We start from the raw sequence: 115,343 nt of genomic DNA, 5'->3' as shown, positions 1-115,343 counted from the left end.
GGCAGCTTGTTGTTTTTGCCTCCGATAAAAATACGCTAACGGCATTGCAGTACAACCGTGCCCTGTTTTATAAAGACAGCATTAGCACGCCCCGCCCCGATGCTGCGTATGAGGTTATGGCCGGTTACAGCTTTAATGCCGATGGCAACCCGCAGGTATATTGGGCCAACCACGATTATAGCAAAATTACGGCACTTAGCTTTAATTTTGCAACCAAGGCGGTAGCTACAACCGCTATGCGGTTGCCCATACAGGAAGAAACGGTGCTAACCACCTTTAGCGAAAATAACTCCTACTATATACTTACCCTGCCCAAAGAAGGCGAAAAACTGCATCTCTATATTTTTAACGATGGCAAGTACCAGGTAAAAACGCTGGACTTTTCGGCTTTTGAATTTTACGATCCGGAAAACGACGTAACCAAGCTGAACGATTTATTGCGCGACTATTCGTTCCAAAAAGTAGAAAGCAATGCTTTTAACGCCTTGCCGGTTGCCGGCAGCAAGATAAAACTATATGTGTCGCCAGAAAATATGGTGCTTACGTTAGACCATCATCCGGCTGTTACGCAAGTGTTTACTATAGATACGGCATTTGCAATAAAGGAAAGGCTCATTTCGCAGGCAACGTTAAAACAGTTGGGCAAATCCAATTCTTTTTACGCTAACCAAAAGCTCTATCAGCTCAAGTTTAACGATGATGAAATTGTAATGTCGGCTAAAGACCTCGCCACCGGAAGGCTGCTACGCAGCTATACGGCCGGTAAAGAAGATACGCTAACGTTTACCAATTCGCCTTTACTGATACAAACCGGCAACAAGCCTGCCGCCGAATTTAAAAGCACTAAAAAATGGCTTTCTAAAGCGGCTCAGGGCAGCCCGGCTATTACCGTGTATCAAACGCCCGACGACCTTATGGTTGTGGCGGGAGGGCTGCGTAATGTTGTTAGCACCGGCGATGCTATTTTAGCGGTAGCCCTAACAGGGGCGGTGGTAATGAATGGTGGTTATGGCGGAGACGGTTTAGGATTGTTTGATTCAGAGAATGTGCAGTCGGTTTATTTTGAGAGCCTTTTTGATGACAATTTTCAGTACCGGCCTTATCAGCAAACAAGCCTTGCAATAGACCATATTGGGCAGTTTATAGGCGGCAATAAGAATATATCGTTAGAAACGGTTATACCCTATAACGGCTACTATATTTTAGGCTTTTATGATGCTAAAGCCAAAAAATATGTGCTTTTAAAATTTGAGGACGATTACGGGTATTAAAGGAACACGTCTTGCTTAATGGAACACGGATGACACGGATGCGGGCAATCGCGGATTTACACAGATTATTTTATTCTTTGAAATTGTACTTGATTTATAACTAAAACAAGCTCTGCTGAATGGGTGGGGTTTCGTGCTCCAGTAGCCATTTTTTACGCCAGAGCCCGCCGGCGTATCCGGTCAGGGAGCCGTCAGATCCTATAACGCGGTGGCACGGCACCACTATCCATAAAGGATTTTTACCATTGGCGGCAGCTACGGCACGTATTGCTTTTACATCGCCTAATTGCATCGACAGCGCGTGATACGATGTTGTAGTACCAAAAGGAATATTAAGCAGCGCATCCCAAACCCGTTTCTGAAAATCAGTCCCCGCAGGGTTCATCACAAAATCAAAATTAGTGCGTTTACCTTCAAAATATTCCTGCAACTGGGCAACAGCCTGTTGCAATTCAACGGGAATAGTATCAGTAAGTGCAACACTCTCTTCCAACACCGATATTTTAGCCACGCCCTGCGCATCGCCGGTAATTGCGGTTATGCCAAGAGGTGTTTTAATATAAGCGTGTTGCATTAGATAGCAGATTTAACGGATGCTCCGCAGTCGCGGATTACAAATATACAAAAAGCAACTATCTAATAAACAAAACCCCTTTTAGCAAAAAGTGTCAAAAGGGTTACTATATAAAATCTGTGTAAATCACTGCCTGAACGGCACGGGCAGGTTCCATAAAAAGACTAATCCTCCGGCTCCAGCTCAAATATCTCGTTTACGGTTTTATCAAACAGTTTAGCCAGTTTTAGAGCCAATACGGTGCTGGGCACATATTTACCGGCTTCAAGGGCGTTAATGGTCTGCCGGCTTACGCCAATGCGTTCGGCCAGGTCCTGCTGCGTAAGGTTGTGTATGGCGCGCTGCACCTTTAAGTTATTCTTCATCTTGCAGGGTATAAAAGCGGTACATTTTGTATCTAAAAAGGAGTATAAAGATAATAAGCTGAGAGAACATAGCAGCCATAAGTACGTTTGTAAACGGAAACCCGTATACAAACAGGTAGCATAGCAGCAGTATGCTGTAATTGGCTATAGTAGCCCAGGCAAGGCTGTTAAGGCGGATGGACTGCACCATTTCGTCTTCGTGCTTTTCTTTAGAAAAGGCAAATACAATGCCCGATACCAATACAAACAACATACATATCTCATCGGTTATTGAGTTGGTAACCCAAGTAAAATATTTAATGTCGCCAAAAATAAAATTATCTGTAGCAACATCAATGTCGGTAACAAGGGCAAACACCTTAGCGTTAATTTGAAGTGCGTCGCCAATTGCGGTATACAATACCACAAGCAATACCAACGAAACCAAAAACACAAGGCCACTAACGGCCTTAAACCTGTGCGGAAATAAATAACTTGTTTTCATGATTAGATGATTTTAATAGCCGCTAATGTAAAACAAAATTTCCAATAAGTAAAACAAACTTTACATAATGTAAAAAATAAAAGCCACCGGTTAGGGTGGCTTAGTATTTTGTAAACTACAAATTAGTTTTCAGTAGCCGGTACCGGAGCAGTCTCAGGAGCAATTACTTTACCTTTAATAGTAAGTACTTTGTTAAGCTCTGTATCGTTAGCTGTTACAGTAATAGACTTGTTAAAAGAACCTGGGTTAGCAGCGTTGTAAGTAGCAGTTACATTACCAGACTCACCCGGTTTAATAGGGGTTTTAGTGTAGTTTGTAGCAGTACAGCCGCAAGATGCTTTTACGTTTGTAATTAAGATAGTTTGTTTAGATGTGTTTTTAAAAGTAAACTCATGAGATACCGGTTTACCTTTTTCTATATCGCCAAAGCTAAAAGTGTCTTCTTTAAAAGTAAGGCCTGTTGGCTTAGCATCAGGGTTTGGAGTAGTTGCTTTTGGAGCAGCAGTTACAGCAGTTCCAGATGGTTTAATGTCTTTTTTAGGGGCAAGCTGTTGTGCGTTAGCAGAGAAAGAAAGAAAAAGGGCTCCTGCTACTGCAAATAAAGAAAGTTTTAGAGTTTTCATAAAATAATTAATTTACTATTAGTTGATAAATGTTGTTAACTTTAATATCACAAATATATTTACTTAATGCCACATATTTGTTAACCGGATTCAAACTCTTGTTAACAACATGTTAATGGCTTGTGGCATAGCATTTTTTGCTGTAATATCGGTACGCCTAAGCACGTTAATGTGCTCTGTATAACAAATTGTATTCCAAAAATTGAAATTCAACAAATTAAATATAATAGTTTTTATTGGGCTTGTAGCCATAGTTGGGGTATTAACCATGCAGCTGGTTATGCTTAACGAAGCCTATATGTTTGAAAAAAAGGAACTTGCAGAAAAAATTCACTTTGCCCTGCAGGATGTGGTAACCAAAATTTACCGCGATAATAATAGCGAACTGCCGGGGGAGACACCCATAAAAAAAGTTAGCGAAGACTATTATGTGGTTAATGTTCAGGATGTTTTTGAGGCGAGCATACTCGAATACTACCTTAAAAACGAATTCCAGAAGGTAAAACTCGACATGGATTACGAGTATGCCATTTACGATTGCGGCAGCGACGAGATGGTGTATGGCGAATATATAACCATGGGTGGCAAGATTGACCCTACCGAAAAACAGCAATGTATTAACTGTTTTACTAAGCGCCCGGGGCTGGTGTATTACTTTGCGGTGCGTTTTCCTAACCTTAGGCACAGCTACATAACATCGTTACAGCAGTATTGGATCTATACCGGGGTGTTATTATTGGTACTGGTAATTTATGTGTACTCGGTTTTTTTGCTGCTTAAGCAGAAAAAATATACCGAATTACAGAAAGACTTTATTAATAACATGACGCACGAGTTTAAAACACCGCTGTCTTCCATACTTATAGCCTCTAACTACGCCGTAAAGCAAGACGAGATAGAAAACAACCCCAAACTTAGCCGCTACCTTAAAATTATTATAGAGCAAAGCAACAAGCTAAACCAACATATAGAGCGCATACTATCTGTCGCCAAGACAGAGAGCGGAATTGTATCGTTAGAAAAAAAGGCTTTTAATGTGGTAGAAACACTACAACTGGTTAAAGAAAACGCCTCGATTAAATTTGAGAATGCACAAGTATCGCTTAACGCGGATGAGGTTGACTACCAGGTATTGGCAGACGAATTTCACTTTTATAACATTACCTATAATATTGTAGAGAACGCCATTAAATACGGCCCGGCAAGTCCGCAGGTAGCCATAAATGTTGCGCGCGAGGGTAAAGGCCTGCAGCTTACCTTTACCGATAACGGCCCCGGTATTGCCAGCGAGCACCTTGATTTTGTGTTCGACCGTTTTTATCGTGTGCCGCGCGAAAACAAAAAAGAGGTAGAGGGTTTTGGCATTGGGCTTTTTTATGTAAAAAAGATTTGTGAACTTCACGGCTGGAAGATCTCCATTAAAAACAATGGGGAGTTAGCCGGTATTACCATTACTATTTTTATACCTAAAAGCAGCCTGGCATGAAGAAACGATTACTGTACGTTGAAGACGATAACACCCTTGCATTTTTAACCGCTGATAACCTGGAGCAGTACTATGAGGTAGTGCATTTTACCAACGGGCGCGAGGCTTTTGATGCTTTTAAAACAGAGGAATTTGACCTTTGCGTACTGGATGTTATGCTGCCCGAAATGGATGGTTTTGAGCTGGCTGCCGCCATACGCGAGCGTAATGTGGCTGTGCCTATTATATTTCTGTCGGCTAAAACCTTAAAGGAAGACCGTATTAAGGGCCTTAAGCTTGGCGCCGATGATTATCTGGTTAAGCCCTACAGTATAGAAGAACTGATACTTAAAATTGAGGTGTTTTTACAGCGCAGCCAAAAGCAGCCTACCATTAAAGATACTACCTGCACCATAGGGTCGTTTACGTTTGACCCCGATAACTACGCCCTTGCCAAAAATGGCGAAACCACGCAGCTAACCGAACGCGAATCGGCGTTGTTAAAGCTGTTTATAGATAATAAGAATACCATACTTAAACGCGAAAAAATACTTACCGCCCTTTGGGGTACCGATGATTATTTTATGGGCCGCAGTATGGATGTGTTTATATCGCGCCTTCGCAAAATATTTAAAGAAGACGAAAGCATACGTATAGAGAACATACCGAGGATTGGGTTTAAGCTTGTAGTTAAAGAATAGTTGATGGTTGATGGTTTAGAGTTGTCAGTTTACAGTCTCAGTAAGCAGGAAAGTTGCCTGTTATCGGCTATTGTAAATATGTTGTATGTCATTCCGAACGCAGCGCAGCGTAGTTGAGGAATCTCAATAAAACTTTCTTACTTTAAGAGATTTCTCCTACCGTCGAAATGACACACCCCTTCCTGAAAACTGAATACTGAGACTGCGAACTTGCAGTTACTCCAGCACCATAGTTAACAATTCCAGTGCTTTCTTAACCGTTTTTACGTTCTCGAAAGTAAGCAGCAGGCGCAGGCCGTTCTTGGTTTGCTTTTCTTTCATTTTAGATACTGTAGGGTACTGCTGTACAAACTTAAGCACCCCCCTAAACGACGCCGACTGGTAGTACTGGCTTTGCTGATCGCCTACAAAGTAGCCCACCATTTTGCCTTGTTTTAGTACCAGTTTTTCGATGCCCAACTTGGTGGCCACCCACTTAATGCGCATGCTGGTTAACAAGGCCAGGGCAGGCTTAGGCAATGGGCCAAAACGGTCTATCAGTTTGTTTTCGAACGCTATAAGCTCTTCTTCGTTTTTAATGGTGCCCAGTTCGTTATACAGGTTAAGGCGCTCTGTAATGTTATTTACATATTCATCGGGAAACAACAGCTCAAAATCAGAGTCGATCTGTAAATCTTTTACATATTCTTTCTCTACCTTCTCATCGCCCTCCACATCATCGTACAGGTCTTTAAACTCGTTTTCTTTAAGCTCGTCTATGGCCTCGTTCATAATCTTCTGGTAGGTGTCAAAGCCAATTTCGTTAATAAAACCGCTTTGCTCGCCACCTAAAAGGTCGCCCGCACCACGAATTTCTAAATCCTTCATGGCAATGTTAAAGCCGCTGCCCAGTTCGCTAAACTGCTCCAAAGCCTGGATACGCTTGCGTGCATCCTCGGTCATAGCACTATACGGCGGGGCAATAAAGTAGCAGAATGCCTTTTTGTTGCTTCGGCCCACGCGGCCACGCATCTGGTGCAGGTCGGATAGCCCGAAGTTATTGGCATTGTTGATGAAAATAGTATTGGCATTAGGCACATCCAGTCCGCTCTCAATAATAGTGGTAGCCACCAGTACATCAAAGTCGCCGTTCATAAAGGCAAGCATTAGCTCTTCCAGCTTTTTACCGTCCATCTGGCCATGACCTACGCCAACTTTGGCATTGGGCACAAGGCGCTGAATCATACCGGCAACCTCTTTAATATTCTCAATACGGTTGTGGATAAAGAACACCTGCCCGTTACGCTGAATTTCGTACGAAATAGCATCTCGAATAACCTCTTCGTTAAAGCCAACCACCTGGCTTTCTATAGGATAACGGTTAGGCGGAGGCGTGGTTATAACCGATAAGTCCCTTGCTGCCATAAGCGAGAACTGCAGCGTTCTTGGTATGGGCGTTGCCGTTAGGGTAAGGGTATCTATATTGTGGGCAATGGTTTTAAGCTTGTCTTTTACGTTAACACCAAACTTTTGCTCCTCATCTACAATCAGTAAGCCTAAATCTTTAAACTGTACACTTTTGTTAACCAGTTGGTGGGTACCTATCAGGATATCGACTTTACCTTCGGTGAGGCCTTTAAGGGTCTCGGCTTTTTGCTTGGCTGTCCTAAAGCGGTTTAGGTAGCTAACGGTAACCGGCATATCTTTTAAACGCTCGCTAAAGGTGCGGTAATGCTGGTAGGCCAAAATGGTTGTAGGCACTAAAATGGCCACCTGTTTGCCGTTGTCTACCGCTTTAAAGGCAGCACGAATAGCCACCTCGGTCTTACCAAAGCCCACATCGCCACACACAAGGCGGTCCATAGGGCGCTCGCTCTCCATGTCGGCCTTCACATCGCGGGTAGCGGTAATCTGGTCGGGCGTATCTTCATAAATAAAAGACGACTCCAATTCGGCCTGTAAATAACTGTCCGGTGCATACTTGTAGCCCTTCTCCAGTCGGCGCTTAGCGTACAGCTGAATAAGGTTAAACGCAATGTGCTTAACCCGTGCTTTGGTTTTGTTTTTAAGGGCTTTCCAGGCGCCGCTGCCTAACTTGTAAATTTTGGGCGGTGCACCGTCTTTACCGTTATACTTAGATATTTTATGAAGTGAGTGTATACTAACATACACAATATCATTATCGGCATAAACCAGTTTAATAGCCTCCTGCGTTTTGCCCTCTACCTGAATTTTTTGCAGACCGCCAAACTTGCCAATACCGTGGTCTATGTGGGTAACATAATCGCCTACCGATAGCGAGTTAAGCTCTTTAAGGGTAATGGTTTGCTTTTTAGAATACCCATTTTTAATGCTGAATTTATGGTAACGCTCAAAGATCTGATGGTCGGTGTAGCAAACAAGCTGGTTCTCTTCGTCTATAAAGCCTTCGTAAATAGGAAATACGATGGTTTTATACTGCTTACGGATGTTCTCGTTACCGGCATCGTCCAGGCTCTCGAAAATATCATGAAAGCGGCTGGCCTGTGCCTCGTTAGCGCAAAAAATGTAGTTTTTATAACCGTTGGCGTGGTTGTCGCTCAGGTTGTTAAGCAGCAGGTCGAACTGTTTGTTAAACGATGGCTGCGGCTGTATGTAAAACTCAAACTCCTTTTGCGTTTTAAATATGGGCTGGGCGCCGAGTTCTACTATTGTAAAATCGAGTGCTTTTTTTATAAAGGTCTTCTGGTTAAGAAAAAGCTCATCGGGTGTGGCATGCTTAAGGTCTTTAGACAGTTTTTCGAAAGCCTCGTTGGCTTTGCCAAACATAACGTCAAGCTGGGCCAGCAGGGCATCGGTATTCTGGATAAAAAGTACCGTGCGCTCGCTAATGTATTCTAAAAAGCTTTCGCGCTTTTCGTTTAAAAATTTGTTCTCCACATTCGGGATAACCGTAATCTTTTTCTTTTTGTCTAACGATAGCTGCGAGGCCACATCAAACGTACGGATGCTGTCTACCTCGTTGCCAAAAAACTCAATACGGTAAGGGTTATCGTTAGAGAATGAAAACACGTCGACAATACCTCCGCGCACGCTGAATTCGCCCGGCTCGGTAACAAAATCTACCCGCCTGAATTCGTATTCAAACAACACCTCGTTAATAAAATCGATAGACACCTGGTCGCCCATAGCAATCTTAAGGGTGTTCTTGTCGAGCTCTTTACGGGTAACCACTTTTTCAAAAAGGGCTTCGGTGTACGATACTATTATGGCCGGCTTTTTACGCGAGTTAATGCGGTTAAGCACTTCGGCACGCAACAGCACACTGGCGTTATCGGTCTCCTCTATCTGGTAGGGGCGACGGAAAGAGCCCGGGTAAAACAGCACATCTTCCTGCCCAACCAATTGCTCGAGGTCGTTTAAATAGTAGGCGGCCTCTTCTTTATCTTTAAAAATTAGCAAAAAGGGCAGTTCGCTTTCCTGGAAAAGCGGATCGATTACAAAAGACAATGCCGAACCCAGCAGGCCCTTTACGTGAATTTTACCTTCGCGCTGCTGCAGGCTGGCGGCTATTTGTTTAACCTTGGGCAGTTGCCCGTATTTATGGAAAATTTCGTTTTTCAATTTGTGGGTTTTGTGTAACCGGCACCATTACCGGGACTTGTTACAGGTGGCAGCTGCCTGGCCTGCGGCATTGCAGTGTTTGACGGCGGCATTGCGCCCGGATTGGCCATCCTTACGGTATCGAGCGCGCGAAGCATTTCTTCTTCGCCCTGTTCTTTAGGTATTTCGCTAATGCGAATCATCTCGTCCAGCTGGTTTTGCAGTGCCCTTATCTCGTGGTTAATGTCGGCTATAATGCTAATAACCTTTTTATCAGGTATCGTCTCTATGCTTATGTAGGTGTACAACGATTTTATTTTGGTAACCAGTACGCCCATACGGCTGCGCACCTGTGGCTTATCAAAAAATGGGGGCAGGTTGTTTTTAAGCTGGTCGGCTTTGTTAACCAGTGCCTTGGTTTTTTGCCTAAAGGCGTTTAAAGATCCGGTTGGCTTTTGTTTAAGCTCGCTGTTAAATTGCTGCCACTCATTCCATACGCCAATGCGCTCGGCCACTTTTAGGGTAGGCGGGGGCACATCAAAAATCCAGTTGTTGCTTATAACTTTTAGTATCGAGTCGTTTTGCTTTATGGTGCGCTGGGTTTCGGCAATGCGCTGTTCTTCATTGTCTTCGCAAGAAAAAAGGGCTATGGTTAAACCAAAGAGCAGTATAAACTTAAGGTGTTTCATGTTTTTGTAATTGCATAGCAAATTTACAAATGTTAGGCCAAAGTTTGTAATAAAAGATTATAGAAGAATTTTATGGAACGCGGATGACACTGATGCTTCGCAAACGCGGATTTTCACAGATTTATGAATCAGTTAAGCACAATTAAAAATCAGCGGTCATCCGCCCAATCCGTGTCATCCGCGTTCCTGTTCTTTACCACATTATCGCAATTGTTATAGTTTGCATCACAATCTTCTAAAATAATGTTATAATCACGCCTCATAAAAATCAAATTCATAATTGTAAACTCATATCTTTGCACAACTAAACTTACACAACTACATGGCTAAGATACTCATTATAGGTGCCTGCGGGCAAATAGGAACCGAGCTGACTAAAAAACTGCGCAGCATTTATGGCACCGATGCCGTCGTAGCATCAGACGTGCGTAAAGGCGACCCTGCATTTGTGGCTTCGGGCCCGTTTGAAGTGGTAAATGCGCTCGATTTTAACCAGGTAGAAGATGTTATCGAAAAGCATGGTGTAGAAGATGTGTACTTAATGGCGGCACTGCTTAGTGCCACTGCCGAAAAAAACCCTGCCTTTGCATGGGATTTGAATATGAATTCGCTTTTCCACGTACTTAACATAGCCAAGGCCGGCAAGATCAAAAAGATATTCTGGCCAAGCAGTATAGCCGTTTTTGGGCCTACAACGCCTAAGCAAAATACACCGCAGTTTACGGTTATGGAGCCAAGTACGGTATACGGTATTTCTAAACAGAGCGGTGAGCGCTGGTGCGAATATTACCACAACATTTATGGGGTAGATGTGCGCAGCATCCGTTACCCGGGCCTAATTAGCTGGAGCACGCCTCCGGGTGGTGGCACGACCGATTATGCGGTTGATATTTATCACAAAGCCTTAAGCGATGGCAAGTATACCTGCTTTTTAAGTAAAGATACCCGCCTGCCAATGATGTACATGGACGATGCCATACGCGCTACGGTAGAAATTATGCAGGCTCCTGCCGAGAATGTTAAGATACGGTCTGCCTACAACCTTTCGGCTATGGATTTTACACCTACCGAAATTGCTGAAGCCATTAAAAAAGAGATCCCTGATTTTACGATAGATTACGAGCCGGACTTCCGTCAGAAAATTGCCGACAGCTGGCCACAAAGTATTGATGATACCAGCGCCCGCGAAGACTGGGGCTGGAAACATGATTTTGACCTTACCGCCATGACTACTGATATGCTGGAGCATTTGAAGTAGTTTTTAGTTTACAGTATTCAGTTTACAGTTTACAGTGTTCAGCCTGAGCACTGTAAACTGTAAACTGAATACTGAACACTTGCAGCTCTGCGACTGTAAACTGTAAACTACTTTCTAAGTTTCTCAATTACAGTATCTTCATACTTCGCCTTTATCGGGATAATTTCATCAATTACCTCGTTAGGCATGGTTACGCTTAGCACATAGTGCTTAATTTTCCATTGGTTACCCTCTTTTTCTAAAACGCCACTGCCGCGGCAGGCCTTCATCCAGGTGTCCAGCAGCTCATCAAACCATGCCGTTTTACCGTCTTTACTAAAGTATACATGGCGTTCCAGGGCTTTAAAGTCCCATGCCTTGCCCTTATCAAAGTACGGCTTGCTAAAGGTAGAGAACGCTTTCTTATCCCAGACTTCGGCGGCATCCGTACCAATGTAATGGCCGTCGGTTGCAATCTTATCAAAATAAGCATTATAGTCGGCCTTAGCAGCGGCAGAATGCCAGTTGTCTAACAGGGTGTTGATGGCTTTGGTTTCATCGGCCGTGTTTGTATCGCGCGGTATCAGTACAAACAGGGTAACTACAAGCGATGCAGCCGAACAAAAAAGTGTAAATTTTTTCATGATTAAGTAATTGTTATGCCAAATTTAAGAAAATAATCCCGTTACGGGAAGTCCGCACTTAACGTTTCTTTAACCTTTTAACATAGTGTTGGTCAGGATAATATTCATAAAATTTGTTAAATCATCTAACAATATTTTTATGAAAACAAAACAAATTTTAGTTGCAGGCTTACTACTTGCAGGTGCTATGCAAATGCATGCTCAAACAACAGCTACTACAGCTACAACCACCCATGGTGCCGAAACCGGACAGCTTGCGGGCAACAATGTGCACATTGGCTACCAGGCGGGCAAGGTAGGCGTATCTGGAGCAAATTACAACGTATTTGTGGGCCACCAGTCGGGTAAAACAAACAGTACAGGTAGTGCCGACGTATTTGTGGGCCGAAATTCGGGCTTCAATAATTTGGGGGGCTATCAAAATGTGTTTTTAGGCACTAATGCCGGGTACACCAATAAAGACGGTAATAACAATGTGTACGCGGGCTTTAATGCCGGTTTTTACAGTACTGGGTCAGATAACGTTTACCAGGGCTACGGCGCAGGTTTTAGTGCTACAACGGCAACCGCAAACGTATTTTTAGGTTCTAATGCAGGTTTTAATACAGTAACCAGCTCTTACAATACCTTTATTGGTTTTGCAGCCGGAGGAGGTAATGTTAGCGGAAGCGGCTGTAATATATACATTGGCCATGCCGCAGGAAACGCGAATACAACGGGCTGGGGTAATACGTATTTAGGTTTTACGGCAGGGCAAAACTCTGTAGGAAGTAACAATGTGTTTTTAGGAACCGGTGCAGGTAAAAACGAAGCCAGCAACAACAAATTGTATATTGCTAATAATGAAACCGCTACACCGCTTATTTTTGGCGATTTTAGTACTAAAAAAGTAGGTATTGGCGGCATTAACAATTTTGCGGCAGCAGATAAGTTTCCTGTAACCGCTGCCGGTGTATCTGTTAGTAAATACTCATTGTACGTTAAGGGAGGTATATTAACCGAAGAGGTAAGAATTAACCTTCAGACTACCTGGGCAGATTATGTGTTTGCCAACGATTATAAATTAAAGCCATTGGCAGAGGTAGAAAAATATATTATTGCAAACGGCCATTTACCTAACGTGCCATCGGCTAAAGAGGTAGAAGATAATGGTATGGAAGTTGGCAGCATGGCTATCATTCAGCAGGAAAAAATTGAAGAACTTACGCTGTATGCAATACAACAGGATAAGCAATTAGAAGCCCAAAAAAATCAATTAGCCCAACAGCAACAAGAAATTGACGAACTTAAAGCTGCAGTTAAAGCTTTGGCAGGTAAAAAACAGTAACTACTACGTTTAACTTAAATTTAAAATTATGAAAAACGTACTGTTATATACTGCGGTAATTTTGTTTTTTACAAGTAACGTATTTGCACAAAAATATGTATCTAAGCTTGTAGAAAAACAGTTTGAAATTCACGGGCAGGCAAAACAGGTAACCAATCTGCTGCTCGAAGACAGGGCGTATACTAACCCTAATGCAACAAAAATTGCAAAAAACGGGGTGTTTTATACCATTGATGCCAATGTGGCCAATAGCCTGGTAGCTGCAAACCTGCCTGTTTTAAGCCTCGAAATTGTACTTAAGGGTACTACTGTTACGCTGGACCTGGCAAATGCCGAATCTACGTTTGAAGATGCAGTTGTTACCACAACAGGCAGCGATAAACTTTCTATACAAGATTTAAAGCAGGTTTATTACAGGGGTGTAATTCGCGGTCAGGAAAATAGCCTGGTGGCCATTACTATCAGCGATAAAGAGGTTTCGGGATTTATATCTAACGAGCAGGGCAATTTTATTGTGGGTAAGCTGCAAACATCGGCAGAGCATGTAATTTATCCGGATACCGATTTAAGGGGCCACCTGCAATATAGCTGTAGTACCGATGACGCGGCAGGCGAAAGCCATAACCATAATGGTATGCAGAATAAAAATGCCGAAGTTACAGAGGAAACCCTGCTAAGTAAGTGTGTTAAACTGTCTTACGAAACGGAGTACGACATATACCAGCAGCTGGGTAGCAGCTCGGCGGTGTTGGCGTATGTAACTACGGTACATAACCAGGCTGCAACGCTATATTATAACGAGGGCATACTTACACCACTATCGGGTGTAACTATCTGGACCTCTACAGACCCGTATACGGCTACCTCTACTGTAAACCTGCTTACACAGTATCAGGCTAACACATCATCCCTTGGTGGCAACCTTTCTCAGCTACTAACCTTTAGAAATGTTGGTGGCGGTATTGCAGCCGGTTTTGATGGTATATGCAACTCTAACATAGATAACAGCCTGGCAACCTCTATGATATATTCTTACCTTAATGCCCTGCCAACATACAGCTGGACAGTGTATGTTGTTACGCACGAGTTTGGGCACTTGTTTGGGTCAAGGCACACTCACGCCTGTGTATGGAACGGTAACAATACGGCTATTGACGGCTGCTCAGGGTATACCGAGGGTGGATGTACTGTACCGGCAATACCTACAGACGGCGGAACCATTATGAGTTACTGCCACCTAACCACTGCGGGTATTAATTTTTACAAGGGTTTTGGCCTGCAACCCGGAAACGTGATAAGGAGCGATGTAAATAACGGTGCCTGCTTAGTGGTGTGCACTAATTGTACTCAGGAGCTTACCATTTTTATTCCGGTTGTTGAGAGCCACGACTACAGGGTACAAAACAGTATAACAGCTTCATCTGTAGTAAACGGCGGCCTGATTGTTGGCTATTACGGTAACCAGATTCTTTTAAAAGAAGGATTTAGCGCTACAGGCAACGGCGGTACCTTTTTAGCACAAATTAACCCTTGTGTATTATACACTTACCGTACGAGTAGTGATGATAGCAACGCTGAATTTTCTGCAACAGATGTATTAGCCATAAATACAGCCAAAACATTCCAGCTGTCGCCTAACCCGGCATCGCAACTGGTTACTATCACATCGTCTAAAACTATAGCGTTGGTAGTGGTAACATCGGTAGAGGGCAGGGTTATGCTTAATAAGCAATCAGCCAAAAGTGCTGCTACTTCTTTAGATATTAATGTAGATAACTATACACAAGGCTATTACACAGTTACCGTTACTTTTAGCGATGGTACTATGGAAACCCAAAAACTGATAAAGAACTAATCCATCAGAGTTTTTTTTATCAGGAAAGGCTGCCCATTGGCAGCCTTTCTGTATATATAACTATTTGTAAACCTGCAAACTATCCGTGCATTTCGTTGTGCTGAGAAAGGTCAAGGCCTTGTTCTTCAGCTTCTTCCGATACACGTAGCGGAATAAAGAAGTTGGTTACCTTATACAATGCCATAGCCCCAAAGAACGAGAAGGCAGCAACCAGCAGCAACGCCATCATGTGGTGGCCAAAAATATGCCAGCCGCCGTGAAGCAGGCTCGCGTTTTCGCCCTCGGCAAAAATAGCGGTCAGTATCATACCCATAATACCACCCACACCGTGGCAGGCAAAAACGTCTAAGGTATCATCAAAACGCTTAAGGCTCTTCCAGTTAACCATGCAGTTAGACACTATTGCAGCTATAAAACCAAAGAAGATGCTTTTAGGTATCGATACAAAACCAGCAGCAGGCGTAATGGCAACAAGGCCAACTACCGCGCCAATGCAAGCACCTAAGGCTGAGACCTTACGGCCGTTGAGCCTATCGAAAAACACCCAGGTAAGCATGGCCGACGCCGATGCTATTGTAGTGGTAGCAAAGGCCATAGCCGCAGTATGGTTGGCCGCCAGCGCTGATCCTGCATTAAAACCAAACCAGCCAAACCATAACATACCGGTGCCCAAAAGCACAAACGGAATGTTAGTAGGTATGTATTCCAGGTGTTTACGCTTGCCAATAACCAGCACACCGGCAATGGCGGCAAAACCGGCACTCATGTGTACCACGGTGCCCCCGGCAAAATCTTTAACGCCAAAGTAGCTGCCTAACAAGCCGTTAGGGTGCCAAACCATGTGGCAAAGCGGTGCATATATAAAGATACAGAACAGGCAGATGAACATTAAGAACGAAATGAACCTGATACGCTCGGCCAGGGCACCCGTAATAATGGCGGGGGTTATAACGGCAAACTTCATTTGGAAGAGGGCAAACAGCACGAACGGAATCGTGGTAGCCATCTTAGAATGAGGATGTTCGTCTACAAAATCAAAGAAAGCAAAATCGGTAGGGTTACCAATAAGCCCGTAATGAACGCCGTCTATAGTAATACCAATTGGTGTACCAAACGAAAGGCTAAACCCAACCGAAACCCATAGTAAACTAATGACACCCAGGCAGATAAAACTTTTAAGCATGGTGCTTATAACATTTTTGCGGCCCACCATGCCACCGTAAAAAAACGATAGTCCGGGAGTCATTAAGAGCACAAGGCACGATGCGGTAAGCAGCCAGGCAACATCGGCAGGTACAATAGCATCGGTGCTGTTAAACTGGTCGTTTGGAGCACTTACGGTGGAGTGATCCCAAAATAAACCCGTTATGGCAACGGCTGCGGTTATTGCAAATGCGGCAATCCAGCGTTTTTCTAATTTCTTTTCCATTATACCCTTAAATTTATGGGGTCAAAAATATAAAAATTATGTTAAATGAGTGTAGGTGGGCTTAAAATTATAGGGGTGTTGGCTGTTAAATATTTCTTTGTAATAATTTAATGTAATTTTTACAATCGGGTTTTGGGTTGCCAAAATGCACGTACCCAAATTTAGGCAAAATGGGCCAATTTTAACAGTGATATTTCACTTTCGGACTTCGAGTTACGTTACTGAACTACACTTTCTAAAATTGCCTATAAAAATTACCCAAAAACAGTTTACTGAAGTAACCGCTTCAGTACTGCGCCGGATATATGGTTGTAATTTTGCATCGGGAGAAATGGTTGTTGGTTATTAGTTGTTGGTTGTTGGTTGTTGGGAGATTTGAGTTTCGGGTTGCGTGTTGCGTGTTGAGAGTTTTGGGTTGCCTGTTTGTTATTTGAATTTTTGCCTTTTAAAATTTGCCTATTGCCTATTGCTCGTTTATCATTTGAATTTTTGCCTATTGCCTATTGCTCATTGCTCATTGCAATTTGCCAATTGCTTATTTGTTCATTGACATTTTGCTTTCGTAATTCGTAATTTAAAATTCGTAATTTCTACTCTGTAGGATAATTCTGCGTGCATAAAATAGTTGATAAATTAACGATGAAAAAATGTTACGTTAACAAAATTTTTGCAAACTTGCCTGCTCAAAATCAATCATCTAAAATCACTGCTTATGAACGATTTACCTTACACAATAGAAGACAACAAATTGTTGGAAGCCCTTGCAGATATTGCATACCTATCGGGCCAGAAAGGATTTTTTTCGGGCGATTCCCGCAACGATATCAACGAGTTTATAATTTGGGCCAAGGAGTTTGAAGCAATTCACGAAGACACCAACTGGGATGAGGTAGATTACCTTACCGCCATCGAGGCCTTTACCGAAAACAAGCTGAGGATAGACGTGCAGTAGGGGTTTTTACACCCTAACTGCTAAAATTGTTTTTAACAGCACATCAATATCAGATGAGCATACTTCTGTATTTGTTAGTTCCAAGCTTTCAAATTCATGCCATTGGTGGTCGTCTTCATTTTTGTCTTCAAAATATAAAGTCGGCATCTTCCATTCTTCGGCTATAAAATATTCGCCATCTATCAAATTGCGTGTAATACTATTGCTTATTACATCAATAGCAATATTACTATCATTACTAAAAACTACACTACCATATTGTTTGTAATTACTGGCATCTCTGTAAAGGTAATTGAGTTGTATGTTGCCACTCATATTTTACTTTTTATCAAAAATTGTATCCCTGTGTTGCTCTAAAAATAATTGGTTAGGATAATATTTAACGGGCTGCCTTATTAATTTATCTGCAATCGGGGCAAAGTGTTGTGCGTAATATTCAGAGTCTTTTTTGTTTTTTAAAGACGATGATAGGAGCACCTTATAATTCCTATCAAAAGCAATATATCCTTTATCGAAAGCTCTGTCATACAGTGCCGATAAGCAAATTCCATTCTCTGGATTCAATCTTTCTTTTTCGTGTTTGGACCAAGGAAGTATATGGCTGGCAAATAATAGATCAGGAATATCTATGCCCGTTACGGCACATTTACTTGAATAATTATTCAATACAATTTGCCTGAAAACAGACTGGTTTACTCTTGTCTTAACCAGCCTCAATTTGGTTTCTCCTTTTACATCTTTCAGGTCAGATAGTAAATCAACATATTTATCTTCGATAGATAAGTGCTGCCTTTCTGCCAAAATTTGCTCACTTCTAAAAATCAGTTCCTCCTGGTTAGTAAAAAATTCATCCCATATAGGTTGTACTTGGTTGGTGCCGTTCTTTAATCCGCCAACACCTCTGTTCTGATGATAGGGATCAATACTGGCAAAATTTCCTAACCGCATAACTATAGATGCAGGTGTTCGTCCCATTAGATTACCTAATTCGATAATTCTGGGATTTGAGGCATGGGTTTTACCAAATTCTATTTTTAGATAGAGATTGAAAGCCAGTATCAATTCTTCTTTCGTCCATAAAACCCTCTTTTCTGCCATGCTCTAAAATTTCTGCGTTATAAATTCAAATCTACAATTTTTAGAAAGACATTCATGTATTTGCGTCTGCTGATTTGTGTGCGCTAAATCTAAAATGATTTTTGTCCTCATTCCGCAAATTGGGCAAGTAGTTAGCTGGTCTGTATAAATATATACTTCGAAAAAATTGAGCATCGCTATCTTTTATCAAAGCAAAGTTAATGATAGTTAATCGGCTTATCAGCCTACAATTGGCCTCATACGATAGACTGAATAGCAAAAACGCCAACCTTTGGTCAGCGTCAAAAAAAACCGGCTCTCGCCGGTTTCAATAGTATTTAATCAGGGTTTAGTTTTTGCCTTTTCCGTTGCCATGTCCCTTACCGTTTCCGTTGTTTTTGCCGTTGCCCTTACCGTTAGATTTTACAACAGTTTTATTGCTGGATTTAACGGCAACACTTTTTTTAGCCAGCCCCGGTGGGGTGCCAATGTTTTTTTGCGGTTTGCCTTTGTAGCCCTTAGGGTATTTTACTTTGTGGTCTTTATAATAAACATAAGGCGTGGTACCGCGATAATCGTTTACAACAACCTTGTAGCCATTATATAAATTATAGTTTTTGTACACCGTGGGCAATGCCGAAGCACGCACCCAGTTACCGTTATTTATATAAATGTACTGAGCGGTATTAATATCATAATAAACCTCAATATCGGGCAGGTAGTAGTACCTAACCTCGGTGTATCCGGCAGGCCCCCAGGCGGGTGGTGTGCCAATGTTTACATTAACCGATACCTGTGCCTGACTCAAACCGCAGGTAAAAAAAAGCAATGCCAATAGTACGTTTTTCATATTGTTATGTTTTAAAATTTATAAAAGCCAACTACTCTTGTAAAAGATAATTTATAAGATTTTGGCTTATTGCTACAAATTTAAGATGTATTGTAGGTATTTATTTATATTTTAAGACAATATTGGCGATTTGCTAATGCCTGCCATGGTGGCCTTTGTTGTGTTTATGTCCGTTACCATGGCCGCGGCCGTTGCCTTTGTTATAATGCTTAACCGGTTTATGGTAGTGCGCTTTAGGGCGGGCAGCATGCGCATAATGGGTGGGCCTGTAGTGCGAAGGGTATCTTTTTACATACGTGGTGTGGTACACATAGGGCGCATTGCCGCGGTAGTTGCTAACCACCACACGTGGGGCGTGGTAAAGGTCGTAACTTCTGTATGCAACAGGCAGGGCGCGGGTTCTAACCCAGTGGTGGTTGCTCATGTAAACATATTGGGCAGTGTTAATATCGTAGTACGTAGCAATGTCGGGCAGGTAATAATAACGCGCTTCAACCGGGGCGGGCGCCCATGCCGGCGGCGAACCAATGTTTACACTTACAGATACCTGTGCCTGTGCCCATACGCCGGTAACCAGCGCTAAACCTAATAGTAGTTTCTTGATCGTTTTCATGATAGTGAGAATTTAAATTGGTAAATTTTTTAAAAACTATATGTAAGGCTTTCTTACACCTTACCCAAAGCTGTGCCACAATTTTCGCAATCGGTTTCTTTTAAGAAATTTTTAGTAATTGCGAGGGGGTTGTACTGCAAAACAAGCGCGCAGTTAATCTATTCAATACTAATAATATAAATCCGAACTATAGAACATTTGAGTGTAGTTGCTCCCCTCTCCTTTGGAGAGGGGTTGGGGGAGAGGACAAATTACAACGGCACTACACACTGTACCCGTTCGAGACCCCCCTCTCCTTTGGAGAGGGGTTGGGGGTGAGGTTTTTAAAGGGCATGGGCTAACGCACTTCCCTTCCACAACCGTTAAACTTCTCAAAACCCCCAACCGCCCTGGCTATAATGTTTTGTAATTTTAAGAGTACAAATACCCAAAACCCATGAGGCAGCCCCTGTTGGCATTTAACGATAAAGGCATTTACTGTGCGCAGGCTAATGTATACCTGGACCCCTGGCGCCCGGTAGACAACGCCATTATAACCCACGGCCACAGCGACCACTCCCGTTGGGGCCACAAGCACTACATAACCCACCACATGAATGTGCCCATAATAAAACACCGCCTTGGCGATATTGTAGTTACCGGCAAAAACTGGGGCGAAACCTTTACCATAAATGGGGTAACATTTTCGTTTCATCCGGCGGGGCACATAATAGGCAGCGCCCAGGTTAGGGTAGAGCATAAGGGCGAAGTATGGGTGTTTACGGGCGACTATAAAACCGAAGACGACGGCATTTCTACCCCTTACGAGGTAGTTAAATGCCACACCTTTATAACCGAAAATACCTTTGGGCTGCCGGCCTTTAAGTGGCTTCCGCAAACCGAGGTAATGGACGATGTAAACAACTGGTGGGCAACCAATAGGGCCGACGGTAAAACATCGGTACTGTTTGGCTACACGCTGGGCAAGGCACAACGGCTGCTTAAATATTTAGACCCCAACATTGGCCGCATTTATACCCACGGCGCGGTTGAGAACATGACGCAGGTACTGCGCTCTATGGTTAGCTTTCCGGAAACCATCCGTATAACTAAGGAGACTAAAAAAGAAGACCTGCTGGGCAGTATAGTGCTTGCCCCGCCAAGTGCCCACGGCAGCACCTGGATTAGAAAAATGACGCCTTATGTAACGGGTTCGGCCAGCGGCTGGATGGCGTTTCGTGGTGCAAGGCGCAGGCGTGCCATAGATAAGGGCTTTGTTATGAGCGACCATTGCGACTGGCAGGGCCTGTTGGAAAGCATCCAGGCAACGGGTGCCGAAAAAATTATCTGTACCCACGGCTATAGCGATATTTTTAGCACCTACCTGCGCGAACAGGGTTATGATGCCCGTACCGAACAAACCCAGTACGAGGGAGACGAAGGCGAAGTAGAAAACAAGGCCGATGCCGAAACCGACGAGCAGCCATGAAAAATTTCTCCGAACTTATAAAAGCACTGGATAGTTCTAACAAAACATCGGTTAAGGTTGATGCGTTAACCGAGTATTTTAAGAACGCCAACGACAAAGACAGGGTGTGGACCATTGCCATACTCTCGCACCGGCGTCCGCCAAGGCCGGTCAATACCACATTACTGCGCATGTGGGCAACAGAGCTGGCCAACATTCCGTTGTGGTTGTTTGAAGAATCGTACCACATTGTGGGCGATTTGGCCGAGACCATTGCACTGGTTATTCCCACCACAAAAAATCAGTCCGATAAAAGCCTGACCGAGTTTGTGGAAGAAATGATTGCCCTTAAAAAAAAGCCTGACGACGAAAAACGCGACTATCTGCACAGCAATTGGCTGGCGCTTAATTACTACGAGCGTTTTGTGTTTACCAAGCTTATTACGGGCAGTTTTCGTATCGGCGTAAGCCAGAAGTTAATGACGCGTGCGCTTTCTAAAGCCACTGGGGTGGATGAAGATATATTGGCCTATAAACTTATGGGCGACTGGGATCCGGTAAAGGTCAGCTTCCAGAATTTGGTGCTCGACGAAAAAGCGCAAGATGCCTACAGCAAGCCCTTTCCGTTTTACCTTGCCTATGCCATAGAGGGCGAACCCGAAGGCCTGGGCGATGTGAGTCAGTGGAGTGCCGAACATAAATGGGATGGTATCCGTTCGCAAACCCTTATCCGCAACGGGCATCTGTACGTGTGGAGCCGGGGCGAAGAACTGGTTACCGATAAATACCCCGAATTCGAAAAACTACTCGGCATCATCCCCGATGGTACCGTGATTGATGGCGAGATACTACCCTGGGTAGACGGTACCGTGGGCACGTTTAACGATTTGCAGACCCGCATTGGGCGCAAAACAGTATCGGCGGCACTACTTAAAAAAACACCGGTAATCATCAAGGCGTACGATTTACTCGAATGGCAGGGGCAGGACATCAGGCAGCTGCCCTATATAGAGCGCCGCCAACTGTTAGAACAGTTGTACGAAAGTATAAAAGAGTTCGAGCTGCCACTACAATTATCTGAAAGGAAAACCTTTACCAGTTGGGATGATGCCATGCACGAAAAAGCCAGATCGCGCGAGCTGCGCAGCGAAGGCCTTATGTTTAAGCGCATGGATTCGCCCTACCTCGTGGGCCGCAAAAAAGGCGACTGGTGGAAGTGGAAGCTGGAGCCCTATGCTATAGATGCCGTACTTACCTATGCCATGCGGGGCAGCGGCCGCCGCGCCACCCTGTTTACCGATTATACCTTTGCACTCTGGCAGGATAACGAAGATGGTACGCGCGAGCTGGTAACCTTTGCAAAAGCGTATTCCGGTTTAACCGATGCCGAATTCCGCATGGTCGACGATTACATTAAAAAGAACACCCTCGACAGGTTTGGGCCCGTGCGCAGCGTTACCCCAAAGCTGGTGTTTGAAATAGGTTTTGAAGGCATAGCCTTTTCCGGCCGGCATAAAAGCGGCGTAGCCACACGCTTTCCGCGGATACTGCGCTGGCGCCACGACAAAAAAATAGAAGACGCCAACAGCATAGATGATTTAAAGGATATGATTCCGAAATAGTCATAAGGTCGAAAGTCGGAAAGTCATAAAATTGAAAGTCAGAAAGTCGAAAGTCATAATGTCGAACGTGCCGTGTAGCTCGCTCCCCTCTCCTTTGCTTCGCCAGTTCGCTGCGCTCGTGTGGAGAGGGGTTGGGGAGAGGACTAACAGCAATCGTGTTACGCGTGAGATCGCCTCGCTCCGTTGCACTACGCTCGCGATGACGGTGTATGCCATAAGTCTGAAAGTACTGTGATTAACGTACCGTGCAGCTGCTCCCCTCTCCTTCGGAGAGGGGTTGGGGGAGAGGACAACTACGCGTGAGATCGCCAAGCTCCGTTGCACTACGCTCGCGATGACGGTGCGTTTCATAAGTCTGCAAGTACTGTGATTAACGCCCGTGCAGCTCGCTCCCCTCTCATTCGGAGAGGGGTTGAGGGAGAGGACTAACAGCAATCGTGCTACGCGTGAGGTCGCCGCGCTCCGTTGCACTCCGCTCGCGATGACGGTGTATGCCATAAGTCTGTAAGTACTATGATTAACGCCCGTGCAGCTCGCTCCCCTCTCCTTGGGAGAGGGGTTGGGGGAGAGGACTAACAGCAATCGTGTTACGCGTGAGATCGCCGCGCTCCGTTGCACTACGCTCGCGATGACGGTGTATGCCATAAGTCTGAAAGTACTGTGATTAACGTACCGTGCAGCTGCTCCCCTCTCCTTTGCTTCGCCAGTTCGCTGCGCTCGTGTGGAGAGGGGCTGGGGGTGAGGTCTAACAGCAATTTATGTACGATTATATTGTTTGCGTACCAATATTTACGATACCGTGTAGCTCGCTCCCCTCTCATTCGGAGAGGGGCTGGGGGGTGAGGTCTAACAGCAATTTGTGTACGATTATATTGTTTGCGTACCAATATTTACGGATACCGTGTAGCTCGCACCCTCTTCGGAGAGGGGTTGGGGAGAGGACTAACAGCAATCGTGCTACGCGTGAGATCGCTGCGCTCCGTTGCACTACGCTCGCGATGACGGTGTATGCCATAAGTCTGTAAGTACTATGATTAACGCCCGTGTAGCTCGCTCCCCTCTCCTTTACTTCGCCAGTTCGCTGCGCTCGTGTGGAGAGGGGTTGGGGGAGAGGACTGTAGCAATCGTGCTAAGCGTGAAATCGCCGCGTTCCGTTGCACTACGCTCGCGATGACGGTGCGTTTCATAAGTCTGCAAGTACTGTGATTAACGCCCGTGCAGCTGCTCCCCTCTCCTTTGCTTCGCCAGTTCGTTGCGCTCGTGTGGAGAGGGGTTGGGGGAGAGGACTGTAGCAATCGTGTTACGCGTGAGATCGCCGCGCTCCGTTGCACTACGCTCGCGATGAAGGTGCGTTTCATAAGTCTGCAAGTGCCATGATTAACGCCAGTGTAGCTCGCTCCCCTCTCCTTCGGAGAGGGGTTGGGGGAGAGGGCAACTTTAAACCATAAACCATAAACCATAAACTTTTTTAATGAACAGGGAACAACTTTTTGATATCGCAACAGGCTGGTTTGAGAGTAGGGGGTGGAAACCCTTTCCGTTCCAGACCCAGACCTGGACAGCCTTTTTACAGGGAAAAAACGGTTTGCTAAATGCCCCAACGGGCAGCGGCAAAACCTATGCCCTGTGGCTGCCCGTGGTGCTGGATTATATCAAGAAAAACCCCGACTATAAAACCAAGCACAAGCCAGGCCTAAAAGCCATCTGGATCACTCCGCTAAGAGCCCTTTCGGTCGAAATTAAACAGGCTGCCGAGCGCGTGGCCGACGATCTGCAAACCGGGCTAACGGTAGGCATCCGTACCGGCGATACATCAGCATCAGAAAGGTCAAAGCAAAAAACCAAAATACCCGACCTGCTTATTACCACCCCCGAGAGCATGCAGCTTATGCTGGCCTCTAAAGACTACGCCAACATATTTAAAACCTGCGGCGCCATAATTATAGACGAATGGCACGAGCTGTTGGGTACCAAGCGCGGCGTGCAGACCGAACTGGCACTAAGCCGGCTTAAAACCGTTGCGCCCAAAATGCGCATTTGGGGCATTAGTGCAACTATTGGCAACCTACAACAGGCTATGGAAGTGTTGTTAGGCCCCAACTCGCAGGCACTGGATAATTCGGTTATGATACGGGCGCACATCAATAAAAAAATAAATGTAGTCTCGGTAATTCCAGATAAAATGGACACTTACCCGTGGCGCGGACACATGGGGCTGCACCTTATAGACGAGGCTGCAAAAATTATAAAGGGCAGCCGCACCACGCTGTTATTTTGCAATACACGGGCCCAGTGCGAACTCTGGTTTCAGGCCTTGTTAGACAAGTATCCCGAGTTTGCGGGCGACCTTGCCATGCACCACGGCAGCATTAGCCGCGATAACAGGCAATGGGTAGAGCAGGCCATTAGAGACGAGCAGTTGCGAGCCGTGGTGTGCACATCGAGTTTAGATCTTGGGGTCGACTTTGCCCCTGTAGAAAACGTAGTGCAAATTGGCGGGCCTAAAGGGGTGGCGCGTTTTTTACAAAGGGCAGGGCGTAGCGGCCACCGCCCCGGCGAAGAAAGCAACATTTACTTTCTGGCCACCCACGCCATAGAACTTATAGAAGCATCGGCATTGCGCCGCGCGGTGCAGGAAACTGTGGTAGAAGACCGCGTGCCCTACCTAAACAGTTGGGATGTTTTGGTGCAGTACCTGGTTACACTTGCAGTATCAGACGGGTTTTACCCCGATGCTATTTTTAACGAGGTAAAGGGTACCTTCTGCTTTCAGGGTATGGTTCAGGACGATTTTCAGTTCTGCCTCAACTTTATAACACGGGGCAGCCAGAGCCTGCAGGCGTATGACGAGTATAAAAAAGTAGAAATAGAGGCCGACGGTAAATATAAAGTCAACAGTAAGGCAATAGCCCTGCGCCATCGCATGCAGATGGGTACCATTGTGGGCGACTCGGTTATGAATGTAAAATTTCTTGGTGGCGGCTACCTGGGCAGTATAGAAGAGTGGTTTATCTCTAAGCTTACCCCCGGCGATACCTTTATTTTTGCCGGCCGAAAGCTGGAGCTTATAAGGGTGCGCAATATGGAGGTTATGGTGCGCATGGCAAGCCCAGGTGCAAAGGCCATGCACGCCAGCTGGATGGGCGGGCGTATGACGCTTTCGGCACAAATGAGCGAACTGCTGCGCGAGGAACTATATGCCGCCAATACCGATACTATGACGCGCGAACTCCGCTCGCTAACCCCCCTGTTTACCCGTCAGCGTAAAGAAAGCATAGTGCCCGATGCCTCCCAGTTTCTTATCGAAACCTTTAAAACCCGCGAGGGGTACCACGCTATATTTTATCCGTTCGAGGGGCGTTTTGTGCACGAGGCACTGGCCAGTGTAATGGCCTACCGTATAAGCCTGCTTACACCCATTACGTTCTCGCTGGCGTATAACGATTATGGTTTCGAGCTGCTGTCCGATCAGGAAATAGATATGCAGCAGGTGCTGGATAACGATTTGTTTACCCCCCAGCACCTGCACGCCGATTTGCAACACAGCCTTAATGCTACCGAGATGGCCCGTCGCAAGTTTAGGGATATTGCCGTTATAGCAGGGCTGGTGTTTACCGGCTACCCCGGCAAGGTGGTTAAAACCAAGCACCTGCAAAGCAGCTCGCAGTTAATTTTTGAGGTGTTTAGAGATTACGAGCCCAATAATCTGTTGTTTCAGCAGGCGTACCGCGAAACGTTTGAACACCAGTTAGAAGAAGGCCGTTTGCTGCTTGCCCTGGAGCGCATCCACCGCCAGGAAATTGTATGGAAAGCCACCACCAAGCCAACGCCCTTCAGCTTCCCGATTATAACCGACCGCCTTCGCGAAAAATTATCCAGCGAAAGCTTAGCGGACAGGATTAAGAGAATGACGGCGGCGTATATGAAGTAGAGGAGACGGGTAGATAAGAGACAGGACTTTTGGATAGGATGATAGACGAAAGATAATAGATGATAGACAGAGCAGTTTGTCATTCAGAGCGCAGCGTAGCGGAGTCGAAGAATCTCTTTAACATTTCTATCGGCGAAATGAAAAACAAACGCGTAAAGCCATGTTATATTTATGCTAAGCGTAAGCTCCGGAGGAGCGTCATTTTTATAGAATATAATATGTTAGCACTGTTTTGAGCTCCGGAGGAGCGGCATATAAATTATGCCAATCTCCCTTCCATCAAACACTTTAATAAGTGTTAGCCTTTGCTTATCTTTGCACCTTCTTAAAGTGTGTTAGCGAAAGAAAAATGAGAAGGATTTAAATGACATTAAACATACAAATTAACGACCGCGACTTTATACTGCATTGCAGCGGCGCACTATACTGGGTAGAAAAACAAATGCTGCTTATATCAGATGCGCATTTGGGCAAGGTATCGCACTTTCGTAAGCACGGTGCCGCCATACCCGATGGCGTTATGCACAAAAACTTCGATAAGCTGGACAGCGTGGTACACCACTTTAACCCCGCGCTTATCTGCTTTTTGGGCGACCTTTTTCACAGTACTTTAAACAACGAGTGGCACCTTTTTCAGGATTGGGTGGCGCGCACGCCCGTGCCTATGGTGCTTGTGGCGGGTAATCATGATATTATATCGCCCAAAAAATATAAAGACATCAATATTACCATTGTAAGCGAGTGGGTGCACGATGGCTTTTTGCTTACCCACCACCCCGAAGAGCGCGATGGCCTGTTTACGCTATCGGGCCACATACACCCCGCCGTATTGCTTGGTGGCATGGGTCGCCAGTTTTTAAAGCTGCCTTGTTTTTTCCGCTCACCCAACCAAATGATACTCCCTGCCTTTGGCGAATTTACAGGCACCTACGTTATGGAACCCCGCGAAGGCGACATTATTTATGTAATTACAAAAGATGATGTGGTACAGGTTGCAAGGAAAGAGCAGTAAGCTATTGCGCTATTAGATTAGGTAAATATGTTTTAAACCACTCAGGAAGTTCGTTATCCGGTACACTAAAAACAGGGCTATGGTCAATACTCTGATATAAAATTCGGTGATCAATATCAGTAGTTTCAATAATTGTTAACTCGTCTACTATATAATAATAGGTATTAAGTTTTTGTAAATTGCCATAAAAGTTAGCTTCAATAGTATGCCTGTCTACATAATGCCCTCCATCTGTTACACGCTCTGCTACACGCGCTTCAGATACATCCGGATTTTCCAATCCAAGAAAAACCAAATGAATTGTATATCCGGCATCTTTAAATTTTACAGGTGTTTGCCAGGTTTCATCATTAATAAAATGGCCTTCATATAAATAGCTGTCATTATTTAATAAAGCATTTTCTGTTTGCTCTTCAAATAAATCTACAACATACTTTAGGGCTTCCTGTTTGGCATATTTTGGAGATTTGACCTGACTGGGAAAAAGCTCTTTTAGTTTCCTGGTGTAAAGAAGGTCGCCATCAAAAACGGAAAGCTTTGCTGTTAATTTTTCAGGAAGGTAGTCAGGCCCAATACTCGACTTACCTGCGCCGTTTGAACCTGTAATAATATATAAATCGGGCATTATATCAGTTTATAAGCCATTCTTATTTCGCTTGCTTCCTGTGCAGATAATTTTCTAATTTCCGAAAAAGACCGTCCTCCGGGAGCTACAGTTACAATCTTTATAGTACTATCGGGAAATTCGAGGTAGCTTTGATTTTGTGGCAATGAGCGTGAATTAATCATAAAAGGCTGACCGGCAGAAAGTTTTTTTAAACGTAGCTTTCTAACAGCAGTAGCACCAATTTGTTTTATTTCTTCTATAGAATTCATAATTTGCCCAATGTATTATAACAAATATACAAAATTATAATTACACTAAAAAGTTACACTCTTGCTTCTTGTGTAATGGATGATGTGTTACAGGTTGCGAGTAAGTAACCCCTGATATACTAATTGGCACCCTATTTGCGTTATCATTATATAATACTCCGACAGAAAGGCATTTTCAGAAAAAATTACGGGCATTCCGCTACTATAGAAAATCCTTCTCACTACTAATTTTATCTTACAAATGGAAGTGAATTAAACGTTGCAGCTATCCATTTATATGATTACCAAGTTAAAATTCAACAACGCGTCGGGTACGCAATTTCTTGCCACCACCAGAAAAAGGGTAGACCAGTATTTTAAAGAAGCCGACACATCGCGCAACGCCAATGCAGGCATGTGGGCAAAAACCCTGTTTTTCCTTGCCGGATTTTTTGGGCTCTACGGCCTTATCATCTCCAATGCTTTTAGTGTGTGGGTAATGCTGCCCATGGCTATATTGTTAGGTGTTTTTAGCGCCTTTGTAGGCTTTAATGTTTGCCACGATGCCATTCATGGGTCGTTTTCGGCAAACAAAACCGTAAACAAGATCCTGAGCAGCATTTTTAACCTGTTGGGGGCAAGCCCGTATGTTTGGAGCATTACTCACAATGTGGTGCACCACACCTACACCAACATTGCCGGCCACGACGAAGATATAGACGTAGCACCCGGCCTTATACGCCTTTCGGCCGAAGAGCCCGTAAACCGCATACAGCGCTACCAGCACTGGTATGCATTTCCGCTTTATGGGTTGGCATCCATTTCGTGGGCGTTTAGAAAAGATTATAAAAAGTTCTTTCAGCCCAAAGTAGGGCAAACCGAAACCAAACACCCTAAAAAAGAATATTTTAACCTGTTTTTTTACAAAGGCATTTATTATTTTTTGTTTATCGTGCTTCCGTTACTGGTGCTTAGTGTAACCTGGTGGCAGTTTATAATAGGCTTTTTAGCACTACAAATAGCACAGGGCTTTACTATGGGGCTGGTGTTTCAGTTAGCCCATGTTGTAGAGGGTACTGATTTCCCCATCCCGGACACCAATAACACTATGGAAGAAGCCTGGGCCGAGCACCAAATGCGTACCACCGCAAATTTTGCAACCGCATGCCCGTTTGCCGCCTTTTTTCTGGGCGGGCTCAACAGGCAGATAGAGCACCACTTATTTCCTAAAATATGCCATATACATTATGGTAACATAAGTAAGATAGTAAAGCAGACCGCATTAGAATTTAATATACCCTATATAGAAAACCCAACATTTCTTACAGCACTACGCTCGCATTACCGCATATTAAAAAAGTTTAGTTTACAGGCGTAAATTTATTGCTTCAAAATAAAGCAATAAAAATTGTTACAGTTAAAATTTATTCCGCAACTTTGGGTTATCAAACTAAAAACTATGTGGAATAAAGAAAACATTGCCGCCCAAAACGGCAAAACCATACTGGTAACCGGCGCTAATACCGGCATTGGCTACGAAACTGCCCTGGCCCTTTATCAGGCAGGTGCACACGTTATACTGGCGTGCCGCACTACCGAGAAAGCCCTCGAAACACAACTAAAATTAGAAACCCAGGGCGGAAACGGATCACTTGAGATTGGCGTTATCGACCTGTCCGACCTCGAATCGGTTACGCAGTTTGCAAAAGGTTTTACTGCTAAGCATCAAAAACTGGATGTACTTATAAACAATGCAGGGGTAATGGTTCCGCCGGCATCGTATACCAAACAGGGCTACGAGTTGCAGTTTGGTGTAAACTACCTTGGGCATTTTGCCTTAACGGGCTATTTATACCCGCTGCTAAAAAATACACCTAAGTCGCGCGTGGTTATGCTAAGCAGCCTGGCAGCACAGGGGGTAGCCGATTTTGATAACCTTAAAATGGAAAAATCGTATGATGCCAACCGCGAATACGGCATTAGTAAAATGGCATGCCTGCAATTTGCTATGGAAATGCAAAAAAGGGTTACCGCTGCCGCAGATGATATTCTTGTAGTTTCTGCCCACCCTGGCGGTACGTTTACCAGTTTGTCGCGCCACTTAAGCGAAGATGTCTTTAACGGAATGATAGAACAATACGGCGGCTTTATGCCCGCATGGCAGGGTGCTTTGCCTACATTATATGCTGCTTTAGCTGATGAGGTTACTCCCGCAGGCTATTATGGGCCCGATGGTGGTTTAAGGGGTTATCCGGCTGTAGCCGAAATTCCGCAGGAGGCGCAGGATGCCGGGCTTTCTAAAGCGTTATGGCAAAAAGCAGAAGAGCTAACCGGGGTGCGCTTTTTATAATTTTAAAATAAATTTTACTTTTATAAAATACTGCTGACATACCTTTGTCACTACACGCTTGTAATTTTGGGGTATAAACCAAGTAAATCATTATAGCATGACAACAGCAAATGTAACCACCGAGAACTTTATTACGCCCGAAACCCTTTTAAAGCACTGGCAGGGCCACCGTGGGCTTACCCGCCGCGTTATTGAGGCGTTTCCTGAAAAAGACCTGTTTGAATATTCTATAGGCGGTATGCGCACTTTTGCCCAGATAGCTATGGAAATTGTAGACCTTACCGGTCCCGGTGCCAAGGGCCTTGCCACGGGCGACTGGGGTAGTGGCAACCTGCCGCACTTATCGGGTGTTGGTATGCCGGTAACCAAGGCATCGCTTTTAGAAATATGGGACGATACTACAGAGCAGTTAAATAACTACCTGCCCCAAATTACCGATTACCAAAAAGAGATAAAAGCGTTTGGCATGTATCCGGGCACTGTTTTAAGCTCTCTTTTATATTTTATTGATAACGAAATACACCACCGTGGGCAGGGCTACGTGTACCTGCGCGGCCTGGGCATTGAGCCACCTGCCTTTTGGGACAGGGCATAACACAAAAGCCACCTTTGCGGGTGGCTTTGTTGTTTCTGTAAAGCAGGTTATTCTACTTTTATGCGGCCTACTAAATACGGCGGTTCGCGCAGGTCTTTATTATCGTTAAAGCCGGGCAGGCGGTTCCACTGGCCCAGGGTAACGTACAGGTAGCCGTTGCTGTAAAACAGTCCGTCGGGCCAGCCAAGTCGGTCATCATTAACAAGGGTTTTAAACGAGCCATCGGGTTTGCGCTGTACCAGTGCCAGCTGCTCGAACGACCCGAAGTAAATATTGCCCGCTGCATCTTCGGCAAGGCCATCGCAGGCAGGGCGTTCGCCCTCAAAGGTTATGGCTTTCTGCAAAGCATCGTTAGATGTATTAAAATCACTCAGCACATCTGCCGGAAGGCTGTACAATTTTCGGCCGGTAATGGCTGTCCAGTACACCTTTTTACCATCAGGGTTCAGGGCAATGCCATCGGCACCACCTACGGGAAAACGCTGTTTTTTAGGGTCGTACACCAAAGGCTTGCGCTCTAAAAAACCTACAAAGCCGGGTTCGGGCGCAACCGACGGGTGGTTAAGCAGCACCTCGCGCGAGGTGCCTTTGGCAATATCTACCACCACCAGCGAGTAACGCTCTCCAAAACCCGAATTGGCAATATACACCATGCCCTTTTGGCCGTGGGTTAAGTCTACCCGTAGGTCGTTTAAATGCGAATCGTTACTCATGGCGTCTTTGCCTATGGGTATGGAGTAAACTATCTTTTTAGTATCAACATTTATGGCTACCACTTTAGCGGCACCATCCGGAATTTCTTTAATGCCGCTACGTTTGCCATCGTCTAATATCCAGAGCAGGCCGTTGGCATCTATAGTCATGCCATGCGGCGAAATTAGCCAGTCTTTAAACGGTTTTTGAGACGGATATACGTAATCGTTATTAGGAAAAGGTACTAACTTACCGTCTACAAGTTCGGCCAGGGCAAATTGCTTGTGGTTATCGGCATGCCGCGGAAACCCTAAAAATACCCGCCCGGTTTTAGTAACCGCAATACCCGATGGGTCGGGGTTGGGCGGATTGATGCTGGCTATAATTTCCAGTCTGCTATCGGTATGTTGTACAAAACTTTGCTGTGCAGTAAGGCAGGTGGTACATAATAAAGTGGCAAATACAGTTTTTAAATGGAGCATAATTGAATAATTTAGGCGTGTACTACAAATTTAAAACCTGGGCGCGGAGTAGTAAAGGCTTTTAACTTATTATGAAGCAATGACAATAAATGCACTTCAAAATCCATCAAATAACCAAATCCCCTTATTAACGAATAACCATATCAACATCCGAGAGCTTTGCCAAAACTTATGAAGTAAATCCATCAAATAACCAAATCCCCTTATTAACGAATAACTATTATTAAGGCACCCATATCATGCGCGTCATAGCGCTAATGCCGTGGCTGTCGCCCGATGCCGGTATACCCGCAAGCACACCCACACTAACATCTTTAGAAAAGGCCACTTTAAACTGCGGGCGCAGCACGAACGATGGCTTACCGTTAGAGAATACCATATTGGTTTCCAGGCCTACAAAATTACCGTTGGTAAAAACATAGTGCAGGTTGGCGTTAACCTCCATAGTGGTATCCCAGCTGTTATCTTTAAAAGACTGTTCTATGGCTGGGCCGGTGTACAGCAGGGTGTGTATGTGTGGCGTAAGCCTTGTGGCAGCAACAAATATAGGGTTGTATTTAGTGCCCTCAAACAAGGGCGCGTTATGGTCGATGTCTGACAGGGTGCTGAATTCCATTTCCTGAATATAGCCCACTGCCATAGAGGTCTGGTACTTGGCCGAAACTAAAAAGGTATATTGCGTTGCCAGTTTAATACCCTCTATACGGTTGCCGGGCAGGGCATAATCCTGTTTGTTGGGGTTGTGGGCATACATTTCAAAAGGTACCTCTATTTCCAGTCCCAAACGGTCGGCAACGGCAAACTCGTATTCTGCAAAGCCGGAATAGCTTGTGTAGTCTTTCTCATCGTTAACGCCAAAGCCCACGTTAAGTTCGCGCTCGCCTTTACGGGCACCCAGATCGCGGATGAGGTCTACATATAAAGGTTCGGCATGGTGCAGTTTAAGGGGTTGTACAGGGGTAACATCGGTTTGCTGGGCGTAGCCGGTAACGGTTAAAAATAGCAGGGCAATTGTGGTAAATACATTCTTCATAATTCTATCATTTGCTGTCAAAACTAAAAGCGCAAATAGGAAAGAATTAGGAAAAGCCCGGCGTTACCCAAACTTTAGCAGGTTATTAACATTCTACAAAACGTTGGCGTCTTTGGCAACACCCTCTAAAAAAGCTGTAAAATTATCTTCGCTGGCCACGTTAAGTTTTTTACGAATGCGGTAGCGGGCATTCTCAATACCGCGCAGCGAAATACCCAATAGTGGCGATATTTCTTTGTTGCTCAGGTTCATTTTTACAAAGGCACACAAACGAAGTTCGCGCTGGGTAAGGGTAGGGTTAAGGGCCTTAAGCTTCTGGAAAAAGTTGTGGTGCACCTTTTCGAAATTCACATCAAAAACCTCCATATACTCCTCGCCAATTTTATGCTGGTTGAGTTTCTGGAAAATTTGCAGCAGTTTTTTACGCGACTCCTCGTTCTTAACATAGTCCTTAAGTTCTTTCAGGTCGGATGTCAGCTCACTAAAAATATCCTTTTTCTGGACCAGCAACAGCGTGTAGTTGGCCAGTTCTTTGCTTTTATTAATAACGTCTTCTTCCAGTACAATCTTGTCGCGCCTAATGGCCTCTTTGTCGCGTTGCAGCTTTAATTGCTCTACCTCCAGCTCCAGTAGTTTCTTGCTTTGTTCGGCTTCGCGGCGGCTTTTATTGCGCTCATGCCGAATGCGTTTTTTAACCAGCGCCCGTATGCCCAGCACAATTAAAATACTAACCACGGCATATAAAATATACGCCAGCGTGGTTTGATACCACTTGGGTACTATGGTAAAAGTATATTGGGTTTCGGCGCCCAAAAGCCCGGCGGTATTGCGGCTTTTTACCTTAAAGGTATACGTGCCGGGGCGCAGGTGGGTATACTCTTTATACGGAATGTTTTGCCATGCGCTCCATACCTGGTCTACGTTTTCCAGCAGGTAGCTGTACTGTATCTGGGTGCCGTGTGTCATTTTAGGGGCGGCAAAATCAAAGCGGAGTATATCGGTCTGGTTGGGCAGTACCTCGGGGTTATCCGGCATCCCGCTAAGGGGCAGCAGCACCTGTTTTTGGTTTTTAGAATACGATACCTGCGTTATAAGCGTGGCAATGCCGGGGTTGGCATACTGGTTGTCTACGGTGTATAAAAACAGGCCGTTAGTAGTGCCAAACAGCATTTTGCCATTGGCAAGGGGCACAAGGCACTCCATACCGCGGTTAAAACTGCCCTTAAGGTTTAAAAACAGGTCTTTATGCAGTTCGGGCGATGCATCGGTAGTAGTAAAGTAACCGGCCTCGTCGTCCTGAACAAACCAGGTCCGTGCGCCAAATTGTGCCAGCTTACGCGTATTTTTTGTTGGGTCTAAGATGGCGTTAAGCCGTGTGTGCGGAACAAACTTATTTTGCTGTTGGTTAAAGGTGTAAATACCTGTGTTGGTAGTAAACACCGTTTGGTTTTGCCAGCGCGTAACATTTACATTAAACGAGTTTTTTAACCCGTTCTTGTTGGTAAAATGGTCTACCGAATTTACACGGCTGTACGATGGGTCAATTCGGATGCGGAACACCCCCTGGTAGCCGTGGCATATCCAGTAAGTGCCGGGTTCTTCGGCAGGCATTATATCGCGCGCCGACTCGTTAAAGCCGGTTATTTTAGGATGCAGGATCCAGTCCGCCCCCTTTTTTTCTAACAGATGCAGCCCATTGTATTGCGATGCCAGGTAAAAGCCGGGCTTTTGGGCAATGGGGGTAACTTTCCAAAAATCAGAGGCAGTACCTATTTTAACGGCGTTGCCGCCTGTTATCTTAAAAAGCCCATTGTCATGGGATGCTATAATATCGCCCTCCAGCAGTTGTACCGACCATGTTTGGCCCTGCATGCCGGCCACTTTTTTAAACTCCGATGGCGATGTTGGGGTAGCCTCATTAAACGGCGCATAATACACGCCCTGCGTAGTGGCAAGGTACAGCAGGCCGTTGGCCACCAGCGCATCATACACCGATGCCTTATTAAAAAGCGACGTGTAAGGCGACTTAAAGTCGATGTATGCCAACCCGTTATTTTGCAGCACCCAGATGTTGTTATCGGCAGCGCGGTACAGGCCGTGTATGGCACTCTCCTGCATGGCACTAAACATGGCTGCATTGTGCATAACCTCGCCCTGGCGGTTTACCAGAACGATCTTTGAGCCAACAGTGCCAATAAACAAGGTGCCGTTGCTGTATTTTATAGCACCCGAAACCTCGTCGCGCTCGCCGTGCTCAAAAATATTGGTTACCTGCTGCATACTGCCCGTTGCAATAGTACCCTGGTATACCGACCCCTGTACGGTTACCGCTATAATGGTGCCGGGGCTGTCGCCGGGCAGTAACGCCGATATGTCTTCGTTATTAAAGTCGGCCTGCTTAAAAGCAAGGGTTAGCTGCCTGCCTGCCGGGTCCAGGTGCAGTAGCCCGTTGCCCTGTTCTGCCACAAAATAATCACGCCCCACCAATGCCGAATACGTAAACGCACTGCCAGTGGGTATATGGGTGGCGGTTTTGCCACTGGTAATTATAATTTCGTTAAAGGCGCGATACAGCAACTTATCGTCAAGGCTTTTAATGTCCCAGATGTTCTCAATATTCTTTCCGCCAAGCTGTAATTCATCTATAATAGAAGTGTAGGCATAGCGGCCGCTGTTATCTTTTTTTACAATGCCAGCCTCGTTGTAGCCACCGGCATAAATTACATTGTTTTTTCCGGCCGCAATACTACGTACGGAGGAGTTATTGGGCAACACTATTTTTTGCCAGTGTTCGCCATCAAAAATTACTACGCCGTCGTTATTTCCAAAAAAAAGGGTACCGTTACTATCCTGCGTGGCTACCCAAAACTGGCTGTCGGCATTAAAGTCGGCCTTAGTATACTGGCGTATTTTTACATTATTGCTCTGTGCCTGGGCAATAAGGCATGTGGAGAGGGCCAGTATAAGGGCTAAAATGTTTTTAATCATGTAACAGCATGTTTTGCTAAACGCGAAAACGATGTAAAATTAGCAGATTTAAGGTATAATTATGTACTATTAATGTAAAAAAGTGTATAAAAATATTTAAGATATTGTTTTGCTGTACAATAGGTTATAAAAAAAAAGTAATAGTGTGAGTAGGGTGTTTGAGTATTGGCGTAAACAAAGTGTACACTAAATTTTTAGTTGTTGTTTTTATAGTGCTACTTTGGCATTGCTAAAAACCCCATTGATGGGGTTAGCCGCACACCTTGTTATATAATAATTCACCTATTAATGTTTACAAACAGCCTTAAAAAATGCACCGGCCTTGCTTTGTCGCTCTCGTTAGCGGCACTGTTGGCAGCGTGCAGCAGTACATCTGTTAAAAAAACCGGCAGCGCCCTTTGGGTTACCATGCCAGACAAATCTATACTGCTACAAGAGCAGCCCTTTTCCAACAATCCATCCACAACTAATGTTAAATTAAACATTAACACCGCCACTACTTACCAGACAATGGACGGTTTTGGCTTTACGCTAACCGGGGGCAGCGCGTTGCACATTAGCAACATGAGTGCCCCTGCACGCGCAAAATTATTGCAGGAATTGTTTGGTACCGGCCAAAACGATATTGGTACCAGCTACCTCCGCGTAAGCGTTGGCGCGTCTGACCTTGATGAAAAAGTATTTTCGTACAACGACCTTCCGGAAGGCCAGGCCGACCTGAACCTCGAAAAGTTCGACCTTGGTTACGATAAGCTGTACCTTATACCGGTACTTAAGCAAATACTGGCCATTAACCCTAAGATTAAGATACTGGCATCGCCATGGTCGCCACCCGTATGGATGAAAACCAATGGCGACAGCCGTGGTGGCAGCCTTAAGCCCCAATATTACGGTTTATACGCCAACTACCTGGTTAAGTACATTGAGCAGATGCAAAAAAACGGCATTACCATAGATGCGCTTACCGTACAAAACGAGCCGCTGCACCCGGGCAACACGCCAAGCCTTTTAATGGTGGCCGATGACCAGAAGGTTTTTGTGCGCGATCATTTAGGGCCTGTGTTCAGGCAGAATGGCATCAAAACCAAAATTATTATTTACGACCATAATGCCGATAAGCCGGAATATCCTATCTCTATTTTAAACGATGCCGATGCGGCTAAGTATATCGATGGGTCGGCGTTTCACCTGTACGGCGGCACGGTAGATGCCATTAGCAAAGTGCACCAGGCACATCCAAATAAAAACCTATATTTTACAGAGCAGTGGGTAGGCGCCCCGGGCAACTTTAAAAAAGAACTGGACTGGCATATAGAAAACCTTATTATTGGCGCGCCCCGCAACTGGTGTAAAACCGTACTGGAGTGGAACCTTGCCGCCAACGAAAAACTGGAGCCGCATACCGACAGGGGTGGCTGCGACCGTTGCCTTGGCGCCGTTACCATTACGGGCGATGAGGTTACCCGAGAGCCGGCCTATTATATTATTGCACACGCCTCTAAGTTTGTAAGGCCGGGGTCTGTACGGGTAGAGAGCAATCTGCCGGAAGGCCTGCCTAATGTGGCGTACACAACACCAGCCGGCAATGTGGTAGCCATCATCCAAAATACTTCTAACCAAGAAAAAACGGTAGACGTAGCCGCAGGCAGCAAAACAACAACCATTACACTAAAAGCGGGTGCCGTAGCCACCCTTGTACTATAAAAAATGAAGAAAGGTTTTAAAAATTTAGCACTTACAACGCTGCTTCTTGCAGCAGCCCTGGGCCATGCCCAGCAAAAGCAACAGGACATAGACAAAAAAGTTGATGCCCTTATTGCAAAAATGACCCTTGAAGAAAAAGTAGGCCAGATGGCACAGATAACGCTCGATGTGCTTTGCAAGGGCGATAACCGTTTTAGCAGTACGCAGCCCCTTACGCTGGATGATGCCGAAATGAAAAAGGTTTTCGGCAAGTACCATATTGGGTCGGTGCTAAACATAGCCGGCGGCCAGGCGGTAACACCGCAAAAATGGTACGAGCTTATTAGCGGCGTGCAAAAAGCATCGTTGGCAACAGATAAAAATAAAATACCGGTGCTGTATGGCGTAGACGAAATTCACGGTGCAACGTATACCGATGGTGCTACCATGTTTCCGCAGGAAATAGCGCAGGCAGCAGCGCGCAACCCTAAGCTTACCGAGCTGGGTGCAAGCATTACGGCTTACGAAACCCGTGCCAGTAACATTCCGTGGACGTTCTCTCCGGTATTAGATCTGGGTATGGACCCGCGTTTCCCACGACAGTGGGAGAGCTTTGGCGAAGACCCTTACCTGTGCTCTGTACTTGGCGTTGCCATGGTGCACGGCTTTGAAGGCAACAACATTGGCGATGCGCAAAAGGTGGCAAGCTGCATTAAGCACTTTTTAGGCTATCATGCGGCAACATCGGGCAAAGACAGGACACCCGCTTATATTAGCGAAGATGCCCTGCGCGAATACCACCTGCCGTCGTTTAAGGCGGCCATAGAGGCGGGTGCGCAAACAATAATGATTAATTCTGGCGTAATCAATGGGGTTCCGGTGCATGCCAACTATGATATCCTTACCAAACTTTTAAAAGATGAACTTGGCTTTAAAGGCCTTGTAGTAACCGATTGGGCAGATATAGAAAACCTGCACAAGCGCGACAGGATGGCGGCATCTGATAAAGAGGCTATTGTCCTGGCTATAAATGCCGGTATAGACATGAGCATGATACCTTACCAGTACGAGGTTTTTTGTGATAATTTAATAGCGCTGGTTAAAGAGGGTAAAGTAAAACAGGAAAGGATAGACGATGCCGTTCGCAGGATTCTTAAAGTTAAGTATGCACTGAACCTTTTTGATAAGCCCAATACCAACCCTAAAGACTACCCTAAATTTGGCAGCAAAGAGCACCAGAAGGCATCATACGATATGGCTGCCGAGGCTATTACCCTGCTTAAGAACGAGGGCAATGTACTGCCGCTTAAAAAGAACATAAAAGTGCTTATTACTGGCCCTAATGCTAACAGCATGCGCACCCTTAACGGTGGGTGGACGTACACCTGGCAGGGCGATAAAACCGATCAGTATGCGGCTAAATACAATACTATTGTAGAGGCGGTAGAAAACGAGATTGGTAAGGCCAATGTTACTTACATTCCCGGGGTGAGCTATAAAGCTGGCGGGCATTATTATGATGAGCTTGCCGATAAGATGGACGAAGCCGTTGCTGCTGCTAAAAACGCCGATGTAATTTTACTTTGCCTTGGCGAGAACAGCTATACCGAAAAACCGGGCGACATGAACGACCTGTACATGAGCGACCTGCAAACCGAACTGGCTCAAAAAATTGCGACTACCGGTAAAACGGTTATATTAATTTTGAATGAAGGCCGCCCAAGGCTGATTAGCAAGTTTGAAAGCAACATTAAAGGTATTGTGCAAAGTTATCTGCCGGGTAATTTTGGTGGCGATGCTATTGCCGATGTACTGTTTGGCGATGTTAATCCAAGCGGGAAACTGCCGTACACCTACCCAAGGTATCCTAACGCTACAATAAGCTACATTCATAAACCAAGTGAGGAGCAAAAAAAGGCCGAGGGTGTGTATAACTACGAAGCCGATTACAATCCGCAATACGCGTTTGGGCATGGGTTAAGCTATACAACTTTTAGTTATAAAGACTTAAAGGTTAATAAGGCGTCTGTTAAAAAAGGCGAGAATGTGCAGATTACTATAGTGGTTACCAACACGGGTAAAGTGGCCGGTAAAGAGGTGGTGCATTTATTTACATCCGATCTTTATGCTACCAGCGTTACCCCCGATGTTAAACGCCTGCGCCGTTTTGAAAAGATAGACCTTAAACCGGGCGAAAGCAAAATCGTTACATTTGAGCTTAACCCTAAAGACCTTACCTATGTGGGCCGCGATGGCAAAGACATACTTGAGGCAGGCGACTTTGAAATCTCGATAGAGAAACTAAAAGCCACCTTTACATTATCTGAATAATTTTTGTTAATTCATAAATTAGAGTTTAGGTTAGTACTCCAGCCCCGAAGTTGTTACTCGGGGCTTTTTTTGTGCTGTGTGCAAACCTATTCTATAGCCTTAACCTTGTTTACAAGCAGTGCTATACCTACTCCAAAGATGCCTATAAGCGCGAACGACATTTTAAGCCCCACCGCATGGGCAACATACCCAATAACGGGCGGGCCTATTAAAAAGCCAAGAAAGCTAACGCTTGATACCGCCGTAAGCGCCTTGCTTGGCTCTATGCCCGGGGTACGGCCGGCAAGGCTGTACACGCCCGGTACTACGGTGCTTACTCCCAAACCAACCAGCATAAAGCCAATTGCTGCAGGAATTACATACGGCAAAAACACGGCAAGGTACATACCGCCCGATATCAGCACGCCGCTAACCTGCAACACTCTCTTACGGCCAAAGCGCGCCGTTACTTTATCGCCTATAAAACGGCCCGAAGCCATCATGATCATAAACGAGGTATAGCCCAGTATAACTAACGATTCCGGTGCTTTAACCACATCTTTAAAGTACACGCCACTCCAGTCGAACATTATGCCCTCGCTTACCATGCTGCAAAAGCCAATAACACCCAGCCATGCCAGTGCAGGGTTAAGTTTGGGTATCAGGCTGCGTTTTCTGTCGGCTTCAGCGGCCTGTGGTTTGGCGGGTTTGGTTTTTACCAATTGTCGGTAATTAAAAGCAATAACTACATAAAGCAGTACAGCCACAACAGCAAAGTGAATGCGGGGTGGCAGGCCAATATTCATCATCAGCAGGCCTATAAGCGCACCGGTAAAACCGGCAAGGCTCCATGCCCCGTGAAACGACGACATAATGGGTTTACGAAAAATGCCCTCGGTAAGCAGCCCCTGTGTATTTACTGATATATTGGTAAAATTACTAAACACCCCAAAAAAGAACAGCGACAGCATAAGGTGCCAGATCTCGGTACCCAATCCTAACGTAACCATAGCTGCTATGTACATTATAATACCTGCAACCACCGTTTTGCTGCTGCCGTACCTTACTACAATACGTGCCGAAAAAGGCATCATAAGCAGCTGCCCGCAGGGTATGGCAAAAAGCACCGTACCCAGGTCGGCTTCAGTAAGATGTAAGGTCGACTTAATATCGGGTATGCGGCTTGCCCAGGTGGCAAACGTAAGCCCCATAGAAAAATAAAAAAGCGATACGGCCAGGCGCATGCGGTTTAGGTAGCTTTGCTTGGCCTCTTTGTATAGTTTTAGAGGCTTGCGTACCTTTCGTGACAGGTTTATTTCGGTATCCATGGTGCAAAGATAATATACTTACTTTTTAAGGAACTCTTTAAGCGGGGCAATAAATTTATCGTAGGCCTCTATGTGCGGCAGGTGGCCCACATTATCTATTTCTACTAAAGTAGCATTTTTTATTTTCTTGGCGGTTTCCTTACCCAAGGCAGGATAGTTACCCAGCTTGTCCTGCACTTCTCTAGGGGCTTTGCCTTTGCCTAAAGCGGTACGGTCGCGTTGCCCGATAATCAAAAGGGTGGGCATTTGCAGGTTCTGGAACTCATAAACCACAGGCTGCGTAAAAATCATATCATACGTAAGCGCGGCATTTTTTGCAATTACAGGATAGTCCTTGTTCAGTGTCCAGCCGGCATTAATGTTAAGCCAGCGGTCGTATTCGGGCTTCCATTTGTTATCGTAATAAAATTTAAGCTGGTAGTCTTTCATCTTGGCGTAATCCTGCTTAAGTTCCGACTGGTACCAGTCGTCTACGCTTTGGTAAGGCACCACGGTTTTCCAGTCCTCAAGCCCAATAGGGTTAGAGAGTATTAGTTTTTCTACCACATCGGGGTACATCAGCGCAAAGCGGGTAGCCACCATGCCACCCATAGAGTGGCCCAACAGGCTTATTTTGGTAACCTTAAGTTCGTCTAAAATGGCTTTGGTATTTTGCGCCAACAGCTGAAACGTGTACTGGATATTGGTAGGCTTAGACGATTTGCCGAAACCAATCTGGTCGGGCATAATAACGCGGTAACCCTCTTTAGAAAGGTCTTTTGCGGTTTGTTCCCAATAGGCAGCATTAAAATTTTTGCCGTGCAGCAGCACAACAGTTTTACCGTTGGGTTTGGCAGGCTGCACATCCATATAGGCCATTTTTAAATCCTGCCCCTGTATTTTAAGGTTAATTTCCTTTACAGGGAAGGGGTAGGTAACGTTTTCCAGCATTAGCCCTGAAACCACCGGCTTTTTATCCTGTGCCAATGTTAACAGGCAGGTAAACAATGCTATAAGCAGCGATAATTTTTTCATATTTTAAAGTTAATAATATTTGGCCTGTGTTTATAACAGGCTTATTTCCAATATTCGGCAATGCCACCCTCTTTACCCAATACCGGGTCGGTTTCAGGACGGGGCACTGCGGCAATACGTTCGTCGGCGCGGGGGCGTTCGCCTTCCTTGCCTGTAAGCACATCGTAATCTTTGCCATCAGGGTAGGCACCAATAACGCCAAAATCGGCCGAAGCCGCTATCTTTTTATGTCCCACACCGGCGGGAATTACAAGTACATCTCCGGCTTCAACATCAATCTTTTCGCCCTGCTCGCCTCCTAAATGCAGTTGCGCCTGGCCGCTATACACACCCAAAACCTCGTGCGTTATGCTGTGGTAATGATGGTACGGAAACACACCATTACGCCAACTGTTAGTCCAGTTGTGGCTGGCAAAGGTTTCTTCCATAACATCGGCCAGGCTATCGCTAACGGGGAATGCGAATTTGTATACCAGCAGCGGCAGGCTGTTGTTGGGAATTACGCCGTTGTCTTTAAAATGATAGTGTTGTATTTCCATGATGTTACAGTTTTAATGGTTTTAGTCATCGTGAGGTACGAAGCGATCCCATAATTATTGTTGTGCATCCCTCGCGATGAAAACTTCAGTTTAAACACAAATCCGTGAAAATCCGCGTTATCCGCGTTCCATTATCCGTACACCTCCGGGTTAACACACTTCGGCAGCTTTTCGCCCTTTAAGCCTGCTATGAGGTTTACGGCAGCCAGTGCGGCCATGGCATCGCGGGTTTCCTTAGTGGCCGACCCAATATGCGGTAGTACCGATACATTGGGCATATCCAAGAGTGCGTTGTTTTTATCCATAGGCTCGGGGTTGGTAACATCCAGCCCTGCGCCCCAAATAGTGCCGTTTTCAAGGGCTCGGGTTAGGTCTTCTTCGTTATGGATGCCACCGCGCGCCGTGTTGATAAAAATTGCATTACGCTTCATCTTGCCAAAGGCACCGGTATTAAAAATACCCTTAAGCTCGTTGGTTAAATTAGCGTGAACGGAGAGCACATCGCTTTGCGCCAGAAGTTCGTCAAACGAAACCTTTTTGGCGCCGAGCTCTTTTTCGGCCTGTTCATTGTTGCCGCGGTTGTGATAAATAACATCCATACCATAAGCATTTTTACAGTACTTAGCCATTTCGAAACCTATATTACCAAGGCCAAGTATGCCCAGTGTTTTGCCGTGAAGGTCCTGACCTAAACCGGCGGTGGGGTCAAAAAAATCCCATTCGCCTTTAGCAATCCTTTTATGATGGTAAAACGTTTTGCGGGCTGTAGCTATCATAAGTAAGAAAGCTGTTTCGGCTGTGGCCTTACTCAGCACATCGGGCGTATGCCCAATTGGAATTTTATATTTTGTAGCAGCTGCAACATCTACATTATCATAACCTACCGAAAACAGCGATATTACTTTTAAGTGGCTGCACGCCTCTAAAAAGGCAGTATCTACCTTTCTGCGGCCCGACAGCAAAATGCCATCGGTCTCTTTGCTGTGCGCAATAAGTTCGGCTTCGGTAAGCTCCCTGTTTTCCTGCCACTGGGTTACGGTGTGGCCCTCGGCTTCTAAAAGATCGATACCTGCACGGGGCATTTTGCGTGTTGTAAATACTCTCATTTTTTTTATTTTTATGGAACACTCGCTTCCATATGACTATTAGGTAGATAATTTGTTGAACCACCCCGGCTTTTAGCCACCCCTCCAAAAGAGGGGAATACCACAATTGCTATTTCAAAGTAGGCGAGAGTGGCAACTTTGAACTCCAAACCCTAAACTCTAAACCGCGCAGCTTACCACGCACTCTCCTGCGTTAGCAACTCGATTTCGTGGGCGGTAATGGCTAAGTCCGGGGCTTTTATAATGCTGTCTAATTGTTTAATGCTGGTGGCACTAACAATAGGCGCTGTAACCGACGGACGGTGAATTAACCATGCCAGTGCCGCAGTTGCAGGGGTGGTGTTAAGCGTTTTAGAAACCTCGTCTAACGCCGCCAGGATCTTAAAGCCGCGGGCGTCCAGGTATTTTTCTACGCCACCGCCACGGGCGCTCTGGCTAAGGTCGTCTTTAGAGCGGTATTTACCGGTTAAAAATCCGCTGGCAAGCGAATAGTAGTTTAGCACACCCAGGTTATTGCCAAGGCAAAGTGGTTCCAGGCCGTTCTCAAACTTTTCCCTTTCATACAAATTATATTCCGGCTGAAAGGTCTGGTAAAGCGGCAGGCTGTTTTCTGCAGCAATTTCTAACGATGCCTTAAGCCTTTCCGGCGATAGGTTAGATGCCCCAATGTGGCGCACTTTACCTTCTTTAATTAATTGCTGGTAGGCTTCCAATGTTTCTTCAATGGGTGTACTCTCATCATCAAAATGGGTTTGGTACAAGTCGATATAATCCGTCTTTAATCGCTTAAGCGAATCTTCAGCCGCCTGCAAAATGTATTTTTTGGCAAGGCCTTTTTTGCCGTTACCCAGGTCGCTGCCCACTTTGGTAGCAATAACAACCTTATCGCGGTTGTTATTCTTTTTAAGCCAGTTGCCAATAATAGCTTCGCTTTCGCCGCCTTCATTACCCGGTTTCCAACGCGAGTATACATCGGCAGTATCAATAAAATTAAAGCCTGCGCCGGTAAATGCATCCAGTATCTCAAAAGATTGTTTCTCGTCTATCGTCCATCCAAAAACATTACCGCCAAACGTTATGGGGTATACATGCAAATCGGTGGTTCCTAATTGTCTTTTTTCCATAATAATAAAAATGTATTATAAAGTAATTACGCGTTTTTGCCGGCTGCTCGCGATTGCAGCATCTATAATGGTCATGGTTCTGTACCCGTCTTCGGCAGTAACCGGCTCAACGGTATCATCGGTTATCGACCTGTAAATGCCGTCGAATAAATTGTAGTAATTGCCCTTAAGGGTAGGTATGGTTTTTCTAACCACCTCGCCGTTAATTTCGGTATTCAGTATCCCTTGCATGCCCGGTTCTTCGGTACCCCAATCGTCTATGTTGGGTTTGGCACCGGTTTTAAGGGTATCTTCCTGCACGTCGCCGCGCAGTTTAAAAAAGCTGCCTTTGCGGCCCTGTAAAATATAGGCAGGCAGCATTTCGCGGTTAAAAAAGCCCGCATGCAGGCGCACCCGCTTATCGGCGTAGTACAGCAGGATATCAAAATTATCATCTACCTGCGAGTTTTCGCGCAGCGTACGGATATCGGCCGAAACCGCCTCCGGGTAGCCAAACAGGTACAGCGCCTGGTCTATAATGTGCGGGCCAAGGTCTTTTAAAACACCGGCCCCTGCATTAGTACCCTCTTTCCAGGCTTTAGGGCTAAGGTTGGGGTTATAACGGTCGAACCTTATTTCGGCCTCTACAATATCGCCTAATAACTCCTGGTCCAGCACGCTCTTAACGGTTTTAAGGTCGCTGTCCCAACGGCGGTTTTGGTATACGGTAAGCTTAAGGTTTTTAGATTTTGCCAGTTCGTTAAGCTCCTGTGCTTCGGCAGCGGTGGTGGTAAATGCCTTTTCTACAAGGGCATGCTTACCGGCTTCGAGCACTTTTTTGGCGTATTCAAAATGGGTATCAACAGGGGTGTTAACCACTACAAGGTCTACATCATCGGCTAAAAGCTCTTCTAAACTTGCATAGCTTTTTACCTGCGGATAATCCTGCTGGATAAGGTGTTTGCTGCGTTCCCACGCGCCCAAAAGCTCAAAGCCCGGGTGTAGGGTTAAAAATGGGGCATGAAATACTTTACCCGACATGCCGTAAGAAAGCAGCGCTGTTTTAATTTGTTGCATTATATAAAAAATTTAGCCTTGCCCTTACCCAAAATTATCGGGATTCTCCAGAGGAAAGAGCAGGGAATATGTATTAAAAATTTAATGGTATTTATAAAGATCCTTCGACTGCGTTGCACTTCGCTCAGGATGACATGCTGTTACCTGAAACTGCGACTGAACACTGAACACTGAACACTGATACTGTAAACTGTTCTTACCTCTTCCTCGGTATCGCCCTTTCATACTGCTTAGGCCAGGTAGTATCGGCGCCAAGCTCGCTGGCAAAAGTAAGGGCAAGGTTAGGGTCGCGTAACGATTCTCGGGCAAAGAGCACCAAATCGGCCAGGCCGTTTTTAATAATGTCTTCGGCCTGTTGTGCTTCGGTAATTAGGCCAACGGCACCGGTAGAGATACCGGCTTCTTTTTTAACGCGTTCGGCAATAGGCAGCTGGTAGCCGGGGCCAACCGGAATTTTTTGCCAGTACACCGCCCCGCCCGACGAGCAGTCTATAATATCTACACCTTTATGTTTCAGTATCTTTGCCAGCTCAACCGACTGGTCGATATCCCAACCGCCATCGGCCCAATCCGTACCTGATATACGCACAAACAGCGGCAGGTCGACAGGCCATTCGGTTTGTACCGCTTCTAAAATCTCTAATAGAAACCGAATGCGGTTCTCAAAGCTGCCACCATACTCATCGGTACGCTGGTTGCTAAGCGGCGAGAGGAATTGGTGAATAAGATAGCCGTGGGCACCATGCAGTTCGAGCACTTTATAACCGGCCTCTAACGCGCGTTTGGTTGCGGCCTTAAAATCGGCTATAATCTGATTAATCCCGGCTTTATCCAGTTCTATAGGGGCATGCTCTTCATGGTCCTGAAAGCGGATAGGGCTTGGGGCAAAGGTGCGCCAGCCGTTTTCTTCCAGCGTTAGCTTGCGGCCTTCCTGCCACGGTGGGGTGGTGCTTGCCTTGCGGCCGGCGTGTGCCAGCTGTATGCCCGGAAAGGCATTGTGCTGAAGTATAAACGTGGTTATTTGTTTAAATTTTTCGATGTGTGCATCGCTCCATATTCCCAGGTCGCAGGGCGATATACGGCCTTCCGGCGATACTGCTGTGGCCTCCTGAATAATAAGGGCAGCCCCGCCAATGGCACGTGCGCCAAGGTGTACCAGGTGCCAGTCGTTAGCAAAGCCGTCTTCGGCAGAGTACTGGCACATGGGCGATACCACAATGCGGTTTTTTAAAATAAGGCTCTTAAGCTGTAGTATTGAAAATAAATGCGACATGGTTTAGTGTTTAAGTTTACAATCGGCCGAAAAACGGTTGGCCTCAATATAGTTAAGTAATAAGGCTATTATAAAGCCGTGTATAAGTTGCGAGGGTATGGCGGCCCAGTCTTCTATCATCGACGAGCCAAAAATAAGAGTAATCATAATCAGGGCGCCGGCCACTAAAGCATAGCGGGTAAATAAGCCTGCCAGTAGCAGGGCGCCGGTTACTAATTCGGCAAAGGGTAAAATGTAGCTAAAGGGGGTAACAAGCTCTTGCGGCAATGGCGAATTTTGGAACTGCTTTACCATCCAGGCGCTAAACCCTTGCAGCTTTGGCAGGCGTATAAGGCCGTGGCCAAACAAACTCATGCCCACGAGCAGCCTAAGCAGTAAATAAGGGAGTGGCTTTACCATAGGTAATTAGGTGTTTAAGGTATAACCGGCATTTAAATTTTGCCGAATTATCTTACGGAATAAATTTACTAAATGTAAAGTTACCCTACAATGCTTAATTATGAAACCCATTTTTAATTATTAACAAACATTTAAATACAGGGCAATAAATTAAAATGCAGTAAGTAAACAGAAAACACTATTTTTGTGCGTTTTATTTGTACAATTAAATATAAAAAATGGATACACTCATACAGATTGCCCAGTTGCTTTTAATGCTCTCTATACTGGTAATACTGCACGAATTTGGACACTACATAACCGCAAAAATGTTTAAGGTAAGGGTAGAAAAATTTTACCTTTTTATGGATGCGGGCTTCTCTTTATTTAAAAAGAAAATTGGCGAGACCGAGTGGGGCCTTGGATGGCTGCCCCTGGGTGGCTACGTTAAGCTAAGCGGCATGATAGACGAGAGCATGGATACAGAGCAGCTTAAAAGCGAGCCGCAGCCATGGGAGTTTAGGTCTAAGCCAGCATGGCAAAGGCTTATAATAATGCTTGGCGGTATTATTGTAAACATACTTTTGGCATGGCTTATTTATACTACCATGTACAGCACGTACGGCAAAAAATATATTGCTACCCAAACCATACAAAAAGACGGGCTTGCCTTTGGCGAAACCGGTAAAAAAGTAGGCTTTAAAGATGGCGATAAGATTTTAAGCGTAGATGGCAAATACCAGCCGCGCTTTGACAGGATGATACTGGATATTTTACTGGGCGATGATATTGTTGTAGAACGCCAGGGTAAAAAAATAGATATTAAACTTACCGATGCCGATAAAAAAGAGATACTGGATAAAGAAGGCCGTGATTTTATTCACCCGATAGAAAGAACATCGGTTATAGACTCTGTTTTACCAGGCTCTAATGCCTTAAAAGCCGACTTAAGGGTAGGAGACTCTATTGTTGGCGTTAACGGCAACCAGCTGCAGTATATGGGCCAGGTGGGCGAAGCTGCCTTTAAAAAGATAGGCGGCCAGATTACACTTAACATTGTAAGAGCGGGACAGCCAATTGCCGTACCGGTTACGGTTAGTAAAGAAGGTACTATTGGTATAATCCAAAAATCTACCGATAAAGCAAATTATGTTATTACCGAAGATTACAACTTTTTTAGCGCCATGCCTAAAGCGGTAGAAGAGTCGTACAACCAGATAGTGTATAATGTAAAACAGTTTAAGCTTATTTTACGCCCTTCTACAGGCGCTTACAAGCACGTTACAAGTGTGGTGGGCATAGCATCCAAATTACCTACTACGTGGAACTGGGAATTTTTCTGGAACTTTACGGCACTGTTTTCTATTGGCCTTGCGTTTATGAATATATTGCCAATACCGGGATTAGACGGTGGGCACGCCATATTTACCATTGCCGAGATGATTACCGGCCGCAAACTTGGCGATAAAGCAGCAGGTGTTGTGCAAACCGTTGGTATGGTTATATTGCTTACGCTCATGGCGTTAGTTTTTGGTAAAGACATCTACCAAATCATCGAACAAAAATTCTTTTAATTTTTTGCGTTTTTTGTTTGCAGGAATTAAAAATCGTTATATATTTGCACCGCAATAAAGGCAACAAATTAAGTGTTGCAAAGTTCTTTAAAACCACTGTAATTTCAACTAACGCAGGTTAGCATAAAGATTACATTTACAATATACAGTTTCCTCCTTAGCTCAGTTGGTTAGAGCATCTGACTGTTAATCAGAGGGTCCTTGGTTCGAGCCCAAGAGGGGGAGCTTCTAAAGGCCGTCAGCAATGATGGCCTTTTTTATTAGGCTTCGTAGTTCAACGGATAGAATGGGAGTTTCCTAAACTTTTGATCCAAGTTCGATTCTTGGCGAGGCTACAAGACCGGAAAGGAGTGAGAAATCATCTTTTTTCCGGTTTTTTTTTTAGTAACTTGGAGTATATGGATTGGCAGACGCAACAGGGGCGTTAGACGGTCTTAAGAAAGCAATAGGGGGAGACACGGTTATAGTGGAATCACCATTTTAGTTATTAAAAAAATGAGAGAATTTAAATTTAGTATTAGGATTGTTCCGCCATTATATTTTATATTTCGATATGTTTTATCAATAGTTGGAACTGCAATACTTAGTATATTTATAGTTTACTTTTTAAAAATAGATTCTAAAGATATATACTTTAGTGTTCTATATCTGATATTAGTATTAATCGCACTAAAATTTTCGAAAAAAATATCAACCGTTAAATGTAATGTTTGTATTAATGAGAAGGCAATAATATTTTCTTATAATTTTTTTTTCTTTTATAAAATAAGCGAGTTTTTGTATGTTGATATTATAGATTATGACGTAGATCAAAACCAGCACTTTAAATTCTTTAAAATTTTTGGCGTTGATAGAGACATCAAAATTAGCATTTATAATGACTCCGTGAATGAAACTAAAGTTTTAGATGAAATAGTTTGCCATTTTAAGAAACAATTGCAAAAATATGGAAATAATATTGATGTTGATTTGAGAATAGGAAAATCTATATATAACAGTAGATTTAGTAAATTAGTAGCATATTTTTTGGCTATTGTTTTAATTGTAATACCAATATTGGTAATTATATATAATCGTTACGATAAAGTTAATTTTGGAACTCTTACAGTTCTTTACTCAACAGCAATTTATTTTATTATAAGAGTTTATTTACATAGAAACAAAAGTTAACTATTCCGTGAAACTGTCTAAGGTATTAAATATGAGTAAGCCATAGATTAATCATACTCTAAATCTCCATCAGATAGTTGAGTTAAAACCAGAGTGGCTAAGTCAAATTTATTACTATAGAACAGCAAACTCATAAAGTATTTAGTTAAAACTCAAATTAAAATTGTTAGCCTTTCCAAATCTTCAAAAAAATAATTGGAATTAAATTCAGTGGGGCTACAAGACCCGCTCCATGCAAATGGAGCGGGTTTTTTTGTTTATTTTTACTTCATGATGCTATAGGTGCATATACCTTTAACGTTGAGATTACCTCTCAAGGGAATTTTTCTATTGGAATAGTCATAGCGCAAGATTAGTAATTCCCGATAGATTATATATTAGTTTGTCATATAATGTCAATACATTTGTAGGTACCTCTTCGGATTTTTCTTTGAATTGGATCACTAGAGGAAATGATGCAAGTGTTATACAATACGCTATTACAACAGTAGCTGGGATTGCTGGCGCGCCAAATGTAGGTGTTGGTGTTGGGGCGGGTTATTTCCCTGTAGCAGATATGAGGTCTGTATTACCAGGTGATGCTGCAGATGCAATGTTAGGCTGGTCTTATAAAGGAACTATCTTTGGAGCAGCCTACGGAGGGAGAGTTTCATTAACAGGATCAATAGGAATGACTGGTAACCCTTTACATCCAAGAAAGATTTCTTGGGTTACTGGGGGAGGTTCGGTTGGATTTGGCACACCAGGCGTGGGCGTCTATGGAGGAACTTCATATTCTTTTCCTAGCTTTGGACACAGTAATACTACTTTTACACCATAATAAATATGAAAAAATCAGTTCTTATATTAATAATTTTTTTTGTGGTTGCTATTGCATTCATTTTTATAGATGGATTTATACAATCACGTCGAGAATATGTTGAGAAATATGATTTTGTGATAAAAAATATCAAAACTGATATAAAAGGGAATTTAACATTTTACGATAACCTTAATAATAAATATTTTTTCTCCGGTTATTGGTTTAGTAAATATGACAAGTTAGGAATTTCAACAGGCGATAAAATTTTTAAAGATCATTATTCAAAAAATATGATTATATACAGACAAGTAAACAATAAATATCAAATATATTACATACAAGAGCCTAACGGATTAATTCCATTTTCCTTGTACAGCTACTAACGTAAATATATCAGGTAATTAATTAACTTGTTTATACAAATCTCGAGCTTGATTTGGGAGGATGGTAGATAAAAGTAGTCAAACCATTTGAATTTGGTCTTGTTTATTAATATAGAGATGGTAACATCATGATAGTGCGATCAATAATTTGCTATGAGAGGAATATTGATTAGGTTAAATCAAAAGTGGCTAAGTCAAAATTTATTATAGTAGTACAGCAAACTCATAATGTATTTTAGTTAAAACTCAAATTAAAATTGTTAGCCTTTCCAAATCTTCAAACAAATCGTTGGATTTAAATTCAGAGGGGGCTACAAGACCCGCTCCATGCAAATGGAGCGGGTTTTTTTGTTTATTTTTACTTCATGATGCTATAGGTGCATATACTTTTAACGTTGAGATTACCTCTAAAGGGAAGTTTTTATTGGATGGAATCTTAGCGCAAGTGCCGGAGCTGGATTGGGTTTTGAACTGAGCTCAAAATGGGGATTTAAAGGTAATCTCATACATTGGTAGAATTCGCTACACCCAATATATTATTAATAGTTTTTAAATTTTAATTATGATTAGAGTTTCAAGTCTTAGTACAAATTTCAGAAGAAAAATACTACCTATTGCGAGTTTGTTTATTCTGATAATAGGAATAGGTTACAGGTTTTTTTTTAATCCTGATTTCGGGCTATTAGATATGCTTACTTTTATTAGTTTCTTTTCTATTATTATTTATATAATTTTAAATAGAACTATAAGGAACGTTTATTTTGAAGAAGATTTCTTATTAGTGGATAAAAATAAAGTTTACTTTAAACAAATAATTTCTTTGAAAAAGATAAATTTTACCAGATATAAAATTTATTATAAAGTTGATGACAGAGTAAAGTCCTTCATTTTTCTTATAGATTCAATTCCTTTTATTAGATCTGAAATTATAGGTAAAATTGAAGCTAAAATTAGCAGGTAATATATAAATGCATTATAGCAAAATCAAACTTATAAACACTTTTCAGTCGTAAAGCCATGAAAAAGATAGTATTTCAATTCTTTACTTTTGCTATTTGCTATTTAGGATTAACATTTATAATTAGCTGCATTTATGGCGCAAAACATTTTCATGATGGGATTGAAATTGGATATCCTACAATTTATTATCAATTGAACGTTGATGGTTATAGACAATATGGCTTTAAAAGATTCAGTAACGCAATTATAAATTTAATAGTTATTACTTGTATTTTAATATTATATAGATATTCAAATAAAAAAAAGTAGAATACTACCCAAACCATTTGGGCAGTAGCAGCTACATAACCAATGCAGCAGGTGTAGTAAGCCAGCACATGAAATACCTGCCGTTCTGGCGAAAAGCTGGTAGACGAACACTAAAATCTATTAAGAGCCCGTTTAAATTTAACGGTAAAGAATTTGATGAGGAACCGGATTATTGCTATGCTGCGGATTATTATGAAAGGCGAAGTAATTTATTAGATCCATTCATAGCGTTACCTAAATTTAAAATTATTTATAATAAGATTGAAATTCTTTCCAAATCCAGCTAAATAGTTAAAATTAAATTCACTGGGGGCTACAAGACCCGCTCAATGCAAATGGAGTAGCTTTTTTGTTTATTTTTACTTTATCATGATACAGCAATAATGGAAGTAGCAACAGCCAGGAACAAAATAATAATCATTAAGATACTTTCATACATATCAGTCCAGGATATTTTTAAATATTTTGGACTATTAATGCTCTTATTATTATCATATTCCTGCAATAGTAAAAGCATTAGCACACAAAAAGAAAATTATGTGTCTGTAAAATGTTTTACCAAGGGCGAAAGTGCAATTAAACTTTATAAAACCCCGACAGATAGTTTGGCGCGGGATACATTAGTTTCTTTAGCGGGTGAAGAGTATTGCTGGTACATTATTGAATTTGAAGATACTAAAAATGGAAGGTACAAGATAAAAAATATAGAGGTAAAACCATCTTGCAGAGCAGTAAAGCTGCCTAAATATAACGGCCTATGGATTGATAAAAGCAACGATTTATTTATAGAATCTGTTTACCATAGTTTTAAAAATGATGATGTTTTGTCGCTGTATCTGAATCCTGACAAAAATTCAGAAAAGATGTTAACTAATGAATATCATCGATTTAACTTTCTTGATTTCAAAAATAGTTGGGTTAAGGTAAGTTACTTAGAAGATGGTATTCTTAAAGTGGGTTGGATGACACCCGAAGATCAATGTTGTGCTCCCTGGACTGAGTGCCCACAAGTTAATTAGATTTAGGTTTGACGTACGAATATTTATGAGCAAACATTATATTTTGAACAGTACTATCAATGCAAAAATATAAACAATAAAAAATCCCTCAAAGCACAGTGTTTGAGGGATTTTTTATGAGATGCTGGTTGCTTATGCGCTTAGCGGTATTTGAGGGTAAATTTCCCTTAATCTCTTTTTAAAACTTTTCATGGCGTCTTCTGTGTCAGAAATAATTTTGTAGCGCGAGCCGGCCTCGTAGCCTGTTCTTTCAAAAGTAATATTATTTCTTTTAAGCATACGCTCTATAAGGTCGTGATCGATAACATGTTTGTACAGGGTTCTAAAAATAGTGATGTGCATAGTATATGATTTTTGGTTGTTTGAATTGATTAATCTGCATTTAGATCGCCTTTAAAAGGCTTACCGTGGCATTACTTACATAAATGTAGAGAGAATCTTTTTTAAGAGGATAAGCCTTAATAAAATTTTAGCATTATTAATTTAAATATGCAATGTGTTTAAGGTGCGTTAACTTTAATTTTACAACAGAGCCGGCGTTTTTCGGCATAGTGTTTAAATTCGAAAAAATAACTGGGCAGAGCCAGATAGAAATTCTAATTTAGCGTAAGCAAATAACTTCTTACACTTAATACTGTAAACTTTACCTCTGAAACCAACCACCAATAATAACATACAATGAACTATAGAAAATTTAAAGGCGAAGATATTGCCGAAGTAGGCTTAGGCACATGGCAACTGGGCAGCGCCGACTGGGGTGTTGTAGACAGCCAGAAAGCATTCGAGATTTTACAGGCCTATACCGATGCCGGCGGTAACTTTATAGATACTGCCGATGTGTATGGCATGGGCGTTAGCGAAAAATATATTGGCGAGTTTTTAAAAACCACCGGTAAAAAACTATTTGTGGCAACCAAATTGGGCCGTAGGGGCGATAGCCCTAACGGCTGGCCCCAGAACTTTACGTATGATGCCATAAAACGCCATGTGGAGGACTCGCTTACCCACCTGGGGGTAGACCAGTTGTTTTTGGAGCAGCTGCACTGTATACCTACAGAGGAACTTAAAAAAGGAGAGGTGTTCGACCATTTGCGTAAAATTCAGAGTGAAGGCCTTATAAAGTATTTTGGCGTAAGTGTAGAAACAGCCGAAGAAGCCCTGATTTGCCTGGAGCATACCGATGTTGCTTCGCTTCAAATAATATTCAACCTTTTTAGGCAGCACATTGCCGATGATTTTTTTGACAACGCACAGGCGCAGGGCGTAGCCCTTATAGCACGCGTTCCGCTGGCAAGCGGACTCTTAACCGGCAGGTTTACGGCCGATACCACTTTTGCCGATAACGACCATCGTAACTACAATGCCGATGGCGGTGCCTTTAATGTGGGGGAAACCTTTTCTGGCGTTGCTTTTAAACAAGGGGTTGCCTTAACGGATGATATTAAAGCCTTGCTGCCCGACGGTGTACTGGCGCAACAGTCCATCAGATGGATATTAGATCACCCTGCCATTACAACTGTAATTCCGGGGGCAAGTAAAGTAAGCCAGGTACAGTCTAATATTGCAGCATCAGGCCTGCCGTCTTTTAATAATGAGACTATGCAGCAGCTAAGGCAGCTGTATGATGTAAAGATCAAGCCGCAAATAAGGGGCGTATATTAAATGCCATATAAATTAAGCTGTACGCAAGTGCAGCTTTTTGTTTTTTATAAAATTTTCAGATTATGAAAACACATCAGTATACCACAGTTATAAACTGGACGGGCAATTTAGGGTTGGGTACATCTAACTATAAAGTCTATAGCCGGAACCATACAATTACATCGGGCGATAAGCCGGTAATAGATAGTTCTTCAGATCCTGCATTTTTGGGAGATAGAACGCGCTACAATCCGGAAGAGTTGTTGCTGGCTTCATTATCGTCTTGCCACATGCTGTGGTATTTGCACTTATGTGCCGAAGCTGGTGTTGTGGTAACCAATTATACCGATGCTGCGCAGGGCGTAATGGAAGAAACCGCAAACGGAGGCGGGCGGTTTACGTCGGCTACCTTAAACCCGGTAGTTACAGTGCAGGATAGTAGCATGGCTGATAAAGCCAACCAATTGCACCAAAAAGCAAACGAATTGTGCTTTATTGCCAACTCCGTTGCATTTAAAGTGCATCATAAAGCTACCTGCCTTGTGGCAGAAAGTGAAGATTAAATATTAGGGGGTTACAGATCTTTTTTCATGCAAACGCTATTGTCTACACCTGCATACTGTCCGTAATTGGTAGTAATGTGGTAGCCGCATTTTTGGTACAGGGCAATGGCTTCGGGTTGTTTTTTGCCGGTTTCTAAAATGCAGGCAGTATACCCCAGTTCTACTGCCCATTTTTCGAGCTCTGAGAGCACTTTTGCAGCTATGCCCTGCTTGCGGCTGGCTAAGGGCACAAACATGCGCTTAACCTCTGCAATGCCTTCCTCGTATGCTTTAATGGCACCGCAGCCAACAGGCTCGCCATTATTGTAGGCAAGCACTACGTGCTTTATCATATCTACCTTATTAAACTGGGCATAAAAGCTATGGTCTTCGCCATCGCGCTCGCTTAATTCGGCATCCAGAAAGCCAACAAGAAATCTAAAATCAGGATCGTCAGAATCGGTTCTTTTAAGTGTAATCATAAAGGTGGTATTGCTGCCCCTAAATTACTAACCGTATTGTTATGCGCCAATTTTTTGAAGGCATTTATTAGCCGTTAAAACACTGTTGATAACCTCAAGCCAGTTGGTAGTGCAGCCGCTGTTTGTGCTAATGGCTATGCTGTTGTTGCCATAAGGCTGGTACTTTTCGATATTATTGCCCGAAAATAACCCAACAGTAGGTGTATGCGCAGCACTTGCAAGGTGCATAATACCACAATCGGCGCCAATAAACAGGCAGGTATTGGCTATAACTGCACCAATATTCCTAATATCGGTACTGTAAAATTTAGGGATCGTATGGGTTATTTGCGATATGTTCTCTACCGGTAAAACTTCAATAACATTGTGGTTAGGGTACTCTGCCTTTAATTTTGAATAAAAATCGTCCCAAAAGGTAGGGCAGTAGCATTTGCTGCCGGTAGCAAAAGTATACAGGCAAATGGTTTTTTTATCAGGGTTACCGGTAATGGCCGCCAGTGTTTTTTTGCCTTCGGCAATTTCGTCCGGGCTAAGCTTAAGGTCTAATAACGGTACAGGGCCGCTGTTAGGAGTAATGCCCAGGCGGGCAATGTGGTTTCTAAAACTGTATACCGGATGCTTTGCAATATGTACCTGGTCCGGGTGTTTAAGTTGCGTATCGGCATCAACTTCTCCAAAAAATTTATACTTAGCATTGGTAAACTGTGCCGATAGCCTGCCCGATGATGACCCTTCGGCTACGTTAATAACAATATCGTACCTTCGGGTTTTAAGCGAAAACCATCCGCTAAGGTAAGTGTGCAATTGTTTAAAATGCTTTTTTGGAAGCTTTATAATACGGTCTACATAACTGTAGTTTTCGAATAATATAGGGGCAAGGCCGCCTTTTACAAAAAGGTCTATTTTGCAATCAGGAAAAGTGGCTGCAACCTCCTGCACCAGCGGAGTGGTTAGCAGCAAATTACCCAGCCTGTGGTTGGGCCTGCATATTAAAACCCTTTTAATTGTGGCTTTGCTACTTAACCTGACATTGGTGTCTGCGCTGCTGCTGCCAATATTTTTTGTAATGCTGCGCATTACGTTTCGTCTTGTGTTGTTGATTTTTTTTAAAACATTCATGCCTGTAAAACTTTTAACCTTTTGCTATTAATAAACAAGTAGGAGGCATAACGTTTACGATAAAACATAAACATAGGCCTTCCCAAAAAAATGTACCAGCAAATGCGTGTACAAATAGTACGGTTTTTCTACTTATAGATAAACCAATACGGTTCAGGATGTGTTGAGAAAAGAGTTAGTTCTCTCAATTTACCAGAACAAATACAATGGGAGGTTTGTGTTTTGTTTTGTGCCAACAGCCATATAAGGACTAACTGTAGGTTGGTATAGTCAAGTCAAATAAACAGCATTTTTTTGACATTATTGTTGTTAATACGGTAAAATGATGATTATTTAACAAAGTTTTAGAAATTGTGTAAGGTTTTGCTAACATTGTTAAAATGGTTAGACAAAATCAATCACACTAAAACCAATTGCTTAACAGCGGGTTATATAAACGTATAAAAACCCAGTTTCTTTTTAATGATAATTACAAAAGCGGTGTTTACAATAATGTTAGTGATTAAGCTTGAAGTAGCTGCACCTTCTATTCCGTAGGCCGGAATTAAAAACAGGTTAAGGATAACATTAAGCACAAAGCCAAAGAAAAACAGTATGCTTACCATTTTTTGGTTGCCCGTCATGTTCAAAATCTGGTCTACGTTACCCGTCATTGCGTTAAACAAACCGCCAAGGGTAATTAATGTAAGGGTCGTACTGCCACCGTCAAGGCCTTTTCCTAAGAGGCTTAATATAAACTCGCCAAAAAATATAAGTACTAAAGCCAACGGCAGGGTTAAGAGTATAACCAGCTGTGTAGAGCGGTTAACCACCTTTTTCATTTTTACCATATCTTTTTGATGGTATAGCTCAGATACACTGGGCAGGATAACCACATTCATGGCAGCAACAAAAAACAGGGAGAGGTATCCTATCCTGAAAGCCGAGTTGTAAATACCAATTTCATCGGCACTAACCGACCGGCCTAACATTAGCATATCGGTCCAGTTAAGTAGTACCAGGAACAGGCCGCTTATCATCATGGGGAATGATTTCCTGAAGATATCGCTATTGGTAAGATGAGGAAACTCTATTTTAGGACGTTTACCAAAAATAATAATAAGCCCTATGGTTACCGTAAGTATATAGGCTGCAACAAAAGCAAGGAAGGTAAAATAATCAGAGCCTCCGCTATAGTACAGGCTTATGGCCATTGTTATAAAAAACAGGTGGGGCAATATAAATATAAAAAGCCCGTAAATTACAATGCGCTTTACAGCAATAAAATAAAAGCAAATTATTTCGTGCAGTATAAAAAATGGTACGCCTAACGCTACAACAAGCAGGTAGGGGTACAGGTCTGGTTTCTCAAAAATATAGGAGCTTATAATGCCTGCCCCTGCCGAGAATACTACAATAGGCAACAACGATGCTAACAGTGCCAGCTTAATGCATTTAATGAGTAACCCGCGCGACATTTCGTGGCTGTTAAACCCACCTGTAAAGCTAACAAAGGCATTGGGCACACCCAGGCCAAAAAACATACCGGTAAGCTGCAATATGGTAAGGCTTAGCGAATACATGCCGTAAACCGATTTACCAAAATAATTTGTCATTATCCACAGCGAAACAAAGCTAAGGGCCATGCCAAACATCCTTAAAAAAAAGGTAATGCCCACTTTAGAGATGGTATTTTTAAGGCCTTCTTTATCGGCAAGCAGCTTTTTAATCATTAAGCAATTTCTTTGGTTAGTTGTGCCACTAAATCGTCCCAGTTTTGCAGTGCCGACATAGTTTGCACGTGCATGTGGGTAGATAGCGATGGCATTGGCGAAAGGCAAAGCAGTTTGTTAAAAAAAAACGATTTGCCATACAGGTTATTGCTAAGGTAGCGGTCGTTTGCCCTGTTGGCAGAATTAAGTAAAATGCGTTTTTTCTTTTTAATATCGGCTGCCTGCATTAAAAAGGTAAAAGTAGTATCAGATATTTGCCTCCAGTGGCTATTGCTTGTCTGCCATATAAAATTAGGCACACGGTATTGCTCCACGTAGCGGTCAGGATAATCGGTAGGAGAAATTACGATGCCCGGTTTTTTAAAGAACCGTGGTATGGAAAGTAAGGTAAGGGTTCGTTTTCTTAACAGCTGTTTTAGTTTGATGCTTGCCGGCTCTATAGTGTTAGCCTCTTTTATAAGGGTAACAATTTTAGCAATGGCATCGGGGGTATGCAAATAATCGTCTTCGCAAAAATAAACCCACTCATCATCGTTAAACCGTTGGGCTATTTTTACACACTCTCTTATTGAGTTATCGTTGCCAAATATGCCTTCTATAAGCTCTACATTAAAGGTAAGGAAAAATGCCTTCATTTCTGCCGAAAGGTTATCACCCAACACCACAATATGGTGGTTAAAGCCCTGTAGCGCATTATGCAGGCTTTTAAAACATACTTTAATAAGCGTTTTTTTGTCCAGGTTATATGGTCGCGGCGCATTATGAACAGCATTAACCAGATCGCACGATCTAAAAACAATATTTATTTTTGGGTTGGCAAGGGTTGCGTTCATAAAAATAACGATATATGGCTACTGGTTAGTTTATAAAATCGATGCACTTAAACTGCTTTTAAAAAGCGGCTTTACAGGCTCAGGCTCTTTATAACAGGGTGTAAATTAAGGCTGCAAATATACCCATTTAATTAGATATAAAAAAAGCCGCTGTAGTAGCGGCTTTAATCTATAAATGTAAATTTATTGTTTTATAAACTTTAGCTGTTTGCTGCCCTGGTTGGTAACAAGGGTAATAAAATGTATACCGGCCGATAGCTTAGCTACATTCCAGCTGGTTTGGGTGCTGCTTTCAAGCACTGTTTGGCCAAGTGTATTGTAAAACACAGCTTTTTCTACCACAACACCTTGAGGCAGTTGCACGCTAAGCTGGTTAGATGTTGGGTTGGGGTATAATTTTACCCCTTGCAACAGGCTAAATTCCTGGTTTTTTAAAGTAGTGGTATTGTTGGCAGAAACAATATCAAAATTATAATTTACGTCAACTTCCTGTATAGTAAACGATACCGGTACCGTAAACTGTTGGTTGTTTTCGGTGTTGTTTAGCACTACATTTAAAACTTCGTTATTGGCACCTGTAAACCTTATAGGTACGGGCATCTCAAAAAAGTCTACGGATGAATGCGACTGTGTCTGGTTTATGGTTACCGATACCTGCCCTGATGATGCATTAAGCACATCTACCTGATACGATGGGTAGCCCTGGTTATACACCCAGTCGCTAAAAAACTCGTCTAAGTTAGTACCCGATGTTTCCTCCAAATGCGTCTGAAAATCGGGAGTTTTGGCATAGCCGTAGGCCAGGGCTTCATCGGCAAGGTAATTTTTAAGTGCCTGGTAAAAGGTGGTATCTCCCAGTTTATAGCGTAGCATGTGCAGCACCATTGCTCCTTTGTTATAGGTTAGCCTGGTGCTAAAAATGCGGCCAACATTAAGGGTATCTTGATCGGTAAGGTATACGGCGCCATCGGTTGCGGCGGTAATGCTTAACACCTTATTAAATTTCCAGTTCCTAAACTCGTTGTCACCATCCTGGTGCTCTACCACAAGGCCCGATACGTAGGTAGCAAAACCCTCGTTAAGCCAAATGTCTTTCCACGACCCACAGGTAATTTTATCGCCAAACCACTGGTGAGCCAGTTCGTGCGCAATTAACTCGCGGCCAAAGCCACCCATAAAAGATACAGTAGTATGCTCCATACCGCCGCCAAAGCCACACTGTGCATGGCCGTATTTTTCGTTATTAAAAGGGTAGGCCTCAAAAGTATCTTCATAAAAATCCATAATACCCACCGTCTGGTCTATAAAGGGCTGCGACCCTGTTGCGGTTTCGGGGTACAGGTAATTCACAATAGGGAAGGTGTTCTCTCCGGAGCCCGCCTGTTGCGTGTAAATGGTATAATTGGTTACCGCAATAGCTACTAAATAAGCCGGAATAGGATAGGTATGAAGAAAATGCGTTGTAGTGGTACCGTCTTCATTATCCTGCTGCGACTGCTCCAAGCCGTTAGAAACGCTGGTATATTCAGATGGCGCTGTTATGTAAACATCAATACCATCATCTACCTTATCGTTAAGGTCCTGCTTGCATGGCCACCATTCTTTAGCGCCATAGGGTTCAGAAAGGGTCCATAAAATTGGTGTGCCTGCATGTTCAGAGGTTACAAAAGCATCCTGCCACCATGCCGGTTCGCCGGAGTAGCTTATAACCACAGTGGCTTCAGTACCCTGCGTTAATACGGTTGGTAGGGTTATAACCAGCTCGTCACTATCGTTTTGCGTAAAGGTAAGGCTGCTGCCATTTTGTGTGACTGATGTTACATTAAGGTCGTCGTTAAGATCAAATGTAACGCTGTCCATACTTTCTTTAGCAGTAAAGGTAGTAGTAACGGTGCCGGTAACAAATTGTACGGCAGGGTCTACACTAAACTCCAGGGTATGATGGGTAACATCATAATTACCGGTGTTAAGGTTGGCTACAAAACTGGTAAGGTTGTAGCCGGCCTTCATTTCGGCTTCTACAATCTTATCGAAATCGCTGTTAGGCTGTTGTGCAAAAGCGGTGCTAATTGCAAAAAAGTTTAACAATAAAAGAGTAATATTTTTCATTAGCAATAAAAATTTTTCAAATATACTTATAAATGCCTGTGCGTGTGTTATAAATAGATAAATAGTGCTGCAATTTTAACTTTAAGTCACAAACGTATTAATTAAAACAAATCATTAAATTTGCTCACTTCATAAAAAAACCAGATATGTTACAAACAGCATTTATTAGAGAGAACAGAGACAAAGTGATAGCGGCGTTAGGTAAAAGAAATTTTGATGCCACACCACTTGTAGACCAGGTTATTGCCCTTGACGAGAAAAGAAGGAGCACGCAGGTAGAACTTGATACTTTAAAATCTGAATCGAACAGGCTGTCTAAAGACGTGGGCGAACTTATGAAGGCCGGCGAAAAAGCTAAAGCCGATATTATTAAGCAAAAAACGGCGCAGTTTAAAGAAAAAGATAAAGAGCTTACAGAGCTTTTAGGAACCATAGCCGATGAGCTTTTAGAAACGCTGTACAAACTGCCTAACACCCCGGCCGATATTGTACCGGTAGGTAAAACCCCCGAGGAAAACCTTGAGGTGCACCGCGAAGGCGATATACCAACGCTTTTTGAAGGCGCCCTGCCACACTGGGAGCTTATAAAAAAATACGACATTATAGATTTTGAATTAGGTACTAAAATTACTGCCCCGGGTTTCCCTGTATATAAAGGCAAAGGTGCTAAGCTGCAACGTGCCCTTATTGCTTACTTTTTAGATAAAAATACCGATGCCGGCTACAACGAATACCAGGTGCCGCACATGGTTAACGAGGCATCGGCGTATGGAACGGGCCAACTGCCCGATAAAGAAGGGCAGATGTATCATGACAGTGCCGATAACCTGTACCTTATACCTACGGCCGAAGTGCCTGTTACCAACATTTTCAGGGATGTGATACTTACCGAAAAAGAACTGCCGGTAATGGCAACGGCCTACACGCCGTGCTTCCGTAGAGAGGCAGGATCGTGGGGTGCGAGTGTAAGGGGGCTTAACCGCCTGCACCAGTTTGATAAGGTAGAGATTGTGCGCATAGAAAAACCAGAGAACTCGTATGCTGCCTTAGATGGTATGGTAGAGCATGTAAAAGGCTTGTTAAACGACCTTAAGCTGCCGTACCGCGTGTTGCGCCTTTGTGGTGGCGATATGGGCTTTGCATCGGCGCTTACGTATGATTTTGAGGTGTTCTCTACCGCGCAGGACCGTTGGCTGGAAATAAGCTCGGTATCTAACTTCGAAACCTTTCAGGCCAACAGGCTAAAGCTGCGTTTTAGAGATAAAGAGGGTAAAAACCAACTGGCACACACCCTTAACGGAAGTTCGTTAGCATTGCCAAGGGTACTGGCCGGCATATTAGAAAATTACCAAACGCCCGAAGGTATTGTAATACCCGAAGTTTTACGCCCTTATACCGGATTTGATATAATAAATTAGTAAATTTGTTAGGATACGGAACGCGCCTGCCCGAATGAATGGTACAGGCGGGGATAACGCGCATCTAAACGGATGCTCGAAGATTTACAATCTAAATGCAACTTTTGCGTTAGGTTATCGGCTAAAATCTGCCTAAATCCGCATCATCCGTGTTCTGATTTATAATGCTATGAAAAAGTTATTCCTACTTATTGCTCTTGTTTTCTCGTTTGCGGCTTTTGCCCAAAACGAGCAGCTTGCCTATAACTATTTCGAAAAAGGCGAGTTTGAAAAAGCCCTTGTTATTTACGAGGGGCTTGCCAAAACGCAGCCGGGTAATACTTTTTTTACGCAAAAAATGGCAGCCTGCTACCAGCAGCTGCAACAGTTTGACAAAGCCGGGAAGCTCTTGGCCGATAAACTTGACAGGACCGGGCAACCACTGCTTCTTGTAGAAATTGGATACAACTACCAATTGCAAAAAGATATGCCTAAAGCCGAGAAATACTACAAGCAGGCTATAGATGCGGTTACGCAAAACCCATCTAACGTGTATACGGTTGCCAATACGTTCGAGCAAAAGGTTTTGGTACAGCAGGCTTTAAAAACGTACGAGGCGGCATCGGCAGTAAATAAAAGCATGAATTTTGATTATCAGATGGCGCTCCTGCAGGGGCAGCTGGGTAATATGGATTTAATGATCGAGAAGTTGCTTACCTATGCCTATACCAATCCGCAAAACCTTGTAATGGTGCAAAACCAGCTTTCGCGTTTTATGAACGAAGAGGGTGGCGAGGCTACCTTTAATGCATCGTTGCGCAAGGCACTGTTGGTAAACACACAAAAAACACAGGATATTTTCTGGAACCAGTTTTTAAGCTGGTTCTTTGTGCAGCAAAAAGAATACGGCAAAGCCTTTATTCAGGAAAAAGCCATTTTTAAGCGCGACCCTGATTTGTTTTACAATATTGTAAACCTCTCTAAACTGGCTATAGAAGAAAAAGAGGATGCCACTGCAAGAGAGATATTATCGTTTATACTGGCCAATACCACCAACCCCGAGGCACGCATGCAGGCGCAGTACGATTTGCTTAGCATGGATATTGCCGCTGCCCAGCAAAAAGACCTTGCCGGTATTAAACAGAGAATAGACGCCCTTATTGCCGAGGTTGGTATTACACCCTACTCGTTAGACCTGCAAATTCTTAAGGCTGATTTTGAGGCCTTTCATCTAAAAGATACAAAACTGGCGGTTGCCACGCTTGATGCTGCCTTAAAGCTTCAGCTAAACAAATATGAGCAGGCTGAGGTTAAAATGAAATTGTCGGACGTGTTGTTGTTGGACGAAAAATTCAATCAGGCCATTATTTACTATGCCCAGATCGAAGAAGACCTTAAGAATGATGCAGTAGGCCATCAGGCCAGTTTTAAGGTAGCCCGAAGCAGCTATTTTAAAGGCGATTTTGAGTGGGCGCAAAAGCAGCTTAAGGTGTTAAAATCGAATGCATCGCAACTTATTGCTAATGATGCTTTAGAAATTTACCTGCTTATTATAGACAATACTGCCGAAGACAGCACGCAGACCGCGCTTAAAAAATTCGCGCGTGCCGACTTTAAACTATACCAAAACAAAAAAGCCGAAGCCCTTGCCGAGTTTAAGGCCATACAGGCTACAGATAAAACAGCAAGCATACAGGATATTACCCTGCTGCGCATTGGCGAAATTTACGAAAGCCAGGCGCAGTACGACCTTGCCCTGCAACAATACCAGGAAATTATAGACAAGTACAAAGAAGGTATTTATGTAGACGAGGCGTTGTTTTTCTCGGCCGAGATTTACAACAAAAAACTACAACAGCCCGAAAAGGCCAAGCCGCTGTACGAAAAGGTGCTTTTTGAACACCAGGACAGCATTTACTTTATAGAGGCGCGTAAACAGTTCAGGTTGTTGCGTGGCGACTCTAACAGCTAAGTACACACAAACCAAACTATAATAGCATGATAATTTACAACGTAACCAGCAACGTAGACAACACCATACAGGAAAAATGGATGGCCTGGATGATGGAAGACCACATTCCGAAAATAATGGAAATCGGTAAATTTTATAAAATTAAAATTGTTAAGGTGCTTACAGACCATCATGATGAAGGCACAACAACGTATTCGGTACAATATTTTGCCGATAGCCGCGAAAAGCTTAACGAATATTACAACGATCATTCGCCTAAACTGCGTGCCGAAAGTGCAGGCTTGTTTGGCGACAAAGTACTACAGTTCAGGACAGAGCTGGAGATTATACAAGAATTTAAATCGGTATAGACATACCTGCCCGGAGCCTGTTATGGTGCGGGATGTTACACATACACATGGATAAAGTAAAAGCCAAAAAACACCTTGGGCAGCATTTTCTTAAAGACGAGGGCATTGCCAAAAATATTGCCGACACCCTTACGCTACAGGGCTATTCTAAAATACTGGAAATAGGCCCCGGCATGGGCGTGCTTACAAAGTACCTGCTGGAAAAACCTACAGAAACGTTTGTAATAGAAATTGATACCGAATCGGTAGACTACCTAAATGCGCATTACCCAAAACTGGAAGGGCACATTATCTCTAAAGATTTTTTGCGCTATAACCTGAGCGAAGATTTTGGCGACGACCAGTTTGCCATTATCGGTAACTTTCCGTACAACATTTCTACGCAAATCGTTTTCAGGGCACTGGAGCTGCGTTACCGCATACCGGAGTTTTCGGGCATGTTCCAAAAAGAAGTGGCACAGCGCATTTGCGAGAAAAAAGGCACCAAGGCTTACGGTATCTTATCGGTACTGGTGCAGGCTTTTTATGATGCCGAATACCTCTTTACCGTTGATGAGCATGTGTTTAACCCACCACCAAAAGTTAAGAGTGGCGTACTGCGCTTAACGCGAAAAGAAAACTACCATTTGCCGGTAGACGAAAAGCTGTTTTTTGCTGTGGTAAAAATGGCATTTAACCAGCGCAGAAAGACGCTTCGTAACAGTTTAAAAACATATAACCTATCGGATAATTTAAAGGAAGATACTATCTTTGACCTCCGTCCGGAACAGCTTTCGGTGGAACAATTTATAGACCTTACCCAAAAAATAGCGGCAAATGGAGTTTAAGATCAGTAGGGATTTCATCACCCAGATAGAGCAATACGTTAGCGAAAACCGTGAGCAGGAGTTACAAACGCTCTTAGCTGATATTCACTACGCCGATATTGCCGAAATAATGGGCGAACTGGATGACGCTGATTCTATTTATATTTTCCACATCCTGGACAGCGAAAAGACGGCAGAGATACTGCTGGAACTCGACGAAGAGGTTAGGGAAAAGATCTTAAAAGGCCTTTCGCCTAAAGAAATTGCCGAAGAGCTGGATGAGCTTAGTACGGATGATGCGGCCGATATTATTGCCGAATTACCCGAAAGCCGCCAGGAAGAGGTTATATCGGAGCTTTTAGACGTAGAGCACGCCAAAGACATTGTAGACCTGTTGCGTTACGACGAAGACACGGCCGGTGGACTTATGGGTAAAGAGCTTGTAAAAGTTAACGAAAACTGGACAGTGCTTACCTGCGTTAAAGAAATGCGCATACAGGCAGAGAACGTTCAGCGGGTGCACTCTATTTATGTGGTAGATGACGAGAACCGCCTAAAAGGCCGATTGTCTTTAAAAGATTTGCTTACCACATCTACCAAAACCCCCATCAGCGAGGTTTATATACCCAAAGTAGACTCCGTTAAAGTTACTACCCCCGATGTTGAGGTAGCACGTATTATGCAAAAGTACGACCTTGAGGCCATACCCGTTATAGACGAGCTGGGCCGCCTTGTGGGCCGTATTACCATTGATGACATTGTAGACGTTATTAAAGACGAAGCCGACAAAGATTACCAGTTGGCAGCAGGTATATCGCAGGATGTAGAGGCCGATGACAGCATCCTGGACCTTACTAAAGCCCGCCTGCCGTGGCTGGTACTGGCACTGTTGGGTGGCTTTATAAGCGTTAGCCTTTTAGAGGGTTTTAGCGGCGCCATGATACACCACGGTAACCTGTTTTTCTTTACGCCCCTCATTGCGGCAATGGCCGGTAATGTGGGTGTACAATCCAGCGCCATTATTGTGCAGGGCCTTGCCAACAACACCCTTAGCGGATCGTTGTTTAACAGGCTAATAAAAGAAGTAATGCTTAGTTTGCTAAACGGCTCTATACTGGCCATTATACTAATTTTAGGCAGTCACTTTTTGTTGGGCGTAAGCTTTGAGCTTGGCCTTACGGTTTGTGTATCGCTAATATCGGTAATTATAATTGCATCGCTAATAGGTACATTTATCCCCATACTTTTAAATAAATTTGGCATAGACCCCGCACTTGCTACCGGTCCGTTTATTACCACCAGTAACGATATTTGCGGTATCTTAATTTATTTTTCGATCGCGAAACTGATACTTGGGTTTTAGGAAATTCCGCAACGTTACATAACGAAGCCTGTGCTGGTAAAATTTTATCCGCAACAACTTAGTGTACGCATAAGTGTTCAAAATTCTTTGCGAATCTTTGTACCTTGTTTGTGTAACTTTGTGCTTATAACTCTTAACTATGAACCCACAACCCGAAACCCATATAAAAGTACTCCACATAGACAGCAACAACCCTATACTTTGGGATCAGCTGCAACAGGCCGGTTTTAAAAATGAAGCCGATTATAAATCGACCAAACAGGAAATTGAGGCTAAAATTGCGGGCTATAACGGTATTGTTATCCGCAGCCGGTTTAAGATAGATAAAACCTTTTTAGATGCCGCCACCAACCTGCAGTTTATTGCCAGGGTAGGCGCAGGGCTGGAGAGTATAGACACGGCTTATGCCGAAAGCAAGGGCATTGCCCTTATTGCAGCACCAGAGGGTAACCGCAACGCTGTGGGAGAGCAGGCACTGGGAATGCTATTGTCATTATTCAACAATCTAAATAAAGCCGATAGAGAAATCAGGAATGGCAACTGGATGCGCGAGGGCAACCGCGGGCACGAGCTTGATGGTAAAACGGTTGGTATTATTGGCTATGGTAACATGGGTAAATCGTTCGCTAAAAAGCTTAGGGGTTTTGATGTTGAGGTGCTGTGCTACGACATTAAGCCTTTGGTAGGCGATGCCAATGCTAAACAGGTAAGTTTAGAAGAGTTTCAGCAAAAGGTTGATGTAGTAAGCCTGCACACGCCCTGGACCCCGGAGACCGATAAAATGGTTAATGCTAACCTTATTAACGGTTTTGCAAAGCCCTTCTGGTTTATTAATACCGCCCGTGGCAATAGTGTGGTAACGCATGACCTTGCTGAGGCACTACAATCTAAAAAAATACTGGGCGCAGCATTAGATGTTTTGGAATATGAAAAGCTGTCATTCGAGAATTTATTTACAGATGAGGCCATGCCGCCCGCTTTTGAATATTTGCTTAACGCCGATAATGTGTTGCTAACGCCACACATAGCAGGTTGGACGTTCGAGAGCCACGAACGTCTGGCTCAGGTTATTGTAGATAAAATTAAGGCGGTGTACTTTGGCGCGCCTGCCAAGGACGAAGAAGATGTTAAGGTTACGGGTATTGGCGGTGTGTTTTTTAAAGCAGAAAACCCAGAATTATTGCGCAACTGGTATAAAAAGAACCTTGGCCTTGCTACCGATGACTACGGCTGTACCTTTTGGTGGAAAGATAACAACGGCAACGCTGCTTCTACGCAATGGTCGCCCTTTGAGGCAGATACCACTTATTTTAAACCGTCTGAAAAGCAGTTTATGCAAAACTTCAGGGTGCACGACCTGGATGGCCTGTTAACAGTCTTAAAGGCAGAAGGTGTTACCCTTGTGGGCGAACCCGAAAGTTACGATTATGGCAAGTTTGCCTGGATACTGGACCCCGAGGGGAACAAGATTGAGTTGTGGCAGCCAAATGATAACATATTTTTATAATATTACCTATTGTTTTTTAGTACCTTAGCTATTACGTGATAGCCGAAATCATTTAAAAAAAACGGGGAGCAACCGAAAATCCTTACGAGTAGGCCAACCAACAATTATAATAAAATGATAGAATGGTACTTAAAAGTAGTTAGGGATAACTATGCAAATTTTGAAGGCCGTGCAAGGCGAAGCGAGTATTGGTATTTTTTACTGGGTAACTTTATAGTGATGATTGCCCTGGGAATATTAATGGCTATATCCAGCATTTTTGCGTTTGCTTACGGGCTATATGGTTTGGCGGTTCTTGTGCCCAGTGTAGCAGTAGCGGTTAGAAGGCTGCACGATGTGGGTAAAAGTGGCTGGTTTTATCTTTTAGCCTTTGTGCCCATTGCCAACATTTACATATTAATATTATTTTGTACCGAAGGTACCGTTGGCGCTAACGAATTTGGCCCGGACCCTAAAAGGCCCGATATGGATGAGTTTAACCAGATAGGTAAAACCGAATTTTAGATATAAAGAAAGCCCTCCAATGAGGGCTTTTTTATATTATATATGCTCTTCGCCTTTTTCGGCAACTTTGCGTTCCAGTTCGGCTAAAAATTCTTCCATTACGGGGCGTACTGTGCTTTCGGGCAGGTCGGCTATCCTAATGTACATAAGTCCGTCTACAGAGTTGTTAAACAATGGGTCTACGTTAAAGGCAATAACCCTGGCATTTTGTTTAATGTACTTTTTAATAAGTACCGGCAGGCGCAGGTTGCCCGGCTCTACCTCTTCTATTATCTTATCAAATTTATTAAGGTCGGCTTCGGCTTCGTTAAAAACAAAGTCCTTATCACCATCTTTAAGCTTTACTTTAAACTCTTTTTTAGGGTGTACGTATTGCGCAATATACGGGTCGTAGTAATGCGATTTCATAAACTCTATCATCAACGATTTAGAGAAATCAGAGAACTGGTTGCTTATGCTAACCCCGCCAATTAAAAATTTATGTTCCGGGTAATGCAGTGTTAAGTGCACAACGCCTTTCCATAATAAAAACAATGGCATTGGCTTTTGCTGATACTCTTTAATAATAAAGGCACGCCCCATTTCTATCGACTTGCTCATCATATCATACAGCTCGGGTTCAAACCTAAACAGGTCGTGCAGGTAAAAACCGTCTATACCGTATTTTTTGTATATCTGAGCGCCAAGGCCCATGCGGTAAGCACCGGCAACCTGTTTGGCATCGTCATCCCACAAAAACATGTGGTGGTAATATTTGTCGTATTTATCAAGGTCTAAAGACTCGTTAGTACCTTCGCCTACGGCACGAAACGTAATTTCGCGCAGGCGGCCCAATTCATGCAGTATGGCGGGTATTTTATCGGCCGATGTAAAAAATACTTCGTAATTTTTGCTTTGCAGCAGGCGGGCATCGCCTTTGCGCAGCTGTGCAATTTCTGCCACTATCTTATCCTGTAATGCAGGGCCGGCAATTTGCTTGGGGCCTTTATTAAGCTTAAGGTTAAGGTTAGAGGTGTAGGTATCTATAAGGTTGGTATCCTTCTCGTACGGATTGGCCAGCATGTAGGTTTTCTTTCTCAAAAATTCAGAGTATGCCTCCAGGCCTTCGTGTTCTGCCTGCTCTGCAACACTAATGGGTTTGCCAATTCGTACCCTGATAACCCTGTTTTTCTGGGTAAGCAGTTCAGATGGTAGTTTAGCAGTGCGCAGCGTATCGCTAATTTGCGATAAAAAGTAAAACAACCTGCTGTTCTTGGCATGAAAGTAAATGGGTACTACCGGTACATTAGCCTTTTTTATGAACTTGATAGCGCCTTCTTCCCACGGTTTATCTACAACAAGCTTATCATCTTTATAGGTAGAAACCTCACCTGCCGGAAAAATCCCCAGGGGTTGGCCCTCCTTAAGGTGGCGCAGCGCATCTTTAATACCCGTAACGCTGGATTTTGCATCTTTATGATTCTCGAAAGGGTTAACCGGCATAACATAAGGCTTAAGCGGCTCTATGCGGTGCAGTAAAAAATTGGCTATAATTTTAAAACTTGGTTCGCGTTCTACCATAAGTTTTAAAAGCAAAATGCCGTCTATGCCTCCCAGTGGGTGGTTAGATATAGTAATATAAGCGCCCGTTTTAGGCAGGCGTTTTAGGTCTTCTTCGGGTATTTCAAATTTTATCTGGAACTCATCAAGTATGGCATTCAGGAATTCTAAGTCGTTAAGGTGCTTGTTCCTGTCATAAATTTTATTCATGGTAGAAATCTTCAGTACCTTCATCAGCAGCCATCCGGTAAAAGTCCCTAAAAACCCATATTTGTCAGCTTTTATTGCTTTCGCAACCTCTTTAGCAGTAACTAAACTCATCTACATTTGTGTTTCGGGCGAACCACAAAGATAGCAATTATAGCGAAACGTTAAAGGGTATACGCTTTTTTAATTATTTTGCTAAAATAACACTTAAAATGTTGTTATAAAGTTAGTTAAGGGTAAATAAAAAGTATTGCTATAATGTATTCGTAAATTTGGTTATTTTTGGAAATCAAATTACACTAATGAGAATAATTTCATACAACGTAAATGGCATACGAGCTGCATTTACTAAAGGATTTATAGACTGGTTAAAACAGGCCGACCCCGATATTATTTGCCTGCAGGAAATTAAAGCCACCCACGACCAGGTAGCCATACAAGAGATAGAAGATGCCGGTTACCCGTATCATTACTGGTTTTCGGCTCAAAAAAAAGGCTATAGCGGTGTGGCGGTATTCAGCAAGCACAAACCCAATAACGTGGTTTATGGCACAGGTATAGAACACATGGATTTTGAAGGCCGCAACCTTCGCCTGGATTTTGATACTTTTAGCGTTATGAGCCTTTACCTGCCATCGGGCACCAATATAGACAGGCTGGACCACAAGTTTATGTACATGCGCGATTTTCAGGAGTATATTACCAACCTTAAGCAGGAACTGCCTAACCTTGTGGTGTGTGGCGACTATAATATTTGCCATGAGGCGATAGATATACACGACCCTGTGCGCAATGCTAAGGTATCGGGCTTTTTGCCGGAAGAACGCGCCTGGCTGGATGCGTTTCTTAAAAACGGGTTTGTAGATAGTTTCCGCCATTTTAATAAAGACCCGCACCATTACAGCTGGTGGAGCTACCGCGCCGGTGCACGTGGCAATAACAAAGGCTGGCGTATTGATTATGCACTGGTTACCGAACCGATGAAGGAACGCCTGACCCGTGCCGTGATTTTGCCCGAAGCTAAGCACAGCGACCATTGCCCGGTTTTACTTGAATTTAACTAAATTTTAAGAAAAAAGGCAAGGTTCTTGCTGTAGCCATTATACCAAATAAAACAAAAATAGAATGATTAAAAGAATCTCTTTAGGGTTACTAATAATGGCCCTTAGCACATCGTGTGTTTCTAAAAAGGTATTTCAGGACCTGGAAAACAAACACGCTAACTTAAAGAAAGAAAACCGTAAGCTATCCGACGAAAACGCGGCACTTACTAAAGATAGAAACCAGCTTGACCTTAAATCTAAAGACCTGCAGGGGCAGTTAGATAAGCTTAAAGCCGAACGCGATAAACTGGCGGCTGATTATGCAGCTACAAAATCTACGCTTGATAATTTAAAATCGTCGTACTCGGCTTTAGAGAATGACAGTAGCGCAGCACTTAACGCCAACGTTAAAAAGAACCGCGAGCTTTTAGCCCAGCTTGAGGCGAAAGAAAAAGCGCTTGCCGCAGAACAGGAAAGGCTTAATAAGCTTAGCGCCGAATTAAAAGAACGCTCTGCCCGCGTAGACGAGCTGGAAGGTATAATGGCAGCACAGGAGGCCAACCTTACTGCGCTTAAAAACAGGCTGTCTAAAGCGTTAAACAGCTTTCAGGGTAAAGGGCTTACCGTTGAACAGAAAAACGGTAAGGTGTATGTATCCATGGAAAACAAACTATTGTTTGGCTCTGGTAGCTGGACGGTAAACCCCGAAGGTAAAAAAGCTGTGGTTGAAGTAGCTAAAGTACTTGCCGATAACCCGGATATTGCCGTGCTTATTGAAGGCCATACCGATAATGTGCCTTACGGAGGTACAGGCCAGATTACTGATAACTGGGACCTTAGTACTAAACGTGCCACAGCTATTGTAAACATTATAAGGGAAAACAAAACGGTAGACCCTAAAAATCTTACTGCTGCCGGGCGTAGCGAATTTGCCCCTGTTGCCGGTAACGAAACTGCCGATGGTAAAGCAAAAAACAGGAGGATAGAAATTATCCTTACGCCTAAGTTAGACGAGATATCTAAATTGCTTAACGAGCTGTAATGGCTTGCCTATAAATGCAAAGAGCCCCGCAGTGCGGGGCTCTTTTTTGTATAATAGCGGTTAGTTTATAACCAGTTTTTGGGTGTTTTTTCCGTTGACGTTGTTAACTTCTAACAAATACATGCCTGCCTGTAATGCCGATGTATCTATACGGTTAGCAGTGGTGGTAAGTGGCTGTTGCAGCAGTAATTTTCCGCCAAGGTCGTAAATAGATACGGCCGTGTTGGCAGTGGCGTTGTTAAGGTTAATAAATACCTCGCTGCCTGCAGGGTTGGGCGCCATGCTAAACAATTTGTTGTTAAAGCCTTTAGTGCTAAGGCTGCTATCGGTAATTTTATAAATAGTACCCGATGTTTTTCCGCCCACGTACAATTCGCCATCTATGTCTTCGCCAAAGGCAGTAAACTCATTGCCGGTAAAGGCTTCGCTATAACTAAGTGTACCATCGGCAGCAGCCCATCCAATTTTATTGTTACAATAATCGGTAAAAATATATTTGCCTGCCAGGTTAGGGTAGGTAGTACCGGTATATACATAACCTCCTGTAATAGAGCAGCCATCAGTAGCTTCATGGGTATATTCGGCAAAAGGCTGGGTGAACATCTCTGCTGTAGAGCAGCCTGTATTGTTGTATACCTGGGTACCCTCGTAGCACCTCCAGCCATAGTTTAAGCCGGCAGCGGTACTTGTTGCTTTGTTAATCTCTTCGATAACCCCCTGGCCCACATCGGCAATCCATAGGTCGCCATTAAGGCGGTTAAACGAAAATTTCCAGGGGTTGCGTAAGCCGTATGCCCAAATTTCATCAGAACCATCTATACCTACAAAAGGGTTGCCTTCGGGTATGCCGTATTGCGCGCCGCTGTTAACATCTATACGCAACAGCTTGCCCAGCAGTACATTTTTATTTTGGCCGTTACCATCGGGATCGCCGGCACCACCGCCATCGCCCATGGCAATGTACAGGTAGCCATCTGGGCCAAAACGCAGGCAGCCACCGTTGTGGTTAGCAGCAGGCTGTGCCACGGTAAGTACTATCGCCGCCGAAGCAGGATCGGCAGTAATATCATTCTCTGCGCTGCGGGTGTAGCGGGCAACAACGGTACTGCCCTCTAAATTGGTGTAGTTAACATACAGGTAGCCGTTGTCTTCGTAATCAGGATGGAAAGCCAGACCAAGCAGGCCCCTTTCGCCACCTGTAGAAAGTATGTCGGTTATATCTAAAAACGGAGTATCGCCAACGGTACCATCGGCGTTAAGTATCCTGATCGTGCCACCCTGCTCGGCAACATAAAAGCGGTCAGTTCCGGCATGGGTAATCTCGGTAAGATCTGTAAAGCCTGTGGCAAATTCTTCCAGTTCAATAGTCTGGGCAAAGGCGGCACCATAACACAGCAACGCCCCTAAAAGTAATCTTGTTTTCATAGTTGTTTGTATTGTAAATTGTTATAGTAAAGTTAGCAACTAAGTGCCTAAGCAATTTACTGGTTAACAAAACATTATAAATAGCAAGGGCCGGAAGAATTTTCCGGCCCTAATGTTACAAGTTAATAATGCTCCTGTCCTTCGGGTATTTAACTTTGTAGCTTATGCGTAGTTTTTTGGTTTCGCCGGGTTTAAGTTTAATATCCCATTGTAGCAGGGCTGTTTCTTTATTAACATCGGCGCTACTGCTCTCTAACAGCTCAATTTCCATTTCTTTATCGGTGCTAATGGGGTAGTTTTCTTTTACCACTATTTGGGCCGCCTCTTTTTTGTTATTGCGAATGGTAACATCATACGTAAAGGTTTGCTCCCTGCGGGAAGAAAGGAATTTGGTACCCGACTTTTCTACCACTTTTTCGCGCTCTATAGAAATTTTTCTGTCGCGGCCCATACCCAGGCGAAGCGTATCGGTAGTCTGGTTAGGGTCTATAAATGTTTTGCCGGCATACATGCCATCAAAAATAATGTTGGCTTCGCCCTTAAGCAGGTTGTATTTAGAATAGTCGTTAATTTCGGCCATTAAAAAGGCTTCTTTTTCGGCTTTAGGTACGGCATAGTGCCTGTAGGTTGCCGGCAGCTTAATTTCTTTTAGTGTAACACTATGCTTTTTACCGTTGGAGGCAATATCATACGGAATATCAATATCAAAAGATACGCTAAGCTGGTTCTCTGTAATGGTTGTATTGGCCGATACTGAGCTAGCTTTGCTGCGGTAACCTTCTACCACAACTTCATTTAATTGTTCTTTATCCGATGAAGCTACACCTCTTATTTGTATACCCGGTGCCCTGTTACCATAAATTGCAGAACCATACTGCAAAAACCACGGGTTTATTTCCGGTGCCTGGTTGTTTTGGTTGGGTACGCCGCTGGACAGGGTTAGCTTTACTTTTTTCCAGTCGATGCCCGTTTGCTGTACCACCTGCGCTTTGTAAAGCATGTTAATTGGGTCGGTTGTATTATCAGCACGTAAATCGTAAAAAGGCGTCCAGGAGGCGTTGCCCGTAAGGTAGCTAATGTCTAACGCAACATTGCCCGCCTGCTCGTTCATAACCTGCAATACCAGTTTACCTGCCGATGTTTTCTCGGCCTCGCGGGTATTGGTCTCTAAACGGCTGCTCAGTTTGGTAAATAGTTCGTTTAGTTTTTGCTCTTTATCAGTAAGGGCGTTAATGGTGTTAGATGTTTCGTTGCGTTTGGCCTTATAGTAGTCTACCATTTTTACCAGCTCTGCCACGCTAAGCCCGGATTGCTGCCCGTATACCTGGTTGTTTTTATCCAGCAGTTCCAGTATTTTAAATTCGGATGCTTTTAGGGTGGTGGTTTTTTCCAGTTCTTTTTTTACGATGGCAATGCTGTCGCGAACACGCTTAAGGGCAGGCGAGGTTTCATCGGGTTCAAATTCTGATATATAATTCGTGGTAAACTGTACCGAAAGTACCGTAAGCGTGGCCGGTGCGCCAATTTGCACGCTGCCCTCGTTAAGGTAGTCGGCCACGTTTTTAACTACAATTTCGCTGGTGCCTGCGGGCAGGTTAACCGTTGCCGATTGGGTAATTTCGGCAGCATTAAAATATACGGTAGCGGCTTTTACTTTGGCCGTTGTAAAAACAGGTTTTTGTGCGTATGCCATGCCGCATAGCAACAGTAGCATTAATAAGGCTCTTTTCATTATATAAAGTTTTAGCTTTTATATATAGAGCACTTTTTTATACGAAAGGTTGGGAGGGATGTGAAAAATATACTTTTAAGCGAAATTGCCACAAAGGCACAAAGGGTTTTCACAAAGTTGCACAAGGATTATTTATAGGTACACAAGAACAACTTTGTTGTTTACAAAGGGCACAAAGCTTTATGTTCTTCAGGTTGTTTACAACCTGCTGTCTTTGTGCAATACTGCTTTGTGTACCTGGCGAAAAGCTTAGTGGCGCGTAGCGCTTGTGGTTGAATAAATTTTTACCGAAAACAATTAAAACGCCTGTTTGCTCAGGTTTTTAAAAAACTCGTCTATTTGTACCGAATCGGCTACAAAAATGCTGCGTTCGTTAAGCCTTAAGCGGCCACGGCCACGGCCATTTATAGTAATTTTACCCGATTGTGCAATAGTATCTTCGGCAGTTATAAGGCCCCGCCTAAGCATAATATCCCTCATATATTTGTTGTGCCTTTGGGCGTAGCCTTTAAGGTTGCCGTCTTCGCCAAAGCGGTACATAAATGTTTTAGGGCTTGGTATAATGCTTGCAAGGTACACGCACTCGTCTAACGTTAGCTGCGATGGCGCTTTATCAAAATAATAGCTGGCAGCCTCTCCAATGCCGTACACATCGGGGCCCCATTCTATAATATTAAAATACACCTCCAGCATGCGCTCTTTACTGGCAATACGGTTGTTTTCTAAAATGTATACAAGCAGAATTTCTTCCAGCTTGCGCGACAGGGTTTTGTTACGGTTTAAGAATACGTTTTTAACCAGCTGCATACTTATGGTGCTGCCGCCACGTGAGAATTTTTTGGTCTTTATATTTTTGATGATGCTCTGCCTGAACGCCTCGGTTATAAAACCGCGGTGCGAAAAGAATGAGGGGTCTTCGCTGGTAAGTACGGCTTTGCGTAAAAACGGCGATATCTGGTCGAGTGGCGTGTAGTAGGGGTTGCCGTAGCCTACAATAACCGGGCGCTGGGCACGGCCATTATCTATGGCGCGGTAAGTAAACTCGGTGTTTAACTTGGCAAGGTTGGCGGCACCGTATTTGGTAATTTTAAGTCCGTCTTTTTTAATGCTGCTGTCAAACACAAGGGCATGCGGCTTGTTTTTATTGTACAGAAAGTTGAGGTTGTAACTAAAATCGCCTTCGGCCTCCATGCCTTCAAAATTGGTAAACAACCCGTTGGGTAAAGATGATATAAAATCCTGCGCCGGCATTTTGGGTATGTGTGCCTTTAACTGGTATATAGTATCTTTTTCGACACTAAACTTTGCAAACGGGCTGAACTTTATCTTGTTAAGCTGCACGGTTGAGGTGCTGTCCAGCGCAATAAAATCGTCGCCAAAAAGCATGTGGTAATCAAAGCGGGCATTATCTATAACCACATCTTTAACGGCAAGCCTTGGCTGGTTAACCATAAAATTCTGGATAGAGGCATAGCCATCTATATGCAGTTCGCCGCCATCCATTTCCATATTTTGCAGGTTAACATGTATGGCATCAAAACCGGTTTTAATTTTATAACGGTTTTGTATGTAAGGCACTATAATGCGGCTGGTATCGGTATTAAAAAATTTAAGGTCGGCCAGGCGGTTACGGGGGTCGGCCATGCCGTTAACCTTCCACGTTTGGGTAATGGTATCTTCGGTAACGTTAATGGTACTCTCCAGTTTGTTATCGGCCAGGCGAAGCTGCTGCATGTTAAGGTTAACCTTGCGGCCCATATCGTTTACACGCAGGGCAAGGTTTTGCAGTTTCATGTCGGTAGGTACCAGGTTAAGCACTTTGGTAAGTATCCTGTAGGCGCGGTCGGCATAGCCATCGCCGGTGTCGGTATCTTCTTCCTTATCTTTTTTGTTGGGACGCATAAACGAGCGGAAATTCCACCCCAGGCTGTCTTTTTTAACCAGCTGTACGTAGCCGTTGGTCATTTCGAGTGTGCCCAGTTGCACATCGCCTAAAAGTATTTTAGAAAGGTTAATACTGGTGGTAACCTGCTCTACCTGCAAAAGGGTATCGGCATTTTTGGGCACAACGGTAATGCCCTTCATCTCTATGCCCGAAAGGCCTTTAAATGAAGCCGACTTTACAGTAAACGAAGCGTTATAATCGCGGGCCATTTTATCGGATACCTTTACTATGGCTTTTTGAAGCGCCATATTTCTGAAGGCAAAAAATGAAACAGCTGCCACTATAAATAGTACGCCCAGTATAATAAGTGCCCTAAAGGCTATTTTTTTAAAATTGAGTTTGCGCATGTAATTTTAACCAAAAAGGTGGGCTGCAACATCTTCTATCTTTGCCACCAGTTTAATTTCTATTAAAGTATTTTTTAATGAGATCTTGTTGTACTTAGATACAAAAATAGTAGAAAATCCTAACTTTTCTGCTTCCAGTATGCGTTGTTCTGCTCTATTTACCGGGCGAATCTCTCCCGACAGGCCAATTTCGCCGGCAAAACAGTAGTCTTTATTAACCGGAATGTCTTCGTTACTGGATAATATAGCGGCAACAACGGCAAGGTCTATGGCAGGGTCGTCTACATTTATACCGCCGGTTACGTTTAAAAAAACGTCTTTGGCACCAAGCCTAAAGCCCGCCCTTTTTTCTAAAACGGCCAATATCATGTTGAGCCTTTTGGCATTATAGCCGGTGGTGCTGCGCTGTGGTGTGCCGTATACGGCAGAGCTTACCAAGGCCTGAATTTCTATCATTAACGGGCGCATGCCCTCTAACGTTGTGGCAATGGCGGTACCGCTAAGCTCTTCTTCTTTATGCGATATTAAAATTTCCGATGGGTTAGCCACTTCGCGCAGGCCGGTGCCCAGCATTTCGTAAATGCCCAGTTCGGCCGTAGAGCCAAAACGGTTTTTAAGCGAACGCAGTATGCGGTACACGTGGTTGCGGTCGCCCTCAAACTGCAGCACGGTATCTACCATGTGCTCCAGTATTTTTGGACCGGCAATGCTGCCATCTTTAGTAATGTGGCCAATAAGTATAACGGGCACATTGCTTTCTTTGGCAAATTTTATAAGCTCGGCGGTAGTTTCCCTTATTTGGGATATACTGCCGGGAGACGACTCAATATAATCGGTATGCAGGGTTTGGATGGAGTCTATAATAACCACCTCCGGCTCTATGGCCTCTATCTGCTTAAAAATATTCTGGGTTTTGGTTTCGGTTAAGATAAAGCAATTATCTGCCGACGGCGTAATACGCTCGGCACGCATTTTAATCTGCTTCTGGCTTTCTTCGCCGCTAACGTATAAGGTGCGGTAAGGCAGCTTAAGCGATATTTGCAGCATAAGCGTACTCTTGCCTATGCCCGGTTCGCCGCCTAAAAGGGTAAGCGACCCCGGTACCAGGCCACCGCCTAACACGCGGTTAAGTTCGCCATCGGTAGTATCCAGCCTCACTTCATGTGCGCTGTCTATTTCGGTAATCCTTAAAGGTTTTGACACCCTTTTGCCATCGCCCGATGTGGGTTTCCAGGCTGTTTTTTCTTCTTTCTGAATAATCTCCTCTACAATGGTGTTCCATTGCTTGCAGGAGTTGCACTGTCCTTGCCAACGGGCATACTGTGTGCCACAGTTTTGGCAGTAAAATGCCGTTTTAACTTTCGCCATTCAACATTAATCCACATTAAGGCCTTCTGCCCTGGTTATCATAAAATCTTTTGTATAATCGCCAACGCTCTTATACGTGTAACTGTTTAAATATACTTTCTTGGCTTTTTTAAGGTTGCCCGTCATTTCGTAATACAGGCCATCATAATACTCGCCAATAATCATTTTTGGGTAATTTTTTTTGGCAAGGTCGGCCAGGTCGCGCAGCTCATCATACATGGTATTCTTCATAATAGCAGCCTCAACCGCCTTAATGTCGTTAATACGCACCGTCATTTTAACGCCAAGGTCTTTTTCTATAATCTGGTATTTTTCTTTAAGATAGTCTACATAACCCGATTTCAGGGTAACAATCTTATCGCGGTACTCTATTGATGAAATTGGCTTGTACGACGAGAACATGCTGTACAGCGCACCCGGCGCACCATAAGGCACAAGGGAGTAATGCGATACATCGCCAAATTTTTCGAAAAAGTACCTAAGGTTAGGATTTTTTACCGCTTTAAGGTTGGTATCAAACGTCATTATCCTTTTTTGCATTTTTTCTACATCGCCATCAGATGTTGCCATATAGAAAAATACCGGCCTTTTAGCCTGCTCCAGCATGGTAGGCACCTGGGTTTCCATATCGGGGGCCAGGGTAGGGCTAAAGCAAATAAAGCCTGTAAACAACGGGTCTTGCTTGTACAGGAAAAAGTTTAAAAAACCTGCTGTGGCATCGTGCCCCGCAATAACTTTAAACGGCGATATGCGGTATTTTTTTTGCAGGTACGGTAAAAGTTCCGAGCTTATAAATTCGTAAAACTGGTTGCTGCTGCCTTCGGGCAGGCCTGTGGTTTCGCTAATGCGGGTATCTTCTTCGCGCTGCTTATCCTCATTCATGTTAATGCCCACAATAATAGCTTCGGGCAGGTCATCCCAATAGTTGGCGTACTGCATAATGCCTTTAAAGGGCTCTACAAGGTACTCGCCATCCAAAACCAGTAAAAGGGGGTACACTTTGCCTTTATCCTCTTCGTAATATTGCGGGAAAGTGATGGTAATATCGCGCGTTGCGTTAAGTTTTGTAGAAATAATTTCCTCTGTCCTTGTCTGGGCAAATAAGGGCAGCGCGGCAAACAAAATGAGTACTAGTAGTTTGTTTTTCATTGCATTACATTTTAGGGGGTAAAATAGCAAGGCAATTTAGTGATTATTTTTTTCTATACAGTAACGGAAGTATTAAAAAAGACAGCCCCCCCAGAAAAATAATCACAGTTACCTGAGATGCCCATACGATCCAGCCAAACGCTGTGCCCGCTGTGTAAGATATACCGTACATGGCATAAATATTGGCCACCGCAACCGGAAAAACACCCAAACCGCCATTGCTAAAAGTAATGGCAATACTGCCCACAACAAATGCTGTGGCAACAGCACTAAAACTTAGGTTAGACGTTTCTGGCAGGCAAAAAATGGTAATGTAAAATACCAATATGTATGTAAACCATATATAAACCGATAGCAGTAAAAAAGGCCATTTGTTGGGCATTTTAAACACACTAAGCACGCCCTCTACAAGGCCGGAAATTTTTAATTTTAGTTTTTTAAGCCACTCTGCTTTAGAGTAAATGTAAAAAATCACCGAGCTTATAAACAAAAGCAGTGCTACCGTGCCATAAACCAGCAGTTTTTGAAAGGGTATGGTAGAGAGATATTCTTTAAGATCGTTAAATTGCAGCAGCACCGTACCGCCCATGCAAAAAAGCAGGATAAAAAGGTCGACCACCCTTTCGGATATTATGGTGCCCAAACCCTTATCAAACGGTACGCCGGCATAGCGCTTAAGCACCAGTGCGCGGCTAACCTCGCCAGATCGGGGTATGGTCATGTTCATTAAATAAGTAATGCACACGGCACCAAACTTTACAGGAAAGGGGGCAGTGTAGCCCATGTGCGCCAGGGTATACTTCCAACGGTAGGCACGGGCCAAAAAGCCGGTAACACCCACAAACAACCCAAGGTATACATACAGGTAATCGGCATTTTTAAAGCTTACGGCTAAGTTGGCAAGCTGCTCTGGCGTTAGCTGCCTGTAGCTGTAAATAATTAAAAAAACTCCCAGGGTTAGTGGGAGTAGTATACTTAAAATGCGGGTTATTTTTTTCTTCAAAACTACGTTAGCGTGTTATCTGTTTCGTTAGGAAACACAATAGAGGGCTTAAATGTCTTGGCCTCTTCAAAATCCAGGATACCGTAAGAAATGATAATAATTATATCGCCCCTTTGTACCTTTCTTGCGGCAGGCCCGTTTAGGGTAATGTCTCCACTGTTCCTGTTTCCTTTAATAATATAAGTTTCTAAGCGTTCGCCGTTATTAACGTTTACTATCGAAACTTTTTCACCTTCAATCATATTCGCAGCCTCCATAAGCGCTTCGTCTATAGTAATGCTGCCTATATAGTCTAAATCGGCTCCCGTCACCTTAACGCGGTGAATCTTGGATTTTACAACTTGAATTTGCATGGCGCAAAGGTAATCAATTTAATGAAATATTATCTATTAGCCTAACATTGCCTAAAAAAACTGCAACAAAAGCCCTGTATTTTGCATTTTCTTTTAAAGTTGCGGGTTCTAAAGTGTCTTCGCGGGCAATTTCAAAATAATCGGGCTTAAATTCGGGGTGGCTTGCAAAAGCTTTTTCAACATACTGTATTACAGTGGGTATGGCCTCATTTTTAAATTTATCGCGGGCTTCTAAAAGCGTTTTGTAAATAAAAGCGGCACCCTGTTTTTCATCGGCGCTAAGCCTCTCGTTCCTGGAGCTCATTGCCAGGCCGTTAGCTTCGCGGCTTATGGGGCAGCCAATAATATTAATGGGCATGTGGTTTTTTTGTACCAGTTTCTTTACAATTTGCAATTGCTGAAAGTCTTTTTCGCCAAAATAAGCATTGGTGGGCTTTACAATGTCAAACAGTTTGCTCACTATGGTGCCTACGCCATCAAAATGGCCGGGGCGGTGGGCGCCTTCCATCTGGTTTTCGAGCCCGTCGAAGCTATAATGCTCAGACTGGGTGTGGCCCTCGTACATTTCGTCTACCGATGGGGCAAAGATAATAATAGCATCGCTAAGGGTTGCTATTTTTGCAGCATCGGCATCTAAGGTGCGCGGGTACTTATCTAAGTCCTCCGGGTTGTTAAATTGTGTGGGGTTTACAAAAATACTTACCACCGTTATGGCATTTTGGCTTACGGATTGCTCCATAAGCGCGAGGTGGCCTTTGTGCAGTGCGCCCATTGTTGGTACAAAGCCTATTGGGCTATTAGCCTGTAAATAGGGCGTTAAGTGCTTTTGCAGGAGGTCTTTTTTGTTGAAAATCAGCATTGCGTGTGTATTATTAACCATGCAAAATTAATATATAGTTATAAACTGCGCAAAAATGTTTAATTTTGCATGAATTTTTACACCCAAATAAATTAAGTATTGAAGATGGAGGATAAGAGGATATTGTACGTATCATCTGAAGTTGTGCCTTATTTGGCTGAGAATGAGGTTTCGTTAATGTCTTACGATGTGCCGAAAATGATTAATGACCAAGGCGGCCAGATAAGAATTTTTATGCCACGTTATGGCAACATAAACGAACGCAGACACCAGTTGCACGAGGTTATCCGCCTATCGGGGATGAATCTTGTGGTTAACGATATGGATATGCCACTTATTATTAAGGTTGCTTCTATCCCGAAAGAACGGATACAGGTGTACTTTATAGACAACGATGAGTATTTTAAAAGAAAAGCAACTTTTAGCGACGAAGACGGGGTACTGTACCCTGACAACGATGAGAGGGCTATTTTTTTTGCTAAAGGCGTTGTAGAAACCGTTAAGAAACTTAACTGGGTGCCCGATATTATACACGTGCACGGCTGGATGGCCGCAATGCTGCCCGTATACATGAAACATTACTATAAAGATGAGGCGCTTTTTGCCGATACTAAAATAGTAACATCTGTATACAGCCAGGGTTTTGAAGGCACGCTGGATAACGAGATGCTTAAAAAGGTATTGTTTGACGATATACCGGCAAGCGATGTAAACGTGCTTGAGGTGCCTAACTACCAAAACATCATGAAGGCAAGTATTGCCCACTCTGATGCCGTTATTATAGCGTCAGACAACCTGTCTGATGAGCTTGTTACATTTATAGAAGCGTCAGGAAAACCATTCCTGGAATTTGTGCCGAAAGATAATTTTGCATCGGCATATACTAATTTCTATAGAAATCAGGTTTTATAGTAAACCTCCTAAAAAAATTGTATGAATAATAGGTCTCCCCTAATAAAGAGTTTTCTTTTTGCCTTAAGTTTAGTTTTTATAGTGTCTGCTTGCGATACTGATTATAATGAGCTTGGATCTGATGTTGTAGATGGCGACATACACAACAGCCTTATAAAATACACCGCTGCCATATCTGCTTACGATGGCCCTTTGGGCAATGTGCAGAGTAATAACCTAACGGTTAATACCCTTGGGGTTTATAAAAATCCCGTGTTTGGCAAAACCATTGCCAGCTATGTTACCCAGGTGCAGCTTGCCACTACAGCACCAACTTTTGATACGCCTGTATTAGATTCGGTTTACCTTTATGTGCCGTATTACAGTACTATTGCGAGCACCGATGCCGATGGCGAAAGTACGTATACCATAACCGATTCTGTTTACGGTAGCCGTACCGATCAATTTAGGTTAAGTGTACTAAAAAATAATTACTACTTAAGAGGTACCGATGCTGCTGCTAATGGCAATATTACACAAAGATATTATAATAACGATAAGCCACTTATAGATGCGCAGGCCGGCGAAAGCCTTTTAGTAGATGCCACAGGCGCTACGCTGCCTAATATTGATTTTACTGTAAGTGCCGATGAGATAGACCGTAAGGCATCTACCACGGCAAACGACCAGAATATTAAAACGGTTGAGAGGCTTGCCCCGGGCATGTTTTTACCGTTAAATAAAAGCATATTTCAGGAGGCTATTATAAACCAGGAAGATACCGGTAAACTTGCCAGTAATAATGTGTTTACAGAGTACTTTAGGGGTATTTATTTTAAAGCAGAGCAAATTGGCGGCCAGGGTGTTATGGTAGCCCCACGTTTTGCAGAGGGTACTATTACATTGCGCTACCGCGATGTAACCCGCAGCAACGGTGCCATTGTTTTAAATGATGACGGTACTACAAAATACACCAGCAAAACGTTAGTGCTTAACCTTACAGGCAACACCATTAACTTTTTTGAGAATACATACGATACAGACTCTGCAATACTATACACTCAACTAATAAATAACTCTTCGCCCATAACCGGAGATGCTAAATTGTATGTTAAGGGTGGCGAAGGATCTGCGGCTTATATAGATATTAACCAAAACTCCATAGATGCCCTTAAGGCAATAAACAATGGTGGCAACAGGGTGCTTATTAACGAGGCTAACCTTATTTTTACCGTTGATGAAACGGCTATGGATTATGCCCCCGAAGGACAAAAGGCTAAAGAGCCAATAAGGCTGTTTTTATATGATGTTAAAAACAAAAGGCCTGTTTACGATTTTTATACCGATGTTACCACGCTTAGCGGTTTTCCTAAATTTAACAAATATATTTTTGGAGGCCTTTACGATACCTATTCGGGTACGGGGGCAACCAAAAGGATAAAAACGTATAAAATGAGGATTACCGACCATATTAACAACCTGGTAAATAAAGATTCTACCAACGTTAAACTGGCGCTTTATGTTACAGAGAGTATAGAGCTTACCAATAACGCTTATGTAAGAACACCTTTTTATGCCGGTACACAACAGGTACAGGCTTTACCGGCTGCATCGGTAATGCATCCATTCGGCACCATCCTTTACGGTAGTAATATACCTGTAGGCGATGCTGATTACGACAAGCGACTTAAGCTTGAAATTTTTTACACTAAACCAGAATAATTAAAAGATTATGTGCGGAATTGTAGGTTACATAGGTCACAGGCAGGCATATCCCATTGTAATTAAAGGCCTAAAAAGGCTGGAGTACAGAGGGTATGATAGCGCCGGGGTTGTATTGTATGACGAAACCGGGCTAAAACTTAGCAAAACTAAAGGTAAGGTTAGCGATTTAGAGGCTCGTGCCGAAAAAGAGATAACCACTACCGGCAACATAGGCATTGGCCATACACGCTGGGCTACACATGGTGTACCTAACGATGTTAACTCGCACCCCCATCTTTCTAACTCGGGCAATTTAGTTATTGTACACAACGGGATTATAGAAAATTACGAGCCCCTTAAAAAGGAGCTTATAAAAAGAGGGTACGTATTTCATTCGGATACCGATACAGAGGTTTTAGTAAACCTTATAGAAGAAGTTAAAAAACAAGAGCACATTAAACTGGGCAAAGCAGTGCAAATTGCATTAAACCAGGTGGTGGGCGCTTATGCTATTGCTGTTTTTGATAAGCAAAACCCCGATGAAATTGTGGCTGCACGTTTGGGTAGCCCCCTTGCCATTGGTGTGGGCGAAGGTGAGTTTTTTGTAGCGTCTGACGCTTCTCCGTTTATCGAATATACGCCAAACGCGGTGTATTTAGATGACGAGGAGATGGCAATCATCAGCCTTAAAAAGCCGCTTAAAATTCGTAAGATTAAAGACGACTCTTTAGTAGACCCGTATATCCAGGAACTGCAAATGAACCTGGAGCAGATAGAAAAAGGTGGTTTTGACCACTTTATGCTTAAAGAAATTTACGAGCAGCCTAACGCTATTAAAGATACCTTTAGGGGTAGGCTTAGGGTAGACGAGGGTATTGTAAAGGTGTCTGGCGTGGAGGATAACCTTCAGAAATTTATGAACGCCGACAGGATAATTATTATTGCCTGTGGTACAAGCTGGCATGCCGGCCTTGTGGCAGAATATATTTTTGAGGAGTTTGCACGCATACCGGTAGAGGTAGAATACGCGTCGGAATTCAGGTACCGTAACCCGGTTATCCGTCCGAATGATGTGGTAATTGCCATATCGCAATCGGGCGAAACTGCCGATACGCTTGCAGCCATTAAACTGGCAAAAGAGCGCGGTGCGTTTGTATTTGGTGTTTGTAACGTTGTGGGTTCGAGCATTAGCCGCGAAACACACAGCGGCGCTTATACACACGCAGGCCCTGAGATTGGTGTGGCGTCTACCAAGGCATTTACCACCCAAATTACGTTGCTAACCCTTATGGCATTGCGTATATCGCGTGCTAAAGGCACTATGGCAAGGGCTGATTATTTCCGCTACTTACAGGAGCTGGAATTAATTCCTGAAAAAGTGCAACAGGCATTAGAGACCAATTTAGAGGTGCAAACTATAGCATCTATTTATAAAGATGCGCCAAACTGCATTTACCTGGGCAGGGGGTATAACTATCCTGTGGCTTTAGAGGGTGCACTTAAGCTAAAAGAAATATCGTACATACATGCCGAAGGCTATCCTGCTGCAGAGATGAAGCACGGCCCTATTGCACTGATAGACGAGCGTATGCCGGTTGTGGTTATTGCACCAAAACAGGAGCATTACGACAAGATTGTAAGCAACATACAGGAAATTAAAGCCCGTAGCGGTAAAATTATTGCCATTGTAACCAAAGGCGATACTCAGGTAAAAGCCCTGGCCGACCACGTTATTGAAATTCCTGAAACCAGCGATGCCCTGTCGCCGCTGTTGGCTACCATACCACTACAGTTATTAAGCTACCACATTGCGGTAATGCGTAACTGTAACGTAGACCAGCCAAGAAATTTAGCAAAATCGGTTACGGTAGAGTAACCTGCTTATATAGTTTACCAAAAGCCCTTAAGAAATTCTTAAGGGCTTTTTTTGTTAAAGCGTAATTTGCTATGTTTGGTGTAGGCCTAATTTGCCTTGGGCTCAATTTATAAATCGGCCTACATCCAAACAAAAGTTAGAAATGATTTACGTTATTTTTTTAGTGGCGGCACTACTTGCGGGCTTCTTTTTATATAAAAAACCTAATAAAGGTGTAGTGGAGGCTTTCCCACAGGGGTGGCTGGAGCTGTTGCAGGACAATGTGCATTTTTACCGCGAACTGCCGGCCGAAAGGCAACCCGAATTCAGGCAGCGCATGATGCTGTTTTTAAGCGAGGTGTATATTGAGGGTGTGGAAATTGAGATTACCGACCTGGATAAGATACTGATTGCCTGTAGTGCCGTAATTCCGGTTTTTGGCTTTAAAGAGTGGCATTACTACAACTTAAGCGGTATTTTGCTGTACCCCGACTATTTTAATAACGATCTGGAATTTGCCGATACCGCTGCGTCGCGCAATATTGGCGGGCTGGTGGGTTCGGGAAGGTTCGAAAAGCAAATGATACTGAGCCGCCGGGCACTGCACCACGGTTTTAGCAACACTACCGATAAAAGCAACACTGGTATTCATGAGTTTGTGCATTTAATAGATAAGATGGATGGTGCTACCGATGGTATACCGGAGCAGTTACTGCAAAAGCAATACATTTTACCATGGCTGGATTTAATGCACAAAACCATGGAGGAGATTAACGACGATAAATCGGATATTCGTGAGTATGGCGGCACCAATCAAGCCGAGTTTTTTGCGGTGGTATCTGAATATTTTTTTGAACGCCCCGATTTGTTAGAAGCCAAACACCCCGAACTGTATAAAATGCTGCACGCGTGTTTTAATCCGCAGGGGTAGGGTTCATGAATTTTACTGAAGCCGCTGAGAATAAATTTTGTGTTAATAAAAATTAATATTTTGCATATGGGTTACATGTATAATGATTTTCTGAAGAACATTAGTCAAAAGTTCTTAAATAATTTTAATGAAATTTCGACAATTTACAATTTTGATTTTGGTGATGAATTTGAAATAGCTTTATGTAAATCCTTGAGAGTTGCCTTGCCAAATTATTATGGTATTTGCAGGGGAAGTATATTCACAGTTGATGGGAATTCGGTCGGAGACGATATAATAATTTACGACCAATTCCATTTTCCAACTTTAAGATTATTGGAAGATAACACATTTGCTCAAAAACAACAAATTCCTTTTGAAGCAGTATTCGCATATATCGAGGCAAAAAACACCTTAATTATAGAGGGATCAGGCGGAAATACAATTGAAAAAGCTTGGTCGCAATGCCAGAATGTAAAGAAATTATACAGACAAGATGTTAAGTATAGTAAATATTCGGTAAATGGTATTCCTTTTTTAAAACCAAAGCCTCATTGGCCAACAAAAGGAAATCCAATTTACACTGCAATATTTTCTCGTGGAGTCAGGAGGAAAAGTAATGAGCAAATTTTGGAAACAAATATTGGAACTAATGAGCTTTTAATAAAAATATCTTCTTTAGAGCAAAGTATGCAGCCGGATTTAATTATAGCAGATTATAGCTCATTAATTATCCCAGCAATTGGTACACAAATTGAATCACCATTTTTTATGGAAGATAAGTCGTTTTATAGTCCTCAAACAACCGATGGATTTGCTTATGGTTTAGGGTTGTCTTTCATGTTCTACGCTTTTGATAATATTAAATTAGGTAAAATTGGCTGGCCAAAAATTATAAGTAATGGTTTGAATATGCATTTAAATGAATAGTAACTGTTAATTTAATAACTATGAAAAAACAACAGCATACAATCCTTCGATGATCTGATTACTGCCGGGCATGGGCAGATTGTAACAGAGAGAGCAGGAATGTCTATGAGGAAAACTCACAAAAGTTTATAATAAGTGAAATGCTTAAACAAGCCCCTCAAAAAATATAACTTCACGTACAATTTCTCAAAAGCAAATACCCTATAACTACAATTAGTGGGTGTATTTAGTAAAATGCGGTTTTTTATTGCAAAAAACGCAATATTAAAATTTGCATAATTGGGTAATAAAAAACTATCTTTGCACTCGAAAAAAATAGGTTTTTTCAAAAACGATAAATAGCTGTTTAATAAATACATAAGCAATGTCTAAAGTAATAGGAAAAGTTGCACAGATTATCGGGCCGGTGGTAGATGTGGTGTTTGACACCGAAAATACCGCGCTTCCAAAAATCTACGATTCATTAGAGATCACTAAAAAAGATGGTTCATTATTAGTACTTGAGGTACAATCGCACGTGGGCGATAACATCGTTCGTACCATAGCAATGGACTCAACAGACGGCCTTAGCAGGGGTTACGAGGTTACCGGTACAGGTGCTCCTATCCAGATGCCTATTGGCGGTGATATTTACGGACGTTTGTTTAATGTAATTGGAGACGCTATTGATGGTCTTGGTAACCTGCCTAAAGCAGGCGATAGTGGATTGCCAATTCACCGTTCGGCACCAAAATTTGAAGATCTTTCTACTTCATCAGAGGTTTTATTTACCGGTATTAAAGTAATCGACCTTATCGAGCCTTATGCAAAAGGTGGTAAAATTGGATTATTTGGTGGTGCTGGTGTTGGTAAAACAGTACTTATACAGGAGTTGATTAACAATATAGCTAAAGGTCACGGTGGTCTTTCGGTATTCGCAGGAGTAGGTGAAAGAACACGTGAGGGTAACGACCTTTTAAGAGAGATGCTTGAGTCTGGCATTATTAAATATGGCGACGACTTTATGCACTCTATGGAAAACGGTGGCTGGGACCTTAGCAAAGTAGATAAAGCAGGTATGAGGCAATCTAAGGCTACATTTGTTTTCGGACAGATGAACGAGCCGCCGGGAGCCCGTGCACGTGTTGCTTTATCAGGCCTTACCATTGCAGAGTATTTTCGTGATGGTGCTGGCGAAGCACAAGGTAAAGACGTACTTTTCTTTGTAGACAACATTTTCCGTTTTACACAAGCGGGTTCTGAGGTATCTGGTCTGCTTGGCCGTATGCCGGCAGCGGTAGGTTACCAGCCTACACTTGCTACAGAGATGGGCGCTATGCAGGAGCGTATTACATCTACCAAAAAAGGGTCTATTACATCGGTTCAGGCGGTTTACGTACCTGCGGATGACTTAACCGACCCGGCACCGGCTACAACCTTTGCCCACTTAGATGCAACAACATCACTTTCTCGTAAAATTGCCGAGCTTGGTATTTACCCTGCGGTAGACCCGTTAGATTCTACTTCAAGGATTCTTACCCCGCAAATTCTTGGCGATGAGCACTACAACTGTGCACAACGTGTTAAAGAAATATTACAAAAATACAAGCAGCTACAGGATATTATTGCTATCCTTGGTATGGAAGAGCTTAGTGATGAGGATAAACTATCTGTATCGCGCGCACGCCGTGTACAACGTTTCCTTTCTCAGCCGTTCCACGTAGCAGAGCAGTTTACAGGTATACCTGGTGTACTTGTAGATATTAAAGATACCATTAAAGGCTTTAACATGATTATTGATGGCGAACTGGATCACCTTCCTGAAGCTGCCTTTAACCTTAAAGGTACCATTGAAGACGCTATAGAGGCCGGACAAAAAATGCTTGCCGAAGTATAATAATAGTTATCGGGTTGTGGGTTTTGTGTTCAGGGTTTTATAACCCGTAACTCAAAACCCGTAACACGTAACCCAAAACTAAAACTATGTTATCATTAGAAATAGTATCGCCGGAAGGCCATTTGTTTAAAGGCGCAGTAACATCGGTTACTGTACCGGGTGTAGATGGCGAATTCCAGATGCTTAACCACCACGCCAACATTGTTTCGATATTGGTGCAGGGAAACGTTAAGATTGCGGTTCCTGATTTTAAAACCAATGCTGCTTTTTCAGACAGGTTTACAAAATCAGACAAAGACCAAAAGTTCGTACTGCCTATTACAGCGGGTACATTAGAACTTAAAGACAACAGAATCATTATTTTGGTTGATTAGAAATTCATCTATACTTACTAAAAACCCTTCTTAGCAATAAGAAGGGTTTTTTTTATGGGAGATTTAGATTTTGGTGTATACCTTCTTTTGCCTGACTTTACCCGATGCCGTTATTGCGAGCGCAGCCTGCGGAGCGCAGCAATCTATTTAAGATTAAATGGTTTGCGTTTGGTTTATTAGAATGGTGTGAAGCTGCAAAACCTGAGCAAATCCGCGTCTGCGCAGCACCCGTGCCGTCCCCGCCTGTACCATTCGGGCAGGCGCGTTCCATTTTATTTCGCAAAGTTTCAATAATGAGATAGCTTCGTGCCTCGCAATGACGGTTTCGGGTAATGTTTGAATAACTTTTTAAAAATCTGTGCAAATCAGCGGCTGCGCAGCACCCGTGTCATCCGCGTTCCATTTTAATCCGGGCAGGCGCGTTCCATTTATCCAGGTTTACAATTTATTGTCATCTACAAATTCCATAATATCGCCGGGCTGGCAGTCCAGAATTTCGCAAATAAGTTCGAGGGTGCTAAAGCGTATGGCCTTGGCCTTGCCCGTTTTTAGAATGGAGAGGTTGGCGGTGGTTATGCCCACTTTTTCGGCCAGCTCGTTACTGCGCATTTTGCGTTTGGCCAGCATAACGTCCAGGTTTATAATTATAGGCATGGTTAAATGGTTAATTCGTTTTCTTCGCGTAAAAAAGCGCCCTTCTTAGCCATACAGTGCAACACTAATATCAATTTGCCTAATAGGTAAAACATTAAAAAAACAGGTATTTCTGTTACAAACAGTTGTATTGCATTAAAAAAAATGGCTCCAAATGCACACAATAATAAATACCGGCCTTTGGCAAAAAGTATAATACCTGTGCCGGCACGTTTTATTTGTTGAGCCTGCTCTTCGTAAAAAATAGTATGCGCTTTAAACTTTACAAAACATTGGCGTAAACGTATTAAAACACGTGTAAAATAAGTAAGCAAAAAACCATAGCACAGGCAATACCAGGGTAAAAACTGGGCTTGGTAACTACCGTATTTATGGTTAGGCGCAAGGGGGGTAAAATAATGGTTTAATAAGCTTAAAGAAGCATCCTGATAATACATACAGGCACCAAAGCAAATAAACTGATATCCGGCCATGCACGCAGCTACTACAATTGCAACCCGCAATGCCAGTAGTATAATGTTTAAATGGTGTTTCATAACTAAACAGTTAGTTCGTTCTCTTCACGTAAAAACTCGCCTTTTTGTGCCATGTAGTGCAGCAGTAAAACAAATTTACCTATCAGGTACAGTGCAAAAAACCAGGGCAGCTCGGTTAAAAATATGGCTATATTGGCATATACCAGGGTGCCCAGGGTGCAAAACAGCAGGTACTGGCATTTGGCAAAAATAATAATGCCACTGCCGGCCGACTTAAACTCTGCCGATTGCCGCTCGTAAAACACATGGCCATTTTTTAAATTGGCCAGGCTTTTGTGCAGTTCTAACAGCTTAAAGATAAGGTAGATTAATAGTAGTAAGTACAGCGATAAAAACACCGGTGTACCCCAGGCGGGCGGTATTATAAACTGCGGAATTTTAAATTGGGGCAGGTACGAGTCGACAACCGTTTCGGCATTGGGGTTTAAAATGCTGTCGTAAATGTTTAAAGCATAAAAGGCAACCATGCCAAAAACCAGTACTATAGCGGCACGCAGGGCCAACAGTATAATGTTTAAATGATATTTCATGGGGTTATACTGTTAAGTCGTTTTCTTCTTTAATGTTTTTTGCCATCAGGAACACTTCGCTCAATACCATAAAAAACAGTCCCAGGCCAACGGTTAATATAGACTGATTAAAGCCCTCTGCAGAAATTTCTATCAGCTTTTGTGCGGCCAGGCAGTAACCAACGTAAGATAGTACCATGATAAAGTAACCTATTATAATGGCCTTACCAATTTGGTTAAAGTTTTTAATAACATCGTCGTGAAATATCTTTTTCTTCTGGAAAAGCTCCAGTACATTTTTAAAGAGGTAGAGGGCATAGGTAAAAAACGCGAAGCCAATGCCCAGGGCCAGCATTAGTATAAGGGTTTCTACGGTGGTGGTGGTTGCGGCTTCGCCATTAATTTTTACAGGTACACTTTCCGGAAATACCGCTACCATTAGTATAAAGGGCACGTAAAAAAAGATCCCGATAAGGCACAGCACAAACAGTATTTTTGTTAAGGTTTTAAGTAGTGATAAATTTTTCATGGTTTGATTGTTTTGATTCAGCAAATATATATAAATTATTGATAAACGATAACAAAAAGCCGAAAAACAATATTTTTGTTTTTTTACATTACATTTTATTTGTGTATTTTTGAGTTATGAAAAGTCTTCCGCAATCGTTAGTAGACAAGCTGGCCGAACGCAGCCGTAACAATTCGCTCAGGGTTTTGGGCTGTGAGCATACTATGGCCGACTTTTGTTCTAACGACTATCTTGGGTTCTCTGCCTCCCGATTGATATTCGACGGGGCGCATAAATACCTGCTTCAAAACAACATAGTGCACAACGGCGCAACGGGGTCGCGCCTAATATCGGGCAACCACGGGCTGTATACCATTACAGAGCGGTACCTGGCGGCGTTTCATAATATAGATAGCGCGTTGGTGTTTAACTCCGGTTACGATGCCAATGTGGGGTTTTTTTCGTGCGTGCCGCAAAAGGGCGATGTGGTGCTGTATGATGAGTACATACACGCCTCTATACGAGACGGTATACGCCTTAGTAATGCCAGTGCCTATAAGTTTGCGCACAACAATATTGAGGTGCTTACAGAGGCTTTAAAACGGCATAGGGAAAGGAGCCTTGAGGCGGAAGTGTTTATAGTAACCGAGTCGGTTTTTTCGATGGATGGCGACAGCCCCAATTTGCCCGCGCTGGTTTTACTTTGCGCCGAATACAATTGCAGGCTGGTGGTAGATGAGGCCCATGCACTGGGCGTTTTTGGCAACAAAGGCGAGGGTATGGTGCAGCAGCTGGGCCTGCAGGATAAGGTTTTTGCGAGAATAGTAACTTTTGGCAAAGGGCTTGGATGCCACGGCGCGGCGGTATTAGGGTCGGCAGGGTTAAAGCGGTATTTAACCAATTATGCCCGCAGCTTTATTTACACCACCGGTTTGCCGCCCCACTCTTTAGCCACCATTTTAACGGCCTATAACTACCTCGAACAATGTGTTGAAGAGCGTAACAAGCTAAAACATATCATAAGTTTTTTTAAATCGGAAATCGAAAGATTGGAGCTGAAAAGCTTTATAGATAGTAGCTCTGCTATACATTGCATGGTAATTTCCGGTAACGAAAATGTAAAAATTATATCGTCAGTTTTACAAGAAAAAGGCTTTGGCGTAAAGGCCATACTTTCGCCTACGGTGCCACAGGGGCAGGAGCGGCTGCGGTTTTGCCTGCACTCGTTTAACACACAAGAGCAGATAACCCAAATGCTGGAACTGCTTAGTTCTTCTCTCCCTTCTTCATGATCTTTTTTACCTCCTCATCATGCTCTGCGCTTTTTTCCTTCAGAGCCTGGGCTTTTTTAGTCTTTCGTTCCCGCTTTTTAAACCAATTGCTGTCTTCTTCGCCAAAAAGGTAGGCATAGGGCTGGGTGTCAGGGCTCAGCTCAAAGAGCTTCTTCATAATCGCAATGGTTGGGATTATGAGTATCATGCCCAGTATACCCCAAATAGCACCGCCAATAAGCAAGCCTAAAAAGGTTACCAGCGCATTTAGGCTAACGTTGCCCCCTGTAATTTTTGGTGTAAGAACCGCACCTTCAAGCAGTTGTATTAGTGTAAATGCTACTACTACTGCCATAGGGTAAAACAGGCTGTCTTTGGTTATAAGCGCAAACAAAAACGGCAGTATGGCCCCTAACGATGGCCCTAAGTACGGAATAATGTTAAGCATACCGGCCAGTACCCCAAAAAATATGGCGTGCTTAATGCCCAGCGCAAACAGTACGGCGGTATTTACCACGGCCAGTATAAGCATTACCTTGCCGGCCCCTAATATGTAGGCATGTACAATTTTTCGGATGGAGGTTAGTTTGTCCAATAAGAACGTATTGTCCTGTTTACTAAATACTTTGGTAACAAACACGGCCAGGTGATCGCGGTAAATAAGCAAAAAGAATATAAACACCGGCAGCAGTATAATGTTAGATATGGTGTTTAGTGTGCTGAAAACCAATTGGGTAGTGCCGCCTTCTTCGGGCTGTACAATTTCTACGGCCTTTTTCATTTCGAAGCCTCGGGGCATACCCAAGTCAAAACCAAAGGTATCCATGCACCAGCGGTTAGCCTCTATAACAAAGGTGTTTAGTTTTTCGGTAAGGCCATCGCCCAGATCGGCCATAAAGCCGCGCACCTGTAAGTAGATTAAAAAGAAGACACCGCCAATAACGGTTATAAATAGCAGTAGGCAGATTGCAGCGGCAATGCTACGGGGTATCTTGCGGCGTTCCAGCCTGTTGCAGGACGATGTTAGCAGCATGGCAATGTAGCCCGATACCAAAAGCGGCACCAGGATAGTCTTGGCAACTATCATAAAAAAGATAATTATGATAATTAGCAGGGCTATAAAAACCGTTTTAATGTAGTTGGGTACTTTTAGTTCCATATCAGTAAAAACGTGTTAAATTTTAAATGCTTCTACTCAAAATTAGTAATTCTAATATCCTTAAGTGGTAATATTATATTAAAATTACCTGTATGCTTTTATAAAACTATGCAGGCATACTTTCTTTAAAAAATGGCAGGTAACTATTTTGTATTTTTGGAGCTCGCTTTACAATTGCGGGCGTGTTGCAAAATAACGCTAACTCAAAGTCCGAAAGTGAAATATTAAGCCTTTTTGGGTCAGAATATATAATAAAAATACTACATGAAATTATTTATAACAGGCATTGGTACCGATGTGGGCAAGACCATTGCGGCGGCCATTGTAACCCAGGCCCTGGAGGCCGATTACTGGAAACCCATACAGGCCGGAGACCTGCAAGATTCTGACAGCCATAAGATTAAGAAGTACCTTAGTAATGATAAGACGGTTATACACCCCAACAGCTACGCACTAAACACCCCGGCAAGCCCTCACCTGGCGGCAGAGTTGGATGGGATTACTATAGATGTTAGTCAAATATCTGAACCAGAGATAACTAACGACCATTTGGTTATAGAAGGGGCGGGGGGCATTTTTGTGCCGCTTAACGCGGAAGACACTATTATTGACCTTATTAAACCCGACTATAAAGTAATAGTGGTGTCGCGCCATTATTTGGGGAGTATTAATCATACGCTACTGACAATTAATGCGTTACAGCAACGAAACATTGCTATTGCCGGTATTGTTTTTAATGGCGATGCACTGCCTTCATCAGAAGATATCATATTGAGCAAGACGGGGTTAACCCTGATTGGCCATATTGAAAACGAGCCTTATTTTGATGCTAACGTTATTGCCGATTATGCCGATAATTTTAGGGATAATTTGTTGAAATTGAATGATTTAAAAAATTAAAGTTGAAAGATTTAAACGATAATAATAAAAAAGGAACAGGTACGGTAGCTATTGATAATCAGTACCTTTGGCACCCTTACACACAGCACAAAACGGCTGCAACGCCTATTGCCATTACCCGTGGCGAAGGCGCCCTTTTATGGGATGAAGATGGCAAACAGTATATAGATGCCATAGCCTCGTGGTGGGTTAACCCCTTCGGGCACAGCAACAAACACATTGCCGACTCCATCTATAAGCAGCTTACAACGCTGGAACATGTGCTGTTTGGCGGCTTTACACACCAACCTGCCGTGCAGCTGGCACAACGCCTTATGGCTATACTGCCTGATAATCAGCGTAAACTGTTCTTTTCAGATAACGGGTCCACCGCGGTAGAAATTGCTATAAAGGCCTCATTACAATACTTTTACAACAAGGGCGAGAAGCGCACAAAGATAATAGCCTTTGAAAATGGCTTTCATGGCGATACCTTTGCGGCCATGGCAGCCAGCGGTATCTCGTTCTTTACCGAGGCATTTCGTGGGTCGCTGATAGATGTGCAGCGTATTCCTGTACCCGTAAAGTGCAGAGAACAAGATAGTTATGATGCTTTACAGGAGTTGGTTGCAACAGGCGCGTATGCCGCCTTTATTTTTGAACCCCTTGTTCAGGGAGCTGCCGGAATGGTTATGTACGAGCCGGAAACCCTTGATAACCTGATAGCTATCTGCAAACAGCACGGCGTATTTACCATAGCCGACGAGGTAATGACGGGTTTTGGTAAAACAGGCAAAAACTTTGCCTGCGATTATCTTAGTCAACAGCCTGATATGATGTGTCTTAGTAAGGCACTTACCGGTGGTACCATACCTATGGCTATTACCACTTTTACCCAGCAAATATTTGATGGCTTTTATGATACCGATGTTAATAAAGCACTGTTTCACGGGCATACGTTTACGGCCAACCCAACCGGCTGTGCGGCGGCACTGGCAAGCCTGGACCTGTTGCTGACTGATAGCATGCAGGCCAACATACAGCGCGTAAACAGCAGGCACTTAGCGTTTAAGGCGGTGATAGAAAATCATCCTAAGGTTAAGACTGTCAGGGTATTGGGCGTTATACTGGCATTGGAAATTGTGCGTGAAGGCAACGAAGATTATTACGGCGACTTTAGAAACAAACTTTACGATTTCTTTATAAGTAAAGGTGTAATAATGAGGCCGGTAGGTAACATTGTGTATGTACTGCCGCCCTATATAATTACGGATGATTTGTTGGCAACCATCTATAAAACCATAGAAGAAGCCATAGATACTATTAACTAACAGCCACTAATACAGTAACATAACATTGTTTTATGTTTGACGTATTTTTGCAGAAAATAAACATACTTTGGTAACACCTGTTTCCATTACGGCTATAGCTTCTTTTTCTCCTTTAGGTGTTGATCCTGAGGGGGTTTGGCAGCAGTACCTCGATACCGATTCGCTTATAAAAAGCAATGTTGTAGGCGGTAAAAACGTGCCTACAGCAGCGCTTTCCGGTGCGTTAGTGCAAGAGGTTGAGGTACTTAAAAACTCAAATCCCAATTATAAAAGCCTGGATAAGTCGGTTTTATATGCCATGCTGGCTTCGCGGCAGGCAGTGCAGCGATCGGGCTGGGGCACAGATGACATTTTTGGCGTAAACATTGGTTCATCGCGCGGAGCTACTGAGCTGTTTGAGAACCACTTCGAAGAATTTTTACAGACCGGCAAGACCGCTGTGCAGGCATCGCCCGCTACTACGCTTGGCAATATCTCATCGTGGGTGGCGCAGGACTTAAAGAGCAACGGCCCCGATATATCGCACTCCATTACGTGTTCTACGGCCCTGCACGCGCTTTTAAACGGTGTGGCATGGCTACGTGCCGGTATGGCTACTAAGTTTCTTGTAGGGGGCAGCGAGGCGCCTTTAACGCCGTTTACCATTGCCCAGATGCAGGCCATGAAAATATATTCTAACAGTACCGATGCCTATCCGTGCCGCGCTTTAGATTTGGATAAGACACAAAGCAGCATGGTGTTGGGCGAAGGGGCGGGTATGGCGTGTTTAGAGCTGGGGTATGTTCCTGATGCACTGGCCTATGTAGAAGGTATCGGCTATGCTACCGAGGTGCTGAAACACAGCGTATCTATTTCTGCGGAAGCAGATTGCATGCAAAAATCGATGCGTATGGCGTTAGAGGGTATAGACCCCAATGATATCGACGCTGTAGTCATGCATGCCCCGGGAACGGTTAAAGGCGATACATCTGAATATGCTGCTGTGCAACAGGTGTTTGGCACTAACCTGCCGCTGCTTACCACCAACAAATGGAAGATAGGCCATACCTTTGGCGCATCAGGGCTGCTGAGCCTGGAGTTTGCTGTTATGATGCTGCAACACAACCATTTTATACCTTCGCCGTTTATGCCGCAACAGGAGGGCAGGCCCCTTAAAAAGATACTGGTAAATGCGGTTGGCTTTGGCGGTAATGCGGTAAGCGTGGTGGTTTCGAAGTAAATACACAGTATTAATGCCAGTCATTAGCTTTTAACCACAAAGCAATGGGGATTGATTAATCACAAAGTCAGGAACGACAACCATCTAAAATGGAAGAACACAGGGTAGTGGTTATTGTGTTTATTATAAGCTGTTTACGAAACGATTACAAATAAAAAACCCCGGGGTTTACTACGTCCCGAGGCAATACATCCAACTAAAAAATTACTAAAACATTATAGCGCATAACGCTATAATATATTGTGAGCCTTGCTGTTATAGATTCTGTAGCAGGACCGGCTATGTTGTTTTTTTATTTAAGAAATAATTTTTAGTTTACCCCGGGGTTTACTACGTCCCGGGGCTACATCCAACTAAAAAATTACTAAAACATTATAATGCATAACATTATAAAGTTGCTGTGTGCCTGCGTAAGGCTGTTATGGTACAGTAACGCAATTGGCAGTTTTATTAGTATAGCAATTTAAGCTTTTAGTTTGCCCCGGGGTTTACTACGTCCCGGAGCTACATCCAACTAAAAAATTACTAAAACATTATGACTATATTAATTCATCATAATTTTCTTTGAAACAACCTGGTTGTTATCCAGTGTTATTTGTATTATAAGTACCTGTTGTGCTACGTTTAAGCTGTCTGTAGCAAAGGTAGTATTATCTATGTTATTCTTAGTGTAAACATTTTTGCCAAGCATATCAAACACGGTTACTGTTTTAATAGTAGCAGGTGCTTCTATGTTTATTTGTTTGCCATCGCGGTATACAACCAGTTGTTTAGCATCTACCACAGGGGTATCTGTACCAAGCTCGCCTTTTAGGGCATACACAACTTTAAAGCGGTTGTTAAAGGTACCGGCTTCGGTTGTAAAGGTATAGCTGCCATCGGCAAGGTTACGCATAGATCCGGTAAAGGTATCTACAAGATAAATAGCCTGATCTGTGCTAAAAACACCATCTTTATGGTCTATGGCAATATCAAACTGTCCGGCTGTTGCTGCGGTGTAACCCATTGCTACCGTATCGTTTACTGTAAAGCTGCCACGCGATTGGATTATCAAATGTAATGAATCTGTTTGTGTTTGCAATACAGAATATAAACTAATATTGCCTGCTGCAAGGGCTTTACCATCGTAACCATTATCATAGTCAAGAGTAGTTGCAGGGTTGTAAGCTACAATAGCCTGGCTAAATGCACCAAGAGTGTTAGTAGCGTTAAGCCATACGCGGCCTTCAGTTACTACATTTTCTGCAGTGCTTGTACTGTCCTGGGCAGTTTTAAAGAAATACTCAGAGTTATTTTTTACACGCATGTTGTTTCTAAACACTACCTCTTTAGCTCCTTTGGCCTCTACTATAAAGCCCTGGCCTGTGTTAAGCACACCTTTATCGGCATCTATGGTATACGGGTCTTTAATAAGCAGGTTACCATCTTCGCTGGTTCCGCCCGGTGCCTGATTTGCACTATAACCTGTAAGGTTTATTACAGAGTACGTTGTTTGTTCAGAGTCGTTTGTTTTTCTCCAAAAGTACATTGTAGCATCTATAACATCTATATTTTGAGTTAAGAAGTCTTTTATACTTATTGGCGATGGGTATGGGTTACCAATTGCGTTGTAGCGTGCTGTTGGAGCAGCGCCATACTCTAAAGCAATTTTAATGTTACCATTATTTGGCGTACCCTGAAAAGCACCTGCAAAACTAATGCGCTCATTACCCTGGTAGTACGCGTTGTTTGGTGTACCGTTAATTGCATTAGGCATGCGTATAAGATAACCTTTACCTAAAGCAAATTTGGTAGTGGTAATAGCTGTAATAGACTGGTAGATGTTGTTAGCAGTAATAAACTGATAAAAACGTGAAGCCGATGTAAACGGAGAGAATGTAGCAAGCGACTGGTAGCCGGTAGTTCTTGCATCTGTAACCGGGGCACTCCACATGGTGTAATCCAGCCTTTTAAGAAAGCCGCTGTTTCTTTTAATTACGGCAGTACCTGCATTTTTGTCGTTTTCTACCTGTATTAGGTTAGAGCCGCTTTCTACTGCAAAGGTAGCACCGGTGGCAATGTTTAGCGTGTGCTGAACAATTACATTGGCATTGGTTGTAAAGTTAACATTGGCACCTGCAAGCACATAAATAGAACAAGCATTAAATGTACCACCTGCTTTAACGTAGTCGCCATTAAAAATAACATCTTTATAAGCGGTAGGTTCGCCATTGCTCCAATGCGTGCCGTTAGCCCAAAGTGTTGTGCTGTAGGTTGTAGAGCTATCGCAGTAAATACCGTCGTTAGAGCCCGGTTGTGGCAAGGTTAAAACACCCCACTCATCTGCACCCATATCCGGTGTTGCAGTGTTTCTTTTTTGGCCGTCTATATCTTTAGTAACAAGGGTTAACGGTGTACCTGTATTATTAAGGCCTGTATTTTGTGCGTTAGCGGTATCCAGGTGCAAATCTGTAGCGGTAGCAAACACAGGGATGATATTGGTAGAATTTGCCTCTTTATTGGTAGTAGTTTTCCATGCTTCAAACGTAGTTATGTAGCCGGCATTAGCATCATTATACCATGTAGAGTTAGTACCTATGTAACCAAATTTATTTGATGATGATAAGTTATTGTAATTAAATACAAAGTTTGCGTTATTAATATCTGCTGCTTCCTTAGTTATCATTATTGCACACCTAAGGCCTGTACCGGTCTGATTGTTAGCAAATACGTTGTTTTTAACATCGCAGCTTGTAACGCCTCCGGCAACATATAATGCTGATGAAGCACCGCCATTGGTGGGGTTAGTAATTAAATTAACTGTGTTATGGTATATTTTATAACCACCACCCTGCGCTAATACAATACCGTGTCCGTTTTTGGCAGAATCTCCTGCGCCGTAACCCGATACATTGGCAATAAAGTTATTGGCAACAAGTATATTAGATGTTGCATTACTTGAGTTTAATACAATTCCTCCAAAATAGTTACCCTCATCTAAAGTTTTTGTAAGTGTTTTTATGTCGTTTTTAAGGATAGATCCATTTTGTGAGTTACCCTCTACACATATACCTGATGCAAGTAACGATCCGCCTGAACTATCCCTGTAAAGGTTGTAGATAGAGTTTTCTGTGTACTCAAAGCCGTTTACGTTGTTAAAATAACCCGGCTGTATGATAGTTTCGCTGTTGTTTTCGGCACCAAGGTCGTTTTGATGTACAATTACGTTAGTAGTTGGAGTAGTAGCGTTTCCGTTAACATAAACACCCTGTTTAACATTGGTAAAGTCGTTACTAAAAACAGTTAGCTTATTGTTGTTTGCGACAGCTGTAGAAGCTGCATTTATATTATCAGAACCACCGCTGTAAATACCTGCACAAAATGCCCATGCATTGTTTTTATTAAGCATTTTTATGTTAGTATACTTAATAGTAATGTTAGTTGCTCCTGCACCGGCTGCTGTAGTAGATGCGATCCAGAATATAGCACGCTCAGAATCTCCCTGGTTGTCTTTATGTATTACAGTAAGGTTTCTGGTAGTACCGCCTGTAGCATTACTTCCATCAAAAACTATGTTATCGCCACCTACAATTTTAAATACACTTTTTAGGTAGTCGCCTGTAGCTTCTATGCTTACAAATTTACCTGTAGCCGGTTTAAAAGTTACTGTGTTTGTAGCCGATGTACCTGTAAACTGGTTTATCTGGATAGGGAAAGCCTCTCCAGTTGCATTGGAGTATAATGTATTTGTAAGTAAAAACGTTACCGGGCACTGTACGCCTTTAAGGTTTAAGTCGGTTACGGCAGCCGTAATAGTGGCATAGTTACCACCGTTACCAACAGTATATGTTCCGCATAATGCGCCTGTCGAAGGTTGATTAATCACACTAATAGATACTGTGGCAGTGCTGCTTAGGTTAAAGCTGTTGGTAATTTTATAGCTAAAAGTATTGGTGCCGTAAAAACCATTTACCGGTGTGTAGGTAATAGTATTGTCGGCATTTATTACCACATCGCCATTGGCAGGTGCAGTAACAATTTCTATAGATTTTAGGGTAGCGTTGGCACCCACAACATCGTTAGACAATACATTTAAAGTAATTGCATTATTTTTTGCTGTAGTTGCGCTATCGTTAGTGGCTGTTGGTGCCACAGTTTGCACAACTGTAATGTTTATAGTGCCATTGGTAGATTTACCATTGCTGTTTGTAACCGTATACGTTACAACGGCAGCACCTATGTAGTTATTAGTTGGAGTATAAACAACTCGTTTATAGCTATCAATTGTACTTGTACCATGGGTTGTGCTTACAAGGCTAATTGTGCTAATAGTTCCGCTGCCGGCAATATCGTTAGCAAGTGCATCTATAGTAACTGCAATGTTTTTACCTGTATTTGCAGTATCTGGATTAGCGGTAGGGCTTGCAAATGGTGTTACAGTAATGTTTACTGTAGCGGTCGACTGTTTGTTGTTGGCATCTTTTACAGTGTAAGTAAAAGAGTCGGCGCCACTGTAGCCCACTGTAGGGGTATAGGTAATAGTATTATTGCTGTTTACTGTAACCGTACCGTGTGTAGGGTTGGTTTTTGTTAGCGATGATACTACGATAGTTGAACCAAAAGTATCGTTACTTAATACACTGATTGCAATAGACGAGTTTTGCACTAAAGTAACCGTATCTGTATTAGCTGTAGGGCCAACAAAAGGGGTTACTGTTACGTTAACTGTACCGGTAGCTGTATAACCGCCTGTTGTGCTGGCTATAGTATATGTAAATGATGTTGAACCTGTAAAGCTACCCGGATTGTAATTGATTGTTTTGTCTGAATTTACAGTAACAGTACCTTTGCCTGCAGGTGGCTGGCTAACGGCTAAGCTGTTGTTGTTGATAGTTAAACCGGCAGATGCCGTATCGTTACCTAAAATATTAAAGTTTGATACTGTTGTAGCCTCTGTAGTGGTAATGTTATCGGCAATAGCCTGTACACCTGTAGAAGAAACTACTTGGCCAGTAATATAAGGGCCAACAGAGCCTCCTATGCTATGCTGTAGCCTAAAAAGTGTGCCATCCCAGCTGTTTGTTCTTTCGTAAGCATAAAGCCTTATATATAGTGTTTGGCCAGAGTTTACTGTTATTCCTGATAGGTTAATGCTTTTTTCTGTAATAGCTTGTTTTGCAGTAGTAGTTGTGCTGCCAGTTATAAGAGTACCATTGTTAGTAAATGCTGAACTTGTAGAATATCTAACCTCAAATTTATTTGGGCCACTTGCCTCGTCAACAAAATAATTAAAGTTAAGCGCGCTAAGATTTATATTGTAATTAGTGTTAGCGCTTATTCTAAACTCAATATATTTTGTATAATCGGGAGTAGTTGATGTAGGCCATGCAGAACTGTGAAATGCATTGGGGTTACCCCAGTTTTGGGTTGCAAAGTTAACGTTGTTACCAGATATATTGGCAGATGTAATGTTGGCTACAAGTACTGATGCGGTAGGTTGTACGTTGGTACCTTTCCATTGCACTAGTGTTGTTTGCGAAAAGCCAATAAAAGGCAATAGCAATAGTAAAATTAATGCTTTTTTCATTTTGTTTAGTAAAGTAATTTTAGGTAGTTATGGGGGGCATAACTATTCTGGGTGCTTTTTTTAGAATGTAATTTTTGTGTTATAAAAACAATTGTATTCTTAATTTTTGAAGATTTAACTGCAATGATCAGTTGCGTATGTTATATCTTATTTAAACTATATTTCTCATTTTAAGTGAGAAATTTACGGTGTTTACAATATAAATAAGGGGGCGATTTTTATATTAAAAAATAGCATTAGGGCGGGGCGGCCTTAATATTGTAGTTGTGTTGTCTTTGTGTTTTGCATGGTTTTGTTTTAGTAATAATAGTAATTAGTATGATGTATGCAAACGCCGTTTAACTGTTGCTTGCTGAGGACAAAGTAACTACATTATTATTATATCTTAAAGAAATGTTAATAGACAAAACATAGACAAGTCAAAATTTGACTAATAAATACGCATTGATAATCAATTGGTTACGGATGACGTGCAAAATTAATAGACAAAATGCATAGACATAGCTAAAATAAGCGTCGTGCGTAGCTAAATATAGTCTGAAAATATTATGAAAACTTTAACTTATAGGTCGGACAGTAATTTCTCAAAATCGGCATCATCCTGCAATTCCATTTTTTTACGGATGCGGTATTTTTTGGTAATTACACTCTCGTGAGAAATTTGTAATAGCGATGCAATTTCTTTATTGGTAAGTTTTAGTTTGATGAGCGAACAAAACTCCACATCGTTTTTTGTTAGCTTAGGATATTTATTTACAAGCGATGATGCAAACTCCGGGTTAAGATTGTTGAAGCGTGTTTCAAACTGGTTCCAGTAATCTTTTTGTTTTACAATTTGCTGAAGCTCTTTTTTAATCTCGGCAATATTACTGGAGTTGTTAACCCTGGCAACAAGATCGTTTATATGATCATAATAACTGGCAAGGCGCAAGGCCATAGAAGTTACCTCACGCTGTTTTTCGTCTATAATAGTTTTCTGGCTGTTGCTTAGTTCCTGCTCGTAGTCGCGTTGCTGTTGGGCAAGGTTTTTTTCGGCTACCGTATTTTTAAAGCGCTCTTTATTAAGGCGGTGCCTAAGGCGGTAGCCTCTTATATACATGTAACCTATAATTATTATGGCCAGGCTTAAAATAATATAGAGTACAATAAGCAGGTTTTCGCGGTTTATCCTTTTTTCCAGTATTATATTTTGTTCGCGTTGTACTTTGGTTTGGTATTGCGCCTGCACTTCCTGTTCGCGGAGGCCATTGCCTACCTGGCGAAGCGAGTCGCACAGCCTTAGCGCTTCGGTAAGGGCGCGGTTGGCCTCTTTTAAATTGCCTGTTTTGTTATAAATAGCTGCTGCCGACTGCTCATACTCAAACCTGTCCTGTGTGGTGCTTTTGCGATACGCGTCAGAATTTTTGAACGATTCCATTAATGCCCCGGCCTCTTTAAACTTTTTTGCCTTATTAAGAACCTCTAAATAATCGGTAAAAATATTGGTAGAAAATCTCGATTTGCCTTCGCCAAGCAATACATAAGCCCTTTTATAAAAGGTTAACGAGCTTTCTATACGTTCTCTCCGGTTCTCTAAATTGGCAAGGCGGTAGTATAAAACAGCTTCAAGTTCCTTATCACCAGCCAGTTTAACATCGGGCAGGGCATTTTCTAAGAGGGTAAACGCTTTTTCTAACTGGTTCAGTTCAATTAAGCATTCGGTATAATTAACAATGGCAATAGTATACTGCTTGCTGCCTTTGGCGTTGGTATTGTTGTCCAGATATTCTTTAAACAAGTCGGCGGCAAACTGGTAATTGTTGGTTTGTATGTAGGTATTGGCGAGGCTTAGCTTTAATAGCGGTAGATAGCAGCGGTTGTTCTGCTTTTCCAGTATTGCTATGCCTTTAAGCAGGTAACTGCTGCTTTTAGCCATATTATCGGTCCGGAAATAATATGTAGCAAGCGTTTGGTAAACAAGTGCCGTAGTAACCGGGGTACCATATTTATTGCTAAGAGTCATGGCTTTATTGGCCTCTGTAAACATTTTCTGGTAATCGTTCAACTGCTCTAAAGCTATAGCCTTATTAATGTAGACGTAAATTTGCTGCAATTTATACGGCTGCAAATGCTCTAAAGCCTTGTTATAAGACGTTAAAGCCTCTTTGCGCTGGCCATTAAAATCCATGTAAATGCCTGCTGTAGTATACGCCTTTGCTATAACAGTATCATGAGCGGTATTGGCAGCGATAACGGCATCTGCGGTAGCACTTGCGGTTTGAGCCTGTTGCAGGCCGGTATAATCGGCTTTAAGCCATTGGCTGCCACAATTGCCTGGTGGGTTTTGGGCAAAACAGTTTAGTGTTAGTAAAGTAGTAAGTAGTAGTAATTTCATTTGGATGTTTAAATTTCCGTAAGAAGCTTCTCAAACTCGGCATCATCATTAATTTCCATCTTCTTTTTAATACGGTATTTTTTAGTAATGGCACTTTCGTGCGATATCTGCAACAGCGATGCTATCTCTTTATTGGATAAATTAAGCTTAAGCAACGAGCAAAACTCGATATCGTTCTTGGTTAATTTAGCAAACCTGTTGGTAAGGGTACTGCCAAAATTAGGGTGAACGCTGTTAAAACGCGTTTCGAACTGTTTCCAGTAATCTTCTTGTTTTACAAGGTGTTCCAGTTCTTTTTTAACATCGGCTACCCGTGCAATAGCATTGCTTTCGCACTTTTGTATAATATCGTTAATGCTGTCCTGATAGCTGGCCATGCGCAGTGCGGTAGAGGTAAGCTCGCGTTGTTTCTCTTCAATAACCTCTTTTTGGGCCTTGCCCAGTTCCTGTTCGTGCTGGTTTTGCTGTTGGAGCAGTATTTTATCGGCCTCGGCGGTTTTAATGGCCTGGCGCTGCAACCTGTTTTTTAGCCAGTAGTTAAGCAATACGCTTAGTATAAGTACAAGTAATGCAATGCTTCCAAAAATATAAAAGTTCATAACTGTTTTTTCTGCGGCCATACTTTTCTGCAGCCCTTTGTTGTTGGCCTCCAGCGCAAGGTTTTTTTCGCGTTGCAGTTCGGTCTGAAATTTAGCCTGCACCTCTCTTATCGCCTCCCGTTGCTTATCTTCGGCAATAGAATCCATAATTTCTATGGTATGTTGGTAGGCCTTAATAGCTTCTTTATCGTTGTTGGTAGCATTGTAAGTGTCTGCAACAGCATTTTTATATTTAAGCTGGTCGTCTTTATTAGCTTTGTTAAACAGGTTTAGCCTGTCGGCTTTTTGGATAAATTCCAGTGCCTGTTTATAGTTTTTAGTTTTATTAAGGGCATCTACATACTGCCCGCCTATGCCCACCAGCCATGCCGACTTTTGCGGAAGTAAATTATCTGTAGCCTTTTTTAAAGTTACCACAGCTTTTTGCGGCTGGCCTTGTTTTAACTCTAAAGCCCCAATTTTAGACAGGCAAATCCCTATCAGTTCTTTATCGCCATAGGTTGCCAGTCCGCCCATAGCTTCATTAAGTGCCTTTTTAGCCTCGGTATACCTTTCGGTTGTAAGCAGGGCATCGCCCAGGTTAACCAGGGTAAGGTAGTAATTTTTAAGCATGCCTATCTGCTTAAATTCGGCTAATGTTTCTTTGTACAGGTCTATGGCAAACTTATAATTTTCCATAGCCAGGTAAGTATTAGCCAGTTTTTGCTTAACCGCAACAAGCTGTTTGGTGTTGTTTTCGGCTTTTAAGATGCTTATAGCCTTTAGCAAATAATCTACCGATTTGTTGTATTTAAGCATGTAGTTATAGCACGAGGCCATTTCGCCATACGCCATGGCAATGCCAACATTGTTTTTTTGCTTTTTATTAATTTCTATACTTTTAAGCAAATATTCTATAGATGTGTTATAATCGCCCTTATTCCTGTAACCAATAGCAAGGTTCATAATGCTTCGTGCCTTATTACGAGGATAATCATCCAGATACCCAAGCGATTTTTTCTCGTAATAAATGGTAGAATCAGGCTTACCCTTCATGCCATAATAAATACCATAAAGAGCATAAGTGTTACCGTAAACTGTATCGTGTAAATTACCCTTTTGCGAAAGCGTTCGCTTTATGTAAACAAGGGCACTGTCAGGATTAGAATAGATGAGTTTACGGGACTCTTTTTCGGCTTTTGCAAAATCGTAATCCGGCTTTTGCGCAACTATAAAATTTGTAGTAAACAGAAAAATAAGGCATAAAGCTCTCATCATGGCGGGCAATCTTTTTTTGAAAAATTAGGTGATAGTTAAGCAGCAATTTAACAAAAAATTATGGAATACAAATAATTTGTCAGCCCTTATCGATAACCGACATTTTATCGTACACCAAATTGCTCTCAAAGCCCTTTCTAAGCAGGTAGTCGCTCAGTTTTTTCTTTTTTTTGAGGATGTTTCGCTCCATCATAACATCCCATTGATGCTCTGCCAAGGCGTGGAAACTTTCTAAATATTCGTCTTCGCCAATTTCTTTAAGGGCCCGGTCTACATTGTATTTAGAAATGCCTTTTGCCTTAAGCTCGTTAACTATGCGGCGTTTGCCCCAGTGCTTGATCCTGAATTTACCCCTTGCAAAACTGCACGCAAAACGCTCTTCGTTTAAAAAGTTGTGTTCTATAAGGTGTGCCATAATAACGTCTATGGCTTGCGGAATCATATTCAGGCTTTTAAGTTTGGCCAGTACCTCTTCGTGGCAGCGGTCCTGGTAAGCGCAATAATACTCTGCCTTGCGGGTTGCCTCTTCTACCGAATATGATTTGTAGGGTTCGTTCATCTGGGTGTAAATGTAGAAAAAAGTAATCAAATGTGGAAAAGTTGGTACCCATGCAAAGTTAATATGTTCTTATGGCTACCATATCCGTTTCAAGCATCCCTCTTCTTTCCTAAAGGAGCTGGACCATACATTTACTAATTATAGCTAAACCGGTATATTAAGGTTTTTATGGGTGTTAATTACCGCCATTTTATTTTTATAATCTATCCATTGCTGGCCCTTATAGCGCCTCATAAAATTATCAAAATAGCGCATAATGGCAATGTTATATACTGCTTTTATTAGGTTGGCAGGCCTTCGGGGGAAAGCCCTCAAACTCATAGAAAAGCCGGGTGTAACATATTTCATATAATGCCAATAGCCCTCGGGCATGTAAAGCATTTCGCCGTGCTCTAAATCGGCAATAAGGCCCTGCGCATATTTAAGGGCAGGCCATTTATCAAAATCAGGGTTATCAAAATCAATATCCTCTCGCGATATTAATGCATGAGGCACTTTATATAAATAAGGAGTCTGGTCTGGGGCAAAAAGAATACAGCGCTTTTTACCATTAAAATGAAAGTGCAGTATGTTACTAAAATCGATATCGTAGTGGATGAATACCTTAGAATTCTCCCCGCCAAAAAACAGCATTGGCAATTGTTTAACCAGTCTCAGGCCAATATCAGGCCACTTAAAATCGTTTTTTAAAGACGGAACCTCCTTCATAAGGTTATACAGAAAAATCCTGTAATTGGTGGGTTTGGTTTCGAGCAGGTCTATGTATTCGGCCATTTTCATTTTGGCATGTGCCTCATTAAAACCATCCTTATGCGATACCGGACGGTCGTCATAAAGAGGTACGGTTTTATCTCCGGCAATATTTTTTATGTAGCTAAGTTTCCACTTTTCATACGCCGGCCAGTCTTCTGTAAGTCGCTGTATTACTACCGGTTTCTGTTTTTTTACATAGTTATTATAGAAATCTTTTTTAGAGATTGTTTCTACACGGTCAATCTGGGTTAGGTTTATGGGCATAGCGGTTACCTGTTTAACTAACACAAAATTAATAAAGCGTTAGTTAAATGTTAACTCTTAAAATCTTAAATTTTCGCTAATATATTAAAGCAAACAGCCCCTAATAATAGGGGCTGTTTAAATATATAACCTGTATTTGTTTATTTACTAACTCTTTACAATAATAAACTCGTTACGGCGGTTTTGTGCATGCTGCTCATCAGTACAGTTGTCGCCGCAGTTAACCTTAGGTTCGCTTTCGCCAAAACCCTGCCCGCTAATGCGTTCTTTAGCAATGCCTTTAGAAATTACATACTGCACCACAGCCTTAGCCCTCTGGTCTGATAATTTAAGGTTATACTCGGCACTACCGCGCGTGTCGGTATGTGCTTTACCCATAACCACAATTTCCGGTTTGGTTTTCATGGCCTGTACCAGTTTATCCAGCTCGTAAGCCGCCTCTTTGGTTATGTTGCTTTTATCGAATTCAAAATAAATGCTGTTAAGTACAATTTTGCCGTCTACAATAATATTGTCTATAGGCTTAAGGCTTGCCGGAATATCTATAGTACCGCCATTGGTTTTGGGCAGTGCAAAACTGTTAGTTTCATAACCATCGGCACTGGCCTGTAAGGTATAAGCCTTGTTACAGTCTACGCTATAAGTAAGGTTACCGTTAGCATCGGTAGTTTTGGTTTCAATTACGTTTTGTTTTTCATCTAAAATAGCAACACTGGCGTTGGCCAGTATTTTGCCGGTTTTAGTGTCTTTAACAGCAATAACAGCTTCTACGCCGCAAATAGGTAATGCAATATATAGGTTATCTTTACCGGCTTTGCTGCTCGAAAAGAAACCAACATTTTTAACCACGTTAAAGCTAAAAGCAAAATCATCGTCTTTAGAGTTTACGGGTAAACCAACGTTTACCACCTCGCCATCGCGGTTAAGGTCGATAAAAAAGATATCCATGGCACCAAAACCTTTATGGCCTTCAGATGCAAAAAACAGCTTATTATCATCGGTAATAAAAGGGAAGCCCTCGCGGCCCTCTGTATTTATTTTTTTGCCAAGGTTAACCGGTTCGCCATAGGTATTGTTGCCTTTAACCTCTACCTTCCAGATGTCAGACGCTCCAATACCACCTTTCCTGTCGGAAGAGAAATAAAGTGTTTTACCATCTTTTGATATTGCCGGATTACCGGTGTTCCATTTTTTATCGTTTATAGGCAACGCTACCACATTAGCCCATTTGCCATCTTTTTTAGTGGCTTTATAAAGGTAGATAAGGCTTTTAGACTGGCCTTTTTCTTTTTCAGAATCGCCCTCCCTAAAGCTCTCACTGGCAAAATACATGGTGTTACCGTCTCCGGTAATGGCTACAGGGCCATCATGGTATTTGGTATTAAGTTCAGATACTGTAGTTGGCTCGCTAAGAGTGCCGTTGCTGTTGTAAGTAGCCTGGTAAATATCCAGATAAGGCTGCTCATCCCTGCCGTAGGTTTTACGCGATGTGTTGCGCGAACTTGCAAAGTAAAAGGTATTATCATCGGCAAGTACGCCGCCAAAATCGGCATACTTTTTATCGTTAATATCCAATAGCTTCTCGTCGAATAACTTGGTCTGGCTCTTTAATTTAGGAAGGTAGTTAGGGTCTTCGTTAAACGATACGGCCCTTTGGTCTTTTGGTGCCAGTTTAGCAAACTCGGTCATTTGCTTGTTGGCCTCCTCGTACTTGCCTTCTGCCTTTAGCATCTGGGCATATTTATAATACGTCTCGGCATCCTGCGGGGTTTCGGTGGCTTTTGCAAACCATTTTACCGCCTCTTTGCTGTTGAACATATTGTAATAGCTGTCGGCCAGTTGCTTATTGATGTAAGCATCTTTCTTATCGATCTTAAGGTAAGCTTCCGCTGCTTCTACGTATTCGTAGCGCGCATATAGTTTGTCGGCTGTCTCGGTATCCTTGCTTTGCGCCATCAGTGCCGTAGTGGCGAGCATAAAACTAAGGGTAATGTATAAATTCTTCATGTTTCTTTATGTCGCTTTTAGGTTAGAAATAACGTGGTGAACGGGATACTTTTCTCGGGAAGTTCAGATCGAACAGTAACATGAACTCGTGCGAGGCCGGTGTGGTTACGTTAAGGTCGGATATGATGTGGTCATACGCGTAGCCTATCCTGATGTTCGGTGTTATGGCATAGTTTACCATACCGCCAAATGAGTCGTCTAACCTGTAGGTAGCGCCTATCTCGAACTTATCGAAGAACATGGCGTTTAGCGATCC

Annotated in this window: 95 protein-coding genes, 2 tRNA genes and 1 pseudogene (1 of these 98 running past the window's edge); 46 read left to right on the top strand and 52 right to left on the bottom strand. The window is 43.0% G+C overall.

Going from position 1 to position 115,343, the window contains the following annotated elements; translation table 11 throughout:
- Nucleotides 1-1,271 carry the 3' portion of a hypothetical protein gene (locus G509_RS0117195; protein ID WP_131450766.1) on the top strand. Its footprint begins 142 nt before the window's first position, so 1,271 of the gene's 1,413 nt are visible here — the last part of the coding sequence; the start codon falls outside the window, past its left edge; the stop codon is at nt 1,269-1,271.
- A gap of 100 nt (nt 1,272-1,371) precedes the next feature.
- Here the strand turns inward: G509_RS0117195 and G509_RS0117190 are convergent, their stop codons facing one another.
- The 4 genes from G509_RS0117190 to G509_RS0117175 form a co-directional block, all read right to left on the bottom strand.
- Entirely contained in the window at nt 1,372-1,845 is a 474-nt protein-coding gene (locus tag G509_RS0117190; protein WP_026992671.1) for a methylated-DNA--[protein]-cysteine S-methyltransferase, read from the bottom strand.
- 164 nt (nt 1,846-2,009) lie between these two features.
- Complete coding sequence (locus G509_RS0117185) at nt 2,010-2,210, bottom strand: helix-turn-helix transcriptional regulator (protein WP_026992670.1); 201 nt, start codon at nt 2,208-2,210, stop codon at nt 2,010-2,012.
- Nucleotides 2,200-2,694: a hypothetical protein gene (locus tag G509_RS0117180; RefSeq protein WP_026992669.1), complete on the bottom strand. Its 495-nt coding sequence runs from the start codon at nt 2,692-2,694 to the stop codon at nt 2,200-2,202. The genes G509_RS0117185 and G509_RS0117180 overlap by 11 nt, the downstream gene beginning before the upstream one ends.
- A 122-nt stretch (nt 2,695-2,816) precedes the next feature.
- Nucleotides 2,817-3,317: a DUF1573 domain-containing protein gene (locus G509_RS0117175; protein ID WP_026992668.1), complete on the bottom strand. Its 501-nt coding sequence runs from the start codon at nt 3,315-3,317 to the stop codon at nt 2,817-2,819.
- Nucleotides 3,318-3,519: 202 nt separating this feature from the next.
- Between G509_RS0117175 and G509_RS0117170 the strand changes: the two genes are divergently transcribed.
- Nucleotides 3,520-4,803, top strand: coding sequence for a sensor histidine kinase (locus G509_RS0117170; protein ID WP_026992667.1), 1,284 nt, complete (start codon nt 3,520-3,522; stop codon nt 4,801-4,803).
- Nucleotides 4,800-5,483, top strand: coding sequence for a response regulator transcription factor (locus G509_RS0117165; protein WP_026992666.1), 684 nt, complete (start codon nt 4,800-4,802; stop codon nt 5,481-5,483). Before G509_RS0117170 ends, G509_RS0117165 begins: the two co-directional genes overlap by 4 nt.
- Nucleotides 5,484-5,699: 216 nt before the next feature.
- Here the strand turns inward: G509_RS0117165 and mfd are convergent, their stop codons facing one another.
- Together mfd and G509_RS22400 are read right to left on the bottom strand one after the other, a co-directional pair.
- Nucleotides 5,700-9,014, bottom strand: a complete 3,315-nt coding sequence (mfd, locus tag G509_RS0117160; RefSeq protein ID WP_394363568.1) for a transcription-repair coupling factor — start codon at nt 9,012-9,014, stop codon at nt 5,700-5,702.
- A 47-nt stretch (nt 9,015-9,061) separates the two neighbouring features.
- Nucleotides 9,062-9,733: a hypothetical protein gene (locus G509_RS22400; RefSeq protein ID WP_051200351.1), complete on the bottom strand. Its 672-nt coding sequence runs from the start codon at nt 9,731-9,733 to the stop codon at nt 9,062-9,064.
- 322 nt (nt 9,734-10,055) lie between these two features.
- Here G509_RS22400 and G509_RS0117145 point away from each other — a divergent pair, with 322 nt between their 5' ends.
- Nucleotides 10,056-10,991: an L-threonine 3-dehydrogenase gene (locus tag G509_RS0117145; RefSeq protein ID WP_026992664.1), complete on the top strand. Its 936-nt coding sequence runs from the start codon at nt 10,056-10,058 to the stop codon at nt 10,989-10,991.
- 107 nt (nt 10,992-11,098) lie between these two features.
- Here G509_RS0117145 and G509_RS0117140 read toward each other — a convergent pair whose 3' ends face one another.
- Nucleotides 11,099-11,614 carry a nuclear transport factor 2 family protein gene (locus G509_RS0117140; protein WP_026992663.1) on the bottom strand — a complete coding sequence of 172 codons (516 nt, stop codon included), beginning with the start codon at nt 11,612-11,614 and terminating at the stop codon, nt 11,099-11,101.
- 139 nt (nt 11,615-11,753) lie between these two features.
- Here G509_RS0117140 and G509_RS0117135 point away from each other — a divergent pair, with 139 nt between their 5' ends.
- Nucleotides 11,754-12,941 carry a hypothetical protein gene (locus G509_RS0117135; protein WP_026992662.1) on the top strand — a complete coding sequence of 396 codons (1,188 nt, stop codon included), beginning with the start codon at nt 11,754-11,756 and terminating at the stop codon, nt 12,939-12,941.
- 28 nt (nt 12,942-12,969) lie between these two features.
- Nucleotides 12,970-14,796, top strand: a complete 1,827-nt coding sequence (locus G509_RS0117130) for a M12 family metallo-peptidase (RefSeq protein WP_026992661.1) — start codon at nt 12,970-12,972, stop codon at nt 14,794-14,796.
- A gap of 79 nt (nt 14,797-14,875) precedes the next feature.
- On the opposite strand, the gene G509_RS0117125 is transcribed toward G509_RS0117130, so the two are convergent.
- On the bottom strand, nt 14,876-16,225 hold the full coding sequence (locus G509_RS0117125) for an ammonium transporter (protein ID WP_026992660.1): 1,350 nt from the start codon (nt 16,223-16,225) through the stop codon (nt 14,876-14,878).
- A gap of 712 nt (nt 16,226-16,937) precedes the next feature.
- Here G509_RS0117125 and G509_RS0117120 point away from each other — a divergent pair.
- Entirely contained in the window at nt 16,938-17,177 is a 240-nt protein-coding gene (locus G509_RS0117120; protein WP_026992659.1) for a hypothetical protein, read from the top strand.
- A gap of 6 nt (nt 17,178-17,183) precedes the next feature.
- Here the strand turns inward: G509_RS0117120 and G509_RS0117115 are convergent, their stop codons facing one another.
- The 4 genes from G509_RS0117115 to G509_RS0117100 all read right to left on the bottom strand — a co-directional run bounded on the left by G509_RS0117115 (nt 17,184) and on the right by G509_RS0117100 (nt 19,717).
- A complete protein-coding gene (locus G509_RS0117115) occupies nt 17,184-17,492 on the bottom strand; it encodes a hypothetical protein (RefSeq protein ID WP_026992658.1) in 309 nt (102 codons plus the stop codon).
- A gap of 3 nt (nt 17,493-17,495) precedes the next feature.
- Nucleotides 17,496-18,275 carry an HNH endonuclease gene (locus G509_RS0117110; RefSeq protein WP_026992657.1) on the bottom strand — a complete coding sequence of 260 codons (780 nt, stop codon included), beginning with the start codon at nt 18,273-18,275 and terminating at the stop codon, nt 17,496-17,498.
- A 328-nt stretch (nt 18,276-18,603) separates the two neighbouring features.
- Nucleotides 18,604-19,104, bottom strand: a complete 501-nt coding sequence (locus tag G509_RS0117105) for a hypothetical protein (RefSeq protein WP_026992656.1) — start codon at nt 19,102-19,104, stop codon at nt 18,604-18,606.
- Between the two features lie 133 nt (nt 19,105-19,237).
- Nucleotides 19,238-19,717: a hypothetical protein gene (locus G509_RS0117100; protein WP_026992655.1), complete on the bottom strand. Its 480-nt coding sequence runs from the start codon at nt 19,715-19,717 to the stop codon at nt 19,238-19,240.
- A gap of 436 nt (nt 19,718-20,153) precedes the next feature.
- On the opposite strand from G509_RS0117100, the gene G509_RS0117095 reads away from it, so the two are divergent.
- The 4 genes from G509_RS0117095 (at nt 20,154) to pdeM (ending at nt 27,729) form a co-directional block, all read left to right on the top strand.
- Nucleotides 20,154-21,185 (top strand): ligase-associated DNA damage response exonuclease, encoded by a 1,032-nt coding sequence (locus tag G509_RS0117095; protein ID WP_026992654.1) that lies wholly within the window; start codon nt 20,154-20,156, stop codon nt 21,183-21,185.
- A complete protein-coding gene (locus G509_RS0117090) occupies nt 21,182-22,786 on the top strand; it encodes an ATP-dependent DNA ligase (protein WP_026992653.1) in 1,605 nt (534 codons plus the stop codon). Before G509_RS0117095 ends, G509_RS0117090 begins: the two co-directional genes overlap by 4 nt.
- Before the next feature lie 1,471 nt (nt 22,787-24,257).
- On the top strand, nt 24,258-26,717 hold the full coding sequence (locus tag G509_RS0117085) for a ligase-associated DNA damage response DEXH box helicase (RefSeq protein WP_026992652.1): 2,460 nt from the start codon (nt 24,258-24,260) through the stop codon (nt 26,715-26,717).
- A 364-nt stretch (nt 26,718-27,081) separates the two neighbouring features.
- Nucleotides 27,082-27,729 (top strand): ligase-associated DNA damage response endonuclease PdeM, encoded by a 648-nt coding sequence (gene pdeM, locus G509_RS0117080; RefSeq protein ID WP_026992651.1) that lies wholly within the window; start codon nt 27,082-27,084, stop codon nt 27,727-27,729.
- A 1-nt stretch (nt 27,730) separates the two neighbouring features.
- Here pdeM and G509_RS0117075 read toward each other — a convergent pair whose 3' ends face one another.
- Nucleotides 27,731-28,354, bottom strand: a complete 624-nt coding sequence (locus G509_RS0117075) for an ATPase (protein ID WP_026992650.1) — start codon at nt 28,352-28,354, stop codon at nt 27,731-27,733.
- Nucleotides 28,354-28,605 (bottom strand): hypothetical protein, encoded by a 252-nt coding sequence (locus G509_RS0117070; protein ID WP_026992649.1) that lies wholly within the window; start codon nt 28,603-28,605, stop codon nt 28,354-28,356. The genes G509_RS0117075 and G509_RS0117070 overlap by 1 nt, the downstream gene beginning before the upstream one ends.
- A 277-nt stretch (nt 28,606-28,882) precedes the next feature.
- Here G509_RS0117070 and G509_RS0117065 point away from each other — a divergent pair, with 277 nt between their 5' ends.
- The 3 genes from G509_RS0117065 to G509_RS0117055 all read left to right on the top strand — a co-directional run bounded on the left by G509_RS0117065 (nt 28,883) and on the right by G509_RS0117055 (nt 31,529).
- Nucleotides 28,883-29,962, top strand: coding sequence for a fatty acid desaturase family protein (locus tag G509_RS0117065; protein WP_026992648.1), 1,080 nt, complete (start codon nt 28,883-28,885; stop codon nt 29,960-29,962).
- Nucleotides 29,963-30,043: 81 nt separating this feature from the next.
- Complete coding sequence (locus tag G509_RS0117060) at nt 30,044-30,934, top strand: oxidoreductase (RefSeq protein WP_026992647.1); 891 nt, start codon at nt 30,044-30,046, stop codon at nt 30,932-30,934.
- Nucleotides 30,935-31,031: 97 nt separating this feature from the next.
- On the top strand, nt 31,032-31,529 hold the full coding sequence (locus G509_RS0117055; RefSeq protein WP_026992646.1) for a DinB family protein: 498 nt from the start codon (nt 31,032-31,034) through the stop codon (nt 31,527-31,529).
- 47 nt (nt 31,530-31,576) lie between these two features.
- On the opposite strand, the gene G509_RS22390 is transcribed toward G509_RS0117055, so the two are convergent.
- From G509_RS22390 to G509_RS0117040, 3 genes are all read right to left on the bottom strand, one after another.
- Nucleotides 31,577-32,704 carry an L-dopachrome tautomerase-related protein gene (locus tag G509_RS22390; protein WP_051200350.1) on the bottom strand — a complete coding sequence of 376 codons (1,128 nt, stop codon included), beginning with the start codon at nt 32,702-32,704 and terminating at the stop codon, nt 31,577-31,579.
- A gap of 223 nt (nt 32,705-32,927) precedes the next feature.
- The gene (locus tag G509_RS0117045; RefSeq protein ID WP_026992645.1) at nt 32,928-33,737 is read right to left on the bottom strand and encodes an HAEPLYID family protein; all 810 of its coding nucleotides are present in this window, start codon (nt 33,735-33,737) and stop codon (nt 32,928-32,930) included.
- Between the two features lie 93 nt (nt 33,738-33,830).
- Nucleotides 33,831-36,725: a triple tyrosine motif-containing protein gene (locus G509_RS0117040; protein ID WP_026992644.1), complete on the bottom strand. Its 2,895-nt coding sequence runs from the start codon at nt 36,723-36,725 to the stop codon at nt 33,831-33,833.
- A gap of 288 nt (nt 36,726-37,013) precedes the next feature.
- Here G509_RS0117040 and G509_RS0117035 point away from each other — a divergent pair, with 288 nt between their 5' ends.
- Both G509_RS0117035 and G509_RS22385 read left to right on the top strand, forming a co-directional pair.
- Nucleotides 37,014-38,429 carry a glycoside hydrolase family 30 protein gene (locus tag G509_RS0117035; RefSeq protein ID WP_026992643.1) on the top strand — a complete coding sequence of 472 codons (1,416 nt, stop codon included), beginning with the start codon at nt 37,014-37,016 and terminating at the stop codon, nt 38,427-38,429.
- Nucleotides 38,430-38,432: 3 nt separating this feature from the next.
- Nucleotides 38,433-40,739, top strand: coding sequence for a glycoside hydrolase family 3 N-terminal domain-containing protein (locus tag G509_RS22385; RefSeq protein ID WP_035739291.1), 2,307 nt, complete (start codon nt 38,433-38,435; stop codon nt 40,737-40,739).
- An 86-nt stretch (nt 40,740-40,825) separates the two neighbouring features.
- Here the strand turns inward: G509_RS22385 and G509_RS0117025 are convergent, their stop codons facing one another.
- From G509_RS0117025 to G509_RS0116990, 8 genes are all read right to left on the bottom strand, one after another.
- Nucleotides 40,826-42,046: an MFS transporter gene (locus tag G509_RS0117025; RefSeq protein WP_026992642.1), complete on the bottom strand. Its 1,221-nt coding sequence runs from the start codon at nt 42,044-42,046 to the stop codon at nt 40,826-40,828.
- An 18-nt stretch (nt 42,047-42,064) separates the two neighbouring features.
- Complete coding sequence (locus tag G509_RS0117020) at nt 42,065-43,060, bottom strand: alpha/beta fold hydrolase (RefSeq protein WP_026992641.1); 996 nt, start codon at nt 43,058-43,060, stop codon at nt 42,065-42,067.
- Nucleotides 43,061-43,101: 41 nt separating this feature from the next.
- Nucleotides 43,102-43,599 (bottom strand): cupin domain-containing protein, encoded by a 498-nt coding sequence (locus G509_RS0117015; RefSeq protein ID WP_026992640.1) that lies wholly within the window; start codon nt 43,597-43,599, stop codon nt 43,102-43,104.
- Between the two features lie 131 nt (nt 43,600-43,730).
- Entirely contained in the window at nt 43,731-44,705 is a 975-nt protein-coding gene (locus tag G509_RS0117010; protein ID WP_026992639.1) for a 2-hydroxyacid dehydrogenase, read from the bottom strand.
- Between the two features lie 173 nt (nt 44,706-44,878).
- Nucleotides 44,879-45,829, bottom strand: a complete 951-nt coding sequence (locus G509_RS0117005; protein WP_026992638.1) for an aldo/keto reductase — start codon at nt 45,827-45,829, stop codon at nt 44,879-44,881.
- A 15-nt stretch (nt 45,830-45,844) separates the two neighbouring features.
- A complete protein-coding gene (locus G509_RS0117000; RefSeq protein ID WP_026992637.1) occupies nt 45,845-46,885 on the bottom strand; it encodes a Gfo/Idh/MocA family oxidoreductase in 1,041 nt (346 codons plus the stop codon).
- A 196-nt stretch (nt 46,886-47,081) separates the two neighbouring features.
- On the bottom strand, nt 47,082-48,158 hold the full coding sequence (locus tag G509_RS0116995; RefSeq protein WP_026992636.1) for an NADH:flavin oxidoreductase/NADH oxidase: 1,077 nt from the start codon (nt 48,156-48,158) through the stop codon (nt 47,082-47,084).
- Nucleotides 48,159-48,161: 3 nt separating this feature from the next.
- Nucleotides 48,162-48,557, bottom strand: coding sequence for a DoxX family protein (locus tag G509_RS0116990; RefSeq protein WP_026992635.1), 396 nt, complete (start codon nt 48,555-48,557; stop codon nt 48,162-48,164).
- Nucleotides 48,558-48,775: 218 nt separating this feature from the next.
- On the opposite strand from G509_RS0116990, the gene rseP reads away from it, so the two are divergent.
- The 7 genes from rseP to G509_RS0116940 all read left to right on the top strand — a co-directional run bounded on the left by rseP (nt 48,776) and on the right by G509_RS0116940 (nt 54,753).
- On the top strand, nt 48,776-50,110 hold the full coding sequence (gene rseP / locus G509_RS0116985; RefSeq protein WP_026992634.1) for an RIP metalloprotease RseP: 1,335 nt from the start codon (nt 48,776-48,778) through the stop codon (nt 50,108-50,110).
- 151 nt (nt 50,111-50,261) lie between these two features.
- Nucleotides 50,262-50,335 (top strand) — tRNA-Asn (locus tag G509_RS0116980).
- Between the two features lie 38 nt (nt 50,336-50,373).
- Nucleotides 50,374-50,445, top strand: a tRNA-Arg gene (locus G509_RS0116975).
- A 160-nt stretch (nt 50,446-50,605) separates the two neighbouring features.
- Nucleotides 50,606-51,280 carry a hypothetical protein gene (locus G509_RS0116970; RefSeq protein ID WP_026992633.1) on the top strand — a complete coding sequence of 225 codons (675 nt, stop codon included), beginning with the start codon at nt 50,606-50,608 and terminating at the stop codon, nt 51,278-51,280.
- Nucleotides 51,281-51,662: 382 nt separating this feature from the next.
- Complete coding sequence (locus G509_RS0116965) at nt 51,663-52,100, top strand: hypothetical protein (RefSeq protein ID WP_131450789.1); 438 nt, start codon at nt 51,663-51,665, stop codon at nt 52,098-52,100.
- Nucleotides 52,101-52,105: 5 nt separating this feature from the next.
- Nucleotides 52,106-52,465, top strand: a complete 360-nt coding sequence (locus tag G509_RS0116960; RefSeq protein ID WP_026992631.1) for a hypothetical protein — start codon at nt 52,106-52,108, stop codon at nt 52,463-52,465.
- Between the two features lie 1,745 nt (nt 52,466-54,210).
- Nucleotides 54,211-54,753 (top strand): hypothetical protein, encoded by a 543-nt coding sequence (locus G509_RS0116940; protein ID WP_131450775.1) that lies wholly within the window; start codon nt 54,211-54,213, stop codon nt 54,751-54,753.
- Nucleotides 54,754-54,885: 132 nt separating this feature from the next.
- Here the strand turns inward: G509_RS0116940 and G509_RS0116935 are convergent, their stop codons facing one another.
- Complete coding sequence (locus G509_RS0116935) at nt 54,886-55,095, bottom strand: hypothetical protein (protein WP_026992626.1); 210 nt, start codon at nt 55,093-55,095, stop codon at nt 54,886-54,888.
- 336 nt (nt 55,096-55,431) lie between these two features.
- Between G509_RS0116935 and G509_RS0116925 the strand changes: the two genes are divergently transcribed.
- On the top strand, nt 55,432-56,415 hold the full coding sequence (locus tag G509_RS0116925; protein WP_026992625.1) for an aldo/keto reductase: 984 nt from the start codon (nt 55,432-55,434) through the stop codon (nt 56,413-56,415).
- A 62-nt stretch (nt 56,416-56,477) separates the two neighbouring features.
- Complete coding sequence (locus G509_RS0116920; protein WP_035739289.1) at nt 56,478-56,957, top strand: OsmC family protein; 480 nt, start codon at nt 56,478-56,480, stop codon at nt 56,955-56,957.
- Nucleotides 56,958-56,968: 11 nt separating this feature from the next.
- On the opposite strand, the gene G509_RS0116915 is transcribed toward G509_RS0116920, so the two are convergent.
- The 5 genes from G509_RS0116915 to G509_RS0116895 form a co-directional block, all read right to left on the bottom strand.
- Nucleotides 56,969-57,418, bottom strand: coding sequence for a GNAT family N-acetyltransferase (locus G509_RS0116915; RefSeq protein WP_026992623.1), 450 nt, complete (start codon nt 57,416-57,418; stop codon nt 56,969-56,971).
- A gap of 39 nt (nt 57,419-57,457) precedes the next feature.
- Nucleotides 57,458-58,537 carry a glycosyltransferase family 9 protein gene (locus G509_RS22380; protein WP_051200349.1) on the bottom strand — a complete coding sequence of 360 codons (1,080 nt, stop codon included), beginning with the start codon at nt 58,535-58,537 and terminating at the stop codon, nt 57,458-57,460.
- A gap of 428 nt (nt 58,538-58,965) precedes the next feature.
- Nucleotides 58,966-60,249 carry a flippase gene (locus tag G509_RS0116905; protein ID WP_026992622.1) on the bottom strand — a complete coding sequence of 428 codons (1,284 nt, stop codon included), beginning with the start codon at nt 60,247-60,249 and terminating at the stop codon, nt 58,966-58,968.
- On the bottom strand, nt 60,249-61,082 hold the full coding sequence (locus tag G509_RS0116900) for a hypothetical protein (protein ID WP_026992621.1): 834 nt from the start codon (nt 61,080-61,082) through the stop codon (nt 60,249-60,251). The genes G509_RS0116905 and G509_RS0116900 overlap by 1 nt, the downstream gene beginning before the upstream one ends.
- A gap of 183 nt (nt 61,083-61,265) precedes the next feature.
- Nucleotides 61,266-63,191 (bottom strand): M1 family metallopeptidase, encoded by a 1,926-nt coding sequence (locus tag G509_RS0116895; RefSeq protein ID WP_026992620.1) that lies wholly within the window; start codon nt 63,189-63,191, stop codon nt 61,266-61,268.
- Nucleotides 63,192-63,337: 146 nt separating this feature from the next.
- On the opposite strand from G509_RS0116895, the gene serS reads away from it, so the two are divergent.
- The 8 genes and pseudogenes from serS (at nt 63,338) to G509_RS0116860 (ending at nt 71,090) form a co-directional block, all read left to right on the top strand.
- Entirely contained in the window at nt 63,338-64,609 is a 1,272-nt protein-coding gene (gene serS, locus G509_RS0116890) for a serine--tRNA ligase (RefSeq protein ID WP_026992619.1), read from the top strand.
- 169 nt (nt 64,610-64,778) lie between these two features.
- Nucleotides 64,779-66,560 carry a tetratricopeptide repeat protein gene (locus G509_RS0116885; protein ID WP_026992618.1) on the top strand — a complete coding sequence of 594 codons (1,782 nt, stop codon included), beginning with the start codon at nt 64,779-64,781 and terminating at the stop codon, nt 66,558-66,560.
- A gap of 26 nt (nt 66,561-66,586) precedes the next feature.
- The gene (locus G509_RS0116880; RefSeq protein WP_026992617.1) at nt 66,587-66,910 is read left to right on the top strand and encodes a DUF4286 family protein; all 324 of its coding nucleotides are present in this window, start codon (nt 66,587-66,589) and stop codon (nt 66,908-66,910) included.
- A 47-nt stretch (nt 66,911-66,957) separates the two neighbouring features.
- The gene (gene rsmA, locus G509_RS0116875; RefSeq protein WP_026992616.1) at nt 66,958-67,737 is read left to right on the top strand and encodes a 16S rRNA (adenine(1518)-N(6)/adenine(1519)-N(6))-dimethyltransferase RsmA; all 780 of its coding nucleotides are present in this window, start codon (nt 66,958-66,960) and stop codon (nt 67,735-67,737) included.
- Nucleotides 67,727-69,079 carry a magnesium transporter gene (gene mgtE, locus G509_RS0116870; RefSeq protein WP_026992615.1) on the top strand — a complete coding sequence of 451 codons (1,353 nt, stop codon included), beginning with the start codon at nt 67,727-67,729 and terminating at the stop codon, nt 69,077-69,079. Before rsmA ends, mgtE begins: the two co-directional genes overlap by 11 nt.
- Nucleotides 69,080-69,218: 139 nt before the next feature.
- Nucleotides 69,219-70,181 (top strand): annotated as a pseudogene (locus tag G509_RS22375) (2-hydroxyacid dehydrogenase); the annotation flags it as partial.
- 231 nt (nt 70,182-70,412) lie between these two features.
- Nucleotides 70,413-70,586 carry a VOC family protein gene (locus G509_RS23840; RefSeq protein ID WP_342341418.1) on the top strand — a complete coding sequence of 58 codons (174 nt, stop codon included), beginning with the start codon at nt 70,413-70,415 and terminating at the stop codon, nt 70,584-70,586.
- A 114-nt stretch (nt 70,587-70,700) separates the two neighbouring features.
- A complete protein-coding gene (locus G509_RS0116860) occupies nt 70,701-71,090 on the top strand; it encodes a DUF805 domain-containing protein (RefSeq protein WP_207382721.1) in 390 nt (129 codons plus the stop codon).
- Between the two features lie 36 nt (nt 71,091-71,126).
- On the opposite strand, the gene G509_RS0116855 is transcribed toward G509_RS0116860, so the two are convergent.
- Nucleotides 71,127-72,950, bottom strand: coding sequence for a GNAT family N-acyltransferase (locus G509_RS0116855; protein WP_026992613.1), 1,824 nt, complete (start codon nt 72,948-72,950; stop codon nt 71,127-71,129).
- A 188-nt stretch (nt 72,951-73,138) separates the two neighbouring features.
- Between G509_RS0116855 and G509_RS0116850 the strand changes: the two genes are divergently transcribed.
- Complete coding sequence (locus G509_RS0116850) at nt 73,139-73,900, top strand: exodeoxyribonuclease III (protein ID WP_026992612.1); 762 nt, start codon at nt 73,139-73,141, stop codon at nt 73,898-73,900.
- A 61-nt stretch (nt 73,901-73,961) separates the two neighbouring features.
- Entirely contained in the window at nt 73,962-74,921 is a 960-nt protein-coding gene (locus G509_RS0116845) for an OmpA family protein (protein ID WP_026992611.1), read from the top strand.
- 60 nt (nt 74,922-74,981) lie between these two features.
- On the opposite strand, the gene G509_RS0116840 is transcribed toward G509_RS0116845, so the two are convergent.
- The 8 genes from G509_RS0116840 to panC all read right to left on the bottom strand — a co-directional run bounded on the left by G509_RS0116840 (nt 74,982) and on the right by panC (nt 85,102).
- Nucleotides 74,982-76,346, bottom strand: coding sequence for a PQQ-dependent sugar dehydrogenase (locus G509_RS0116840; RefSeq protein ID WP_026992610.1), 1,365 nt, complete (start codon nt 76,344-76,346; stop codon nt 74,982-74,984).
- A 115-nt stretch (nt 76,347-76,461) separates the two neighbouring features.
- On the bottom strand, nt 76,462-78,078 hold the full coding sequence (locus tag G509_RS0116835) for a DUF4139 domain-containing protein (RefSeq protein ID WP_026992609.1): 1,617 nt from the start codon (nt 78,076-78,078) through the stop codon (nt 76,462-76,464).
- A 297-nt stretch (nt 78,079-78,375) separates the two neighbouring features.
- Complete coding sequence (locus tag G509_RS0116830; RefSeq protein WP_026992608.1) at nt 78,376-80,370, bottom strand: transglycosylase domain-containing protein; 1,995 nt, start codon at nt 80,368-80,370, stop codon at nt 78,376-78,378.
- 6 nt (nt 80,371-80,376) lie between these two features.
- A complete protein-coding gene (gene radA / locus G509_RS0116825; RefSeq protein WP_026992607.1) occupies nt 80,377-81,738 on the bottom strand; it encodes a DNA repair protein RadA in 1,362 nt (453 codons plus the stop codon).
- 6 nt (nt 81,739-81,744) lie between these two features.
- Nucleotides 81,745-82,887: an alpha/beta hydrolase gene (locus G509_RS0116820; RefSeq protein ID WP_026992606.1), complete on the bottom strand. Its 1,143-nt coding sequence runs from the start codon at nt 82,885-82,887 to the stop codon at nt 81,745-81,747.
- A gap of 43 nt (nt 82,888-82,930) precedes the next feature.
- Complete coding sequence (locus G509_RS0116815) at nt 82,931-83,890, bottom strand: lysylphosphatidylglycerol synthase transmembrane domain-containing protein (RefSeq protein ID WP_026992605.1); 960 nt, start codon at nt 83,888-83,890, stop codon at nt 82,931-82,933.
- A gap of 2 nt (nt 83,891-83,892) precedes the next feature.
- Nucleotides 83,893-84,243 (bottom strand): aspartate 1-decarboxylase, encoded by a 351-nt coding sequence (panD, locus tag G509_RS0116810; RefSeq protein WP_026992604.1) that lies wholly within the window; start codon nt 84,241-84,243, stop codon nt 83,893-83,895.
- 13 nt (nt 84,244-84,256) lie between these two features.
- Nucleotides 84,257-85,102, bottom strand: a complete 846-nt coding sequence (panC, locus tag G509_RS0116805; protein WP_026992603.1) for a pantoate--beta-alanine ligase — start codon at nt 85,100-85,102, stop codon at nt 84,257-84,259.
- A gap of 105 nt (nt 85,103-85,207) precedes the next feature.
- Here panC and G509_RS0116800 point away from each other — a divergent pair, with 105 nt between their 5' ends.
- From G509_RS0116800 to G509_RS0116765, 7 genes are all read left to right on the top strand, one after another.
- A complete protein-coding gene (locus tag G509_RS0116800) occupies nt 85,208-86,014 on the top strand; it encodes a glycogen/starch synthase (protein ID WP_026992602.1) in 807 nt (268 codons plus the stop codon).
- A 21-nt stretch (nt 86,015-86,035) separates the two neighbouring features.
- On the top strand, nt 86,036-87,715 hold the full coding sequence (gene bamH, locus G509_RS0116795) for a BamH family beta-barrel-assembly machinery protein (protein ID WP_026992601.1): 1,680 nt from the start codon (nt 86,036-86,038) through the stop codon (nt 87,713-87,715).
- A gap of 10 nt (nt 87,716-87,725) precedes the next feature.
- Entirely contained in the window at nt 87,726-89,573 is a 1,848-nt protein-coding gene (gene glmS / locus G509_RS0116790; RefSeq protein WP_026992600.1) for a glutamine--fructose-6-phosphate transaminase (isomerizing), read from the top strand.
- Between the two features lie 142 nt (nt 89,574-89,715).
- Nucleotides 89,716-90,483, top strand: a complete 768-nt coding sequence (locus tag G509_RS0116785; protein ID WP_026992599.1) for a M90 family metallopeptidase — start codon at nt 89,716-89,718, stop codon at nt 90,481-90,483.
- Nucleotides 90,484-90,549: 66 nt separating this feature from the next.
- Nucleotides 90,550-91,392, top strand: coding sequence for a DUF6602 domain-containing protein (locus G509_RS22370; RefSeq protein ID WP_035739287.1), 843 nt, complete (start codon nt 90,550-90,552; stop codon nt 91,390-91,392).
- A gap of 364 nt (nt 91,393-91,756) precedes the next feature.
- The gene (gene atpD, locus G509_RS0116770; RefSeq protein ID WP_026992597.1) at nt 91,757-93,268 is read left to right on the top strand and encodes a F0F1 ATP synthase subunit beta; all 1,512 of its coding nucleotides are present in this window, start codon (nt 91,757-91,759) and stop codon (nt 93,266-93,268) included.
- An 86-nt stretch (nt 93,269-93,354) separates the two neighbouring features.
- Nucleotides 93,355-93,642, top strand: coding sequence for a F0F1 ATP synthase subunit delta/epsilon (locus G509_RS0116765; RefSeq protein WP_026992596.1), 288 nt, complete (start codon nt 93,355-93,357; stop codon nt 93,640-93,642).
- A 438-nt stretch (nt 93,643-94,080) separates the two neighbouring features.
- Here the strand turns inward: G509_RS0116765 and G509_RS0116755 are convergent, their stop codons facing one another.
- Genes G509_RS0116755 through G509_RS22995 form a run of 4 tightly spaced genes read right to left on the bottom strand, consistent with a single transcriptional unit; the run spans nt 94,081 to nt 95,870 of the window.
- The gene (locus G509_RS0116755; RefSeq protein WP_026992594.1) at nt 94,081-94,296 is read right to left on the bottom strand and encodes a helix-turn-helix domain-containing protein; all 216 of its coding nucleotides are present in this window, start codon (nt 94,294-94,296) and stop codon (nt 94,081-94,083) included.
- Between the two features lie 2 nt (nt 94,297-94,298).
- Nucleotides 94,299-94,832: a hypothetical protein gene (locus tag G509_RS0116750; protein ID WP_026992593.1), complete on the bottom strand. Its 534-nt coding sequence runs from the start codon at nt 94,830-94,832 to the stop codon at nt 94,299-94,301.
- A 2-nt stretch (nt 94,833-94,834) separates the two neighbouring features.
- Nucleotides 94,835-95,362, bottom strand: a complete 528-nt coding sequence (locus G509_RS0116745; protein ID WP_026992592.1) for a DUF2975 domain-containing protein — start codon at nt 95,360-95,362, stop codon at nt 94,835-94,837.
- A 4-nt stretch (nt 95,363-95,366) separates the two neighbouring features.
- On the bottom strand, nt 95,367-95,870 hold the full coding sequence (locus G509_RS22995; RefSeq protein WP_051200348.1) for a DUF2975 domain-containing protein: 504 nt from the start codon (nt 95,868-95,870) through the stop codon (nt 95,367-95,369).
- A 116-nt stretch (nt 95,871-95,986) separates the two neighbouring features.
- Between G509_RS22995 and G509_RS0116735 the strand changes: the two genes are divergently transcribed.
- The gene (locus G509_RS0116735; protein WP_026992591.1) at nt 95,987-97,141 is read left to right on the top strand and encodes an aminotransferase class I/II-fold pyridoxal phosphate-dependent enzyme; all 1,155 of its coding nucleotides are present in this window, start codon (nt 95,987-95,989) and stop codon (nt 97,139-97,141) included.
- Here G509_RS0116735 and G509_RS22360 read toward each other — a convergent pair.
- Nucleotides 97,116-98,279: an AI-2E family transporter gene (locus G509_RS22360; protein WP_035739286.1), complete on the bottom strand. Its 1,164-nt coding sequence runs from the start codon at nt 98,277-98,279 to the stop codon at nt 97,116-97,118. The genes G509_RS0116735 and G509_RS22360 overlap by 26 nt on opposite strands.
- Nucleotides 98,280-98,543: 264 nt before the next feature.
- Here G509_RS22360 and bioD point away from each other — a divergent pair, with 264 nt between their 5' ends.
- The 3 genes from bioD to G509_RS0116715 all read left to right on the top strand — a co-directional run bounded on the left by bioD (nt 98,544) and on the right by G509_RS0116715 (nt 101,708).
- On the top strand, nt 98,544-99,179 hold the full coding sequence (gene bioD / locus G509_RS0116725) for a dethiobiotin synthase (RefSeq protein WP_026992590.1): 636 nt from the start codon (nt 98,544-98,546) through the stop codon (nt 99,177-99,179).
- 2 nt (nt 99,180-99,181) lie between these two features.
- A complete protein-coding gene (gene bioA, locus G509_RS0116720; RefSeq protein WP_242604895.1) occupies nt 99,182-100,489 on the top strand; it encodes an adenosylmethionine--8-amino-7-oxononanoate transaminase in 1,308 nt (435 codons plus the stop codon).
- A gap of 67 nt (nt 100,490-100,556) precedes the next feature.
- Nucleotides 100,557-101,708: a beta-ketoacyl synthase N-terminal-like domain-containing protein gene (locus G509_RS0116715; protein ID WP_026992588.1), complete on the top strand. Its 1,152-nt coding sequence runs from the start codon at nt 100,557-100,559 to the stop codon at nt 101,706-101,708.
- A 544-nt stretch (nt 101,709-102,252) separates the two neighbouring features.
- On the opposite strand, the gene G509_RS0116710 is transcribed toward G509_RS0116715, so the two are convergent.
- The 7 genes from G509_RS0116710 to G509_RS22355 form a co-directional block, all read right to left on the bottom strand.
- Nucleotides 102,253-107,274, bottom strand: a complete 5,022-nt coding sequence (locus G509_RS0116710) for an Ig-like domain-containing protein (RefSeq protein WP_026992587.1) — start codon at nt 107,272-107,274, stop codon at nt 102,253-102,255.
- A gap of 562 nt (nt 107,275-107,836) precedes the next feature.
- Nucleotides 107,837-109,648, bottom strand: a complete 1,812-nt coding sequence (locus tag G509_RS0116705; protein ID WP_026992586.1) for a tetratricopeptide repeat protein — start codon at nt 109,646-109,648, stop codon at nt 107,837-107,839.
- An 8-nt stretch (nt 109,649-109,656) separates the two neighbouring features.
- Nucleotides 109,657-111,504: a tetratricopeptide repeat protein gene (locus G509_RS0116700; RefSeq protein ID WP_081663336.1), complete on the bottom strand. Its 1,848-nt coding sequence runs from the start codon at nt 111,502-111,504 to the stop codon at nt 109,657-109,659.
- A 79-nt stretch (nt 111,505-111,583) separates the two neighbouring features.
- The gene (locus G509_RS0116695; RefSeq protein WP_026992584.1) at nt 111,584-112,063 is read right to left on the bottom strand and encodes a regulatory protein RecX; all 480 of its coding nucleotides are present in this window, start codon (nt 112,061-112,063) and stop codon (nt 111,584-111,586) included.
- 144 nt (nt 112,064-112,207) lie between these two features.
- A complete protein-coding gene (locus tag G509_RS0116690; RefSeq protein WP_035739284.1) occupies nt 112,208-113,080 on the bottom strand; it encodes a cupin-like domain-containing protein in 873 nt (290 codons plus the stop codon).
- Nucleotides 113,081-113,227: 147 nt separating this feature from the next.
- Nucleotides 113,228-115,087 carry an OmpA family protein gene (locus tag G509_RS0116685; protein ID WP_026992582.1) on the bottom strand — a complete coding sequence of 620 codons (1,860 nt, stop codon included), beginning with the start codon at nt 115,085-115,087 and terminating at the stop codon, nt 113,228-113,230.
- Nucleotides 115,088-115,109: 22 nt separating this feature from the next.
- A partial coding sequence (locus G509_RS22355; RefSeq protein ID WP_035739283.1) for a type IX secretion system membrane protein PorP/SprF occupies nt 115,110-115,343 on the bottom strand: 234 nt, incomplete at its 5' end.

Source organism: Flavobacterium subsaxonicum WB 4.1-42 = DSM 21790, from assembly GCF_000422725.1.
Classification (GTDB): Bacteria; Bacteroidota; Bacteroidia; order Flavobacteriales; family Flavobacteriaceae; genus Flavobacterium; species Flavobacterium subsaxonicum.
This window is presented reverse-complemented; position numbering and strand designations above follow the sequence as displayed.

Excerpts from the sequence above, each read along its gene's own strand:
- G509_RS0117190 (WP_026992671.1), bottom strand. The coding sequence starts at position 1,845 with ATGCAACACGCTTATATTAAAACACCTCTTGGCATAACCGCAATTACC.
- G509_RS0117185 (WP_026992670.1), bottom strand. The coding sequence starts at position 2,210 with ATGAAGAATAACTTAAAGGTGCAGCGCGCCATACACAACCTTACGCAG.
- G509_RS0117180 (WP_026992669.1), bottom strand. The coding sequence starts at position 2,694 with ATGAAAACAAGTTATTTATTTCCGCACAGGTTTAAGGCCGTTAGTGGC.
- G509_RS0117175 (WP_026992668.1), bottom strand. The coding sequence starts at position 3,317 with ATGAAAACTCTAAAACTTTCTTTATTTGCAGTAGCAGGAGCCCTTTTT.
- G509_RS0117165 (WP_026992666.1), top strand. The coding sequence starts at position 4,800 with ATGAAGAAACGATTACTGTACGTTGAAGACGATAACACCCTTGCATTT.
- G509_RS22400 (WP_051200351.1), bottom strand. The coding sequence starts at position 9,733 with ATGAAACACCTTAAGTTTATACTGCTCTTTGGTTTAACCATAGCCCTT.
- G509_RS0117145 (WP_026992664.1), top strand. The coding sequence starts at position 10,056 with ATGGCTAAGATACTCATTATAGGTGCCTGCGGGCAAATAGGAACCGAG.
- G509_RS0117140 (WP_026992663.1), bottom strand. The coding sequence starts at position 11,614 with ATGAAAAAATTTACACTTTTTTGTTCGGCTGCATCGCTTGTAGTTACC.
- G509_RS0117135 (WP_026992662.1), top strand. The coding sequence starts at position 11,754 with ATGAAAACAAAACAAATTTTAGTTGCAGGCTTACTACTTGCAGGTGCT.
- G509_RS0117130 (WP_026992661.1), top strand. The coding sequence starts at position 12,970 with ATGAAAAACGTACTGTTATATACTGCGGTAATTTTGTTTTTTACAAGT.
- G509_RS0117125 (WP_026992660.1), bottom strand. The coding sequence starts at position 16,225 with ATGGAAAAGAAATTAGAAAAACGCTGGATTGCCGCATTTGCAATAACC.
- G509_RS0117120 (WP_026992659.1), top strand. The coding sequence starts at position 16,938 with ATGAACGATTTACCTTACACAATAGAAGACAACAAATTGTTGGAAGCC.
- G509_RS0117115 (WP_026992658.1), bottom strand. The coding sequence starts at position 17,492 with ATGAGTGGCAACATACAACTCAATTACCTTTACAGAGATGCCAGTAAT.
- G509_RS0117110 (WP_026992657.1), bottom strand. The coding sequence starts at position 18,275 with ATGGCAGAAAAGAGGGTTTTATGGACGAAAGAAGAATTGATACTGGCT.
- G509_RS0117105 (WP_026992656.1), bottom strand. The coding sequence starts at position 19,104 with ATGAAAAACGTACTATTGGCATTGCTTTTTTTTACCTGCGGTTTGAGT.
- G509_RS0117100 (WP_026992655.1), bottom strand. The coding sequence starts at position 19,717 with ATGAAAACGATCAAGAAACTACTATTAGGTTTAGCGCTGGTTACCGGC.
- G509_RS0117095 (WP_026992654.1), top strand. The coding sequence starts at position 20,154 with ATGAGGCAGCCCCTGTTGGCATTTAACGATAAAGGCATTTACTGTGCG.
- G509_RS0117090 (WP_026992653.1), top strand. The coding sequence starts at position 21,182 with ATGAAAAATTTCTCCGAACTTATAAAAGCACTGGATAGTTCTAACAAA.
- G509_RS0117085 (WP_026992652.1), top strand. The coding sequence starts at position 24,258 with ATGAACAGGGAACAACTTTTTGATATCGCAACAGGCTGGTTTGAGAGT.
- pdeM (WP_026992651.1), top strand. The coding sequence starts at position 27,082 with ATGACATTAAACATACAAATTAACGACCGCGACTTTATACTGCATTGC.
- G509_RS0117075 (WP_026992650.1), bottom strand. The coding sequence starts at position 28,354 with ATGCCCGATTTATATATTATTACAGGTTCAAACGGCGCAGGTAAGTCG.
- G509_RS0117070 (WP_026992649.1), bottom strand. The coding sequence starts at position 28,605 with ATGAATTCTATAGAAGAAATAAAACAAATTGGTGCTACTGCTGTTAGA.
- G509_RS0117065 (WP_026992648.1), top strand. The coding sequence starts at position 28,883 with ATGATTACCAAGTTAAAATTCAACAACGCGTCGGGTACGCAATTTCTT.
- G509_RS0117060 (WP_026992647.1), top strand. The coding sequence starts at position 30,044 with ATGTGGAATAAAGAAAACATTGCCGCCCAAAACGGCAAAACCATACTG.
- G509_RS0117055 (WP_026992646.1), top strand. The coding sequence starts at position 31,032 with ATGACAACAGCAAATGTAACCACCGAGAACTTTATTACGCCCGAAACC.
- G509_RS22390 (WP_051200350.1), bottom strand. The coding sequence starts at position 32,704 with ATGCTCCATTTAAAAACTGTATTTGCCACTTTATTATGTACCACCTGC.
- G509_RS0117045 (WP_026992645.1), bottom strand. The coding sequence starts at position 33,737 with ATGAAGAATGTATTTACCACAATTGCCCTGCTATTTTTAACCGTTACC.
- G509_RS0117040 (WP_026992644.1), bottom strand. The coding sequence starts at position 36,725 with ATGATTAAAAACATTTTAGCCCTTATACTGGCCCTCTCCACATGCCTT.
- G509_RS0117035 (WP_026992643.1), top strand. The coding sequence starts at position 37,014 with ATGTTTACAAACAGCCTTAAAAAATGCACCGGCCTTGCTTTGTCGCTC.
- G509_RS22385 (WP_035739291.1), top strand. The coding sequence starts at position 38,433 with ATGAAGAAAGGTTTTAAAAATTTAGCACTTACAACGCTGCTTCTTGCA.
- G509_RS0117025 (WP_026992642.1), bottom strand. The coding sequence starts at position 42,046 with ATGGATACCGAAATAAACCTGTCACGAAAGGTACGCAAGCCTCTAAAA.
- G509_RS0117020 (WP_026992641.1), bottom strand. The coding sequence starts at position 43,060 with ATGAAAAAATTATCGCTGCTTATAGCATTGTTTACCTGCCTGTTAACA.
- G509_RS0117015 (WP_026992640.1), bottom strand. The coding sequence starts at position 43,599 with ATGGAAATACAACACTATCATTTTAAAGACAACGGCGTAATTCCCAAC.
- G509_RS0117010 (WP_026992639.1), bottom strand. The coding sequence starts at position 44,705 with ATGAGAGTATTTACAACACGCAAAATGCCCCGTGCAGGTATCGATCTT.
- G509_RS0117005 (WP_026992638.1), bottom strand. The coding sequence starts at position 45,829 with ATGGAAAAAAGACAATTAGGAACCACCGATTTGCATGTATACCCCATA.
- G509_RS0117000 (WP_026992637.1), bottom strand. The coding sequence starts at position 46,885 with ATGCAACAAATTAAAACAGCGCTGCTTTCTTACGGCATGTCGGGTAAA.
- G509_RS0116995 (WP_026992636.1), bottom strand. The coding sequence starts at position 48,158 with ATGTCGCATTTATTTTCAATACTACAGCTTAAGAGCCTTATTTTAAAA.
- G509_RS0116990 (WP_026992635.1), bottom strand. The coding sequence starts at position 48,557 with ATGGTAAAGCCACTCCCTTATTTACTGCTTAGGCTGCTCGTGGGCATG.
- rseP (WP_026992634.1), top strand. The coding sequence starts at position 48,776 with ATGGATACACTCATACAGATTGCCCAGTTGCTTTTAATGCTCTCTATA.
- G509_RS0116970 (WP_026992633.1), top strand. The coding sequence starts at position 50,606 with ATGAGAGAATTTAAATTTAGTATTAGGATTGTTCCGCCATTATATTTT.
- G509_RS0116960 (WP_026992631.1), top strand. The coding sequence starts at position 52,106 with ATGAAAAAATCAGTTCTTATATTAATAATTTTTTTTGTGGTTGCTATT.
- G509_RS0116940 (WP_131450775.1), top strand. The coding sequence starts at position 54,211 with ATGCTCTTATTATTATCATATTCCTGCAATAGTAAAAGCATTAGCACA.
- G509_RS0116935 (WP_026992626.1), bottom strand. The coding sequence starts at position 55,095 with ATGCACATCACTATTTTTAGAACCCTGTACAAACATGTTATCGATCAC.
- G509_RS0116925 (WP_026992625.1), top strand. The coding sequence starts at position 55,432 with ATGAACTATAGAAAATTTAAAGGCGAAGATATTGCCGAAGTAGGCTTA.
- G509_RS0116920 (WP_035739289.1), top strand. The coding sequence starts at position 56,478 with ATGAAAACACATCAGTATACCACAGTTATAAACTGGACGGGCAATTTA.
- G509_RS0116915 (WP_026992623.1), bottom strand. The coding sequence starts at position 57,418 with ATGATTACACTTAAAAGAACCGATTCTGACGATCCTGATTTTAGATTT.
- G509_RS22380 (WP_051200349.1), bottom strand. The coding sequence starts at position 58,537 with ATGAATGTTTTAAAAAAAATCAACAACACAAGACGAAACGTAATGCGC.
- G509_RS0116905 (WP_026992622.1), bottom strand. The coding sequence starts at position 60,249 with ATGATTAAAAAGCTGCTTGCCGATAAAGAAGGCCTTAAAAATACCATC.
- G509_RS0116900 (WP_026992621.1), bottom strand. The coding sequence starts at position 61,082 with ATGAACGCAACCCTTGCCAACCCAAAAATAAATATTGTTTTTAGATCG.
- G509_RS0116895 (WP_026992620.1), bottom strand. The coding sequence starts at position 63,191 with ATGAAAAATATTACTCTTTTATTGTTAAACTTTTTTGCAATTAGCACC.
- serS (WP_026992619.1), top strand. The coding sequence starts at position 63,338 with ATGTTACAAACAGCATTTATTAGAGAGAACAGAGACAAAGTGATAGCG.
- G509_RS0116885 (WP_026992618.1), top strand. The coding sequence starts at position 64,779 with ATGAAAAAGTTATTCCTACTTATTGCTCTTGTTTTCTCGTTTGCGGCT.
- G509_RS0116880 (WP_026992617.1), top strand. The coding sequence starts at position 66,587 with ATGATAATTTACAACGTAACCAGCAACGTAGACAACACCATACAGGAA.
- rsmA (WP_026992616.1), top strand. The coding sequence starts at position 66,958 with ATGGATAAAGTAAAAGCCAAAAAACACCTTGGGCAGCATTTTCTTAAA.
- mgtE (WP_026992615.1), top strand. The coding sequence starts at position 67,727 with ATGGAGTTTAAGATCAGTAGGGATTTCATCACCCAGATAGAGCAATAC.
- G509_RS23840 (WP_342341418.1), top strand. The coding sequence starts at position 70,413 with ATGCAAAACTTCAGGGTGCACGACCTGGATGGCCTGTTAACAGTCTTA.
- G509_RS0116860 (WP_207382721.1), top strand. The coding sequence starts at position 70,701 with ATGATAGAATGGTACTTAAAAGTAGTTAGGGATAACTATGCAAATTTT.
- G509_RS0116855 (WP_026992613.1), bottom strand. The coding sequence starts at position 72,950 with ATGAGTTTAGTTACTGCTAAAGAGGTTGCGAAAGCAATAAAAGCTGAC.
- G509_RS0116850 (WP_026992612.1), top strand. The coding sequence starts at position 73,139 with ATGAGAATAATTTCATACAACGTAAATGGCATACGAGCTGCATTTACT.
- G509_RS0116845 (WP_026992611.1), top strand. The coding sequence starts at position 73,962 with ATGATTAAAAGAATCTCTTTAGGGTTACTAATAATGGCCCTTAGCACA.
- G509_RS0116840 (WP_026992610.1), bottom strand. The coding sequence starts at position 76,346 with ATGAAAACAAGATTACTTTTAGGGGCGTTGCTGTGTTATGGTGCCGCC.
- G509_RS0116835 (WP_026992609.1), bottom strand. The coding sequence starts at position 78,078 with ATGAAAAGAGCCTTATTAATGCTACTGTTGCTATGCGGCATGGCATAC.
- G509_RS0116830 (WP_026992608.1), bottom strand. The coding sequence starts at position 80,370 with ATGCGCAAACTCAATTTTAAAAAAATAGCCTTTAGGGCACTTATTATA.
- radA (WP_026992607.1), bottom strand. The coding sequence starts at position 81,738 with ATGGCGAAAGTTAAAACGGCATTTTACTGCCAAAACTGTGGCACACAG.
- G509_RS0116820 (WP_026992606.1), bottom strand. The coding sequence starts at position 82,887 with ATGAAAAACAAACTACTAGTACTCATTTTGTTTGCCGCGCTGCCCTTA.
- panD (WP_026992604.1), bottom strand. The coding sequence starts at position 84,243 with ATGCAAATTCAAGTTGTAAAATCCAAGATTCACCGCGTTAAGGTGACG.
- panC (WP_026992603.1), bottom strand. The coding sequence starts at position 85,102 with ATGCTGATTTTCAACAAAAAAGACCTCCTGCAAAAGCACTTAACGCCC.
- G509_RS0116800 (WP_026992602.1), top strand. The coding sequence starts at position 85,208 with ATGGAGGATAAGAGGATATTGTACGTATCATCTGAAGTTGTGCCTTAT.
- bamH (WP_026992601.1), top strand. The coding sequence starts at position 86,036 with ATGAATAATAGGTCTCCCCTAATAAAGAGTTTTCTTTTTGCCTTAAGT.
- glmS (WP_026992600.1), top strand. The coding sequence starts at position 87,726 with ATGTGCGGAATTGTAGGTTACATAGGTCACAGGCAGGCATATCCCATT.
- G509_RS0116785 (WP_026992599.1), top strand. The coding sequence starts at position 89,716 with ATGATTTACGTTATTTTTTTAGTGGCGGCACTACTTGCGGGCTTCTTT.
- G509_RS22370 (WP_035739287.1), top strand. The coding sequence starts at position 90,550 with ATGGGTTACATGTATAATGATTTTCTGAAGAACATTAGTCAAAAGTTC.
- atpD (WP_026992597.1), top strand. The coding sequence starts at position 91,757 with ATGTCTAAAGTAATAGGAAAAGTTGCACAGATTATCGGGCCGGTGGTA.
- G509_RS0116765 (WP_026992596.1), top strand. The coding sequence starts at position 93,355 with ATGTTATCATTAGAAATAGTATCGCCGGAAGGCCATTTGTTTAAAGGC.
- G509_RS0116755 (WP_026992594.1), bottom strand. The coding sequence starts at position 94,296 with ATGCCTATAATTATAAACCTGGACGTTATGCTGGCCAAACGCAAAATG.
- G509_RS0116750 (WP_026992593.1), bottom strand. The coding sequence starts at position 94,832 with ATGAAACACCATTTAAACATTATACTACTGGCATTGCGGGTTGCAATT.
- G509_RS0116745 (WP_026992592.1), bottom strand. The coding sequence starts at position 95,362 with ATGAAATATCATTTAAACATTATACTGTTGGCCCTGCGTGCCGCTATA.
- G509_RS22995 (WP_051200348.1), bottom strand. The coding sequence starts at position 95,870 with ATGAAAAATTTATCACTACTTAAAACCTTAACAAAAATACTGTTTGTG.
- G509_RS0116735 (WP_026992591.1), top strand. The coding sequence starts at position 95,987 with ATGAAAAGTCTTCCGCAATCGTTAGTAGACAAGCTGGCCGAACGCAGC.
- G509_RS22360 (WP_035739286.1), bottom strand. The coding sequence starts at position 98,279 with ATGGAACTAAAAGTACCCAACTACATTAAAACGGTTTTTATAGCCCTG.
- bioD (WP_026992590.1), top strand. The coding sequence starts at position 98,544 with ATGAAATTATTTATAACAGGCATTGGTACCGATGTGGGCAAGACCATT.
- G509_RS0116710 (WP_026992587.1), bottom strand. The coding sequence starts at position 107,274 with ATGAAAAAAGCATTAATTTTACTATTGCTATTGCCTTTTATTGGCTTT.
- G509_RS0116705 (WP_026992586.1), bottom strand. The coding sequence starts at position 109,648 with ATGAAATTACTACTACTTACTACTTTACTAACACTAAACTGTTTTGCC.
- G509_RS0116700 (WP_081663336.1), bottom strand. The coding sequence starts at position 111,504 with ATGATGAGAGCTTTATGCCTTATTTTTCTGTTTACTACAAATTTTATA.
- G509_RS0116695 (WP_026992584.1), bottom strand. The coding sequence starts at position 112,063 with ATGAACGAACCCTACAAATCATATTCGGTAGAAGAGGCAACCCGCAAG.
- G509_RS0116690 (WP_035739284.1), bottom strand. The coding sequence starts at position 113,080 with ATGCCCATAAACCTAACCCAGATTGACCGTGTAGAAACAATCTCTAAA.
- G509_RS0116685 (WP_026992582.1), bottom strand. The coding sequence starts at position 115,087 with ATGAAGAATTTATACATTACCCTTAGTTTTATGCTCGCCACTACGGCA.